This window comes from Gemmatimonadota bacterium, assembly GCA_040388535.1.
Lineage (GTDB): Bacteria > Gemmatimonadota > Gemmatimonadetes > Gemmatimonadales > GWC2-71-9 > Palsa-1233.
In genome coordinates, this window is record JAZKBR010000004.1 from 346,030 (window position 1) to 461,372 (window position 115,343).

104 protein-coding genes and 2 tRNA genes (2 of these 106 only partly in view) are annotated in these 115,343 nt (G+C 65.6%); 20 read left to right on the plus strand and 86 right to left on the minus strand.

Translation table 11 applies throughout. The features are described from left to right. From V4558_11525 to radC, 5 genes are all read right to left on the minus strand, one after another. Positions 1-1,609 carry the 5' portion of an ABC transporter permease gene (locus V4558_11525; protein MES2306133.1) on the minus strand. It extends 854 nt beyond the left edge of the window, so only the first 1,609 of its 2,463 coding nucleotides appear in the window; the start codon lies at positions 1,607-1,609; its stop codon lies beyond the left edge, outside the window. A 28-nt stretch (positions 1,610-1,637) separates the two neighbouring features. Further along, a complete protein-coding gene (locus V4558_11530; GenBank protein ID MES2306134.1) occupies positions 1,638-2,348 on the minus strand; it encodes an ABC transporter ATP-binding protein in 711 nt (236 codons plus the stop codon). A 50-nt stretch (positions 2,349-2,398) separates the two neighbouring features. Then, positions 2,399-3,640, minus strand: coding sequence for an HlyD family efflux transporter periplasmic adaptor subunit (locus tag V4558_11535; protein MES2306135.1), 1,242 nt, complete (start codon positions 3,638-3,640; stop codon positions 2,399-2,401). 198 nt (positions 3,641-3,838) lie between these two features. Beyond that, a complete protein-coding gene (locus V4558_11540; GenBank protein ID MES2306136.1) occupies positions 3,839-6,019 on the minus strand; it encodes a bifunctional (p)ppGpp synthetase/guanosine-3',5'-bis(diphosphate) 3'-pyrophosphohydrolase in 2,181 nt (726 codons plus the stop codon). Then, entirely contained in the window at positions 6,016-6,690 is a 675-nt protein-coding gene (radC, locus tag V4558_11545; protein ID MES2306137.1) for a DNA repair protein RadC, read from the minus strand. Before radC ends, V4558_11540 begins: the two co-directional genes overlap by 4 nt. A 144-nt stretch (positions 6,691-6,834) precedes the next feature. Between radC and V4558_11550 the strand changes: the two genes are divergently transcribed. Together V4558_11550 and V4558_11555 are read left to right on the plus strand one after the other, a co-directional pair. Beyond that, on the plus strand, positions 6,835-7,164 hold the full coding sequence (locus V4558_11550) for a PadR family transcriptional regulator (protein ID MES2306138.1): 330 nt from the start codon (positions 6,835-6,837) through the stop codon (positions 7,162-7,164). 1 nt (position 7,165) lies between these two features. Further along, positions 7,166-9,910: an ABC transporter permease gene (locus V4558_11555; protein ID MES2306139.1), complete on the plus strand. Its 2,745-nt coding sequence runs from the start codon at positions 7,166-7,168 to the stop codon at positions 9,908-9,910. Here V4558_11555 and V4558_11560 read toward each other — a convergent pair. The 15 genes from V4558_11560 to V4558_11630 all read right to left on the minus strand — a co-directional run bounded on the left by V4558_11560 (position 9,907) and on the right by V4558_11630 (position 27,878). Next, positions 9,907-11,145, minus strand: a complete 1,239-nt coding sequence (locus V4558_11560) for a hypothetical protein (protein ID MES2306140.1) — start codon at positions 11,143-11,145, stop codon at positions 9,907-9,909. The genes V4558_11555 and V4558_11560 overlap by 4 nt on opposite strands. Beyond that, complete coding sequence (locus tag V4558_11565) at positions 11,145-12,236, minus strand: BF3164 family lipoprotein (GenBank protein MES2306141.1); 1,092 nt, start codon at positions 12,234-12,236, stop codon at positions 11,145-11,147. The genes V4558_11560 and V4558_11565 overlap by 1 nt, the downstream gene beginning before the upstream one ends. 141 nt (positions 12,237-12,377) lie before the next feature. Beyond that, complete coding sequence (locus tag V4558_11570; GenBank protein ID MES2306142.1) at positions 12,378-13,349, minus strand: PQQ-binding-like beta-propeller repeat protein; 972 nt, start codon at positions 13,347-13,349, stop codon at positions 12,378-12,380. A gap of 344 nt (positions 13,350-13,693) precedes the next feature. After that, positions 13,694-16,834, minus strand: coding sequence for a preprotein translocase subunit SecA (secA, locus tag V4558_11575; GenBank protein ID MES2306143.1), 3,141 nt, complete (start codon positions 16,832-16,834; stop codon positions 13,694-13,696). Then, a complete protein-coding gene (nadD, locus tag V4558_11580; protein ID MES2306144.1) occupies positions 16,831-17,403 on the minus strand; it encodes a nicotinate-nucleotide adenylyltransferase in 573 nt (190 codons plus the stop codon). Before nadD ends, secA begins: the two co-directional genes overlap by 4 nt. Before the next feature lie 3 nt (positions 17,404-17,406). Continuing rightward, positions 17,407-18,216: an outer membrane protein assembly factor BamD gene (gene bamD / locus V4558_11585; protein ID MES2306145.1), complete on the minus strand. Its 810-nt coding sequence runs from the start codon at positions 18,214-18,216 to the stop codon at positions 17,407-17,409. Further along, positions 18,216-19,124, minus strand: a complete 909-nt coding sequence (locus tag V4558_11590; protein ID MES2306146.1) for a hypothetical protein — start codon at positions 19,122-19,124, stop codon at positions 18,216-18,218. The genes bamD and V4558_11590 overlap by 1 nt, the downstream gene beginning before the upstream one ends. After that, positions 19,121-19,828, minus strand: coding sequence for a tetratricopeptide repeat protein (locus tag V4558_11595; GenBank protein MES2306147.1), 708 nt, complete (start codon positions 19,826-19,828; stop codon positions 19,121-19,123). Before V4558_11595 ends, V4558_11590 begins: the two co-directional genes overlap by 4 nt. After that, positions 19,825-20,757: a UDP-glucuronic acid decarboxylase family protein gene (locus V4558_11600; GenBank protein ID MES2306148.1), complete on the minus strand. Its 933-nt coding sequence runs from the start codon at positions 20,755-20,757 to the stop codon at positions 19,825-19,827. The genes V4558_11595 and V4558_11600 overlap by 4 nt, the downstream gene beginning before the upstream one ends. After that, positions 20,757-22,061 (minus strand): UDP-glucose/GDP-mannose dehydrogenase family protein, encoded by a 1,305-nt coding sequence (locus tag V4558_11605; GenBank protein ID MES2306149.1) that lies wholly within the window; start codon positions 22,059-22,061, stop codon positions 20,757-20,759. The genes V4558_11600 and V4558_11605 overlap by 1 nt, the downstream gene beginning before the upstream one ends. Beyond that, on the minus strand, positions 22,061-23,347 hold the full coding sequence (locus V4558_11610; GenBank protein ID MES2306150.1) for a nucleotide sugar dehydrogenase: 1,287 nt from the start codon (positions 23,345-23,347) through the stop codon (positions 22,061-22,063). Before V4558_11610 ends, V4558_11605 begins: the two co-directional genes overlap by 1 nt. Positions 23,348-23,352: 5 nt before the next feature. Continuing rightward, entirely contained in the window at positions 23,353-24,411 is a 1,059-nt protein-coding gene (locus V4558_11615; GenBank protein MES2306151.1) for a Gfo/Idh/MocA family oxidoreductase, read from the minus strand. Positions 24,412-24,431: 20 nt separating this feature from the next. Beyond that, positions 24,432-25,547 carry a DegT/DnrJ/EryC1/StrS family aminotransferase gene (locus V4558_11620; protein ID MES2306152.1) on the minus strand — a complete coding sequence of 372 codons (1,116 nt, stop codon included), beginning with the start codon at positions 25,545-25,547 and terminating at the stop codon, positions 24,432-24,434. A gap of 45 nt (positions 25,548-25,592) precedes the next feature. Continuing rightward, the gene (locus tag V4558_11625; protein ID MES2306153.1) at positions 25,593-26,183 is read right to left on the minus strand and encodes an acyltransferase; all 591 of its coding nucleotides are present in this window, start codon (positions 26,181-26,183) and stop codon (positions 25,593-25,595) included. 45 nt (positions 26,184-26,228) lie between these two features. Continuing rightward, positions 26,229-27,878 (minus strand): amidase, encoded by a 1,650-nt coding sequence (locus V4558_11630; protein ID MES2306154.1) that lies wholly within the window; start codon positions 27,876-27,878, stop codon positions 26,229-26,231. 215 nt (positions 27,879-28,093) lie between these two features. Here V4558_11630 and V4558_11635 point away from each other — a divergent pair, with 215 nt between their 5' ends. From V4558_11635 to V4558_11645, 3 genes are all read left to right on the plus strand, one after another. Continuing rightward, entirely contained in the window at positions 28,094-31,396 is a 3,303-nt protein-coding gene (locus tag V4558_11635; GenBank protein MES2306155.1) for a TonB-dependent receptor, read from the plus strand. Between the two features lie 120 nt (positions 31,397-31,516). Beyond that, on the plus strand, positions 31,517-33,151 hold the full coding sequence (locus V4558_11640; protein MES2306156.1) for a HAMP domain-containing sensor histidine kinase: 1,635 nt from the start codon (positions 31,517-31,519) through the stop codon (positions 33,149-33,151). After that, a complete protein-coding gene (locus V4558_11645) occupies positions 33,148-33,843 on the plus strand; it encodes a response regulator transcription factor (protein ID MES2306157.1) in 696 nt (231 codons plus the stop codon). The genes V4558_11640 and V4558_11645 overlap by 4 nt, the downstream gene beginning before the upstream one ends. Here V4558_11645 and V4558_11650 read toward each other — a convergent pair. From V4558_11650 to V4558_11665, 4 genes are all read right to left on the minus strand, one after another. Beyond that, the gene (locus V4558_11650; GenBank protein ID MES2306158.1) at positions 33,830-35,932 is read right to left on the minus strand and encodes a HEAT repeat domain-containing protein; all 2,103 of its coding nucleotides are present in this window, start codon (positions 35,930-35,932) and stop codon (positions 33,830-33,832) included. The genes V4558_11645 and V4558_11650 overlap by 14 nt on opposite strands. Continuing rightward, complete coding sequence (locus tag V4558_11655) at positions 35,920-37,656, minus strand: M28 family peptidase (GenBank protein MES2306159.1); 1,737 nt, start codon at positions 37,654-37,656, stop codon at positions 35,920-35,922. Before V4558_11655 ends, V4558_11650 begins: the two co-directional genes overlap by 13 nt. Positions 37,657-37,748: 92 nt before the next feature. Then, entirely contained in the window at positions 37,749-38,264 is a 516-nt protein-coding gene (locus tag V4558_11660) for a GNAT family N-acetyltransferase (protein MES2306160.1), read from the minus strand. 32 nt (positions 38,265-38,296) lie between these two features. Continuing rightward, entirely contained in the window at positions 38,297-39,115 is an 819-nt protein-coding gene (locus V4558_11665; protein MES2306161.1) for an AraC family transcriptional regulator, read from the minus strand. A 169-nt stretch (positions 39,116-39,284) separates the two neighbouring features. Here V4558_11665 and V4558_11670 point away from each other — a divergent pair, with 169 nt between their 5' ends. Together V4558_11670 and V4558_11675 are read left to right on the plus strand one after the other, a co-directional pair. Continuing rightward, on the plus strand, positions 39,285-39,956 hold the full coding sequence (locus tag V4558_11670) for a Crp/Fnr family transcriptional regulator (protein ID MES2306162.1): 672 nt from the start codon (positions 39,285-39,287) through the stop codon (positions 39,954-39,956). 71 nt (positions 39,957-40,027) lie between these two features. Beyond that, positions 40,028-40,627 (plus strand): hypothetical protein, encoded by a 600-nt coding sequence (locus tag V4558_11675; GenBank protein MES2306163.1) that lies wholly within the window; start codon positions 40,028-40,030, stop codon positions 40,625-40,627. Here the strand turns inward: V4558_11675 and murB are convergent. Genes murB through gmd form a run of 4 tightly spaced genes read right to left on the minus strand, consistent with a single transcriptional unit; the run spans position 40,624 to position 46,718 of the window. Beyond that, positions 40,624-41,580 (minus strand): UDP-N-acetylmuramate dehydrogenase, encoded by a 957-nt coding sequence (gene murB, locus V4558_11680; GenBank protein ID MES2306164.1) that lies wholly within the window; start codon positions 41,578-41,580, stop codon positions 40,624-40,626. The two genes, V4558_11675 and murB, sit on opposite strands and share 4 nt — an antisense overlap. Continuing rightward, the gene (gene carB, locus V4558_11685) at positions 41,577-44,834 is read right to left on the minus strand and encodes a carbamoyl-phosphate synthase large subunit (protein ID MES2306165.1); all 3,258 of its coding nucleotides are present in this window, start codon (positions 44,832-44,834) and stop codon (positions 41,577-41,579) included. Before carB ends, murB begins: the two co-directional genes overlap by 4 nt. Beyond that, positions 44,818-45,756 (minus strand): NAD-dependent epimerase/dehydratase family protein, encoded by a 939-nt coding sequence (locus V4558_11690; protein MES2306166.1) that lies wholly within the window; start codon positions 45,754-45,756, stop codon positions 44,818-44,820. The genes carB and V4558_11690 overlap by 17 nt, the downstream gene beginning before the upstream one ends. Beyond that, positions 45,756-46,718, minus strand: a complete 963-nt coding sequence (gmd, locus tag V4558_11695) for a GDP-mannose 4,6-dehydratase (protein MES2306167.1) — start codon at positions 46,716-46,718, stop codon at positions 45,756-45,758. The genes V4558_11690 and gmd overlap by 1 nt, the downstream gene beginning before the upstream one ends. A gap of 95 nt (positions 46,719-46,813) precedes the next feature. On the opposite strand from gmd, the gene rpmB reads away from it, so the two are divergent. After that, positions 46,814-47,011 carry a 50S ribosomal protein L28 gene (rpmB, locus tag V4558_11700; GenBank protein MES2306168.1) on the plus strand — a complete coding sequence of 66 codons (198 nt, stop codon included), beginning with the start codon at positions 46,814-46,816 and terminating at the stop codon, positions 47,009-47,011. Between the two features lie 140 nt (positions 47,012-47,151). On the opposite strand, the gene rplQ is transcribed toward rpmB, so the two are convergent. The 11 genes from rplQ to smpB form a co-directional block, all read right to left on the minus strand. Beyond that, positions 47,152-47,508, minus strand: coding sequence for a 50S ribosomal protein L17 (gene rplQ / locus V4558_11705; protein ID MES2306169.1), 357 nt, complete (start codon positions 47,506-47,508; stop codon positions 47,152-47,154). Beyond that, on the minus strand, positions 47,508-48,563 hold the full coding sequence (locus V4558_11710; protein MES2306170.1) for a DNA-directed RNA polymerase subunit alpha: 1,056 nt from the start codon (positions 48,561-48,563) through the stop codon (positions 47,508-47,510). The genes rplQ and V4558_11710 overlap by 1 nt, the downstream gene beginning before the upstream one ends. Positions 48,564-48,580: 17 nt before the next feature. Beyond that, a complete protein-coding gene (gene rpsD, locus V4558_11715) occupies positions 48,581-49,216 on the minus strand; it encodes a 30S ribosomal protein S4 (GenBank protein ID MES2306171.1) in 636 nt (211 codons plus the stop codon). Between the two features lie 3 nt (positions 49,217-49,219). Beyond that, positions 49,220-49,618 (minus strand): 30S ribosomal protein S11, encoded by a 399-nt coding sequence (gene rpsK / locus V4558_11720; protein ID MES2306172.1) that lies wholly within the window; start codon positions 49,616-49,618, stop codon positions 49,220-49,222. Between the two features lie 3 nt (positions 49,619-49,621). Beyond that, on the minus strand, positions 49,622-50,002 hold the full coding sequence (rpsM, locus tag V4558_11725) for a 30S ribosomal protein S13 (protein MES2306173.1): 381 nt from the start codon (positions 50,000-50,002) through the stop codon (positions 49,622-49,624). Between the two features lies 1 nt (position 50,003). After that, positions 50,004-50,120, minus strand: a complete 117-nt coding sequence (gene rpmJ / locus V4558_11730) for a 50S ribosomal protein L36 (GenBank protein MES2306174.1) — start codon at positions 50,118-50,120, stop codon at positions 50,004-50,006. Positions 50,121-50,218: 98 nt separating this feature from the next. Continuing rightward, the gene (gene pyrF, locus V4558_11735) at positions 50,219-50,899 is read right to left on the minus strand and encodes an orotidine-5'-phosphate decarboxylase (protein MES2306175.1); all 681 of its coding nucleotides are present in this window, start codon (positions 50,897-50,899) and stop codon (positions 50,219-50,221) included. Further along, positions 50,892-51,758: a dihydroorotate dehydrogenase gene (locus V4558_11740; GenBank protein MES2306176.1), complete on the minus strand. Its 867-nt coding sequence runs from the start codon at positions 51,756-51,758 to the stop codon at positions 50,892-50,894. The genes pyrF and V4558_11740 overlap by 8 nt, the downstream gene beginning before the upstream one ends. Then, a complete protein-coding gene (locus tag V4558_11745; GenBank protein MES2306177.1) occupies positions 51,755-53,113 on the minus strand; it encodes a hypothetical protein in 1,359 nt (452 codons plus the stop codon). The genes V4558_11740 and V4558_11745 overlap by 4 nt, the downstream gene beginning before the upstream one ends. Next, positions 53,110-54,330 carry an N-acetylmuramoyl-L-alanine amidase gene (locus V4558_11750; protein ID MES2306178.1) on the minus strand — a complete coding sequence of 407 codons (1,221 nt, stop codon included), beginning with the start codon at positions 54,328-54,330 and terminating at the stop codon, positions 53,110-53,112. Before V4558_11750 ends, V4558_11745 begins: the two co-directional genes overlap by 4 nt. Continuing rightward, complete coding sequence (smpB, locus tag V4558_11755) at positions 54,327-54,824, minus strand: SsrA-binding protein SmpB (protein MES2306179.1); 498 nt, start codon at positions 54,822-54,824, stop codon at positions 54,327-54,329. The genes V4558_11750 and smpB overlap by 4 nt, the downstream gene beginning before the upstream one ends. A 65-nt stretch (positions 54,825-54,889) precedes the next feature. On the opposite strand from smpB, the gene V4558_11760 reads away from it, so the two are divergent. Continuing rightward, positions 54,890-54,973, plus strand: a tRNA-Leu gene (locus V4558_11760). A 26-nt stretch (positions 54,974-54,999) separates the two neighbouring features. On the opposite strand, the gene moeB is transcribed toward V4558_11760, so the two are convergent. The 23 genes from moeB to V4558_11875 form a co-directional block, all read right to left on the minus strand. Next, positions 55,000-56,142 carry a molybdopterin-synthase adenylyltransferase MoeB gene (moeB, locus tag V4558_11765; protein MES2306180.1) on the minus strand — a complete coding sequence of 381 codons (1,143 nt, stop codon included), beginning with the start codon at positions 56,140-56,142 and terminating at the stop codon, positions 55,000-55,002. A gap of 41 nt (positions 56,143-56,183) precedes the next feature. Then, the gene (locus tag V4558_11770; protein ID MES2306181.1) at positions 56,184-56,648 is read right to left on the minus strand and encodes an Rrf2 family transcriptional regulator; all 465 of its coding nucleotides are present in this window, start codon (positions 56,646-56,648) and stop codon (positions 56,184-56,186) included. Between the two features lie 31 nt (positions 56,649-56,679). Further along, complete coding sequence (locus tag V4558_11775) at positions 56,680-57,858, minus strand: MFS transporter (protein MES2306182.1); 1,179 nt, start codon at positions 57,856-57,858, stop codon at positions 56,680-56,682. After that, positions 57,855-59,276, minus strand: a complete 1,422-nt coding sequence (locus V4558_11780; GenBank protein ID MES2306183.1) for an aspartate ammonia-lyase — start codon at positions 59,274-59,276, stop codon at positions 57,855-57,857. The genes V4558_11775 and V4558_11780 overlap by 4 nt, the downstream gene beginning before the upstream one ends. A gap of 69 nt (positions 59,277-59,345) precedes the next feature. After that, the gene (locus V4558_11785; protein ID MES2306184.1) at positions 59,346-59,996 is read right to left on the minus strand and encodes an MBL fold metallo-hydrolase; all 651 of its coding nucleotides are present in this window, start codon (positions 59,994-59,996) and stop codon (positions 59,346-59,348) included. Next, a complete protein-coding gene (gene trxB, locus V4558_11790) occupies positions 59,983-60,942 on the minus strand; it encodes a thioredoxin-disulfide reductase (protein ID MES2306185.1) in 960 nt (319 codons plus the stop codon). The genes V4558_11785 and trxB overlap by 14 nt, the downstream gene beginning before the upstream one ends. An 80-nt stretch (positions 60,943-61,022) precedes the next feature. Next, positions 61,023-63,656, minus strand: a complete 2,634-nt coding sequence (locus tag V4558_11795; protein ID MES2306186.1) for an ABC transporter permease — start codon at positions 63,654-63,656, stop codon at positions 61,023-61,025. A gap of 10 nt (positions 63,657-63,666) precedes the next feature. Further along, positions 63,667-64,020, minus strand: a complete 354-nt coding sequence (locus V4558_11800) for a PadR family transcriptional regulator (protein MES2306187.1) — start codon at positions 64,018-64,020, stop codon at positions 63,667-63,669. Between the two features lie 74 nt (positions 64,021-64,094). After that, positions 64,095-64,838, minus strand: a complete 744-nt coding sequence (locus V4558_11805; GenBank protein MES2306188.1) for a hypothetical protein — start codon at positions 64,836-64,838, stop codon at positions 64,095-64,097. Next, positions 64,835-65,569: an SDR family oxidoreductase gene (locus V4558_11810; GenBank protein ID MES2306189.1), complete on the minus strand. Its 735-nt coding sequence runs from the start codon at positions 65,567-65,569 to the stop codon at positions 64,835-64,837. The genes V4558_11805 and V4558_11810 overlap by 4 nt, the downstream gene beginning before the upstream one ends. Continuing rightward, on the minus strand, positions 65,569-66,405 hold the full coding sequence (locus V4558_11815) for a PHP domain-containing protein (GenBank protein MES2306190.1): 837 nt from the start codon (positions 66,403-66,405) through the stop codon (positions 65,569-65,571). The genes V4558_11810 and V4558_11815 overlap by 1 nt, the downstream gene beginning before the upstream one ends. A 1-nt stretch (position 66,406) precedes the next feature. Next, positions 66,407-66,679: a hypothetical protein gene (locus V4558_11820; GenBank protein ID MES2306191.1), complete on the minus strand. Its 273-nt coding sequence runs from the start codon at positions 66,677-66,679 to the stop codon at positions 66,407-66,409. 9 nt (positions 66,680-66,688) lie between these two features. Beyond that, positions 66,689-66,994, minus strand: a complete 306-nt coding sequence (locus tag V4558_11825; GenBank protein ID MES2306192.1) for a hypothetical protein — start codon at positions 66,992-66,994, stop codon at positions 66,689-66,691. Position 66,995: 1 nt separating this feature from the next. Further along, the gene (locus V4558_11830; GenBank protein ID MES2306193.1) at positions 66,996-68,402 is read right to left on the minus strand and encodes a dihydrolipoamide acetyltransferase family protein; all 1,407 of its coding nucleotides are present in this window, start codon (positions 68,400-68,402) and stop codon (positions 66,996-66,998) included. Positions 68,403-68,425: 23 nt separating this feature from the next. Next, on the minus strand, positions 68,426-69,403 hold the full coding sequence (locus V4558_11835; GenBank protein MES2306194.1) for an alpha-ketoacid dehydrogenase subunit beta: 978 nt from the start codon (positions 69,401-69,403) through the stop codon (positions 68,426-68,428). Beyond that, on the minus strand, positions 69,396-70,565 hold the full coding sequence (locus V4558_11840) for a thiamine pyrophosphate-dependent dehydrogenase E1 component subunit alpha (GenBank protein ID MES2306195.1): 1,170 nt from the start codon (positions 70,563-70,565) through the stop codon (positions 69,396-69,398). The genes V4558_11835 and V4558_11840 overlap by 8 nt, the downstream gene beginning before the upstream one ends. Positions 70,566-70,602: 37 nt before the next feature. Beyond that, complete coding sequence (locus V4558_11845) at positions 70,603-71,634, minus strand: inorganic phosphate transporter (protein MES2306196.1); 1,032 nt, start codon at positions 71,632-71,634, stop codon at positions 70,603-70,605. A gap of 6 nt (positions 71,635-71,640) precedes the next feature. Continuing rightward, positions 71,641-72,267, minus strand: coding sequence for a DUF47 family protein (locus V4558_11850; GenBank protein MES2306197.1), 627 nt, complete (start codon positions 72,265-72,267; stop codon positions 71,641-71,643). 30 nt (positions 72,268-72,297) lie between these two features. Beyond that, complete coding sequence (locus tag V4558_11855) at positions 72,298-72,588, minus strand: hypothetical protein (GenBank protein MES2306198.1); 291 nt, start codon at positions 72,586-72,588, stop codon at positions 72,298-72,300. A 104-nt stretch (positions 72,589-72,692) separates the two neighbouring features. Further along, positions 72,693-74,018 carry an inositol-3-phosphate synthase gene (locus V4558_11860; GenBank protein ID MES2306199.1) on the minus strand — a complete coding sequence of 442 codons (1,326 nt, stop codon included), beginning with the start codon at positions 74,016-74,018 and terminating at the stop codon, positions 72,693-72,695. Between the two features lie 11 nt (positions 74,019-74,029). Next, positions 74,030-74,725, minus strand: a complete 696-nt coding sequence (locus V4558_11865; GenBank protein ID MES2306200.1) for a CDP-alcohol phosphatidyltransferase family protein — start codon at positions 74,723-74,725, stop codon at positions 74,030-74,032. A 54-nt stretch (positions 74,726-74,779) separates the two neighbouring features. Next, a complete protein-coding gene (locus V4558_11870; GenBank protein ID MES2306201.1) occupies positions 74,780-76,234 on the minus strand; it encodes a pyridoxal-dependent decarboxylase in 1,455 nt (484 codons plus the stop codon). Next, positions 76,231-77,373: a DUF1343 domain-containing protein gene (locus V4558_11875; GenBank protein MES2306202.1), complete on the minus strand. Its 1,143-nt coding sequence runs from the start codon at positions 77,371-77,373 to the stop codon at positions 76,231-76,233. The genes V4558_11870 and V4558_11875 overlap by 4 nt, the downstream gene beginning before the upstream one ends. Before the next feature lie 90 nt (positions 77,374-77,463). On the opposite strand from V4558_11875, the gene V4558_11880 reads away from it, so the two are divergent. The 6 genes from V4558_11880 to V4558_11905 all read left to right on the plus strand — a co-directional run bounded on the left by V4558_11880 (position 77,464) and on the right by V4558_11905 (position 85,077). Next, positions 77,464-79,362 carry a glycoside hydrolase family 3 N-terminal domain-containing protein gene (locus V4558_11880; protein MES2306203.1) on the plus strand — a complete coding sequence of 633 codons (1,899 nt, stop codon included), beginning with the start codon at positions 77,464-77,466 and terminating at the stop codon, positions 79,360-79,362. After that, positions 79,359-80,585 carry a serine hydrolase domain-containing protein gene (locus V4558_11885; protein ID MES2306204.1) on the plus strand — a complete coding sequence of 409 codons (1,227 nt, stop codon included), beginning with the start codon at positions 79,359-79,361 and terminating at the stop codon, positions 80,583-80,585. The genes V4558_11880 and V4558_11885 overlap by 4 nt, the downstream gene beginning before the upstream one ends. Before the next feature lie 57 nt (positions 80,586-80,642). Then, positions 80,643-81,011, plus strand: a complete 369-nt coding sequence (locus tag V4558_11890) for an iron-sulfur cluster assembly accessory protein (protein ID MES2306205.1) — start codon at positions 80,643-80,645, stop codon at positions 81,009-81,011. A gap of 29 nt (positions 81,012-81,040) precedes the next feature. After that, positions 81,041-82,573: a sodium:solute symporter gene (locus V4558_11895; protein ID MES2306206.1), complete on the plus strand. Its 1,533-nt coding sequence runs from the start codon at positions 81,041-81,043 to the stop codon at positions 82,571-82,573. Beyond that, the gene (locus V4558_11900) at positions 82,570-83,445 is read left to right on the plus strand and encodes a BadF/BadG/BcrA/BcrD ATPase family protein (GenBank protein ID MES2306207.1); all 876 of its coding nucleotides are present in this window, start codon (positions 82,570-82,572) and stop codon (positions 83,443-83,445) included. The genes V4558_11895 and V4558_11900 overlap by 4 nt, the downstream gene beginning before the upstream one ends. Positions 83,446-83,538: 93 nt before the next feature. Beyond that, positions 83,539-85,077 (plus strand): S41 family peptidase, encoded by a 1,539-nt coding sequence (locus V4558_11905; protein ID MES2306208.1) that lies wholly within the window; start codon positions 83,539-83,541, stop codon positions 85,075-85,077. Between the two features lie 76 nt (positions 85,078-85,153). Here V4558_11905 and V4558_11910 read toward each other — a convergent pair whose 3' ends face one another. From V4558_11910 to V4558_11965, 12 genes are all read right to left on the minus strand, one after another. Beyond that, complete coding sequence (locus tag V4558_11910) at positions 85,154-86,653, minus strand: amino acid permease (GenBank protein ID MES2306209.1); 1,500 nt, start codon at positions 86,651-86,653, stop codon at positions 85,154-85,156. A 7-nt stretch (positions 86,654-86,660) separates the two neighbouring features. Next, complete coding sequence (locus tag V4558_11915; GenBank protein ID MES2306210.1) at positions 86,661-87,377, minus strand: hypothetical protein; 717 nt, start codon at positions 87,375-87,377, stop codon at positions 86,661-86,663. A 73-nt stretch (positions 87,378-87,450) separates the two neighbouring features. Next, complete coding sequence (locus V4558_11920; protein MES2306211.1) at positions 87,451-87,864, minus strand: biopolymer transporter ExbD; 414 nt, start codon at positions 87,862-87,864, stop codon at positions 87,451-87,453. 3 nt (positions 87,865-87,867) lie between these two features. Continuing rightward, on the minus strand, positions 87,868-88,320 hold the full coding sequence (locus V4558_11925; GenBank protein MES2306212.1) for a biopolymer transporter ExbD: 453 nt from the start codon (positions 88,318-88,320) through the stop codon (positions 87,868-87,870). Beyond that, on the minus strand, positions 88,301-89,050 hold the full coding sequence (locus V4558_11930) for a MotA/TolQ/ExbB proton channel family protein (protein ID MES2306213.1): 750 nt from the start codon (positions 89,048-89,050) through the stop codon (positions 88,301-88,303). The genes V4558_11925 and V4558_11930 overlap by 20 nt, the downstream gene beginning before the upstream one ends. 69 nt (positions 89,051-89,119) lie before the next feature. Next, complete coding sequence (locus V4558_11935) at positions 89,120-89,830, minus strand: energy transducer TonB (GenBank protein ID MES2306214.1); 711 nt, start codon at positions 89,828-89,830, stop codon at positions 89,120-89,122. 125 nt (positions 89,831-89,955) lie between these two features. Then, positions 89,956-91,452: a HAMP domain-containing sensor histidine kinase gene (locus tag V4558_11940; protein ID MES2306215.1), complete on the minus strand. Its 1,497-nt coding sequence runs from the start codon at positions 91,450-91,452 to the stop codon at positions 89,956-89,958. Beyond that, positions 91,453-92,121: a response regulator transcription factor gene (locus V4558_11945; GenBank protein ID MES2306216.1), complete on the minus strand. Its 669-nt coding sequence runs from the start codon at positions 92,119-92,121 to the stop codon at positions 91,453-91,455. It lies immediately after the preceding gene. Then, entirely contained in the window at positions 92,118-93,596 is a 1,479-nt protein-coding gene (locus tag V4558_11950) for an ATP-binding protein (protein MES2306217.1), read from the minus strand. Before V4558_11950 ends, V4558_11945 begins: the two co-directional genes overlap by 4 nt. After that, on the minus strand, positions 93,572-94,048 hold the full coding sequence (locus V4558_11955) for a nuclear transport factor 2 family protein (protein ID MES2306218.1): 477 nt from the start codon (positions 94,046-94,048) through the stop codon (positions 93,572-93,574). Before V4558_11955 ends, V4558_11950 begins: the two co-directional genes overlap by 25 nt. 58 nt (positions 94,049-94,106) lie before the next feature. Beyond that, the gene (locus tag V4558_11960; protein MES2306219.1) at positions 94,107-94,577 is read right to left on the minus strand and encodes a redoxin domain-containing protein; all 471 of its coding nucleotides are present in this window, start codon (positions 94,575-94,577) and stop codon (positions 94,107-94,109) included. 1 nt (position 94,578) lies between these two features. Beyond that, complete coding sequence (locus V4558_11965; protein MES2306220.1) at positions 94,579-95,187, minus strand: superoxide dismutase; 609 nt, start codon at positions 95,185-95,187, stop codon at positions 94,579-94,581. A gap of 133 nt (positions 95,188-95,320) precedes the next feature. Here V4558_11965 and V4558_11970 point away from each other — a divergent pair, with 133 nt between their 5' ends. Beyond that, a complete protein-coding gene (locus V4558_11970) occupies positions 95,321-95,818 on the plus strand; it encodes a hypothetical protein (protein MES2306221.1) in 498 nt (165 codons plus the stop codon). Between the two features lie 19 nt (positions 95,819-95,837). Here V4558_11970 and V4558_11975 read toward each other — a convergent pair whose 3' ends face one another. The 6 genes from V4558_11975 to V4558_12000 all read right to left on the minus strand — a co-directional run bounded on the left by V4558_11975 (position 95,838) and on the right by V4558_12000 (position 100,991). Then, complete coding sequence (locus V4558_11975; protein MES2306222.1) at positions 95,838-96,119, minus strand: DUF167 domain-containing protein; 282 nt, start codon at positions 96,117-96,119, stop codon at positions 95,838-95,840. Beyond that, positions 96,119-97,585 carry a peptidylprolyl isomerase gene (locus V4558_11980; GenBank protein MES2306223.1) on the minus strand — a complete coding sequence of 489 codons (1,467 nt, stop codon included), beginning with the start codon at positions 97,583-97,585 and terminating at the stop codon, positions 96,119-96,121. The genes V4558_11975 and V4558_11980 overlap by 1 nt, the downstream gene beginning before the upstream one ends. A gap of 49 nt (positions 97,586-97,634) precedes the next feature. Next, positions 97,635-97,707, minus strand: a tRNA-Ala gene (locus tag V4558_11985). A gap of 95 nt (positions 97,708-97,802) precedes the next feature. Beyond that, entirely contained in the window at positions 97,803-99,524 is a 1,722-nt protein-coding gene (locus V4558_11990; protein ID MES2306224.1) for a M20/M25/M40 family metallo-hydrolase, read from the minus strand. Positions 99,525-99,615: 91 nt separating this feature from the next. Beyond that, the gene (locus tag V4558_11995; GenBank protein ID MES2306225.1) at positions 99,616-100,191 is read right to left on the minus strand and encodes a porin family protein; all 576 of its coding nucleotides are present in this window, start codon (positions 100,189-100,191) and stop codon (positions 99,616-99,618) included. Positions 100,192-100,247: 56 nt separating this feature from the next. Further along, the gene (locus V4558_12000) at positions 100,248-100,991 is read right to left on the minus strand and encodes a uroporphyrinogen-III synthase (GenBank protein MES2306226.1); all 744 of its coding nucleotides are present in this window, start codon (positions 100,989-100,991) and stop codon (positions 100,248-100,250) included. A 45-nt stretch (positions 100,992-101,036) separates the two neighbouring features. On the opposite strand from V4558_12000, the gene V4558_12005 reads away from it, so the two are divergent. Further along, entirely contained in the window at positions 101,037-101,894 is an 858-nt protein-coding gene (locus V4558_12005) for a metallophosphoesterase (GenBank protein ID MES2306227.1), read from the plus strand. Between the two features lie 11 nt (positions 101,895-101,905). On the opposite strand, the gene V4558_12010 is transcribed toward V4558_12005, so the two are convergent. Continuing rightward, positions 101,906-103,243, minus strand: a complete 1,338-nt coding sequence (locus V4558_12010) for a dipeptidase (protein ID MES2306228.1) — start codon at positions 103,241-103,243, stop codon at positions 101,906-101,908. Positions 103,244-103,280: 37 nt separating this feature from the next. Beyond that, the gene (locus V4558_12015) at positions 103,281-104,465 is read right to left on the minus strand and encodes a YncE family protein (GenBank protein MES2306229.1); all 1,185 of its coding nucleotides are present in this window, start codon (positions 104,463-104,465) and stop codon (positions 103,281-103,283) included. 148 nt (positions 104,466-104,613) lie between these two features. Here V4558_12015 and V4558_12020 point away from each other — a divergent pair, with 148 nt between their 5' ends. After that, on the plus strand, positions 104,614-106,605 hold the full coding sequence (locus V4558_12020) for an Ig-like domain-containing protein (GenBank protein ID MES2306230.1): 1,992 nt from the start codon (positions 104,614-104,616) through the stop codon (positions 106,603-106,605). On the opposite strand, the gene V4558_12025 is transcribed toward V4558_12020, so the two are convergent. From V4558_12025 to V4558_12040, 4 genes are read right to left on the minus strand one after another with little or no spacing between them, the layout of a single operon-like run. Beyond that, entirely contained in the window at positions 106,602-109,379 is a 2,778-nt protein-coding gene (locus V4558_12025) for a pitrilysin family protein (GenBank protein ID MES2306231.1), read from the minus strand. The genes V4558_12020 and V4558_12025 overlap by 4 nt on opposite strands. 12 nt (positions 109,380-109,391) lie before the next feature. Further along, positions 109,392-110,792 carry a protoporphyrinogen oxidase gene (hemG, locus tag V4558_12030; GenBank protein ID MES2306232.1) on the minus strand — a complete coding sequence of 467 codons (1,401 nt, stop codon included), beginning with the start codon at positions 110,790-110,792 and terminating at the stop codon, positions 109,392-109,394. A 33-nt stretch (positions 110,793-110,825) separates the two neighbouring features. After that, positions 110,826-111,215: a hypothetical protein gene (locus tag V4558_12035; GenBank protein ID MES2306233.1), complete on the minus strand. Its 390-nt coding sequence runs from the start codon at positions 111,213-111,215 to the stop codon at positions 110,826-110,828. Beyond that, positions 111,212-113,419, minus strand: coding sequence for a M6 family metalloprotease domain-containing protein (locus tag V4558_12040; protein ID MES2306234.1), 2,208 nt, complete (start codon positions 113,417-113,419; stop codon positions 111,212-111,214). The genes V4558_12035 and V4558_12040 overlap by 4 nt, the downstream gene beginning before the upstream one ends. A 166-nt stretch (positions 113,420-113,585) precedes the next feature. Here V4558_12040 and V4558_12045 point away from each other — a divergent pair, with 166 nt between their 5' ends. Further along, entirely contained in the window at positions 113,586-114,767 is a 1,182-nt protein-coding gene (locus V4558_12045; GenBank protein ID MES2306235.1) for an aminotransferase class I/II-fold pyridoxal phosphate-dependent enzyme, read from the plus strand. 59 nt (positions 114,768-114,826) lie between these two features. Continuing rightward, a protein-coding gene (locus V4558_12050; protein ID MES2306236.1) for an N-acetyltransferase crosses the window boundary here: on the plus strand, positions 114,827-115,343 show its 5' portion. The gene runs 557 nt beyond the window's last position; 517 of the gene's 1,074 nt are visible here — the first part of the coding sequence; its start codon is at positions 114,827-114,829; the stop codon falls past the right edge of the window.

The following is a 115,343-nucleotide window of genomic DNA, read 5'->3' on the forward strand; positions in this document are numbered from 1 at the left end:
TGGGCGTCACCAGCCGTACGTCACCCCATGGAATCGCTGCCTTCGGCGGCGGGGTGAACCCCTCGACATTGAACGAGGAGGTACTCCAGTTGTTCGTGAACGGCAGCACCGAGGTGGCACCGGCCGACACGACGCCCGGCACAGCGGCGATTGCTTCCGTCGCGCGGTCGAAATAGGCGACCCGCACGGTATCGTTAGGATATTTTGCAGCCGGCAGGCCGACATTGAACGTCAGCAGATGATCGGGCCGGAACCCCGGATCAACCTGCAGCAGCTGCGTGAACGAACGCGTCAGGAGCCCCGCACCAACCAGCAGCGTGAGTGCCACAGCAACCGTGGCCACCACCAGACCGCGTCGCAGGGCGAGCCCCCCGCGATCACCCGCAGCGCCGCGTCCGCCTTCCTTGAGCGTTTCCTGCAGGGAGGTACGCGACACGCGGAGCGCCGGCGCCAGGCCGAAGAGCAATCCGGTACCGACGGCCAGCAGGAGCGTGAAGCCGAGCACCTTGCCATCGAGTCCGATCGCAGTGGCCGGCGGCAGGTTGCGCTCATTGAGCGACAGCAACGCCGGCACACCCCACATGGCCAGCAGCAAGCCCAGCGCACCGCCCAGCAACGAGAGCAGGACACTCTCGGTGAGCAGCTGCTTGACCAGATCGCCGGGAGAGGCGCCGAGAGCGACTCTGACGGCGATCTCTCGCGACCGCGAGGCGGCGCGTGCCAGCTGCAGGTTCGCGACGTTGGCGCAGGCAATCAGCAGCACCAGTCCGACGGCGCCGAGCAGGACGAACATCGCGCGGCGCATCCCGGACGAGGTCACCTGGTCCGAGAGCGAGGAGAGCGCGAGATCCCAGTCCTCGGGGAACGCGTCGGGGCGATCGGCCTTGATCCGGTTCGCGAGCGCGTGCATCTCGCGCTGACCCGCCGCCAGCGACACGCCGTCCTTGAGCCGCGCCGTGAGATTCAGGAACTCGTTGCCGAACGACCCCGAGAGCTGGCGCTGCGTGAGCGCCAGTGGGACCCAGATATCAGTATTGGTGTTGAGCATCGAGGTAAACGACGGCGGCATCACGCCGACGATTTCGTAACTCTCGCCGTTCAGCAGCATTCGCTGTCCCACGATCGCCCTGTCTGCGCCGTACCCACGGCGCCAATAGGCGTCGCTCAGCATCACGACATGTTCATTGCCGAGGTTCGACTCGTCGGCCCGGAGTGCGCGCCCCATCGCGGGCTGCACACTGTAGGTGCCGAAGTAGTCCCCCGCTACGCGCTGCGCCTGGAGCCGGCTCGCATCGCCGTGTCCGGTGAGGGTCGGGCCCCAGCCGGTACTGACAGAAACCTTGCTGAACACCTGCGTCTGTTTCTGGTATTCCACGAACCCGGGCGCCGAAACCGAGGCCTTCAGGTCCTTGAGCGATGGGTAGTGATGGTTGAGCACCACCAGCTGCTCCGGCCGGTCGAACGGCAACGGCCGCAGCACCACTGCGTTGATGACCGAGAAGATGGCAGTGTTCGCGCCGATGCCGAGCCCCAGGGTGAGGATCGCCACCAGGGCGTACCCCGGGCTGCGACGCAACGTGCGCACCGCGTAGCGGATATTGTTGCTCATCGCAGCCATCGGAGTGTCCTTCCGGCAATCAGGCCGGTGAAAGTTCCAGCGCCTGATCCTCGACCACGCGGCCGTCGAAGAGGTGAATCGAGCGATCCGCATGACGCTCATAGCGAGGATCGTGGGTCACCATGCAGATCGTGGCCCCTCCGCGATGCAGCTCCTGCAGCAGCTGCATCACCGACTCGCCGTTGGTGGAGTCGAGGTTACCGGTCGGTTCGTCAGCGAGAAGAATCAGCGGCTCGCCGGCGACGGCGCGTGCCACTGCAACACGCTGCTGCTGACCGCCCGAGAGCTGCGCCGGGTAGTGCTTCACGCGATGACTCATCCCTACCTTCTCGAGCGCCGCCATCACCCGCTGCTTGCGATCCGCCGGTGCCATGCCGCGGTAGGTCAGCGGCAGCTCGACATTCTCGTACACCGTGAGATCGCCGATCAGGTTGAAGGCCTGGAAGATGAAGCCGATCTCCCGGTTGCGGATCCGGGCACGATCCGACGGCGAGAGCTGCGCGACCGGCTTGTCATCGAGGTAGTACTCGCCGCCGGTCGGCGTGTCGAGCAGGCCGAGCAACGAGAGCAGCGTGGTCTTGCCGCAGCCGGACGGGCCGGAGATCGCGACGTACTCGCCGCGCTTGACGTCGAGATGGATCTCGGCCAGCGCGTGGGTTTCGACTTCGTCGGTGTAGAAGACCTTCTTGATGCCATCGAGTCGGATGAGCGACTGGCCTGGGGACGTCACGTGGGCTCCGGATGTTGGCGTTCGGCTACGGGAAACGGACGGGTCACTGGCTACTTGATGCGCACGCGATCGACACCGTCGAATCGCGACATATCCGAGAGGATCACGATATCACCCGGCTTGAGCCCGCGGACGATCTCGACCGCATTCGCCGAGGTCCGGCCCAGGGTGACCTGCACTCGCTCGGCCTCCTTGCCATCAGGCGTGAGGCGGAAGAGCCCGATGGTGCTGTTGGCCTGGCCATAGGTGGGCCGCCCGACATGCATCACCTTGCCGATCCGCTCGAGCTCGATGGTCCCATCGACGCTGAGGTCGGGGCGAGCGCCCTTGGGGAGCGAATCGGTGAGGGCGACATCCACGGTCACCGTCCCGCCGGTGGAGGACGGATCGATCCGTGAGACGCGTCCACGGACGAAACCGTTGCGCGTGTCGATCGAGGCGGTCTGCCCCACCGTCACATCACGGGCCTGGTTCTCCTGCACCCGCAGTACGGCCTTGAGCTTCTCCGGTTGCACCACCTTGGCAATCGTCGTCCCGCTGGTGGCGAACTGCCCTTCCTCGATCGGCATCTCCTGGAGCACGCCGGCGACGCCGGCCTTCACGACCATCGCGCCGACGAGGTTGTGCTGGTAATTCACCACTGCCTTGAGCCGCTCGACCTGTTCTTTCTGCACGGCCAGCTGCGACGGCATGTTCTCAGTGAGGATCTTGAGACGCTGCTGCTCGATGTCGAGTCGCTCGCGCAATTCGGTCGCGAGGTCGGTCACCTTGGCCAATTCGAACTTCGAGAGGAGCTCGGACGACATCGCCTGGGCGGCGTCGGCCTGCCGCTTCGCCTCGTTGTAGGTCGTCCGGGTGCTGGCCACGACGCCCACCTGGGAGAGGCGCTGGGTCTCGAGATTGCTCTTGAGTGACACCAACTGCGCCTCGGCATCGGTCAGCGAGCGTTCGGCCTGCAAGAGCTGGATCTCGACATCGGGATTGCTCAAGCGGAGCAGGACGGTCTCGGGCGTGACCCGGGCACCCGGCTGCACCAGCTTGGCCTCGACGCGTCCCGGGGCGATGGCGGAGATGAAGCGGATCTGCTCCGGCACCAGCGAGCCCGGGGCGCGAATGTCCCTGAGCATGGGGCCTGAGACGACGGAATCGAGCTGCAGCGTCGGACGATCGACCGAAGGAGCCGCCGGCTTCATTCTGCTCACCGCGACCGTGGCGAGCACGAGGCCGAGCACCCCGACACCAATCAGGATTGGGCGCTTGCGATTGGGCTTCTTTTCGCGGGCTACGTCCACGGCTCATCCTTGCCAGAAGTCGGTTGACCCATTGGAAAACTGGGGTCGGTCGAGCGAAGTAAGGGAAGAAGCGTGCCGGGGAACAACCTGAGGACGACACTCTAAGTCATTGAGATACAACACCTTCTACAACTGTGGTTCGGGGATCCTGCGAGCAAGTGTCCGATACTGGGATTGGGCGTCCCACGACCGGTCGACTCAGCCCCCCTCCTGCGCCTCGCGCCGCTCGACCGTGGAGACCCCCTTCACCTTCCTGATCGCCTTGAGGACCTTGGCGAGATGGGGGAGGTTGTCGACCTCGACCAGGATCGACCCGAAGGCGGTGCCGTCCTTGGAGTTGATCTCGGCGCCGCGGATGTTGGTGCCCGTCTGCGAAATCACCTGCATGATGTCGGCGTAGAGACCGCGCCGATCCTCCCCGTTGATCAGCAGCCGCACCGCGTAGGTCTCGCCAGTCTGCTCCTGCCAGTCGATCTCGACCCGTCGCCCCTGGTCGCCGAGGGTGAGGAGATTGGGACAATCGGCACGATGAATCGAGATGCCGCGCCCCTGGGTCACAAACCCCACCACCGGGTCGCCGGGCACCGGCTGGCAACACTGGGCATAGCGAACCATCAGGCCGTCGACGCCCTGAATCTTGATGCCGCGGCCGAGGCGGAGGCGATCGATCACCCGACCGAAGACGGTGGGTGGCTTCTCCTGCAACGCATCCGGCGCGAGATCGGGGAAGAGCGCCTTCATCACCTGCCCGACCGCGAGGTCGCCGCGGCCGAGTGAGACTTCGAGCGCCTCGCTATCGAGCAGGTTGAGCGCGACAGCGGCCGTCTGCATCGCTTCGGGTACAGGCGCGGTGAGTCGGCGACGCTTGAGTTCCCGCGTGAGGATTTCCCGGCCCAACTGCAGCGAGACGGTCTCTTCCTCCTGCCTGATCCACTGCTTGATCTTGGCGCGGGCGCGACCGGTGCGAACATGACTCAGCCAGTCGCGGCTCGGCTTGGCATGGGGCGAGGTGAGCACTTCCACGGTGTCGCCGTTCTTGAGCTCCCGATGCAACGGAGCAATGCGACCGTTGACCTTCGCGCCAGAGGTATGCAGGCCGACGTCGGTGTGCACGTGGAAGGCGAAGTCGATCGCGGTCGCGCCCTTGGGGAGCTGCTTGACGTCGCCTTGCGGCGTGAAGATGAAGATCTCGTCGTGATAGAGGTCGACCTTGAGGAACTCGAGAAAGTCCTCCGGCGACGCGCTCTCCTGCTGCAGTTCGAGGAGCTGCCGGAACCAGCCGAGCTGTCGGCCGACATCGTCCTCACCCTCTTCGACGGTCTTGTAGAGCCAGTGTGCGGCGATACCGTATTCGGCGGTGCGATGCATCTCCTGAGTGCGGATCTGGATTTCGAAGAGCTGGCCGCCGGGCCCGAAGATCGTGGTATGGAGTGACTGATAGCCGTTGCTCTTGGGGCTCGCGATGTAATCCTTGATCCGCTCCTGCACCGGCGTCCAGACGTGGTGAATAATGCCGAGCACGTGGTAGCACTCCGGCACCGTGCGGACGATCACCCGCATCGCCATCAGGTCGTAGATCTCGTCGAACGGCTTGTTCCGCTTCCGCATCTTCTGATAGATCGACCAGAGATGCTTCGGGCGGCCGCTGACATCGTACCACTCGATCCCGGCGCGCTTGAGTTCCTGCTCGAGCGGGCCGCGCATGCGCTGGATCATCTGTTCGCGCGCGGCCCGCTTGGCGGCGACCTGCTGTGCCAGCGCCTGATATTCCTCGGTCTCGAGGAACTTGAAGGCGAGGTCTTCGAGCTCGGCCTTGACGTTCGCCATGCCGAAGCGGTGCGCGAGCGGCGCATAGATCTCACGCGTCTCGGTCGCGATGCGCTGGCGTCGCTCCGGCGTCAGGTGCTCGAGCGTCCGCATGTTGTGGAGGCGATCGGCGAGCTTGATGATGATGACGCGGGCATCCTTGGCGACCGACAACAGCAGCTTGCGGTAGTTCTCCGATTGCTCTTCCACCGAGGACCGGAACGGAAGATGGGAAAGCTTGGTGAGCCCTTCCACCAACCCGGCCACTTCGTTGCCGAACTCGCGGGCGATGTCATCGGTGGTGAGGTCGGAGTCCTCGACCACATCGTGGAGCAGCGCCGCGCAGATGGACGTAGTGTCGACAAGAAAGCCCGCGAGAATCGAGGCAACCGCGATCGAGTGCTCGACGAAGTCTTCCCCGCTCATCCGTTTCTGCCCGCGGTGCGCGGCAGCGGAATAGCGGAGTGCCCGATCGATCAGGGCAATGTCGAGCCGCTCCGCGTGCTTCTCCAGAATCACGAAGAAGGCAGGCGAGAGATCGGTCAGCGAACTCGGCACGGCACCAGTCGTCACAGCAGCCCCGCAGTCGCGAAGGAGAGAAATCGGTCGCCGGCGACGATGACGTGATCGTAGACCGGTACATCGAGCAGTTGTCCTGCCGCCACCAGCTGGCGGGTCACGGCGCGGTCTTCGGCCGAGGGTGTCGGATCACCACTCGGGTGATTGTGCACCAGGATGATCCCGGCCGCTGCCTCGGCGATCGCGGCGCGAAAGACTTCGCGCGGGTGGACCAGCGAGCTGTCGAGCAAGCCACGCGTGACCAGCACATCGCGAAGGACCCGCGAGCGGGTGTCGAGCGCCAGCAGATGGAACTCTTCGACCTCGAGGTCGCGCAACCGGTGCCCCACCACCCGGGCCACATCGGCCGGCTCGGCGATCCGCTCGAGCGCCGGGCGCCCTTCCTGACTGAGGCGCACCGCGAGCTCGAATGCCGCGAGCAACCGGGCCGCCTTGGCGGGCCCGACCCCAGGTGTCCGCTGCAGCTCGGCAGCGGGGCGGGCGGCGAGGCGACGAAGCGTCCCGCCAGCGGGGGCAAGCAGCCTTGCTGCCACCGCCAGAGCGTCTTCCCGAGTATCACCTGTCCCTAGCAGGATGGCGAGAAGTTCCTGCGGCGTCAACGAGGAGGGGCCCAGCCGCCAGAGGCGCTCGCGGGGGCGGTCGGGGGGCGCAGCCGGAATGGACACTCGGGAACGATCGACCGAACCCGCTCTAGGCACGGGCCCGCATAGCGTTCATGGGTACAGAAAAGCGCGAACGGTTGATTGCAGACTTGCGGGAATAGACTACCACTAACATTGTTAGTGTAAACTCATCCCGGAGCGAGTTCCGTGGCGAAGGATTCGGTGGGCGAATTCGAACATCAACTCCTCCTCGCGGCGTTGCGCACGGCGCCCGACGCGTACACGGCGACGATCGTGATGGAGCTTGAGGCCTGCGCAGGCCGGACCGTCTCTCCCGCAGCGGTTCACATTGCGCTGGGGCGGCTCGAGGAACACGGGCTGATTGCGTCGGAGTTGCGCGACGGGGATGGCGCGACCGGTCGACGGCAGCGGCGGTATGTCTCTGTCACTCCGCACGGGCTCGCGGTGGTGCGCGCCGAGCGTGCGCGGCTCCTGCGGCTGTGGGCAGGGCTCGAACCGCTGCTGGAGAGGAACTGAGATGAGTGAGCTCCCCGCCCCGACGACCGACGCTCCATCCTTCTCCCGTCGGTTGCTGATTCTGTTGCTCAAGTTCTCCGGGTATGGTGCCGTCGTTCATGATCTCGAAGAGCTTTTCGTCCTTCGATCGCTTCGTGACGGCGCCCCTGCTGCGCGCCGGTGGTATCGGTGGCAATGCATTGCCACCCCGTTGCGCCTCGGCTGGTTCCGCTTCACAGGAAACCCGGGCCCTCGCCGATCGGTCCGGCCGAGCAGCCTCCCTCGAGCTGCGTCGCTGGTCGACGCCCTCGCGACGGACGGTCGGCGCGCCGCCCGGCGGCTGATCCGCCAGCCGGGGTACGCCATCGCCTCGGTATTGACCATTGGCATCGGTGTCGCCGCGATCGCTTCAGTGTACTCGATCGCGAACTGGATGCTGCTGCGGCCGGTGCCCGCGGTCCGCGCGCCCCATGAGCTGGCGACGATTCAGCTCGAGGCCGCGGCGCCCTTCGGGCTGCCCATCTCGAACCCGGACTATCTCGAGCTCAAGGGACGGCTGCGATCCGCCCCTGATCTCGCGGGTTATACCGCCCAGCAATTCAACCTGGCGTTCGATCCGGCAAGCGTCCCTGAGCGAACCGCTGGCGAGCTGGTGACGCCTGACTATTTCGCGACACTGGGCGTGGCCCTCGCGGCGGGCCGCGCGTTCGACGCAAGCAATGCGACCGCTGCCGGTGGTCTCGTCGCTGTGATCAGTGATCGACTCTGGCAGAAGTACTGGAATCGTTCACCAACTGCCATTGGGGCCCGCGTCACCATCAACGGCCAGCCCTTCACTGTCGTCGGAGTGACGCCCCGCAGCTTTCACGGCGCGGAACTGCCGGGCCGGGCCCAACTATGGGTGCCGGCTGGGGCTGCTCCGGCGCTTCTGCACAGCGCGGAGAAGCTGTCGGGTCCCATGGAGCAGCTCTGGCAGACCCTGATCGCCCGCATCCCAACGGCACAGGGACAACGCGCGGCAGAGGGCGAATTCAACCGACTGGTGGAGGAGATTCGCGGTCGCAAGGGACCGAGTTCGTTCCTCTCTCTGGCGTGGGGGTTCAAGGTTCACCCGGGTATCGGCCTGCAGCCGCTCGCGCGCGCATCCGTGCGCCACACACTGAACATTCTCCTCGTGTCATCCCTGCTCTTCCTGCTGCTCACCTGCGCCAATGTCAGCAACCTCGGCCTTACTCGCGCACTTTCCCTGAGCTCGGCCACTGCCGTGCAGCGCTTGCTCGGCGCGCCACTCGGGCGCGTCATTCGCGAACGTCTGGTCGAGACCACGATCGTCGGCGTGCTTGGAAGCATCGTCGGGGTCGTACTCGGGGTGGCGGTTACCGGCCTCGTTCGTGGCGCGGGGGTCGCCGGCATCGAGCTGGACTATACCGGCGTCATTGTCGACGGTGGCGTGGTCGCGACCACCGCCGTCGTTGCCATCTTTGCGGGTCTCCTCGCCGGACTGCTTCCGGCCCTCACGGTGCGTCGATCCGACGGCTCCCAGCTCATCCGGGTTGCGCACCGACGAGACCGCCGCTCCAGTCGGATTCGACACGGCCTCGTCATTGCCCAGGTCGCGCTCTCGACCACGCTGGTGGTCGGCTCAGGCCTGCTTGCTCGGACTCTGACCAAGCTGCGCCACATCGACCTCGGTTTTTCGGCGGCGAACGTGCTGGCGTTCACCCTCGATCCCGAATCGCAGGGACTTTCCGAGCTCGAGACTGCGCAATTGATTGACCGACTGCTCGATCGTCTCCGGCAGGATCAGCGAGTCACTTCAGCGAGTATCTCGCACGCGCTCGGTGTGCTGAGTGATCAGTTCTACCTCGTTACAGTCTTCCCGCGCCCAGGAAGCACGAATGAGCGGGACCACATTGTAGCTCGCTCCCTCTCGGTCTCGCCTTCCTTTCTCCCAACGCTCGGGGTCGGCATGGTGGGACCCGGCTTTCCACCCGGATGGCTGCTCCCCGATTCAACTGCCGAGCAGGTCGGCGTCCTCAACGAAACCGCTCTCCATCAGCTGCTCCCGGGCATCGCCCCCGAGGCGGCCATCGGGCACATCGTGCAGCCGCTCCCTGGCACGAAGCCGATCCGGGTTGTTGGCGTCGCGCGCGACGCGCGGCTCGCACACGTGACCAGTCCGACCGGGCCCTACATCTTCCGGCCATGGTCGCAAGGCTTCCACGACAAAGAGTTCACGGTGTACCTCCGCACCACGGTACCACCCGAGCAGATGGAAGGCGCAGTGCGCGACCTGGTTCGGCAGGTCGATCCCATGCTGCCAGTGTATGCACTTCATTCGCTGGAGAGCCAGCTGGATGATCTCTTTGCGGAACAGCGGCTGGTGGCAACGCTCGGCTCCCTGCTCGGCGCCGTGGGAGTGATTCTCGCCGCGCTTGGGCTCTACGCCCTTCTCGGTCAGTCCGTGCTTGAGCGTCGCCGCGAAATCGGGATCAGACTGGCTCTCGGCGCGCGCCAGCAGACGGTCGTCGCATCGATCATTGGCGGTGGACTGGGGATGACAGCAGTAGGGATGGTCGCAGGGCTCGCGGGCGCCGCCTATCTGAGCAAGCTGATTGCGTCACGGCTCTTCGGGGTGGCACCGCTTGATCTCGCCACCTATGCTGGCGGCTCGGTACTGTTGCTGGTGGCCGCGCTCGGCGCCTGCGGCATTCCCGCCCGCCGCGCGTCGAAGGTAGAGATCGTGGAGGCGTTGCGGGCGGATTAGGGTGGCGCGCGCTTCAGGCGGTAAATGCGGACCTCGTTTTCGCTGTTGAGCTTGTCGACTCGCGCGAGCAGATAGTCGCGTCCGATCTCCAGTACATCCAGGTCAGCCGGCACCTCCACTTGCCCGAGGAGGACTCCATCGGGATCAAAGACCTCCCAGAGCGCTGGTTCACCGTCGAACGCCCAGTTCTTCGCCCAGATCAGACCAGCGGCATCCACGATCAACCCGGCAAAGGCGGGCCGGTTTGCGGGATACGGCAACGTGCGAAACGCCTTCGCAAACACCGAGCGGACGATGGTGTCCGTTCTGGCCAATCGCACGGCCGTGAATCGACTGATATCCGCACCGGCGACGGGAATTGGCGAGCGGCGGATGCGAATGATCTTCCGGAGTGCGCCATCGAGCGAGCGGACCTCGACTTCATAGCGCTGCCCGTCCGCGTACAGCCAATCCGACCCACGAACCGCAAAGAGCCCGACTCTTCCAAACGGGCGGACATCCATTGCGGAAGGCCGACCAATGCCGTCGTTGACGATCGAATACTCCTGCCTCAGGGCCGGCATGATGCGGGTCCACTTGCCGCTCGACGAGACCGCCATGACCGTAAGCGATTCCGTGACCAGCTGTTGCCGCCCATCACGCCAATTGTCGAATTGGTAACCAATCAGGCGTCCGTCGGTGAGACTGCCGAACAGATCCCGGAACGCCCTCCCCTTGCCCATGGGGTGAGGGAGGTAGGGCGCCGGATTGAAGTGATCCCAGCGTCGCACGACGCCTTTCCGATCGAACTCGGTGTACCTCGCAAGAGCGCCGTCGTACAGCGCGACCGCGTCCTTGCCTACGGGGATGATGCGACCCATGTAATTGAACTGGCCAGCGGTCTCCCCGGGTCCACGCGCGCCGGTATGCCGCAGCAGCTTGCCGGTCGAGTCGAACCACGAGATCCTGAAGCGGGCCTGATCGACGACCGCGACATCGCCGTTACCGAGACGCGCCGCAGTCGGCTTCACGTCGAGGAACTTCTCCTCGCGCGCTCCTGGGCCGCCGAGCACCAGGGACGGAATGGGCTCCACGACAATGCGTCGAGTGTCACCCCAGCTCCCCCGGACATTCTCCACGATCCGCACGCCGGCAGAATCGCGTACCCGTGGGCCTTGCGCGCTCGCCGTGAACGTCACGCCGAGGCTGGCCAGCCACACCGCGCCAACGAGTGCGCATCGGTATTCGCGACGCATCATTGCCCCCCAGCCGTCACGGGTGGCAGTCGGTAGCGATAGAGCCCCTTCCCCTCGCTGCCCGTGTACAGGATGGAGTCACCGGCCACGGCGAGGGTGCTGGCATCGCGATCGAGCCGCAGCACTTCGATCAGCTTGCCGCTCCAGTCGAAGACGTGAACGTGGAGCGCGAGCACGGGAATTCCGCCGCCTGGGGAACCGTCGGTTCGGTGACCGGCGAAGAGCGCGTACAGGTACTTCGGGGTCGCAGCACAGTCGGCGTAATGGCGCCAGATGTCGCCGCTATGCCACCGGCCGTCGGCACTTCGCCTGAACTCGCCATCGGACGGGAACGGGACGGCCGCGTGCCCTACCAGCGTAGCCGTCGTGTCGAGGATATCGATCCGCCCCGCCCCGACGTACAGTGTCGCGAATCGACCCGCTTCAGGTGAAGCGCAGAGCAGGACGCCGGTGCCCACATTCCGCCGGGCCTCGATGTCGACCGAGTCCGCACCCGGCAGGGCCCCAGCGACTGTCGCGATGCGAGCGCCAGTGGTGTCGAACAGTGTGTAGCGGTTGGTGTCGAGGTCACCCACGCTCACGAGCCGATTTGCACCAAGCCAAATGCCGATCCAGCTCAAACCGTCGAAGCGCGCGGCGATGATTCGAGGCTTCGAATCGACGGTATCCGCGTACAGTCGGGTCATCCGACGCACCGAGCCGTCGAACACCCACGGCCCGTGAAGATCGCCAGGCCGGACACTCATCATCGAGATCGAGACGAAATCGCCCGGGCCTTCGCCGCTGGCACCGTACGAGCGAAGCAGTGATCCGCGCTTGGTAGCGACCACGTGGATGTAGGGGTCCCCCGACCGATCGCTGACCCAGAGCAGGTCACCGATCAGCCTCATCTGACCCGGGCGTCCGATCTTGTCGCTCTCGAGCAGCGGCGCTCCCGTGAGCACCACCGGATGCAGCGACGCGTCGGAGAACCGCACCAGCCCGGCGCTGTCGGTGACGGTCGCGGGGCCGGCCTCCGGCAACTTGCAACCCAGGGCAAGGACAATCGAGGTCAGGCCTATGAAGCGGAAAAGGCGGTGGGTGGGCGACATCCGGATCCCGGGGGAGGGTTACGACGGCTCGGCGAAGGCGACTCCCGAACATTACTCCCGGCCGCAATTCCCGCTACCCGTGGCGCGAAGCGCGTTGGGTCGGGCTGCAACGCTCAATGCTGCCCGATCATAGAACGCAACTCATTTGGGGATTGTGAATGCTGCCAGGACCGGGAAACCATCACGACTACCAAGGAGATAGAGGACTCGGCCATCGATCGCGAGGTCTCGAATTCCAATTCCCGTCTTTCCCTGAATGCGAAGGCTGTAACTGTAGCGGAGTGCCGGCATCGAATAGAAATCAATGCATCGCGATGCACAGCTCTTGCCACCGAACCATACGTAGGCTGAGGTGCCATCGAATCCGGTGCGAAGGGAAAAAGGGATCGGGATGTCTGATGTATCTCGTATCTGGGCTGGGGGCTTGTACGCGCGTTGCTCCAGACGTTCCACAAACTTTCCAACGACAGGCGAGCTTTCCGGGTTGAGCGTCGCGATCCCATCCTCCGTTTTCTTCGAGGCCACGCAACCGTATTTGTTGGCCGGCACGGAGGCGAGGTCAAGCGCGTGCGCCATCAAATTCGGCGAAGAAGGATCAAACGGGAATGGAAACCGATTCGTTACCCGGGAACCGAGCCGGACGGTGATTAGCGCACTACTCGGAGGTGCAGGCACGTATAGCAATACATCACCATTCGCGAAGGAGCAGAGCCCAGCGACGAACTGGCCCATCGGGACTGCCTGCTCTGCGGCGAGCGCCCCGTCAGTCGAAAAGAGATAGAGTCGGTGGGTGTCGTTGTCCGCAACGACGACTCCCTGCGGGTGCCAAGATGCAAGCGCCGGCGCGCGGAATTCACCGGGTCCGGACCCACGTTTCGAATACCGCCATATTGTCCTACCCGTCCGTGCATCCAGCCCAACTACAGCAGGACCCTGTGGGTCGGTCAGGAAGATGCGGCCGTTCGAGACGAGCATACGATTGGGGTCCAAAATCGTCGTGTCCGTCTCGCTGCCTCTTATCCAGAGCATGGACTTGTCGGAGAGTGTCAGATCCCTCACCGTCCGCTGAGCGATCGCGCCTTGTACCCACGCTGCGAGCGCGAGCAACAGCAACAAAAAGCAACTCCGCGTGTCAGGTAGGAGCGATGGGCGCAGCCGTCGTAGGGGAACCGGGGCGGAAGGGACAACACACCTGGGCGAACGAAGTAAGCGAGACTGGGGTGCGTCGGCTTGGCGTGGATACGCCACCAGCACCGTCAGGGGAACGGTCATCGGTATGGCTCCGGGTTGCGAATCGCGGATTTGAGCCTCAGTGTCCTGATCTTAGCGATGAACTCCTCGGGATTCAATCAATTTCGTGCGTGACGGCGCACAATCAGAGGCCCGCGATGCGCCAAGGGCGCCAGATCTGAATGACCTGGCGCCCTTCGCAATTGATCTCAGCCAACAGCCTCGCCCTACGCCGTCGCCCCGTGGCACTTCTTGTACTTCTTGCCACTGCCACACGGACAGGGATCGTTGCGCCCCACTTCAGGCCCACCCGACGGCACCGGCGCGCCGAGCATCCCCATCCCGGTCGAGACTCGCGGCGCGGCCACCGGCGTGCGGCTGACGTTGCCGGCGAAGAGATCATCGGACGACGGCTCGTGCGGCCCGCTCTCGACCACCGGTGGCGGCGGAGGCGGGGCCGGCGGACCATCGGCGCTGACCTGGATCTTGAGGTAGCGCTCGGCGAAGGTCGACTGGATGTCACGCAGGAGATCCTCGAACATCTCGAAGGCCTCCTTCTTGTACTCCACGAGCGGATCCCGCTGGCCATACGCGCGGTACTGGATCGCGTTGCGCAGCTGGTCGAGATCGTAGAGGTGATCCTTCCACTTCTCGTCGAGCACGCCCTGCATCACCTGCGACAGCACCTGCAGGTCCACGTCGGGGATGCCGATCTGCTGACCGAACTGCTGCAGGTAGGTCACCTTCCGTTCGAAAGCGGCCTCGCCTTCGGCGCGCGCCGCATCGGCCACTGCGTCGAGGGTGGGCGTGGCCTCGGCGTTGAGCACGGCCTCGGGCCCGACCAGGAACTGCATCATCAGCGCGTTCATCAGCCCGGGGCGGTCGTAATTCTCAGGGCGCTCGATGTCGACGAGATAATTGCGCGCCGTCCGATCGACCGCCACGCGAATCATCTTGATCGCTTCGGCCTTGAGCTCCTCACCCCGCTCGAGTGCAAAGAGCCGCGTAGAGTAGATGACCTCGCGCTGCTGGTTCATCACGTCATCGTATTCGAGCAAGCGCTTGCGGGTCTGGAAGTTCTGCAACTCCACCCGCTTCTGCGCCGACTCGATCGCCGCAGTGATCAGCTTGCCGGTGATGACCTCGCCCTCTTCGGCGCCGCCCTTGTCCATCATCCGGGCAATACGGTCGGAGCCGAAGAGCCGCATCAGGTCGTCTTCGAGCGACAGGAAGAAGAGCGACACGCCCGGATCGCCCTGACGGCCAGAGCGACCTCGCAGCTGGCGGTCGATGCGCCGCGACTCGTGGCGCTCGGTGCCGATGATATGCAGGCCGGCATCTTCCGAGGTCAGGTCGAGCGTCGGGTCGAGTTTGATGTCGGTGCCGCGGCCGGCCATGTTGGTCGCGATGGTGATCGCGCCGCGCTCACCGGCCTTGGCCACAATCTCGGCCTCGCGCTGGTGATACTTGGCGTTGAGCACCTCGTGCGGCAGCCCGCGGCGCTTCAGCTGACGAGACAAGGTCTCCGACACTTCCACGGTGGTGGTGCCGATCAGCACCGGCCAGCCGAGCTTGTGGATCCGCTCCACTTCATCGGCAACCGCGTTGTACTTCTCGCGCCGCGTCTTGTAGATCTGGTCGACGTGGTCTTTCCGACGGATCGGCCGGTTGGTCGGGATCACGGCGACTTCGAGGCCGTAGATCGAGTAGAACTCGGTCTCTTCGGTCTCGGCCGTGCCGGTCATGCCGCAGAGCTTCTCGTACATCCGGAAGTAGTTCTGGATGGTGATCGTCGCGAGCGTCTGCGTCTCGCCCTTCACCTGCACTCCTTCCTTCGCCTCGACCGCCTGGTGCAAACCATCGGACCAGCGACGCCCCACCATGATGCGGCCGGTGAACTCATCGACGATGAGCACCTGCCCTTCCTGCACGATGTAGTCGACCTCACGCTCGTAGAGGGCGTGCGCCTGCAGCAGCTTGTGGATGATGTGCAGCTGCTCGCTCTTGGCGGCGTAATCGGCCTCGATCTGGCGGCGCTTCTCGGCCTTCTGCTCGATGTCGAGTTCGGCGTCGTGCTCGACCGCGTGGATCTCCTGGGAGATGTCCGGCACCAGGAAGAGCTGCGGGTCGTGCGGCGAGAGCGCTTCGGCACCACGATCGGTCAGGTGGACCGAGTGGCCCTTTTCGTCGAGCACGAAGAAGAGCGAGTCTTCGATCGAGCGCATGCTCTGCTGCTTCGCCGGCAGCTTGCGGTCGGCGATGTAGTCGAGCTCGGTGCGCTGCACCAGCTGCTTGACCCCGGTCTCGTTGAGCAGCTTCTGCAGCTTCTTGTTCTTCGGGGCGCCGAGCTGGGCCTGATAGAGCTTCATCCCGGCTTCAGTGCGCATCTTCTCGTCCTGCAGCAGCTTCTCGCCCTCGGCGACGAGCCCGCTGGCGACTTCGTTCTGCTGGCGGACGATCTCCGCGATCTTCGGGTTGTAGCCACGGTAGTGAATGCTGTCTTCGTCACCCACCGGTCCGGAGATGATCAGCGGCGTCCGCGCCTCGTCGATGAGGATCGAGTCGACTTCGTCGATGATGGCGTAGATGTGCTCGCGCTGCACTCGCTGGTCGAGCGAGTACACCATGTTGTCGCGCAGGTAGTCGAAGCCGAATTCGTTGTTGGTGCCGTAGGTAATGTCGGCACCGTAGGCGGCGCGACGATCGGGTGACGACGGCTCGGTGTCATCGAGGCAGGCCACAGTGAGGCCGAGGTAGTTGAACAGGTGCCCCATCCACTGCGAGTCGCGGCGGGCGAGGTAGTTGTTCACCGTCACCAGCTGGGCGCCGCGGCCCGGAAGCGCATTGAGGTACAGCGGCAGCGTCGCAACGAGGGTCTTCCCTTCACCGGTCGCCATTTCGGCGATCCGTCCGCGATGGAGGTTGATGCCGCCGATGAGCTGGACATCGTAGGGCACCATGTTCCAGACAATCGGCTGGCCGGTCACCATGACGGTGGTGCCGACCAGGCGGCGGCATGCTTCACGGACGGTGGCGAAGGCTTCCGGCAGGATTTCATCAAGCGTCTTCGCGACCCCGTTGCGGAAGGCCTCTTCGGCGCCCTGCAACTGCACGTCGATCGCGTCGCGCTCGGTCGGATCGGCGCAGTCGTGCTTCGCGGCGCGAAGCCGTTCGACCTCGGCTCGCAAGGCCCCCGTCTGCTCTTCGAGCCGCGCGCGGAAGCGGGCGGTCTGCCCCTGAAGGGCCGCCTCATCCAGCGTCGCAATGCGCTCCTCTTCCTTTCGGATCTCCGCGAGCAGCGGCTCGAGCCGCTTCACTTCACGGGCCTGACGGGAACCGAATACCGACTCAACCAACCGCTTGATCATCCTGCTTCGCTCCGATAAAGCTGTAACCCTGAAATATAGTCGCCCACCCGCTCGGGGACCCATCCGGTGAGCGAGCGGCCCATGGCCACGCGCGACCGGATTTCGGTCGAGGAGAGCTCCATCACAGGGACCTGCACGAGGGCATCGAACCCCTCGGGTGGAGACTCGCCACCACGAGCGAACACGGCCACGGTGGCCAGGGCACGAATGGAATCAGGCTCATGCCAGGCAGCGAATCCGCGCGCGGCATCGGCGCCGAGCAGCAAGACAAGTTCCGCGCCAGAAAACTCTGCCAGAATCTCGCGCAGCGTGTCGACGGTGTAGGAGGGGCCCTCGCGGTCGAGTTCTCTGCCGTCGGCGACAAAGCCTGGCACCGAGGCCACGGCGAGCTCGACCATCCGGAGTCGCGCTTCTGCCGGCGCGCGATGACGTCCGATCTTGAAGGGCTGCTGGGCCGCGACCACGAAGCGCACCTGATCGAGGTGCAGCTGTTCGCGGGCGAGTTGCGCGACGATCAGGTGCGCGTGGTGGATCGGATCGAACGAGCCGCCGAGGATACCGATCCGCACGGGCTATTGCCCCGCAGGCTTCTCCGCCGCGGCGGCTGCTGGCAGAGGACAAGTCGCATCAAGGTGCGGCGACGTGGGGAATCGCTTCCGCATGATCGCACACGTTTCCCGCACATCTTCGGCGTACCCGATCGTCCGGTAGGTCTCGATCAGCTTGGTCATGACTTCCGGCGCAATGACGGCGCGCGGCCAGGTTGCGAGCAGGTCCTTGAGATAGAGGATCGCGGAATCGTAGGCCTTGAAGCGAAGGTAGAAAAGCGCGGCCTGGTAGCTCTTCACCGCGAAGCGTTCTTCAAGCCCGGTGATCTGCTCCTGTCCCGTCTTCGCCGCTGGTGACGCAGGATAGCGTGCGATCAGCTCCTGATAAGTGGCGATCGCGGTCTGGCCATAGGTGGCATCCAGTTCCGGCCGACGCCAGAGCGCCGAGTAGCTGTCACCGGCACGCAGCAGAGCAATCGGCGCCATCGAATCGCCAGGGAACTCATCGGAAACCCGGCGGAATTCCCGTACCGCCTGGAGGTTGCTGTGCTCGCCTACCCGCGTCTCGGCGAGATAGAATCGTGCGAGAATGGCGCGGTGATCGCCACTCGGCATTTCCAGCTGCATTCGCTCGAAGGCGGTACCGGCCTTCGACCACTTCTTCGCGGCGTACAGCCCCATCGCGCGCGACCACATCGAGTCGAGCTGCGCCGGCGTTGCGGAGAGCCGCGAAAGCAGCGGGGTCGCCGTTGTTGACGGCTTCGCCTTCCCCTTCCCACAGGCAGTGGCGAGGACGAGCACCAGCGGCAGGACGAGGGGCAGCAAGCGACGCATCAAGGGCGGTCCGGGACGGCAACAGGGTGAACGGTCGAGTCGGCAGACTCCGCAGTTCGGAGTCGCTGGAGCGCGAGGATCGTAATCGAATCGGGCGCCACGCGCGCGGACGCCACCGTTTGCCACGCCAAAGTGGCAGAAAACGGGTCGCCCTGGCGGAGCCTGGCATCGCCGAAGCCGATGAGGGCACGACGTCCCACTGCCCCGGCCGGATCCCGCCGAGCCGAACGATCGAGCCACCGCTCGGCGTCGCCGACCCGGTCGTCGTTCAGGGCGGAGAGGCCCAAGGTCAGCTCGCAGTCGGCAAGGAGGGTGGTTGCGCTTGCCCGGGCCGAATCGGCCGCCTCGCTGCGGCGGAGCACGCTTTCGAGCACCGGCACGGCCTCGATGCAGGTCCCCCGCTTGTGCTGCGCGAGACCGAGTGCCAGCAGGACCGAGTCGGCCGCAGACCGCCCGGAGACCGCAGCCAGGGCCACCGGCAATACCTGAACTGCCTCATCGGCGGGGAGATCCGAAACCAGGGCGAGCCGAAGCGCCATACGACCAAGTGGCCAGGACGGTGCCAGCTTCCGTAGGCCGAGGACCGCGCGAGCCAGCACGAGCGGTTCGCCGGCGCGCTCGGCACCCTGGGCGGCACGGGCGAGACCGGCCGCCGCCTCGCCAGCGCGCTCGGGGGCAGTGGTGCCCAGCTCGGTCCAGGCACGCACCGCCTCGAGCCGTTGCCCGGCGAGGAAGGCCGCATCGGCGTACTTGCCGAGCAGTTGCGGGGAGTTGCCAGCGGCCCGGTAGGACGTCACCGCGTCGAACCAGCGCCCCTCGTGCCAGGCAACATCACCAATGCGTTCCGGGTCGGGGGTGCGGGAGCCGCAGGCGGCGAGGAGCAGCAGCCCGAGCGACGAGATCTTCACTCCGGAATACGCTCCACCATGGCGAGGTAGGCGGCCACCCGTTCGACGTCGGGGCGAACGTCCTGTGCCGCCCGCCAGATATCGCGGGCGCCAGCGGTGTCCCCTGCGAGATAGCGCGCCAGTCCGAGCTGCACCCTGGCATCGATCCAGTCAGGACGATCGCCAAGGATCTTCTCGAGTATCTCGCGCGCCTCAAGCGGATTCCCCACTTCGATCAGGAGTCGCGAGAGCCGGAGCCGGATGTCGAGGAAGGCTGGACCGAGGTCGACAGCGCGTCGGTATTCGCGAACCGCATCGGCGAGCAGCCCGCCATCGGCGTAGAGCTCGCCGAGATGCGCGTGTTCGTTGGCAAGCCGGGAGGCGAGGTGCGCCGGGACCCCAGCCACCGGTGGCCCTTCGGACGCAGCCGCTGCGGCGAACGCTGCGGCTGCTTCTTCGTTCCGCCCCACCTGATTGAGCACGAGGCCACGATGCAGGTGCGCTTCGACATAGCGCCCATTGAGGGCGAGTGCCGAGTCGAAAGCCTCGAGCGCCTCATCGGGGCGGTCGAGCAACGACAGGGAGAGCCCCCGGAGGTGGTAGACATCGGCGTAGGCGCGACCGCTTCCCTCGACGTCGTCCAGGCAGAGCAGCGCGCCGTAGTAGTCGCGGTTCGCGAAACGCGCACGTGCGGTTTCGAGCAGACCGCCGGCGCTGAGCTTCACCCGACGACCTGGCGGAAGTAGGCGATGGTCTGTTCAAGTCCTTCGCGAAGCGGCACCTTGGGCTCCCACTGCAGGACGGCGCGCGCCACCGTCAGGTCGGGCTTGCGCACCTTCGGGTCATCCACCGGCAATTCCTTGTGTACAATCTGCGACTTCGAACCGGTCAGCGCGAGGACCTGCTCGGCCAGTTCGAGCATCGTGAACTCGCCCGGGTTGCCGATGTTGGTCGGGTCGACCCGATCGGAGTGGAAGAGCCGGTAGATCCCTTCGACCAGATCGGAGTAGTAGCAGAACGAGCGCGACTGGAGGCCGTCGCCATAGACCGTGAGCGACTCGCCCTTGAGCGCCTGCACGATGAAGTTCGACACCACCCGACCGTCCTGCGGCCGCATCCGCGGACCGTAGGTGTTGAAGATCCGGACGATCCGGGTCTCGAGACCATGGTAGGTGTGGTACGCCATCGTGATCGCCTCGGCGAAGCGCTTCGCTTCGTCGTACACCCCGCGAGGTCCGACCGGATTCACGTTCCCCCAGTAGGTCTCCGGCTGCGGATGCACCAGCGGATCGCCATACACCTCCGACGTCGAGGCGAGGAAGAAGCGCGCCTTCTTGGCCTTGGCGAGTCCCAGGGCGTTGTGGGTGCCGAGCGAACCGACCTTGAGCGTCTGGATCGGCATCTCGAGGTAATCGATGGGCGAGGCCGGCGAGGCGAAGTGAAGCACGCCATCCACCTGACCATCCACGAAGATGTACTGCGACACGTCGTGGCGAACGAAGCGGAAGCGATCGTTGCCCATCAGGTGCGCCAGATTCTCCGGACGCCCGGTGATGAAGTTGTCGACGCCCACCACTTCGTGGCCGTCGGCCAGAAAACGATCGGTCAGGTGCGACCCGAGGAAGCCGGCGGCTCCGGTAATCACCACGCGCATTACGCGTCCTTCCGGCCGATGCCGGTGTAGCGGAATCCGAGCCGCGACATTCGCGCAGGCTCGTACAAGTTCCGGCCATCAACAATGACCGGCGTGCGGAGGACCTGCTTGATCCGCTCAAAGTCCGGATTGCGATAGACGAGCCACTCCGTGACAACTGCCAGCGCATCCGCGCCCGTGAGCGCGTCGTACGGATCGGTCGCAAAGGTCACCCGATCCTGCCAGAGCGCCCGCGCCACCTCCATCGCCTCCGGGTCATGCGCCCGGACGCTTGCCCCGGCCTCGAGCAGCGCATCGATCAGCGCCACGGCAGGACTCTCCCGCATATCGTCGGTGCCGGCCTTGAACGCGAGCCCCCAGACCGCCACCGTGCGACCACTCAGGTCACCGAGCAGGCGTTGCAGCTTCTCGAACATCACCCGCTTCTGGCGCGCGTTCACCGCTTCGACCGCATCGAAGAGCGCTGGCGACATCCCTGCCCCGCGCGCCGTGTGCATCAGCGCCTTGACGTCCTTCGGGAAGCAGGAACCACCATAGCCCGGGCCCGGGAAGAGAAAGGCGTTTCCGATCCGGGTGTCGCTGCCGATTCCCTTGCGCACGGCAAAGACATCGGCGCCGACCAGTTCGCAGAGCTCGGCAATCTGATTCATGAACGAAATGCGGGTGGCCAGCATCGCATTCGCCGCGTACTTCGTCACCTCGGCCGACGGGATATCCATGAACAGGATCGGCGAACCGGAGCGGACGTAGGGCGAATAGAGCTCCCGGAGCAGTTCTTCAGCACGGGGATCATCGGTGCCCAGCACGACGCGGTCGGGCTTCATGAAATCGTCGATCGCGGCCCCTTCCTTCAGGAACTCGGGATTCGAGGCCACGGCGAAGTCGCCCGTTGTGGCGGCACGGACCGCGGTGCGCACCTTCTCGGCTGTCCCCACCGGGACAGTGGATTTGGTGACGACCACCTTGAAGCGGTCGAGATGCTGACCGATCGTGTTGGCGACCGCCAGCACGTGTTGCAGGTCGGCCGAACCATCTTCGCCAGGTGGGGTTCCGACGGCGATGAAGACCACATCGCCATGCTCCACCGCAGCACCGAGATCGGTGGTAAAGCGCAGACGACCCTCGGCAGTATTCCGCTCGACGAGGGGCTGCAGCCCCGGTTCGTAGATCGGGAGCACCCCCTCGCGGAGGCGCGCAATCTTGCCGGCGTCCACATCCGCGCACACCACCTCGTTGCCCGTCTCCGCGAAGCAGGCCCCGGCTACGAGTCCGACGTAGCCGGACCCGATCACCGTTACTCGCATCAACCCACCTTCGCCATGATGTTCCGCGTGTCGACGACGAGCCGGGCGTTCCGCTTGACCAGAGCCCAGTCGATGCTCGCGTGGTCGGTCACGACCAGGACCGCGTCGGCATTCTTGACAGCGGCTTCGGTGAGCGGAACCGACTTGTAGTCGTGACCGGCCTCGGAGAAGTGCGGCACATACGGATCGTGATACGACACGTCGGCACCATACTGATGCAGCAGCCCGAGAATATCGAGCGCGGGACTCTCGCGGAGATCCTCGATGTCCTTCTTGTATGCGACGCCCATCACGAGCACCTTCGCGCCCTTGATCGCCTTCGCGTGGTCGTTCAGTTCTTCCATCAGCTTGCGGACCCAGAACAGCGGCATCTCGCTGTTGAGTTCGCCCGCAAGATCGATGAATCGCGTCTTGTAGTTCAGGCCGCGCATCTTCCACGCGAGATAGTGCGGGTCGATGGGGATGCAATGTCCGCCGAGTCCCGGGCCGGGGAGGAACTTCATGAAGCCGAAGGGCTTGGTCGCCGCCGCCTCGATGACTTCCCACACATCGACGCCGAGCTTGTCGCAGACAATCGCCATCTCGTTGACGAGCCCGATGTTGACACTGCGGAAAGTGTTTTCGAGCAGCTTCACGAGCTCGGCCGCCTCCGTGGTACTCACCGGCACCAGCGTGTCGATGGCCGGCGCATACATCGCGCAGGCGACCTTGTGACAGTCTGGGGTGATGCCCCCAACCACTTTCGGCGTGTTCCGGGTGCCATACTTGGGATTGCCCGGATCGACACGCTCCGGCGAGAAGGCGAGGAAGAAGTCCTCGCCGACCGTCAACCCCGTGCTCTCCAGCGCCGGCAGCATGATCTCCCGCGTGGTCCCGGGATACGTCGTGCTCTCGAGGATGATGACCTGGCCCCGGCGCAGCGTCGCCTTGATGGCTTCGGTTGCCGCGACGATGAACGAGACATCAGGGTCCTTGTACTTCGACAGCGGCGTCGGCACGCAGATCGAGATTGCATCTGCCTCGCCCAGTCGCAGCGGGTCAGTGGTTGCCTCGAACAGATTCTTCGCACGAAGTTCGGCGACTTCGCTGCTGGCGATGTCCTTGATGTGCGACTGGCCGGCGTTCAGCCCATCGACCACGCGCTGCGTGATGTCGTAGCCTAGCACCTTGAAGCCGGCGCGGCCGAGTTCGACGGCGAGCGGGAGCCCGACGTACCCGAGCCCGACGATTCCGAACGTGATGTCGCGCTTTTCGGCGCGGGCAATGAGGTCCTGGGCAAGCGTCATGGCAGTCAGTACTCCAGCGGCAAGGCGACCCGCCGCCCATCACGGGCAGCGAGGTACGTGGCGATCAGCAATTCGAGCGAATGGAGGCCCTCGCGGCCATCCGTGTCCGGCTGCGCGTTGCCGCGCAGTACTGCAAAAACGTTTTCGTAATAGCTGCGGTGACCGTGTCCGTAGACCGAGGTCGTGGCGTAGCTCGCATCGGTGACGGCGGCATCATCGGGATGCTCATCGGCAAACTCCCAATGATCGATCCGGTTCACGGCGACTCCGCCGAGGCGGACGGTACCGTGCTCCCCGAGGATGGTGATCGATCCTTCGAGATTCTTGGGGTAGGTCAGCATCGTGACGGCCATCGTCCCGAGCGCGCCGTTGCGCCACTTGATCGAGAGCACCCCGGAGTCTTCCACCTCGATGGTGCGCGCGAGCGTCGCCGTGTACGCCTGGACGCTCTCGACCGGCCCGACGAGCCAGTCGAGCAGGTCGACGTAGTGGCTGGCCTGGTTCATGAAGGCGCCGCCATCGAACTCCCAGGTCCCGCGCCACGGTGCGCTGTCGTAGTACGATTGCGGCCGGCTCCAGAAGACGTTGACCGAGACCATGTAGATCCGGCCGAACCGACCCGCTTCGATCGCGCGCTTGAGCAGCTGTACGGTTGCATTGCGGCGATTCTGCTTCACCACGAAGAGATGACGATCGGCGCGGTCGCAGGCGGCCACCATCGCCTTGCCATCCGCCCACCGCGTCGCCATCGGTTTCTCGGTGACGACGTGTCGACCCGCGTCGGCACAGGCGATCGCCTGCGCGGCGTGCAGCCCGCTGGGCGTGGCCAGCACGATCAGGTCCGCGTCGGAGCCGGCCAGCAGGTCGTCCAGACTGCGGAACGCCTTGGCCCCGGTGCGTGCGGCCGCCCGCGACAGGGCATCCGGATCCGAATCGCAGACGGCAACGACCTCGCACTCACCCGCATGCGCCTCGAAGGCCTCGAAGTGGTTGCCGGCGATCCGCCCGCACCCGACCACGGCCACGCGAATGCGCCGCCCGGCAATCGGCGCCGCACCGACCATCCGGGGCCGCGTGTGCAGGCTCACGCGTAGAACTCGCGAACACCCTGCACCACTTCATCGAGCTGGGCACGGGTCAGTTCGGAGTAGATCGGCAGCGAGAGCACGGACTGCATGGCAGCCTCAGTCACGGGGAGATCACCGAGCTTGTAGCCAAGATCCGCGAAGCAGGGCTGCAGGTGGAGCGGAAGCGGGTAATAGATGGCACAGCCGATCCCGCGCGCCTTGAGATGCGCCATCAGCTCGTCCCGCCGCTCCGCCTGGATGGTGTACTGGTGCCAGATGTGCTCGTTGGCCGATTCGACCACCGGAGGCACGACCTGCCCGATCTCTCCGAGCGCCTGCTCGTAGTACTCGGCATTGGCGCGGCGCGCGACGTTCCACTCCTGGAGGTGCCGCAACTTCACCAGCAACACGGCGGCCTGCAGCGAGTCGAGTCGGGAGTTGAAACCGACCTCATCGTGATGATACTGCTTGGCCCCGCCGTGCAGCCGGAGCCGGGCGAGCCGGGCGCCGAGCGCGTCGTCGTTCGTCAGCATCATCCCGCCATCACCCCATGCCCCGAGGTTCTTGGTCGGGAAGAAGGAGAGCGTGGCCACCGTGCCGAGCTGCCCGACCTGAATCCACTCGCCGTTCACCTTGCGGCGGGCGCCCACGGACTGCGCACCATCCTCGATCACTGCGAGGCTGTGCTTCGCGGCGATCGGAGCAATCTTCTCCATGGCCGCCATCTGCCCGAAGAGATGCACCACGACGATCGCCCTGGTTCGCGGGGTGATTGCCGCCTCGATGGCGGCCGGCGAGATGTTGAAAGTACCCGGCTCGATATCGACGAAGACCGGCGTGCCACCTGCGTTGTGGATCGCTCCGGCAGTAGCAAAGAACGTGAAGGCGGGAGAGATGACCTCATCGCCGGGCTTCAGGTCGAGGGCCCGCAGTGGCAGGAGGAGCGCGTCGGTACCGCTGGCGCAGGCGACGCCGTGCTTGATCTGCATGAGGGAGGCGATCGCCTCCTCGAGCGCCGGAATCTCCGGCCCCATGATGAAGCCTTGCCGCTCGATCACCGTGCGAAGCGCAGGCTCGATTTCATCCTTGATGAGCTGATACTGAGTGACAAGGTCGAGCAACGGTACCGGCATGTCTGACCCGGGCGAAAGTGAGCTAACTATCAATGGCAGCGGAAGTTACCCCTGCCCTTCGGGCGAAGCAATCAGCGTCAGGACCCCGTCCCGCTCCAGGTAGCTGGTGCCGCAGGCAGTGCACGTCGCGTGCCCCCCGGTCAGCCGGAGGCGTTCGCCGCAGCGACAGACCCAGCCGACCCGGCGGGCCGGGACGCCCACCATCAGCCCGAAGGCGGGGACATCGCTCGTCACCACCGCCCCCGCCCCGATAAAGGCGTATTCGCCGAGCGTGGCGCCGCAGACGATGGTGGCGTTCGCGCCGATTGACGAGCCGCGGCGAACCAGGGTCCGCCGGTACTCGTGCTTGCGGGAGACATGGCTGCGGGGGTTCAGGACGTTGGTGAAGACGCAACTCGGGCCGCAGAAGACGTCGTCTTCGAGCTCGACCCCTTCGTAAATCGAGACGTTGTTCTGGATCTTGACGTTGTTGCCGATCCGGGTCCCCGGCATCACCACCACGTTCTGACCGAGGGAACTCCGCTCCCCGACCACGGCACCTGCCATCACATGGCAGAAGTGCCAGATCTTGGTGCCTTCGCCGATGGTGGCGCCGTCATCGACATAACTCGACTCGTGTACGAAGAATCCCGCCATCCCAGCCCCCCGGAGCCGCGTGAGGCGGAAAGATAAGCGGGGGTGTCAGCCCAGGGTCGGCAGGAATCGCGGCGATCGGCGGAGCTGCGTCGCCTGTTCAAAGGCGTATGCGAGGCCGAGCAGGCGCGGTTCGGCCCAGGCGCGGCCGATGAAGGAGAGCCCGACCGGAAGCTCGTGGACCAGACCCATTGGCACCGTGATACTGGGATATCCTGCGACGGCGGCGAACGAGGTGTTCCCGCCGGTGAAATGGTCGCCGTTGAGCAGGTCAGTCGTCCACGCGGGCTGGTTGGAGGGGAGCACGATCGCGTCCAGGCGGCCCCGGTTCATCGTGGCGTCGATCCCTTCGGTCCGGCTCTTCAGGAGACACCGGGCCCGGGCGTCAAGGTATTTCCGATCGGTGAGCGCGCCGACGCGCTGGGCCCGGATGAAGGTCTCCTGACCAAACCAGGGCATCTCGCGCTCCTTCTCTTGCTCGTTCCACGCAATCAAGTCGGCGAGAGTACGAACGGGCGACCCCGCCCCGCGGGTCGCCAGATAGGCGTTGAGTCCCGCCTTGAATTCGTAGTCGAGCACGATCCCTTCCGCGGCGTCGAAAGTGCCGGCGGTCACCAGGTTGGCAGGATCGACGATGATCGCGCCGGCATCGCGCAGCGCACGGATCGCTTCATCGAATCGCTGATCGACCTCCGGATGGAAGCCGGCCAGGTTGCGGGCGACCCCGATGCGTGCGCCCTTGAGCGCTGCGGTGTCGAGTTGGCCCTGATAGTCGTCGCGGCTGTGCCCCTTGCTCGCAAGGGTTGCGCGGTCGCGCGGATCCACGCCGGTGAGTGCGCCGAGGAGTGCCGCGGCATCGGCGACTGAACGCGCCATCGGCCCCGCCGTATCCTGGCTCGCCGATATCGGGATGATTCCCGAACGGCCCCAGAGGCCCACCGTAGGCTTCACGCCAACCAATCCGCAGAGCGCCGATGGGCAAATAATCGAGCCGTCTGTCTCGGTGCCGATCCCGATCGTCGCGAAATCCGCCGCGATCGCCGCGCCCGTTCCCGACGATGAGCCGCAGGGGTTCCGGTCCAGGACGTACGGGTTGCGAGTCTGACCTCCGCGTCCGCTCCAGCCACTGGTGGCACGGGTTGACCGGAAGTTGGCCCATTCACTGAGGTTGGTCTTGCCGAGGAGTACGGCGCCAGCCAGGCGGAGCCGCTCGACAATGAACGCATCGCGGGGGGCGCTGCTCGTGGCCAGCGCCAGCGAGCCGGCGCTCGTCCGCATCCGGTCACCGGTATCGATGTTGTCCTTGATGAGGATCGGAATCCCGTGCAGCGGACCAATGGAGCGGCCCGCGCGGTGTTCGGCGTCGGCACGGTCGGCGATGGCGAGCGCCTCGGGGTTGGCCTCGATGACGGCGTTGACCGCGGCACCTCGCCTGTCGAACGCCTCGATCCGGGCGAGGTAGCGCTCGGCAAGTCCACGCGCCGAGAGTTCGCCGCGCTGCATCATCGCGGAGAGTTCCGTCACACTTCGTTCGAAAAGCGGATCCGGTGCCGCGGCGATCTCGGACGGTAGTGGTATCGCCGTGAGGGGGTCACCGGGCGATTGCTGTCGGTCGAGCCCGAGCAGCGCCGCGCCACCGACAAGGGAGTGGGCGAGAAATGCCCGCCGCTCGATCGCAGGATCAGTTGACTGAGACACGCGCGCCTCCTGGCGTAGGCTACGGAACCCCACCGAGATGGTCACATCGGTTTCGTTCGAATTGTGTTAGAACCGCGTCAATACTGGGCGCGAACCGCTTCCTGACAATTCCATACTATCATCGCGATCGATCGCTGCGGATTCTCCAGTACACCTGAGATGGCACGCGCGTCGCGCGATGTCACTCACGGTGCTCTCCAACGGAGAACTCCATCATGCAACAGCCTGGTAGGACCCCCTTCGCACACGCGCTTCGGCGCGCGGTGTGTCTGGCGACGTGTGCCGTAAGCTTTACTGCGGCACTCTCGGCCCAATCCACCGGCAAGCTGGAGGGACGTATTCGCGACCAGAGCGGCCAACCGGTCGCGAATGCGCGTGTCCTGATCGTCGGCAGTTCGGCCTCGGCCACGGCCAATCCACAGGGATACTACTTCTTCAACAACGTGCCCGCCGGCGATGTCTCGGTGCGGGTGTCCTACGTCGGCTTCAAGCCCAAGGAGATCACTGGCGTCAAGATCCTGTCCGGTCAGACCATTACGCAAGACGTAGCGCTCGAGCAGACGCCGGTGGCCGTGCAGGAAATTCAGGTCATCGCCGCGAGTAACGCGCTGGTCCCGCGAGACCAGGTGACCTCGAAGCAGCTCGTCGACGGCTCCTTCACTGACAAGCTTCCGGTCGACCGCGTCAACGGCGTCCTCGCCCTCCAGCCGGGTGTTTCCGCGGCGCCGGGCGGCGGAACCCTGTCCGTTCGAGGTGGCCGGAGCGACGAGAACAGTACCTTCATCGACGGTGTGCCAGTCGCTCGCGGCAATCGCGGCACCGGTTCAGGTCGAGGACTCGGCGCGACCGCACCGGGCAACACGGCCCCCGACGCCACCATCAGTGTGAGCACCAACGCCTTCGAGGACGCCTCCGTCACGACCGGCGCCTCCTCTGCGGAATTCGGGAATGCGCAGGGCGGTGTCATCGCGATCACCACCCGAAGCGGCGGATCGCGCTTCTCCGGCAATCTGGGCTATGAGACCGACCAGTTTTCCGGACAGCGGTATTCCAACGGCTTCAACCGCTTGCAGGCCTCCCTCGGCGGGCCCGTCCTGAAGGACCTGACGTTCTTTGTCGGTGGGACGCTGGAAGGCCAGACGACCGCGACGCAGGGCTACAAGGGTTGGGAAGTACCGGGCTTCGTCCGTGCCGGGGTAGACACCAGCTACTCGGTCGCGCGGACCCGCAACGATCCGGCGTCGGATACCACGATGGTCTCCGTCTACAAGTACGCAATGTTCCGGGGTGAGTGCGACAATGCCCTGGTGGCCAACGCCGCCGACGCGGACATGCGCAACAACTACGGCTACAGCTGTCACGGCAACCAGAATCCGTTCGCGCCAACGACGAACCTGCAGCTCACGAGCAAGCTCAACTATTCGTTCGGTCAGGGTTCGCGCCTGGCGCTGTCGTTCCTGACCAACAACAGCCAGACCCGCGGCCAGCGCGGCGCCGACCTGACTCTCGGCACGCAGGTGCGCAACAATGTCGCGACGCTGAACTGGACCCAGACGCTTCGCAAGAATTCATCGCGGGCGATCGCGCTGGATGCCTACCTCTCCTACCAGTGGGACCGCTCGATCGCGTCGCCACTCACGGCGGCCTCGGAAGAGTCGAGTCGTGACCCGTTCAACGGCTGGCAGCTGAAGGGGTACGACTTCCTGTATGGCTTCAAGCAGTTCGCGGTCACTGACGAACTCGTGCGCAACTACCGCCTGAACCAGAGCAACACCCCGATCACGATCCTCGACCGTGCCAATGTGTCCCAGTACGGCGGCAACCCGGTATACGGCAATGTCGGCGGCGCCGTGGTGCTTCCCGATGGCGTCGGTGCCCTGGCTGGCGGCGGCGGTAACGTGGCCGCGACCCTCAACACGGCGAGCGAGAACCGTCTCCTTGGGAAGGCGAACCTCGACTGGCAGCTCGACCGGTACAACCGGCTCAAGTTCGGCGGCGAATACACGAAGTACACGACCAGTACCTACAGTGTCGCGGCCAACGGTCAGGCCTTCTCGGACATCTGGCTCGCCCACCCGACACGCTATAACGTGTTTGCCGAGGACCGCCTCGATCTCGGCGATGTCGTGCTCGTCGGCGGCCTGCGCTATGACTACTTCAAGGTCGGCGCCAGCAAGTGGAAGGACTTCCCGCGCATCTCGTCGGCGCCGGGATTCACGCCGGACAACCTCGACAACTACCTCGAGGAGTACAAGAAGCACGACTATTTCTCGCCGCACATCCAGGTGGCCTTCCCGGTCACGGATCGTACCAACTTCCGGCTGTCCTATGCCCAGCAGGTCCAGCAGCCGGACTTCTCCGTCGTGTTGTTCGGGTCGAACACCGACCTGTCCATCACCAACACGAACAACAACTACGGCACCGATCTCGACTTCGGCAAGTCGATCATCTTCGAGTTCGGCGTCCGTCACGCCTTCAGCGATGACATGGTGCTCGACGTCACCGTGTACAACAAGGACAACCTGGCCAATGCTGCGGGTCGACTGATTCCGCTGACGGATCCGATCGGAGACGCGCGCAACGACATCCGGCTGCAGGTCAACCAGGACTTCGGCAATACCCGTGGTCTGGATCTGCGTCTCGATCGCCGCTTCGGCAACATCTTCAACGGCGTGCTGAGCTACTCCTTCCAGGATGCCAAGAACACCGGCTCGAATCCGTTCTCGTTCATCAACTTCGGGTCACGGATCATCTCGGGCCTCGGCGGCTCGAACACCCCGCCGCCCCAGGCGGCCCAGCCGCTCGGCACCTCGCGCCCGCATAACATCGCGGGACAGGCGGCCTTCACGTTCCCGCCCGATTACAAGAGCGGGACCGTGGTCGGCAGCATCATGAAGAAGGTCGGCCTCTTCACGACCTTCCGGTACGCATCGGGAACGCCGTACACCCGCTGCTCGACCGAGGACGAAGGCTCGATCAACGTGCTCTCGGGCGCTCCTTGCGCCAAGGAGCTTGCGGGCGACTTCAACGCCGCCAGGCTTCCGGCCTACAAGGAGTTCAATCTCCGGGTCACCAAGGGCTTCTCGGTCGGGAAGCTCGATTTCACCGCCTATGGTGACGCGCGCAACCTGTTCAACATCCAGAACATTGCGCAGGTCTTCACGGCGACGGGTAGCGCCGTCAGCGCCACTTCGCGCGCGCGTGCCTGGTCGGCCGACTCGACCGCCTTCGCGGATTTTGCCTCGGCGAACGGTGCCTATGAGAGCCGGAGCGGAAACATTGCCCTGCCAGCGTCGAATGCAGCCTGCGGCAACTACGCAGATGCTTCCGGCAATTCTGCCGGGCCGACGTGCTATTACTACCGCAAGTCCGAGCAGCGCTTCGGCAATGGCGACGGCGTCTATACGCTGGCAGAGCAGCGGCGTGCGTCGGATAACTTCCGGGCCCCCGCGACCCATATCTCGAATTTCGCGTTCCCGGGGCGTCAGGTTCGGTTTGGCATGGAAGTCAACTTCTAGGCTTCCGCGGGACTGACACAGGGCGGGCAGGCCTCCGGGTCTGCCCGTTTTGCGTGTCAGAGGGTAGTCAAGTCGTGCAGCCGTCCCCTCACCCGGGAAAACCGGCGCTACTTTTCGGTCATGATGACCCTGGCAACACCCCGTCGGCCCCGGCAACGGTACTCGCGTGCCGAGCTCCTGCTTGCTGCGGCGTTCGCCACGGTCCTCTTGCTGGTAGGTCTCGGAAGCTGGACGCTCTGGTCAACGATGGTCCACCATCGGGCCAGCGCCGACGAAACGCTGATGGACCACTCCAGCTACATCGGACTTTCGTACGCCAACAGCACGCAGAGTGAGACCTGGTTTGCTGTGCGCACCATGCTCGCGACAGCCAAGGATTTCGCGGCCACGGGTGCCACCGCTGTCTCGGCCGATTCACTTGCGGCCCGGTCGGCCCGCGATGCACTCGGCCCCGGGATGGTTCCGGTGGCGCCCCGCCTCTTCTTCGCGGGAGACTCGGGACACTGGCGCTCCCTCTCCGCCGGCATTCCGGTAGACAGCGCCCTGACCAACCGGCTCGAACTCAGGCTCCGGGATTCGATCCCGCGGAGCGGCAATTTTGTCGGCGCAGTGATGATCCGGGGCGCCGACACCTCGCTGGTTTTCATCGAACCAATGGACGTCGATGGCGAATGGGTCGGGATGGAAGTCCCCCTCCCCGACTTCCGTGAAAAAATCCTGATGCCGCCACTCGAGCGCATCGTGATGAGTTTCCGCTATCTCGAGGATTCGCTTCATCCAGGGTCGGTGCGCGATACCGTTGCCCAGCCCCTGTCAGCTGAAGTCGCGACGCACGGTGGTACCGTGCTGATGCGCTACGGCCCAGCCACCGGGACACCGTGGCACGCGCAGCGGATGATCCTCGGCAGCGTCGGTGCGCACGTCACCCTCTGGATCGAACCCGCTGGTGTGCCGGTGCTGATGCCTGGCGGATACCCACCGAAGCCCGGACCACGGGTCCTCGCGGGAATCGCGATCGCCCTGCTGCTTGTAGGTGGCGCTGCGTATCTGGCGTGGCGCACCGTGGCGCTCTCGCGGCAGCGCGAGGAGTTCACCTCCAGCGTCTCACACGAATTGCGCACTCCGCTCACCAACATCCAGCTCTTCGCCGAGACCCTCCTCATGGAGCGCGCGCGGACGCCGGAAGAACGCCGTACGGCCCTCGAGACCATCACCCGGGAGACTAGGCGCCTTGTGCACATGGTCGAGAACGTGCTGGCGTTCTCGCGCGTCGGTCGGCCGTCGGAGACGCTGGTGCGTCGCTCCGAGCGCGTCACCCGACTGGTCGAGGATGCGGTGCATTCGTTCGGACCGCTCTTCCGCGCGCACAGCATCACCCCGGCGGTGACGGTCACCGGGCCGTCACACGCGTCGGTGGACGGCGACGCCGTGCGGCGGATCCTCGTCAACCTGCTCGACAATGCAGTGCGATATGGCCCCGACGGTCAGGCCATCATCGTCAACGCGACCCACGACGGCGCCGCCCTCGACCTCACCGTCGAAGATGAAGGGCCTGGGGTACCGGTGGTGGATCGGGAGCGGATCTGGCAGCCGTTCGAGCGTGGCAGCCCTGGCGCAGACGGCGGGACAGGAATCGGGCTGGCGGTCGTCCACCAGCTCGTGGCACTGCACGGCGGCAGTGTCCTGGTCGAGGACGGCCGCCGTGGTGCCCGGTTCCGGGTTCGACTGCCCCTTCAGAGCGGAGAAGCGGAATGACACGACGGGTGCTGGTGGTCGAAGACAACGCCGCGATCGCCGAAGGGATCCGGATGAACCTGGCCGTTGAGGGCTATGTCGTCGAGGTCGCCGCAACGGGCGAGCGCGGGCTGAGCCAGGCCAGGCGATGGGATCCCCACCTGGTGATCCTCGACCTGATGCTGCCGGCGATGGACGGATACACGGTGCTGCGCACGCTGCGTGAGGAAGGGCGCGAGGTCCCCGTGCTGATCCTCTCTGCCCGCGGCGCCGAGACCGATCGCGTCCGCGGATTCCGACTCGGGGCCGACGACTACGTCGTCAAACCGTTTTCGCTGCCGGAACTGCTGGCTCGCGTCGCCGCGATGCTGCGGCGCGCGACACCGGGCGAGCCAGTTGCGCTGCGGAACCGGTGGACCTTTGGAGAGGTGGTTGTCGACAGCAGCACCCGCGAGGTGACCCGTGATGGCGATGTCGTGTTACTGCGCCCCAAGGAGTTCGACCTGCTGGTCGCCCTGCTCAAGCGCGAAGGGCGGGCCGCGGCACGCGCCGAGCTGCTCGATGAAGTCTGGCGCTACGAGGCGGATGTGATGTCGCGAACGGTTGACGTCCACATTCTTGAACTCCGGCGGAAGCTCGAACGCGATCCCGCAGCACCCGAGCATATCCTCACCATTCGCAAGACCGGCTATCGACTCGTCAGCGGGGCGTGAAGCCGAGCACCTCGACCTTCGCGATCACATCGCCATCCATGATTCGCTCCGACACTGCACGGCCACTGACAATCACGCCAGCCACAGTGTACTCGTGATCGAGCAGCGGGTTGTCTACCACATTGACATAGAGCTGGGCATCGCCAGTGTCGCGGCCTCGCGCCGAAATGCCGATGGTGCCGCGCGCCTGCGTCCGCCCTGTCAGCTCATCGCGCATGAAGGTGCTGTCGCCGATGTACTCGGTGGCTCCTGGGCCGCCGCCCTGCACCACGAAGTTCGGTTCGACTCGCTGCAGGATGCCCCCGGCGTAGAATCCCTCACGGGCGAGCCGGATGAGCCTGGCGGCGGTCGCGGGCGCCTCATCGGGAAAGAGTGCGATGATGAAGCTGCCACCTCCGCTGGCCGCATTCAGGGTCACCCGCAACTGAACGCCCTTCGTCATGAACAGCTGAGCGAGGGGTTCCGGGTGAATTGGTAGCGGCGCCGGCCGTGCCGTCGCCGGCTTGCCCGACCACCGCGTCAGCAAGGTCGCGGTCATCGTGGCGATCGTGCTATCGAAATCGGCCAGATACGGCGTCATCCGTTCGACGGTACTGGCGCTGCCGAGTTCACCGATCCGGCGGAGCATGGCGACCCGCGGATCTCGCGCGTTCTCGCTGCGCTCCGCACTCACGCGATCAAAGGCATCCAGCAGCGTCGGCAGCGCACGCTCAGCCGTGGTCCCGGACAGCGCGGTTGCCGCAGCGAGCACCACCTGGAATCCGGGCGACGAAAGCGCCGCCAGATAGACCGTGTCGGCAGCGTGCTTCTTCAGCGCCGCGAGTCCGGCCACCGCGGCTTCTCGCACATTCTGGTCGCCATCGTGCGCGAGCGGGTACAGCGCGGCATCATCGCCGATCGTCGCCGCGGCATGCCCGGCCGTGACGCGCTCCTGCCAGCGCCGGGAGGCGAGGTAGCGTGCGAGCCGCGCCCGGGCGGCAGCGGCGTCGATGTGTGCGAGTGCTTCGAGCGCACGCGCCGGTGCTTGCCAGCCGTGCGCATCGGCCGGTGCACCGGGGCGATCCACGATCCCCGCGAGCGCCGCACGGACGGCAGCGCTGTCTGTGCAGGGCGCGCCGAGCGAGTCGATGGCGATCAGCCGGACCCACGGGTGGACATCGCGCGTAGCCAGGGCAATCAGGGGATTGCAGGCAGGGGTCGCCTGAAGTGCCCGCCATGCGCCGACGGCCGCCACACGCACAATCGGACTCGGGTCGGCGAGGGCATGCGTCACAGCCGCTGTACGCTCGCCCAGCGCCAGCGAAGCGGCTCCGGCGAGCGCGAGTCGACGCACCTGCTCGTCTCCTTCCTTCAGGGCGACTCGCGTCGTGCTGCTGTCGAGGCCGCCGATCAGCCCCAGTGCCAGCACAGCAAGGCGGCGTACCTCGGGCGGTGCCGCCGAGACGCTGGCGCGCCGCAACAGCTGCACGCCGTCCGGTGAGAGCCCCCCTGGCGCGCGCCGCGATTGCGCGAGGGCGAGCGAGTACATCCCATGCACGATCCCGATCGACAGGATCGCACCCGACCGGGTCCGCATGGCACTCTCTGCGGCGCGCACCTCCACCGTGTCGGCAAACGGCAACCGCCCGAGCGCCTCGGCCAGCGCATCGATTGCCGCCGGCGTCGCCTCGCGGGCGAGCGCCGCGACGATCGCGTCGAACGCTATTCGAGTGCTCAGCTGCAGCGTGTCGACAACAGGAGCCCCCCGCCGGACCCGCTTCAGCCCCTGCACCATCGCATTCGCGGCCTCGGCCCTGACGCTCGGCAAGGGATCATTCAGCGCGGGGAGCAGGAGCCGCGCCAGGTCGGGCCTTTGCAGCCGCCCGATGCCGCGCACGGCGACGCGCCTGAGGAGCGAGTCGCTGCTCCGGATTCCTTCCAGCAATGGAGCAAGCCCGGCCTCGCCTGTGCCCCGCGCATCCTCGGCCACCAGCAGCCGCTGGAGCGCGTCGAGATTCGTCGACGACGAGCGCTGCTGCGCGTGCAAATGCACCGGCAGCAGCAGCGCCGTGGTCAGGGTCAGGCGAGCGGCAAGTCCTATTGCTGGCACACGGCCTCCGGGTCGATTCGTGGATGATCCAGCGCGGGACGATGCGCGAGGTTGGCCACCGCACCGACGACATCCCGAATGTAGCTGCCGACCTTGGCCATTCTCGGGTAGTTCAGGTACTGGGGCTCATCGCTGACCATATGGTAGTCGATATACCATACCGCCGAGACGAAGAAGAGCACAGGGATGCTGTAGCGAGCGTACATATAGTGATCGCTCCGGCACCACCCCTGACTCGGATCGCGCGGCGCATCGAACGTCGTGTCAAACCGGAACCGGTAGTCGGGTCGCTGGTTCACCTCGTCGGCAACGGCCCCGAGTTCGCGGGAGAGGCGACGCGTGCCGAGCACCACCAGTGAATTCGGCCCGCCAGGCGGGACGTCTTCTGGTCCCCCCCGTCCCATCTGATCCATGTTGATCTGGGCGACGATGGAATCGCGCGGCACGGTGGGGTGGTCGGCATAGAATTCGGCCCCGTACAGTCCCTTCTCTTCCGCCGCGTGCCACACGAACAGCAGCGATCGCTTCGGCTTCACCTTGGCCAGGGCGTAGGCTTCGGCGACCTCGAGTGCGAGCACAGTGCCGCTGCCATCGTCATCTGCGCCATTCATGATCGAGTCGAGTCGTGTCGGGCGGAGCTTCCGGATGGAATCGAGCATCTGATGGATCTGCTGCCACTGTGCCGCAGTCACGTTCCGTGGCTGCGGATCGTCGGCGCCGCGCGGCCGTGCCACGGCATTGAAGACCCTGATGGAATCGTGGTCCACCGGGCCTTGCGGAAAGAAGCCGACGTGGTCGCTGTGGGCGCCAATCGCCACGTACTCGTTCCGGAGTTGCGGATCACTCCCCGGGAGGATGGCCACCACGTTCCGGGTCGGTGCTTCGGTCGGGCGATCGAGGTATCCGAAACGACCGCTGAGCGGCCGGCCGATGCGACCCGTTTCGATGACAGCGACATCGCCGCCGAAGAGTTCCGAGGAGATCGCTGATGTGGCCAGCAGCACGGGGAGCGCGCGCAATGTCGGGTCGTTGTAGAACAACAGCTCGGCGCGGAGTCCACCCGCCGCCGGTAATGCGCCGGCGCCGACATCCACGATCACGGCCCTGGCGCCAAAGTATCGCTGCAGATTTTCACCGCTCCGCCAGAACTGCCACGTCACCGACGCAGTTCGCGAGAGTCCGAAGACCACGACCTTGCCGCGCACCGCCGCGGGGTCGATCAAGCCGCTGTCGCCGATGCGCCCACCCCAGACGGTCGGAACATCCGTTCCTTCGAAGGAGCCGCCGTAGGGGAGCCCACCAATGAACGCTGACAATCCCAGCCTTGGTACCAGCAGAAAATCGCTCAATGCCTGGAACGACCGCTCGCCGACCCGCAGCACCGACGACGAATCAGGACGATGCATCGTGAACGGCACCGTTTGAAAGAAAGTGCTGTTCTCTCCCGCCGGCTTGAGCCCGAGCCGCTTCAGCTCGGATGCGATGTAATTCGTGCCTTTCACGCCACCGATCAGGCCCGTCTCGCGCCCTTGCATCGAGTCATCGCCGATGATGTACGCGCGCGTCATCAGATCGGCGACGGTGATGCCAGCGGTCGTGGGTTCGGGACGGTGCGTGCGCGACAAACCGCCAAGGGGAATCGGGGACCCGGCCGACGGCATCTGCGGAGCCTGGGCCGCTGCAGTGGCCAGCGGCAACAGCCAGAGGAGAGAGAACGAACGCATGTGGGCGTGCTCTGGGTTGGAAGGCGAACGAATCGAGCGGCGAGTTGCGTGCGGTACGAAGCACGAGCCGCGCGAGTTTCCTTCACCGAGATTCAGGCGGGGGGACGCGTCAGGTCGAGGGTGTAGAAGGTATCGCAGGCGTTGTGACCGGTGGCGCCGAGCGCTCCGTCGAGGCGAACGAATCCCGCCTGCTCGTAGAGCCGGCGCGCGGCTTCCATCCGCTCGAGCGTCTCGAGGTAACACCATTGGAAACCGATGGCGCGGGCACGCTGCAGGCAACGCCGCAGCATCGCCTTGCCCAGGCCCAGCCCTCTGGCTTCGGGGAGGAAATACATCTTGCGGAGTTCGCAGGTGTCCGCGGACCCGCCATCGAGCGGCGCCACGCCACCGCCACCAACGATGCGGCCGAGGTGCGTCACCACAAAGTACGCTGCACGCGGCCGGTCGTAGGACGCGGTCATGGCATCGACTTCGGCGTCGTGAATCGCGTATCCTGGCCCGTCGGCGCCGAATTCTGGCATCACGGTACGAATCAGACGCGCGACGTCGCGGTCGTCACCTTCCGCGATCGGACGAAGCACGTATCCTTCCGGCAAGGTGTCAGGCATCGCGGCAACGTACGGCAGCGAGCAGACCGGCGTCAAGCAGACTCGAGCCCCCCGAGGGTCGAACGGAAGCGAGCCGGGGTGGTACCGACCACCTTGCGAAAGACTCGTCCGAAGTGGCTCTGGTCGGCATAACCACCCGCTGCGGCCACCTGCGAGAGTGACGCCCGACGATCGCGCATGGCCAGGCAGGCCTGTTCGATTCGTGCCCGCTGGAGCAACTCGCCCGGGCAGCAGCCGAATGCGCGACGAAACGCCCGAGCGACATGCGACGGATGCACGCCCGCCTCCGCCGCAAGGGCGGCGATCGAAGGAGGATTCACCAGGTCCGCAAGCAGGTGGTCGCGCGCCCGCACGAGCCACGGTGCAATACCCTGCCCCGCGACACTCTCCTCGCTCGCGGCGGTGCCGACGAGCTGGAGAACGAGTCCCTCGAGCACGAGGCGGGCGGCGCCGTCACACTGCCATGTCTTTGCCGTGATCGCCAGCCCGAGTCGTCGCAGGGCCAAGCCATGGAGGAGACGGAAATCCTTACCGTTTCGGAACATTCCCTCCGGGACGGCGGCATCGCACACCGGGTCGATGAACAGGCATCGCGCACCGTCCTGCCCGAAGAAGTTGCCGTGAAGCACGCCGCGCTGGCGGACGTAGAGGGATTGAGGGGTGAGGTCGGTGTCGACGCGGCCGACCCGCTCGCGAAAGGTGCCCTGCAGGAGGAACACCAGCGATGCGTGGGCGTGTTCATGCGGGGCAAGCCAGTATCCTGGCCCGTACGATGCCTCGGTCAGGAGGAAGGAGCCGACCTGCACGCTTCGCAATTGCCTGCCCTGGGTGCAGGGCGAGAGGGTCACCATCGAGCGATCTCCTGGGAAACACGACAGTGGCAGATTCCTGAACCCTTCTCGATACGCCAGCACCGGAGACAGGTTTCAGGTGTACCAGCAAGTCGGGATAACACCGCAAGAAGATCCAACGGCGCTCGATGCCCGAGGCGTCCTGGCCACCCGATCAGCCGAGGTTGCAGTGGTTGACGTTTCGCTCCTTCGCTCCCACCCGCTTCTCGCCGCCGCAACACCGGCGGGCCTCGACGTCCTTGCGCCCGCAACCATCTCGCGCGAATGGAAGTCGCGCCAGGTGCTCTTTCGACGCGGCGATCGGGGCGTTGGACTGATCCTGATCCTGCGCGGTCGCGTGCGCGTCCTCCGCGAGCGTGGAGGACGGCGACAGATGATCCACTCCGAAGGAGGTGGCGGCGCGCTCGGCGAGATCCCGATGCTCGACGATGGTCCGATGGTGGCCACCGGGATTGCCGCCGAACCGACCCTCGGCCTCGTCGTCCCTCGCGATGCGATGCGCAGTGCCCTGAGTCTTGATCCCGCGATGGCGTGGGGACTGCTCGAGCGGGTCGCAGCCCGGGTGCGGCACCTCGCCGACCGCCTCGAGGAGGCGACGTTCAACGGTGTGAGCGTGCGCCTCGCCGCGGCGCTGCTGGCGCGGCATCGGGTGGCGGCAGGCGGGCTCATCTCATTCGGGATGTCGCAGCAGCACCTGGCGGAAGAGCTTGGCACCGTGCGCGAGGTCATTGTACGTGAGCTGGGTTCGATGGTCCGGCGGGATGTCCTCGTCGCACGTGGGGAAGGGCGATATCAGGTCGCGGACCTCGACCTGCTCCAGGCGATGGCTGCCGGGAAGTAGTGGAACAACCGTTCCACCTGCCCCGCGCCTCCTCACATTAGGATGTCAGCACCTTTGAATGGAGCAGTCCAATGAAGATCGCATTCGCACTCCCGGCCCTCCTCGCAGTGCTGACGGCCCCTCTCACGGCCCAGGACGCCTCGGGCCACCAGCACACGGATGGAATGAAGCATGAAGGATCCGTCGAGTCGCCCACCACCACCGCCCCCCCAGCGACTCTCAAACAGGGCGGCCAGGCAGCCTATGCCACCCTCAGCGAGACGGTCCGGCTGCTCACCGCCGACCCCAACACGGACTGGTCGAAGGTGAACATCGAAGCGCTCCGACAGCACCTGATCGATATGGATAACGTCACCATGCGGTCGGTCGTGAAGACCACGGAAGTCCCAGGCGGGCTCTCGATGGATGTGACGGGCGCTGGTGAAACGGCGAAGGCCATTCAGCGGATGAGTGTCAGTCACGGCAAACAGCTTGATCTGATGCCCGCGTATCATGCGGTCGTCACCCCAATCACCAATGGTGCACGGATCATGGTGACCGCCCGGAACAACGACGCCGCGACGACGCAGCGCATTCGGGCATTGAGTTTTGCCGGACTCCTCACCGAAGGCGACCACCACGCGGCGCACCACCAGATGCTGGCGCGAGGTGAGGCGGTACACCAGCACTAGAGCGGGGTGACTGTCCCGCCGGGGCCAATCACCTTCACCTCGGGCTCGAGTACCACGCCCCAGCGTTCATCGACCCTGCTGCGCACGGTGCGCATCAGGGTCATCACGTCGGCGGCCGTGGCGCCGCCCGTGTTGATGAAATAGTTGGCGTGCATCGGCGATACTTCGGCGCTGCCAACGCGGAATCCCTTCAGCCCCGTCGACTCGATGAACTGCCCGCTCGTCCGCGGGAATCCGGCAGCCGGTTCGGTGACCAGCTCGGGATTCTTGAAGACGCTGCCGCAGCACGGCTGATTGAACGGGGTACCGTCGCGACGCCAGGCATAGAGGGATTCGGTTTCGGCCTCGAGTGCCGACGCATCCGCCCCGTGCAGTTCGACCACGGTTTCGAGCACGACGACACCACTCAGTGCACTTCGCCGGTAACTGAACCCGCACTCGGCCGCGGGCACCACTCGGTCGCGACCATCACCGTCGACGACCAGGACCGAGACAACCGTATCGCGCCACTCGGCGTGATGGCAGCCGGCGTTCATCACCACGCCGCCGCCGACGCTGCCCGGGACGCCGACCATCTTGTGGATGCCACCAAAGCCGAGCGCGGCCGTCCGCTTCGCCGCAAGCGGCGCCGGCAGGCCGGCACCGAGGGTAAACCGGGCACCGTCCTGACGAAGGGCGTCAACGCCCTTGCCCAACCGGATCACCAGCGCGTCGAGGCCCTCATCGGGAAAGAGCAGGTTGCTGCCAAGCCCCAGCGCAAACCACGGCACACCCAGCGCCGTGCAATGCTGCAGCGCGAGGGCAACGTCTTCGGGATTTCCCGGGAAGAGCACGGTGGCATCGCCACCGATCCGGTAGGTCGACCAGCGGGAAAGGGCCTCCTCCTCGCGCACTTCGCCGGCGACGAGGTCGCGCAGCGATCGAGCGAAGCCGGGGTCGCGCGCGCTGGTCACCCGGGTAGGCCGGCGCGGGCCAGGGCATGCCACTCCTGCAGCGACCGCACTTCACCCGTCTTGCGCTGCATCGCGGCAATGGCATCGCACGCCGCCGCTGCCGCCGACATCGTGGTCGTGTACGGCACCCCTTGCTGGAGCGCCGCGCGTCGCATCGAGTAATCGTCCTGTTGCGTGAGCTTGCCGAGGGGGGTGTTCACCAGCAGGTGCACCTGCCCCGACACCATCAGGTCGATGCCATTGGGGCGACCTTCATACACCTTGAGCACTCGGTCAGTCGGCACTCCACGTGCTTTGAGGTAGTCCGCTGTCCCCGAGGTGGCGACCAGCGTGAACCCCAGCTCCTGGAACCGCTTCGCGATGGGGACCACCGTGGCCTTGTCGCGATCGTTGACCGTGATCAGGACCGTCCCCGCCAGCGGCAGCGCGCCGTCGACACTGGCTTGCGCCTTGGCGAAGGCCATTCCGAAGGAGTCGGCGATTCCCATGACCTCGCCGGTAGAGCGCATTTCCGGTCCGAGCCGGACATCGACGCCAGCGAACTTGGAGAACGGGAAGACCGCTTCCTTCACCGAGATGAACGGTGGCTGGGGATCGTCGGTGAGGCCCAGATCGGCCAGCTTCTTTCCTGACATCACGGCGGCGGCCAGCGAGGCCAGCGGAACACCGGTAGCCTTGGAGACGAACGGAATCGTTCGCGATGCGCGCGGATTGACCTCGAGCACGTACACGACACCATCCTTGATCGCGTACTGGACGTTGATCAGCCCGACCACTCCCAGTGCGAGCGCGAAGGCGCGGGTGTGCTGGCGCATCTGCTCGATCTGCGGTTCAGTAATGAGGTACGGCGGCAGCACGCAGGCCGAGTCGCCCGAGTGAATGCCGGCGTCCTCGATGTGCTGCATCACTCCGCCGATCACGGCGCGCTCGCCATCGCAGATCGCATCGACGTCGGCCTCGAAGGCATCCTCGAGGAATGAATCGATCAGGACCGGATGCCCCGGCGCCACGCGCGCGGCCTCGTCGAAGAATTCGCGCAGCTCGGCGTGATCGTAGACAATCCGCATGGCACGTCCGCCGAGGACATAACTCGGCCGTACCAGCACGGGGTAGCCGATCCGTTCCGCGACTTCCACGGCAGCATCGGGCGTCTCGGCGGTGCCATTGGGTGGCTGCTGAATCCCGAGTTCACGCACCAGCGCTTCGAAGCGCCGACGATCTTCGGCAATATCGATCGCATCGGGAGAAGTGCCGAGAATCCGGACGCCGGCGGCCTCGAGTCCCTTCGCGAGCTTCAGCGGTGTCTGACCGCCGAGCTGCACCACGACTCCGATCGGCTGCTCGATGTGGACGATCTCGAGAACATCCTCAAGCGTCAGCGGTTCGAAGTAGAGGACGTCGGCCGTATCGAAATCGGTGGAGACGGTCTCCGGATTCGAATTCACCATGATGGTGCGGAACCCGAGTTCACGGAACGACATCGTTGCCCGGACGCAGCAGTAGTCGAATTCCACGCCCTGCCCGATCCGGTTGGGGCCGGAACCGAGAATGATGACCGTCGGGCGACCATCCGGGCCGGCTTCGTTTTCTTCGTCCCAGCACGAATAGAGGTAGGGAGTCCTTGAGGGGAATTCGCCGGCACAGGTATCCACGGTCTTGTACGCCGGCCGGAGCCCGAGTCGATGCCGCTCCGAGCGGATGTACGCCTCGGGGAGCTGCTTCAGATCGGCGAGCTGCCAGTCGGAAAAGCCGGCGCGCTTGAGATCGCGCAGTGCTGCGCGATCGGCGATGTCGTCATTGCCGAACCGGTAGGCAATCCAGCGGTCCTCCATCACGACGATCTCGGCCAGCTGCTGCAGGAACCATCGGTCGATCCGGGACGCCTCGTAGATCTCGTCCACCGTGACCCCGGCCACCAGGGCGCGCTTGACCTGGAAGAGTCGTTCCGGGGTTGGTGTGCGGATCGCCGAAAGCAGGGTCTCGCGATCGACCGCACTGAGGCGGTCATCAATCGGACCCGCGCCGATCACCCACCCCGCGCGACCGCTCTCCAGCCCGCGAAATCCCTTCTGCAGCGCCTCCTTGAAGGTCCGCCCGATCGCCATCGCCTCGCCCACCGACTTCATCTGCGTGGTGAGCCGCGGCTCCGCCGCCGGGAACTTCTCGAACGCGAAGCGGGGAATCTTGACCACCACATAGTCGAGGACCGGCTCGAACGATGCCGGTGTCGTCTTGGTGATGTCATTCGGGAGCTCGTCCAGCGTGAAGCCGACGGCGAGCTTGGCACCGATGCGCGCGATGGGGAAACCGGTCGCCTTCGAGGCCAGAGCCGAGGATCGCGACACGCGGGGGTTCATCTCGATGACCAGTTGCTCGCCGGTCTCGGGGGAGACCGCGAACTGGATGTTGCAACCGCCGGCCTCCACGCCGATTTCACGAATGATCTTCATTGCCGCGTCGCGCATCTTCTGGTATTCGCGGTCCGTCAGCGTCATCGCCGGGGCCACGGTGATCGAGTCACCGGTATGCACGCCCATCGGGTCGAGATTCTCGATCGAGCAGATGATGACGACATTGTCGGCACCATCGCGCATCAGCTCGAGCTCGAACTCCTTCCAGCCGATGATGCTTCGCTCGACCAGCACCGACGTGACGGGCGAAAGTTCGAGGCCACGCGAGAGCATCGCCACGAATTCGTCGCGATTGTAGGCGATGCCGCCGCCGGTGCCACCGAGGGTGAACGACGGCCGGAGGATTGCGGGATAGCCGGTGCGCTCGACGGCGGCGAGGCCTTCCTCGAGCGTGCCGACGGTTGACCCAGCCGGCGTCGCGAGGCCGATCCGGACCATCGCCTTCGCGAACTCGGCGCGATCTTCGGCGATCCGGATCGCGCGCTCGTTCGCACCGATCAACTCGACCCCGTATTTCGCGAGCGTGCCGTCCTTCACGAGCGACATCGCCACATTCAGCGCCGTCTGCCCACCCATCGTGGGGAGCAGCGCGTCGGGGCGCTCGCGCTCGATCACCTTGGTGACCCACTCAGGAGTCACCGGCTCGATGTAGGTCGCATCGGCGATTTCCGGATCGGTCATGATCGTCGCCGGATTCGAATTGACCAGGATGACCCGGTACCCTTCTTCCTTCAGGGCGCGGACCGCCTGCGTTCCGGAATAGTCGAACTCCGCTCCCTGCCCGATGACGATGGGACCGGAGCCAATGATGAGGATCGACTTGAGATCAGTGCGCTTGGGCATCAACCAGGTCCTGGAGCGTACGTTCAAAAGAATATTGCGGAGCCCATCCGGTCGCTGCGCGAAGCTTGCTGGCATCGCCTATCAGCACCGGGATGTCCGACTGGCGGAGCAGCGAAGGCATCGTCACGGCATGGGCCGGCGAGCCCAGCAGCGCAGCCAGCCGCTTGAAGCAATCGGCCAGCGACTGGCCGACCCCGCTCGCGATGTTGTATGCCTCACCCGATACCCCGCGGTCCAGCAGCAGAAGATAGGCAGCGACGACGTCCCGCACATCGAGGAAATCGCGCACCGGCGTGAGGTCACCGACCGGGATCTGCCAGAGATCGCGCTTGAGCGCCTCTCGCAGGCGGCTCGCGAGTGCCGGAATCACAAACAGCGGCGCCTGCCCTGGCCCGGTATGGGTGAACGGCCGTGCGATGATGACCTTCAAACCGGTGCGACGACGCACCTCGTCTGCGGCACACTCGGCACCGAGCTTGGTCACGGCATAGGGAGATGCCGGCAGCAGCGGCGCGTTCTCGGGGATCTGCTCCGCGTGTCCACGCCCGTAGACCTCTCCGGTCGATGCGAGGAGGACGGTCGGCGTTCCGGTCTGTGCGAGGGCATCGAAGAGGGCGGCAGTCCCGCCAGCATTGATGCTCCACGCGGTCGCGGGATCCTGCCGCGCCGCGGCGCCAGATGACAGCGCCGCGAGGTGCACCACGCTGTCGGGGGCGAAATCGGCGAGGATCTTGTAGGTGTCGGGAGCCCGCAGGTCGGCAACAAGGGCCGTGACACCAGCAACCTCATCCGGCGAGAGCCACGCTTCGGGCATCGCTCCGCCCGGGCCGACCGCCGCCACGACCGAATGGCCGGCGGCACGCGCGGCGCGCACCAGGTGTCGTCCGACGAACCCATCGGCGCCGGTCACGAGCAAGCGCATCAACGTGCCTGCAACCGCTGCAGGTCGGCGTCGACCATCATCGTGACCAGTTGCTGGAAAGAGACCGAAGGACTCCAGCCGAGGTCGGCCTTTGCCTTGGCCGGATCGGCGAGCAGGAGATCCACCTCGGCGGGGCGATAGAACTGGGGGTCGATCACTACATGCTTGTTCCAGTCGAGGCCGACGTGATCGAAGGCGATTCGAACCAGGTCACCGACGCTGTGGGTCTCGCCGGTCCCGATGACGTAATCCTGCGGGGTGTCGGGTTGCAGCATCCGCCACATCGCGTCCACATAGTCGCCCGCATACCCCCAATCGCGACGCGCTTCGAGATTGCCCATGCGCAGTTCGGTCGCGAGCCCAAGCTTGATGCGGGCTGCGGCGTCGGTGACCTTCCGCGTGACGAACTCCATGCCGCGGCGCGGCGACTCGTGATTGAAGAGAATGCCGCTCACGGCGTAGAGCCCGTACGACTCGCGGTAGTTCACCGTGATCCAGTGGCCATAGAGCTTGGCGACGCCGTAGGGCGACCGCGGATAGAACGGCGTCGATTCCGATTGCGGCGTTTCCACCACCTTGCCGAACATCTCCGACGACGACGCCTGGTAGAATCGGGCGGTCGGGCACGCCAGGCGAATGGCCTCGAGAATACGGGTCACGCCCAGCGCGGTGAATTCCCCTGTCAGGACCGGCTGGGTGAAGGAGGTCGGCACGAAGCTCTGGGCAGCGAGGTTGTACACCTCATCCGGCTGGACGTCCTGCATCGCGACTGTCAGCGAATGCTGATCGAGCAGGTCGGCGGCCACGATCCGCACCCGGGGGATCAGGTGATCGATCCGTTCGTAGGAGTGGTGGGAGGTGCGGCGGACCACGCCGACCACCTCATACCCCTTGGCGAGTAGGAATTCAGCGAGGTAGGATCCGTCCTGCCCGGTAATCCCGGTAATCAGCGCCCTGGGCACACAGCCCTCCTGGGAGTTGTCCCAGACCGTCCGACCCGATAGATTGGAAGGTCTGTGGTGGAAATCGACTTTGGACCGTAGCTAGCGAGGACGACATGGCGCGTACCTGCACCGTGTGCGACAAGGGACCGACGACCGGTAATCACGTCAGCCATGCCAATAATCGGCGCAAGCGGCGCTGGTATCCGAACCTGCAGACCGTTCGCGTGATGGTGGGCGATGCACCCCGCCGCGTGCAGGTCTGCACCAAGTGCATGAAGAGTGGCAAGGTGGTCAAGGCCTCCGCGGCCTGATCCCTTCGAACACCGCACCGCCAACGGGTGGCGCCCTTCACGGGCGCCACCCGTTTCATTTGCGTCACCCCGGGACAGAAAAAAAGGGGACCCGAAGGTCCCCTGCTGGTACATCAGAGCGGAAGCACCGACGGAGTGATTCACTCCGGGATGAGCTCGATCCGCGCCATCTCGGCGCCGTCGCCAGGCCGGTGGCCGAGCTTGAGGATCCGGGTGTAGCCGCCGGGACGGGACGCGAAGCGCGGACCCAGCACCTTGAAGAGCTTGGTGAGGATGGCGCGATTCGGAATCTTCTGCTCCACCTGACGAATGGCGTGCAGGTCACCCTTGCGGGCCAGCGTGATGAGCTTCTCGGCGTACGGCCGGATCTCCTTCGCCTTGGCCACGGTGGTGTTGATCCCTTCGTGCTCGAACAGCGATGCCGCCATGTTGCGCATCATCGCCCGCTTGTGGGAGGACGTCCGGGAAAGCTGACGTCCCTTTGCGCGGTGCCGCATTACGCTTCCTCTCCGTTACCGGCCACCGCCATCGGCGACGTGCCCTGATTCGTGATCCGGAGGTCGCCATCGGCCTCCTCGAATTCCATGCCGAAATTGAGCGCTTCGCGCTGCAACAGCTCGGCAATTTCCTGCAGTGCCTTGTCACCGATGTTCTTGACGCCGTCGAGTTCCTTGGTCGAGAACTCCACCAGATCCCGCAGGGTCCGGATGTTGGAATTCTTGAGCGAGTTGAGCGACCGCACCGTGAGCCCGAGATCGTCGATCGAGCGCGCCAGGCGAGCCTTCAGCCCGGTGGCAACCATCGGCGTGTCGTTGGTGGCAGCCGGCGCAGCGTGATGTGGCACCTTGCCGAACTCGACGAAGTAGCGGAAGTGTTCCTGCGCGAGGGCGGCCGCATAGGCGATCGCATCCTCGGGCGAGATAGTTCCGTTGGTCTCGACCGAGACCGCAAGGCGGTCGTAGTCGGTGCGCTGGCCGACGCGCGTTTCCTGCACCGTGAAGTTGGCACGACGGACCGGATTGTAGATCGCGTCGATCCGCACCAGGTCGATCGGGAAGGAGCGTTCGGTCGGATGCATTTCCGACTCGACGTAGCCGCGACCCTTGTTGACGTAGAGCTCGCAGGTGACTTCGCGATCATCCTGGACCGTGAAGAGCAGCTGGTCGGGATTGATGATGGTCGCCCGGCCGCTCTCCTGAATGTCACGCGCATACACCGGACCCGGGCCCTGCTTGGTGAGCCGGAGCACGGTCGAGTCGACGTCGGCCTCGAGCACGAGCGTGAGGGCCTTGAGACGCTGCACGATCTGGTGCACGTCTTCGAGGACGCCCTGCACCGTCTGATGCTCGTGCACGACGCCATCGAGGCGGAAGCCCCAGACGGCGCTGCCGCGCAGCGAGGACAACAGCAACCGCCGCAGCGAATTGCCGAGCGTGTGGCCGAAGCCCCGCTCGAGCGGCTGCAGACGGAACTCGGCGATGTTCGGGTTGTCGTCCCGCTTGGTCATTTCGACCACGTGCGGACGGACGAGCCCGGTCAGATCAATGCTCATCAGCGCGATTTCCTTCGTTACTTCGAGTAAAGCTCGACGATGAGCTGTTCCTGCGCGTTCACCGGAATCGCATCGCGCGTCGGCAGCTCAAGGAGACGGCCCGCGGCCTTTTCGGCATCCACGGAGAGCCAGCCCACGGTGGTACCGCGGGAGGCCTGCTCCTGCGCGGCCATCACGGCAACCATCTCGCGATCGGTCGGGGTGACACGTACTTCGTGGCCCGGAAGGACCTTGAAGGACGGGATGTCGACCCGCTTGCCGTTGACTTCGATATGCCCGTGACGCACCAGCTGGCGGGCGGCGCGACGCGAGGCCGCGAAGCCCATCCGGTACACGACGTTATCGAGACGAGTCTCGAGCGCGACGAGCAGGTTGGTGCCCTTCATGCCGGGCAGGTGCGACGCCTTGGTGTAGGTGGTGCGGAACTGGGTCTCGGTGAGACCGTACATCCGCTTCACCTTCTGCTTCTCACGCAGCTGCTTGGCGTATTCCGACGTCTTGCGGCCACGCCCGGCATTCTGGCCATGCTGGCCGGCCGGATAGGCCCGACGCTCCACCGCGCACTTCTCGGTGAGGCAACGGGTTCCCTTGAGGAAGAGCTTCGTGCCCTCGCGACGGCAGAGCCGGCACGCTGGTCCAGTGTATCGCGACATAGGCTAGACCCGCCGCTTCTTCGGAGGACGGCACCCGTTGTGTGGAATCGGGGTCACGTCGCGAATCGACGCCACCTTGAGCCCGACCGACGCGAGGGCCTGGATGGCCGATTCGCGTCCGCTGCCGGGACCCTGCACGCGCACGTGGACCTTGCGGAGTCCGAGATTCAGCGCCTCGCGGGCACAGTTCTCGGACGCCACGGTGGCCGCGAACGGCGTGGACTTCTTCGATCCCTTGAACCCCGCCTTGCCGGCGGTGCCCCACGCGATGGTGTTGCCGCGCAAGTCGGTGATCGTGATCAGCACATTGTTGAAGGTCGCGGAGATGTGAACCATCCCCTCCGACTCGACAATCTTCTTCGAGCGCTTGGCGCTCGGCTTCGCCGTAGTAGGTGCAGTCATGGCTTACTTCTTCGTCGCCTTCTTCTTGCCGGCGATGGCCCGACGGGGGCCCTTCTTCGTCCGGGCGTTGGTGTGCGTGCGCTGGCCGCGCACCGGCAACCCGCGCCGATGACGAATCCCGCGATAGCTGCCGATGTCCTGAAGTCGCTTGATGTTCATCGCGATTTCAGTGCGAAGCGCGCCTTCGGTCTTCACCGAACGCTCGATGATCTGCCGCAGGCGGCCGACCTCGGCGTCGGAAAGATCCTTGATGCGCGTGTCAGGCGAGATGCCGGTCTCGGCGAGCAACTTCTTGCTCGTCACCCGGCCAATCCCGTAGATGTACGTCAGGCCAATTTCAACGCGCTTTTCGCGCGGAAGATCGACGCCAGCAATACGCGCCATATCAGCCCTGCCGCTGCTTATGCTTTGGGGTGCGCTTGCAGATGATGCGCGTCACACCGCGACGCTTCACCACCACACAGCTCTCGCAAATCGGCTTCACACTCGAGCGAACCTTCACGACACGCGTCTCCCTGAAGACGGGGTTTCGGCCTAGCAAGGAATGATACTGGAGCCTCGGACCGTGCGCAACCCTGTGCCCCCCAACAACGTGGGTGGTCAGGACCCGATCAGACGCCGAAACTCAGCCCAGGCTTCTCCTGGCTTTTCCGCCGCCGTGATCGGACGGCCGACCACCAGGTCGGTCGCGCCACCTGCAAGTGCCGCCTCCGGCGTCGCGACCCGGCGCTGATCCCCTGCCTCCTCTCCGGCCCGCCGGATTCCCGGCACCACCAGCCGCCCGGCGCCCACTACGGGGCGGACCAGGGCCAGGTCGCTGGCCGAGCAGACCACCCCGTCTACCCCCGCCGCCATGGCGATGCCGGCAAGTCGCGCGGCCTCGGCCCCGGGATCCACCAGCGACCGGCCCGTCACATTTGCGAAACCGGCCGCATCGTGGGAAGTCAGGACCGTCACGGCCACTACGTGCAATCGCCCGGCGGCAGCCGCTACGGCCGCCTGCAGCATCTCGGTCCCGCCGAGGGCGTGAACCGTGATCATCCGGACGCCGAGTTCGGCAGCCGCCGTCACCGCGCCGTGCACCGTGTTGGGAATATCGTGCCACTTGAGGTCGAGAAACACGGGATGACCCGCGTCGAGGACGCTGCGGACAAATCCGTGGCCCGCCCGCGTCATCAGCACCGACCCGACTTTTACCGGCGCTCCGGTCGGCAGCAGGTCGAGCAGGTCGACCGCGCTCGGTGCATCGGGATGATCCAGGGCGACGTAAAGCTCAGCCATCGTGTTGCTCCAGTTCGGTCAGCAATCGTTCGGGTAGGTGGGGATCAGCCAGCGCGGCGGTGCCAATGGCGACCAGCGACGCGCCGGCCCGGAGATAGTCACGCACGTCGGTCGCGCCGCGGATTCCACCGACGCCGATGAGCGGAAATCCCGGCAAGCGCTCCGCTGTGCGACGCACAGCAAGTAGTCCGGTCGCCAGAAGCGCCGGACCGCTCACGCCGCCAAAACCGTTGCCAAGACGCGGTGAGGCGCCTTCAAACAGGAAGCCGGGGAGCGTGTTCACCAGACTGGCCCCGTCGGCCCCGGCGTCGCGCGCAGCCATTGCCATCAGCGGGATATCGGGAAGCGCCGGCGAGAGCTTCGCGAAGAGGGGTCGGGCCGTCACTCGGCGGCAACGCGACACCACCTCGGCGATGCTGCGGGAATCGGCGCCGAATTCGACCCCGCCCGCAGATGTGTTCGGACACGAGAGGTTGATCTCGTACGCCGCGTGACCTTCGAGGTCATCAAGTTGTTCGATGACCGTCGCATACTCTTCGATCGTGAACCCCACAACGTTCACGATGATCCGGGGCCCGCTGAGGTTGGCCTGCAGCCAGGGCAATTCCTGCTGGCGAACCTGAACGGCACCCGGGTTTGCGAGGCCCACCGAGTTGATCATCCCACCGCGAAACTCCGCGACCCGCGGTGCCTTGTTCCCGATGCGCGGAGTGAGCGACACCGCTTTGGTGACCAGGCCCCCGAGTCGTTCGAGCGCCATGGCGCCGCGCAACTCGCGCCCGAAGCCGGCGGTTCCTGACGCGAGCATCAGCGGATTCGCGAACTCCAACCCCGCGACGCTACAGCGCAATGATTTCACGGGAGAGGAGCGCCTCCCGGTGCCGACCCTCGGCGCCCCGAAGCGGCACGGGCCCGGTAGAGCAGAAACGATCGCAGCGAATCCTCGAGCTGAACGAACCCGCTGTCCTGACGTCCGAGCAGATACGCGAGGTAGGCGTTGCCCGGCGGGAGTGCAGCGAGCCGGGCGCGGAGCGCACCACCGGAATCCGGCTCGATCGGGAGGCGAGCGAGGATTGCCTTCGCGACATAGGGGGACTGCGGCCAGTCGCGCTCGACACGAGCAAACAGCCAACTGGCGAGGGCCGGGGCCCGCAAGGAGTCGCGAGCATTCTCGCCCAGCACGAACAGGACGAGATCGCCCTGTGGTCCGCCGGCCCGGGTCGCCGCCTCCTCATCGAGCAGCGCGATCGAGAGTCGCCGAAGTTCCTCCGCGCGGCGACGCGCGAGCCCTTCGTCGGTGGCCTGCCCGAGTGAATCAAGACGGACCTTCAAGTCCCCTGGGGAATGGGCGCGGGCCACGGTTCGATCGACGGCGAGGAGAACTCCCGCCCCGGCGGCCTCGGTCCCCGGAAACGTCAGGAGCTTGCCGAGGTAGCGATCGCTCACCGCAGATTCCTCTTGCTCGGTGCCACGAATCGCTCCCAGCAGCCACCGCGATTGCCGCTCCGGTGTGGCGATCCGCGAAGCGGAGAGGAGCAGCAGGAGCGAGTCCGTCGCGATGCTGCTTCGACCAGCCTGCGCCCGGACGAGAGGAACGAAGTCGAGCGAGGAGTCGGCCGTCAGCAGGAGGGTTCGGAGTTCCGCCCGCGATTCCGCACTGCGATCGAGGGCCGCGAGGGCGGTCGCCCGGTTGAGGCGCGAGCGGGCGTCATCAAGCGTGGCCAGATAGCTGAGCGCCTCGCTCCAGCGACCGTCGCGCACGAGCGCTTCACCCGCCCGTCGGCTCGCATCGCGGCTCACCGCGGTATCGCGGCTGGTCGACAATTCCTCGAAAAGCGCCACCGCGCCGCCATCCTGCAGCACCTCGCGACAGCGCGCCAGTTCGAGCAGCAGCGATTCACGCCACGGCGCGTTGCGACGCAGCAGAGTGCTACGCTCCAGCGCCGGCGTGGCATTCCCGCAGTCGCGCCGACGGGCAAGCGCACGACCCTGGAGCCAGAGTGCTTCCGCCGCCGTCTCGCTTCGCGGCCGACGCACGAATGCGGACTCCGCCTTGACTGCCGCCACACCCCACGCGTTTTCGGCATCACCGGGGCGGCCCTCCCGCTCAGCGCGGAGGGCGGCCGCGGAGTTGACCTTGGCCTGATAGAGCGAGTTGGACCAGGTGCAGCCGGTGAGGGCGAGCAATGCCGCTGCCGCAACGACCTGCCTCACGGCTCACCTGCGCGGCGAGCGTCCGTCGTCTTGCGGTCGTACTGCTGCAGATATTTCACGATCGCCTCGGCGATGGCGGAGGCGATGCCGTCCTGACCATTGCGAGTGGTCATCTGACGCGCATCATCCGGGTTGGTGCTGTAGCCCATCTCGACCAGGATCGCCGGACGTCGCGCCGTGCTCAGCACGGCGAAGCCAGCCTGCTTCACGCCGCGATCGAGCGTGCCCGCATCAGCGACTTCGCGCAGCGATGACTGCACCAGTTCAGCCGCGCGCGCCGACTCGCGCAGGAATTCGTTGCGGGCCAGATCCTTGAGGATGAAATCGAGACCGCCCGAAGCCGCTTCATCGGCCGCATCGGGATCGAATCGCGCTGCATCGTTTTCCATCTTCGCGACACGCTCGGCGTCGGCAGTGCGTGCTTCGGCGAGGAAATAGGTCTCGAACCCTCGCACCCTGGTGTACCCCGGCCGCGCATTGAGGGAATTCACGTGCAGTGACACGAAGAGATCACAATCCTCGGTGCGGCAGTAGCGCGGTGCGCGATGGCCGAGGGAGATCAGCGTGTCGGTCGTCCGGGTCATCGTGACCTTGACCCCGCGACGCTCGAGTTCGTCACGCAGCAGCATCGCGATGGTGAGGGTGATGTGCTTTTCCTTGAGTCCGCCGGGGAAGTAGAGACCCGGGTTTCCCGGATCCGAGCCACCATGCCCGGCATCGACCGTCACGTGGTGCCCGGGCTTCAGCCCGTTCGGGAGCCGGCTGCGTTCCTCACGTCCGACGGTGGTCCGCGAGGGACGCGTCAACAGTTGCGACGGCGCCGGCCCCTCGGCGAGCACGGCCGTGCCGGGCGTCCAGTTCCAGCTGCGACGCAAGGGATCGGCAAGCATTTCGGCGACGAACGCGAGTGGCACGAAGAGAGAATCACCGCGGCGGTGCGAATCGGCGGGGAGTCCGCGGACGGTAGAGCCGTCGTCAACCAGCGAAGTTCCCGGGAGAAAACGGAAGGTGCCGGCCGCACTCACCAGGACGAACCACTCGGCCTCGCGTTGCCACTTCGCGCCGATCGCCTGGGCGAGGGGCCCAAGCGGCACCATGGCGCCCTGCCCCGACTCGGTACGCAGCGGAATCACCACCACACCGCGCGCGGTGCTGACCTGCAGTCGCGTCGGTGCCCCGGCGAGCAGGGCGCACATGGTCAGCGCAAGCAACTTCATTCGCGGCCCTTCCGCGAAATGGCGCGGGCGACTTCGCGATCGACAATCCGCTTCTTCAGGTCCTCGCGTTTGTCGTGGACCTTCTTGCCTCGGGCAAGTGCAATCATCAGCTTCGCGCGGCCGCGGAGGAAATAGATTTCGAGCGCGACCAGCGACAGTCCGTCACGCTGGACGGCCCCGATCAGCTTCTCGATCTCGCGCTTGTGAAGCAGCAACTTCCGGGAACGAACCGGGTCGTGGTTGTAGCGATTCCCCTGCTCGTACGGGGTGATGTTCAGCCCCTCCACCCACACCTCTCCGCGACTGATCCGGGCGAAGGCTTCCTTGATGGAAGCGCCCCGACGACGCAGGGATTTGACCTCTGTGCCGGTCAGGACGAGGCCGGCCTCGACCGTGTCGAGAATATGGAAGTCGTGGGCGGCCTTGGGGTTCCGCGCGATGCTGAGGCGCGCTTCGTGGCTCGGGTCGCCGGCGGAGGAGGGTTTCGGTACCATTGAACGAAGAATAACCGGGGCGATGCTTGACGCTCGGGACACCACGCGAGTAGGTTTGCCTCCCCGCCGAAGTGGTGAAATTGGTATACGCGCTGCGTTCAGGTCGCAGTGGGCGCAAGCCCGTGGGGGTTCGAGTCCCCCCTTCGGCACTTTCCACCCCGCAGGCCGCCGCCTCTCAGTATCGCGGCATCGTCCCGTCCACATCGGTTGCCCACGCATCGACACCCCCGGCCAGCGAACGCACCCGGGCGAACCCCGCACGTAGCAGCAGGTCCCTCGCCTTCATCGAACGCATTCCGTGATGGCAGATCGTCACCACTTCCCGATGCCTGGGAATCTCGGCCAGTCGCGCAGGAAGTTCCCCCAGTGGCACCAGCTCCGAACCGGGGATGTGGGCGATGGCAAACTCCCACGGCTCGCGGACATCGAGCAACACTGCCCCCCCAGGCGCGGCCAATGCGGTCGCGAGAACCGCTGGCGCGATCTCGGCCTCGTCCGGTGAGCCGCCGAGCGTGCCGACCCCGCAGAAGGCGTCGTAGTCCTGCAATTCCGTGAGTATCGGCGCATCGCCGCAGATGACGCACGCCGGATCACGGACGACGGCGATCTCACGGAATCGGAGCCGAAGGGCATCCACGAGGAGCAGCCGGCCCGCGGCGGACTCCCCGATGCCGAGCAACCATTTCATTGCCTCGAGCGCCTGAAGAGACCCGATGATTCCCGGCAATACCCCGAGCACACCGGCGTCGGCACAGCTCGGGACTAGCTCGGGAGCGGGCGGTTCGGCGAAGAGGCAGCGATAGCAGGGACCTCCCGGAGTTCCGAAGAGCGACAACTGCCCCTCGAACCTGAAGATCGAGCCATACACGAGCGGCTTCCCCTCGAGGACACAGGCATCGTTGGCGAGGTATCGGGTCGGGAAGTTGTCGCTTCCGTCGACCACAATGTCGAACCGGCGCACGATCTCGCGGGCATTCGCGCTGGTGAATTGCTCGGCGATGGCTTCCACCGACACGAAAGGATTGAGTCCCTTCAGCCGAGCCTTGGCCGAAATCGCCTTGTTGACGCCGACGCCCGCAGTGTCGTGCAGGATCTGTCGCTGCAAGTTGGAGAGATCGACCTGGTCGTGATCGACAATGCCGATCGTGCCGACGCCAGCCGCGGCGAGATAAAGTGCCGCCGGCGAGCCGAGCCCGCCCGCACCGATGAGCAGGACCCTCGCGGCTCGAAGTCGCGCCTGTCCGGCCACACCGACTTCCGGCAAGGTCAGATGCCGCGCATAACGGAGGAGTTCTTCAGAGCTGAGTTCGGCTGACACGGAATGGCCCTTCACCATGGCGTCACGAGGACGCAGCGCGGTTATGCCGGAATGCCTGCGAGCGGAATGAGTTCGGGCGCGGAGACAGCCGCATCGCGGAGCAGGTCCGCGAGCGTGACGGATTCAAGCAGATCATCAATGCGAACCTGGAGCGCACGCCAGACCGGCCGGATCTGACAGCTCGAGGAGGGGGCGCACCGTTCCGGATCGAGCGGCTGCGATTCGCAATTGAGTTCGAAGATGCGATGATCCGAGGCCAGCATCACGTCGCGGACGGTGACGTGCTCGGCCTCACGAACCAGCAGGTAACCACCCTTCGCACCACGCACCGAATCGACCAGTCCGGCCCGACGGAGTCGCAGGAGGATCTGCTCGACATAGTCGGCGGGGAGCCGCTCCTGCTCGGACAGTTCGCGCGCGGCCACGGCGCCAGCGCCCTCGCGACGACGACGCGCAAGGTGCAACGCGATGATCAGGGAGTACTCGGTCAGATTGGTTACCCGCATGCCTGCAATCTGCTCCCATGAGCGGGCATTGTCACGCCCGGGTCGTACGCATCCCTCGGATCGCCGCGAGCCCGGCCAGGGGGCCGAGGGAGAGGATGGCGAGCGCCCAACGCCAGCCGACCCATCCTGCGACCACCGGGACAAGTTGAATGCTGGCAATCGTGAGCAGGAACCCGATCGAGGTTTGCAAGGTGAGCGCGGTCCCGACGGCGTGCTCGGGAGCACGTTCGGTCACCAGCGCTGAGAATTGCGCCGAATCGGCAATGACCGCCACCCCCCACACGAGGCAGACGATCATCACCAGCCACCTCGGCCCGCCGAAGACGGCGGCACTGAGCAGGCAGCAGGCCCCGCTCACGGTGAGCGCCCGGCGAATTACTGGCGCCCGCCCGATCTGGTCCGCCGCGCGCCCGCCCCATACCGCGCCGGCCCCACCAATGGCAACGACGATGAACGCCAGCGTGCCAACATTGGCCGGTGAGGCGGACCGTGCTGCCCAGGACGCACTGAGGTAGGACGGGACCCACGCCCAGAAGGCGTAGAGTTCCCACATGTGACCGAGGTAGCCGCCGGTGACCTGACGCAGCGCCTGGTCGCGGACCACAGTCGTTGCCAGTCCCCACGAGAAGGGACGCGCCGGAAAGGGAAACGGGCCTTCACGGTAGCCCACCAGGACCAACACTCCAGCGAGTGCGGCAGCCACGCTCGGTATCAGGACGGCAGGAGCGAGTGGCAGGTGCCCTGCCCCTTCCAGGAGATAGGGGAAGGCCTTGCCGACCGTGAGCGCCCCAACGACCACGCCGATCGCGAGGCCGCGCTCCTGACGGAACCAGGTGGCAGCCATCTTCATGGCCGGGGGATAGACTCCCGCGAGCCCGATCCCGGTCGCGATCCGGCCGGCGATTGCCAGCGGAAAGGAATCGGCGAAGAGCAACGTCGCGTTCGCGGCCGCGGCAAAAAGCGCAGCCACCGAGAGGTAGCTGCGCGCCGGAAGGAGATCAGGAAGATTGAGAACGGCTGCGACGAGTGTCCCGGCGACAAAACCAAGCTGCACGCCCGAGAGGAGCCACCCCGTCTCGCCGGGTGAGAGCGAGAGCTTTGCAGCGAGCACTGGTGCCACAGCGCTCCCCGCGAACCAGACCGACATTCCCAGCACCTGCACTACGGCGAGCAGGGCCAGCTGGCGCCACCGCTCGCCGGAGTCAGTCATCCGCTGACCGGCACGCCCTTGCCACCGCCCGGCACCCCGAGCTCGGTCATCGCCCGGAGGTCGAGCACCTCGTCGAGCTCCTTCCCTACCAGCACCTGCTTGTCGGTGACCAGCTGTTTCACTGTCTTGCCGGTCGCCAGCGCTTCCTTCGACAATTTCGCCGCTTCGGCATAGCCGATCTTCGGCATCAGCGCGGTCACCAGCGCCGGTGACCGCTCCAGCCAGTAGGCGCACTGCACTTCATCGGCCTGGATGCCGCGAATGCATTTCTCGTCGAACACCCGCACCGCGTTCGCCACGATGCGCATGCCGAACACCATGTTGTGCGTGATCACCGGCATCATCACGTTCAGCTCCAGCTCTCCCGCCTTGGCGGCCATCGCGATGGTCGTGTCGAAGCCGATCGCCTGGTAGCAGACCTGGTTCACCATCTCGGCGATCGACGGATTCACCTTGCCGGGCATGATGCTCGAACCCGGCTGCACCGCCGGCAGCAGGATCTCGGCGAGCCCGGTGCGAGGGCCCGATGCGAGCAGCCGGATGTCATCGGCGATCTTGCAGAGGTCGAGGACGAAGGCTCGGAACGCGCCACTGAAGGTGGCGATGTCGCCCATCGACTGCATGAGCTGGATGCGGTCCTCGGCGACCTCGAGTTCGAGCCCTGTGAGTGCGTGCAGGTGCTTGACCATCAACGCGGGATACGCGGGCTCCACGTTGATACCGGTCCCGACGGCACTCCCGCCGATGTTCATCGCCCGCAACCATCCCGCCGCCTGCACCAGCTTCTCGCGATGACGCGACACCGTGCGACCGTACGCGGTGAATTCCTGCCCCAGCCGGATCGGCGTTGCATCCTGCAGGTGGGTGCGTCCCGACTTGATGATGTGATCGAATTCCTTCCCCTTCGCCAGGAAGGCCCCGGCGAGACCATCCAGAGCCGACAGCAACATCGGCAAGGTCAGGAGCGTCGACAGGCGCATCGCGGTCGGAATCACGTCGTTGGTCGACTGCGCCATGTTGACGTGATCGTTCGGATGGATCGGTGCATAACTGCCGCGCGCGTGACCGAGCAATTCGTTGGCGCGATTCGCGAGCACTTCATTCACGTTCATGTTGTGCGACGTGCCGGCGCCGGCCTGGTAGGGATCCACCACGAACTGGTCACGATGCTGGCCCCCGAGCACTTCGTCAGCGGCCGCGATGATCGCATCGGCGTATTCCGGTTCGAGGCGGCCCGTCTCCTTGTGCGTCACGGCGGCGGAGCGCTTGATCATCACGACGGCATCGACGAACGCCGAGAGTGGCTTGAGGTCCGAAATCGGGAAGTTTTCAACGGCGCGCAGGGTCTGGATGCCGTAGAGTGCGCTGCTGGGGACCGACTTTTCGCCTAGCGGGTCCTTTTCGGTGCGGAAGCTCATCTGGCGCGAGGTCCTGGTTCGGGGTTCCGGCGGGAGGCCGCGCCAAAGCTAAGAGCGCGAGCCGGGAGTTTACAGTCTCGGCGCCAGCCCGCTGAGGAAGGGGTTCCGGGCGCGCTCTCGCCCGACGGTCGTTTCAGGGCCATGGCCCGGGAGGACGCGGGTCTCGTCGGGCAGCGGCAGCAGTTCGCTGGCGATGCTCGCGAGCAGTTCGGTCAGGCTCCCTTCGGGGAGATCGGTGCGACCAATCGAGTCTTCGAAAAGCACATCACCAGAAATGCAGAGGCCAGGGCCAATGAAGGCGACATGCCCCGGCGAGTGACCGGGCACATGCCGGACTTTGAAGCGATGGCCGGCCAACGAAAGCGTGTCGCCGTGCGCGAGCCGATGATCCGGGGGAGCGAGTCTCTGGAGGTCGCCCAGCCCGAACATCAGCCCCTGCTCGGGGAGCGAGTCGTACCAGCGCCGATCGGCCGGATGCAGCCAGACCTGGGCCCCGGTGGCTGATCTGACGTGATCGACGCCCTGGATGTGATCGATGTGCGCGTGGGTGAGCCAGATCTGGCGGACAACCAGGTTGCGGTGGCGGACCGCGGCGAGGATGCGCCCCGCTTCCTCACCGGGGTCAACGACGACGGCCTCGCGCGTCGCAGCATCCCAGACCAGCCAGCAGTTCTGGGCGAATGAGCCGTTGGGTATGCCGAGAACTTCAGGCCCCGACACTGGCCGCCTTGGTCTTTCGCTCCGTCAGGAACTTCTCGACGGCAATGGCAGCGGTGGTGGCATCGCCGACGGCGGTAGTCACCTGCCTGGTCAGCTGCACCCGCAAGTCGCCAGCGGCGAAGAGTCCGGGAATGGACGTCTCCATCCGGTCGTTGGTGATGATGTATCCGCTCGCATCGTGGGCGAAATGCTGCGTCACCAGGCCAGTGTTCGGTTTGAAACCGATGAAGACGAACGCGCCGGTGACGGCAAGCTGCGAAGGCGCGCCGGTCACCGTGTCGACGAGGTCGAGATGCTTGAGCCCGCTCGGCTCCCCCACCATCTCGCGGACCGCCGTATTCCAGATCACTTCGATCTTCGGATTATTCATCGCCCGCTCCTGGACCACCCGCGAGGCGCGAAACGAATCCCGACGATGGATCAGGTAGACCTTGCTGGCGTAACGAGTCAGGTAATCCGCTTCCTCGACGGCCGCGTCACCGCCGCCAATCACGGCGATCGTCTCACCCTTGAAGAAGGCACCGTCACAGACCGCGCAGTACGAAACACCGCGGCCGGCGTACTCGACCTCGCCCGGAACCCCGAGCTTGGTGGGGGTACCGCCGGCGGTGAGGATCACGGCTGGCGCCCGGTAGATCGCGCCGCCGGCGCCAGTCACCGTGAAGATTCCGTCATCGTCGCGCACGATCGTGGTGACTTCCTCCGTGCGGATGTCGGCACCGAAGTGAATCGCGTGCTCCGTCATCTTCTCGGCGAGGTCGGGACCAAGAATCGAGATGAAGCCGGGATAATCCTCGATCTTCTCGGTATTGAGGAGTTCGCCGCCCGTGAGGCCGCGCTCGAGCAGCAGCGCCTTCAGCATGCCGCGCCCGGCGTACATCGCCGCACACAGGCCGGCCGGGCCTCCCCCCACAATGATCACATCAAATTCGGAGCTGGTCGTCACGGGCGTTCCTCGGGCAGGTCAGTCACGCGATATCGTTCGCGCGAATATAGAACGTCCGCCGCGCCGATGGGTTCCCCGCGCTATGGCGCCTGCAGCGTGCGTGCCGGATCGAGCCGGGCGGCACGGGTCGCCGGCACGACGACCGCCAGCGCCGCCACTACGCCGAGGACCATCAAGGCCCCGGCGTATGACCAGGGGTCGGCCGGGACCACCTCCACGAGCTGTGCGGCCATCAGCCGGGTCAGCAACCAGGCACCGACCAGGCCAAGGACAGCACCCGGAACGAGAATCCTTGCCGCCCACCCCACGACCTCGGCCACCAGTTGCCTCGGCATCGCTCCAAGCGCAGCGCGGACCGCCAGCTCGCGTTGACGACGGACCACTGCGTGCGAAAGGACCCCATAGACCCCGAGTGAGGCAAGCAACAGCGCGATGCCGGCGAAGCCTGTCAACAGGGTGAGGGTCAGCACCCGCGGCGCAAGCTGGGCGCGGAGGCGATCCTCCATGGTTCCGACATCCGCCGGAATCTCTGGATCGATGCTCGCAAGCCGTGCCCGCACTCCCGGTAGCAACTGATTCCCTGGCGTCGAACCGCGTACCAGCATGGTCATCGTGTGCGTCCAGCGAGACACCTGGCGGGACGCACTGTAGAGTTCGGCCTCGACGTCGCCATTGAGTCCCCAGTGTCGCACATCGGCCACGACACCCACCACCTCGAGCCAGGGAGCGGGGGAGCCGTCGGGGTTGAACTCCATGCTGTTCGCCCTGACGCGCTTGCCAATCGGGCTCTCGCCGGGCCAGTCGCGTTGGGCCATTGCGTGATTGACCACCGCAACGCGGGCAGAGTGCGCGTCATCGCGGGCCGTGAATCCCCTTCCCTGCAGCAGCGGGATCCCGAGTGCGTCGAAGTACCCTTCGGTCACCGCGCGATACCCTGCCCCCGCATTCGCGACATCGTGGCCTTCGATTTCCACAAACGAATGACCGGCGAACCCGAGGGGTACCCAGTTGCCGATACCCACTGCGGTCACGCCGGGGATCGAGCGAACCGCGGCGCTGGCTGCGTCCCAATACGCGGTTCGACGTTCGGGAAGCGTGTCATACCTCCCCCCGCTCAAGGCAATCTCCGCAGTCACCACGCGTCTGTCGAAACCAAGATCGCGGGCAATCAGGACGCGGAAGGAACGGATCAGCAGCGCCGCCCCGACGAGCAGCAGAATCGCCATCGCGACTTCCGCACCGACGAGCACAGCGCCGGCGGTGTTCCGACCAGCAGTCGCCGTCCGACCACCGCTGGAGAGTAGTTCGCGCAGCGAGACGCGTGAGCCAACCAGCGCCGGAACAATGCCGGCGAGCACTCCGACCACCAGCGAAATCCCCAGCGCAAAGACCAGGACGCCAGCATCCATTCTCACGTCGGCGGCTCGCGGGATCTCGGCACCCCAGAAATGGAGGATCGTCTTGAGCCCGGCAGCGGCCACTGCGACACCCAGCACTCCTCCAGCGGCCGCCAGCAGCAGATGCTCGATGAGTAGTTGTTGCACCAGCCGAGCCTTGCCGGCACCGATCGAGGCACGAATCGCCATCTCCACGCCGCGCGACGCTCCGCGACCCAGCGTCGCAGTGGCCACGTTGGCACAGACGATCAGCATCACCAGCAGCACGGCGCCCATCAGAAGTCGAAGCGAGTTCGCCGCAGTGCCAACCAGAGTCGCTTGCAACCCGGCGACCCCGACGCCGTGCGAATAGAGCGCCCGCGGATCGGCGGCGCTGATCGCACGCGCAATTCGGGAAAGATCCGCAGCGGCTGACGCCTCGGTTGCGCCGGGGCGCAGGCGCGCGATCGCGAGAAAGTTGATATTGGCGCGCGATCCCTCCCGCCCCAGTGCGCGGGGCAGCCAGAGGTCCGTGCCTTCGGGGTAGATATCCTCCGACTGTACCACACCGATGACGGTCCGAGGGACACCATCGATGCGGAGCGCCATGCCGACATGCTGATTGGCGCCCAGTTGCCGACGCCAGAAGGATTCACTGACCACCACGACGGCATCGCGGCGCTGGACTTCCTCGGCATCGAAGCTGCGGCCAAGGAGAAAGCGGGCGCCAAGCACGCGGAAGAAATCGGCCGTCACCGTCTGGCCGTTGGCGCGCACCGCACTCCCCCCGAGTGCGATACTCATCCGCTGCCCACGGATGTGCAACGCCGTCGTCGCGAGCGTGCGTGACTCACGCTGCCAGTCGAGCCAGTCAGCCGCGGAGACGGTCTCGACCGGCTGTTGCAGCGAGTCGCGACCGGTCAGCATGACCAGCCGCTCCGCCTGCGGGAACGGCAAAGGGCGAAGCAGGATGCGTTCGACCAGCGTGAACATCATCGTCGCCACACCGATGCCGAGTGCGAGCGTCGCGATCGCCAGGACGGTGAAGGTGCGCGCGCGCCGGAGTTGCTGCACGGCGCCACGCGCATCGGCCAGGATCGCCCCGAACCGATCTCGCGAGTACACCGCGGCGTCGCGCTGCCGGGCACTCCGGTGCAACTGCCGGCGCGACGACTCGTAGTCACCGAAGCGGGCACGCGCTTCGCCCGTGGCCTCGGCGACGGACCTGCCCTGACGGACGAGGTCGTCGATGCAGAGCTGGACGTGCGCCTCGAGTTCCTGGTCCATCTCGAGATCGGCCCGTGAACGGAGTCGGAAGAGTCGGAGGTACTTGCTCATCGTCGGTCGCTCACGCTTCACGAGCAGTGAGGGAGAGGATGGCGGTAACCGACCGGGTGTAACGCAGCCAGGTCGCGGTCTCCACTCGCAGGTGATCGCGGCCATGGCGCGATATCGTGTAATAGCGGGCGCGACGATTGTTCTCGGTGACACCCCATTCCGCCGTCACCCAGCCGCGACCTTCCATGCGTTGCAGCGACTGGTAGAGGGCGCTGTCGTCCACCGCGATCTCGCTTCGCGACTGCTGCTCCAGCCACGTCGAAATGCCGTAGCCGTGCATTGGTCCGAAGGAGAGGGTCTTGAGAATCAGGAAGTCGAGGGTCCCCTTGAGGAGGGGAACAACCGTTTCTGGTGGCTTGGGCACAGCATGCTCCCCGTGAGTGCTAAGGGGAGAGGATACGGCGATCCAGAGGAGGCGTCAAGCTCGCTGGCCGCGCACTACCCCGCTGCCGGTCCGACCCGCAGCACGGCGACTGCTCCGTGACACGCGGAAATGGACCCGATCACCAGGTCACCTCCGGTCGGCGTATCGGCCACCGTCGTCAGGGAATCGACGCCTTCGAACGCCAGACGTGCGGGAAACATTCCGACGCCGTAGACGGCATGACGGCAGGTGAAAAGTGCCGGCGTGGCGGCAGTAGGGTGCGACCTGCCGAGGAGCTGCGTCCACTCGCCAACGCTTTCCCCCATCTCCCAGGTGCGTGGCGCCTTGATGGCCGGACATACCAGTGGCTCGATGCAATGCACCGGGCAGATCCAGTCGGCGTGCGAGACGTAGCGGACGCCGTCGGTGTGCAATCGATCGTACGGCGTTCCCATCGGCTGCTCCGGGCGCACACGTTCGACCGTCCGCGATGGCCAGCGAGCGCGGGCCTGGCGTTCGAGCCAGTCGGCGAGCAGGTGCGGCATCAGTGGCGTGGGCACGACGGTGTCGCTGCGTCCGCCGCCGTCACGCTCCCCGGACACCAGCCATTCGTCGAGGAATGCGTTCCAGTCGCGTACCACAAGCATTCGCTGCGGATCGGGCGGCAGTAACGCCGCGCGGGACGCCGGGTCATGATCGACCACCAGCAGGCGGTGATAATCGACCGCTCCCTTGTCCCGTGCACGTTCGAGCTGATTGAGATAAAACGTCCCGTAGCAGCCGCCGCCCATGATGGCGACATCACCCAGGGTGATCATCGCCGCAGCAACCGACCGCCGTCGACGACCAGGGTCTCGCCAGTGACGAAGTCGCCATGCTCGAGCAGGTAGAGCAGCGCCTGCACGGCATCGTCAGGAGCGCCAAGGCGCTGGAGGGGCGTCGTCTCGCTCAGGAAGGCGCGGCGCGCGTCGTCGTAGTCCTCGGGCACCAGGACCGTACCGGGGGCAATGGCATTCACGGTGATTTCGGGAGCGAGCGCCACTGCGAGCACCTTGGTCAGCATCACCACACCAGCCTTGCTGATCGAGTGGGCCGGGTAGTTGCCCCACGGCTCGAGCCCGCCCAGGTCGGCGATGTTCACGATCTTGCCGCCCCCCTTCGCGAGAAACGGAGCGGCCTGTTGCGCGAGAAAGAACGGTGCCCGGAGGTTGAGCGCGAGGATGTCGTCCCACTGCTGTGGCGTCGTCTCGGCAACGGGAATCCGCTCCATCACCGCGGCGGAGTTGACCAGGACATCGAGGTGGCCGAAGTGTGCCGCGACCCGTGCCGGCAGCGCGATCGCCTGGGCGACGTCACGCAGATCGGCGCCGAACGCTGCGGCATCGTGACCGGCGGCTTGAAGCGAGGCGACGACCGCCTCGGCCTCCGTGGCCGACGCGCCATGGTGAATGGCGAGTCGCATCCCGCGACCGGCGAGGGCCTCGGCAAAGGCGCGACCCATGCGCCGTGCCCCACCGGTCACCAGCGCCACTCGGCCGCCGAGCTGCATCAGTGCGGCACCGTCGCGGCGGGTCGACGCGCTTCAAGATCATCGAGCCACGAGTCGGGAACCTCCTGGGATCCGAGCCGCGCATGCGTTCCGACGGTATCGATCTCTCCGTGCCAGTCGGAGCCACCGGTCCGGCCGAGCCCGAGTCGGACCGCAATGTCGGTGATGTTGGCGACGGTTTCGCCGTCGTGACTCGGGTGCCGCGTCTCGACCGCATCCAGCCCATCAAGCTGCAACGCGGTGATGTTGGCGAGTGTGCCGAACGACTTCAGGTGCGCCGCCGAGACAATCCCGCCACGCGCATGCACCAGCTCGGCCACTTCCCGCAGGGTGGGAAGCAGCTTGTCGACGTAGGCGGGCCGGCCTCGACCGATGTACTTGTCGAAGGCCTGCTGCACTGTCCGGACGTGACCGGCGCTCTTCAGTGCCCGAGCCACATGCGGTCGACCGATCGCGCCGCCGCCTGCTTCGCGGGCGACATCCTCGAAGCTGATGCGGAGTCCGAGGCCGACCAGCCGCGACACCATCTCGTGCCCACGCCGATCGCGGTCGGAGCGGGCGTGGGCTAGAAACGCCTCGATACCGGGATTGTTGTGCGGGATGAAATAGCCGAGCAAGTGCATCTCGCCCCATTCCACTCCAACGGAAAATTCGCAGCCGCCGATGACGCGCACGCCGAGCGACACTCCCGTCGCCTGCGCTTCAGGAAGCCCGGCCGTCGTATCGTGATCCGTGAGCGCGATGGCGGTGAGCCCTGTCTCGGCGGCGGTGCGCACCACGTCGGCGGGAAGGAGCAACCCGTCGGACGCCGTGGAGTGACAGTGGAGGTCGATCACGTCACGCTGGGAGGCCGTAGCCCGCGTCGGGCGAGGTCCAGGCGGGCTGCGCAGTGCCAAGCAACGTCACGAGAGCGCGATCCGAAATCTCTTCGAGCGCCATTTCGGCGGACTTGGCTCCCTGCGGAGAAAAGCGGGCGAAGCGCTTCTCCGGAACGCCGCCCATCGTGCAGCGGAACTCCAGCGAGAGTTCGTCACTGCCATACTGGGTGTGCCGCCCCGATGGGGTGACCTCCCAGGTCGCGCCGTGGGCATCAAGCACCTTGCGAGCCATTCACCCTCCTCAGGTGTGCGGGAGACGCATTTCCTCCCAGATCTCCGGCGCGGCCGTACTGCCTGGCGCGAGGGCAACGAGCGCTGCCTCGAGCGCGGCGTCCTCGGCATCGGCCGGGCCAACAGCACGATGGTGTCGATCGCTCGCGCCTTCAACAAATTCGATCCAGGTTCCGGGCTCGCCGCGCAGCCGGAACAGCCAGAGGTGCTGCTGCCGCAGGGCGAGTCTGGTGGCGAGTGCTGCCACCAGCGTCTGGTATTCCTCGCTGCGCGCCGACGGCACCGTCACCCGACGGATCGTCAGCACGCGTGACACGTCAGCCCTGCTCTTCCGGGAAGGTGTGCAGCGTGTGCCGGACATCGGCCAGGAAGCGATCGGCGTCGGCACCGTCCACGACCCGGTGATCGTACGCCATGCAGAACATCCCCTTGGTGCGCACGCCGAGTGCGTCACTGCCATCGGGCAGCGTGATCACCGACGGACGCTTCTCGATCGAGCCGACAGCGAGAATCGCGACCTGGGGCTGATTGATGATCGGCGTCCCGACGAAGGTACCGAAACCACCCGGATTCGTGATCGTGAAGGTGCCCTTCTGGACATCTTCTGGCGCCAGTTTCTTGGTGCGTGCGCGTTCGGCGAGATCCTGGATACTGCGCGCAATGCCGAGCAGCGAGAGTTCATCGGCATGCTTGATGACGGGGACGATGAGCCCCCAGTCGAGCGCGACCGCGATCCCGAGATTGATGTCGCGGCGGTAGATCGTGTTGTCGCCCGACACCGCCGCATTCACGACCGGATGCTTCCGCAGATTATCGGCGATCGCCTTCACGATGAAGGCGAGATAGGTCAGGTTCACGCCGCGCTCGGCGAAGGCAGCCTTCTGGCGCTTGCGGATGCCGGCGACGTGAGTGTAGTCGATTTCCATGAGCGAGTTCACGTGCGCGGAGACGCGACGTGAGAGGACCATGTGGTCGGCGGTCAGCTTGCGAATCCGGGTCCATGGCTCGACGCGGTCGCCTTCCCAGGCGGGCGTCAGCGCGCCGGCGGGGATCACGGTGGGCGACGCCTGCGTCGGGGGGGCGCTCGGCTGTACGGGCGCAGCGGTGGGCGCAGCAAGCTGCGCCCCTACCGGCGCCCCTGCCGGCGCCCCTGCGGTTGGCGCCGCTTCGATGAAGCTCAGCACGTCGGATTTCGTGACACGACCCGCTGAACCGGTGCCGGGAATTGCGCCGAGATCAAGACCATGCTCTTCCACCATCTTGCGAACGAGCGGGGTCGACTTCCGCTTGAGGCGCTCTTCCGCCGATTCATCACCCATATGCGGCGCCGGCGCGACGACAGGCGCCCCAGCTGGCGGCGGGGCTGGAGCGGCCACGGGAGCGGCGGGTGGTGGCGTCGGTGCCGGCGCAGGCGCGGGTGCCGCAGGTGGAGGCCCCGCGCTTGCGCTCGGGGCGGAAGCCGGAGCTGCCACGGCAGCTCCGGCTTCCGTCTCGATCCGCGCCACGATGGTGCCGACCGCGACGGTTTCGCCGTCTTTCACCAGGATCTCGGCGAGTGTGCCCGCAGTGGGGGCCGGAATCTCCGCATCCACCTTGTCGGTGGAAATTTCGAAGATGGGTTCGTCCCGCTTGACCGTGTCGCCAATCTGCTTCATCCAGCGCGACATCGTCCCTTCGGTAATCGACTCGCCCATCTGCGGCATGATGACGTCGATGCGTGCCATCCCGACTCCTCGGTAAAGCTGGTCTAGTAAGCGGCGAGCCAACGACTCGCGCGCACGATATCGGATGTCTGCGGAAGGACAAAGTCCTCCAGCGGTGGAGCATAGGGCAGCGGCACGTCGTGTGCCGCCACTCGCCGGACCGGCGCGTCGAGCCACTCAAAGCAGAGCTCGTTGATCCGCGCCGTGATCTCGCCGGCAATCCCGCCGGTGACGGTGTCCTCGTGAACCACCAGCACACGGTTGGTCTTCTTCACCGTGGCCACGATCGCCGCGTCATCCATCGGCAGGAGCGACCGCAAGTCGATCACTTCGACCGAGAGGCCGTCTTCCCGCTCGAGCACCTCGGCCGCTTCGAGGGCTTTCCACACTGTCGCGGCGTAGGTGATGATCGACAGGTCCTTCCCTTCGCGGGCCACCCGCGCCGTTCCGAGCGGCACAACCACATCACCAGCAGGCATGGTACCCTTGATGCGCCGATAGAGGTACTTGTGCTCGAAAAAGAGCACCGGATCATCGTCGCGAATCGCAGCCTTGATCATCCCCTTGGCATCTTCCGCCGTTGCCGGATAGGCAATCTTCAGCCCCGGCGTGTGCAGAAAGGCCGCCTCGGGATTCTGGGAGTGAAATGGCCCCCCGCGAACGTACCCTCCCGATGGCCCCCGCACCACGATCGGGCACGGCAGGAAGGCCCGATAGCGGGCGGTGGCGACGTAATTCGTCAGCATGTCGTAGCCGCAGGAGATGAAGTCGATGAACTGCATCTCCACGATCGGGCGCATGCCATAGTGCGCGGCGCCCGCAGCAGCCCCTATGATGCCCGCCTCGGCAATCGGGGTGTCGATCACCCGCTGCTCGCCGTACTTCGCCTGCAACCCTTCGGTGACCTTGAAGGCCCCGCCAAAGCCGCCGATATCCTCGCCCAGGCAGAAGACGGCGGGATCGCGCTCCATCTCCTCGCTGATCCCCTCGCGGATGGCCTCGAGAAAGGTGATCTCAGACATGGTGCGTCCCCCAGCTTGCGGGGCGCTCGTGCTCATTCACCGCGCTGGAGATTCCTTCGCGATACCAGAGCGCCGGCATCGTGGCCGGGTTGGCATACACGCCGACCAAGGCGTCGGGGCCGTCGCACGGAGGCGATTGCTCCGCCAGATCGGTCGCCGCGTCAACGTCCGCCCGCACCACGTCGTCGACCCGGGCGAGCTCTTCCGCGGTGAACCCGAACTCCTGCGTCAGTCGGGTGACGTAGCGATCGATCGGATCGTTGTGCTCGGCCCAGTGCTCGATTTCACCCGGCGCGATGTAGCTCTGGTTGTCGTGTTCGGCATGCCCCTTCCGTCGATAGGTCAGCAGCTCGATGAGCGTGACGCCACCGCCACTGCGAGCACGATCAACCGCTTCCTTGGTGACCCGGTACGCTTCGAGGACATCGTTGCCGTCCGCGCGGACACCCGGAATGCCATAGCCGATCGCCTTGTCAACAAACTGCGCCGCTGCCGTTTGCCGGAAGGTCGGCGTGCTGTAGGCGTAGCCGTTGTTCTCGACGACGACCACGAGGGGGCAGCGCTGTACCGCTGCGAAGTTGATTCCCTCGTGGAAGGCGCCGGTGCTGGTCGCCCCATCGCCAACGTAGACCAGTCCGACGCGGTCTTCACCGCGCATCCGGAAGGTGAGCGTCACGCCCGCCATCACCGGGACCATATCGCCGAGGTGGGAGATCTGCCCCACGAAGTTGCGATCGACGACGTCGCCGAAATGGATGTTGAGTTCGCGCCCGCGAGTCGGGGAGTCGCCCTTCGCCATGTATTGCCGGAGGATTTCCAATGGCTCGGCGCCCTTCACCAGCATCGATCCGAGATTGCGGATCAGGGGCGAGAGCACGTCGCGCCGCTCGAGCGCAAAGGCACTGCCCACCGCGCACCCTTCCTGGCCAAGGGACCGGAAGAGTCCGCCGACCACCTTGGTCTGGCGATAGAGGGCAACGAGTCGCTCTTCGAGGGTGCGGGTCAGCCGCATCCACCGGTAGAGATCGAGCAGCTGATCGCGGGAGAGTCCGCTGGGGATCGCCGTGGGCGAAGTTGTACCGGGAACTGCCATGCCGTGGGCGTCGCCTCGGGTGCGGGTCAGGAAGCGCGGAAACTTCGACCCGACAGCGACCTCGGTCAAGCGGAGAAGGTGGTTCCGATCGCTACTCCGGGTGAACCTACCCTGGGAAAAGCCAGAAGATCACCGCAGCCACCATCGCGCTCGCCGGAATGGTCAGGAACCAGGCCCAGACGATCCGGCCGGCGACGCCCCACCGCACCGCCCCCATCCGCTTGGAGGCGCCAACACCGACAATGGCGCCGGTGATCGTGTGCGTCGTGCTCACGGGGACTCCGAGGTGCGAGGCGAAGAGCACGGTAATCGCTCCGCCCGTCTCGGCGCAGAATCCACCGAACGGCTTCAGCTTGGTGATGCCGGTCCCCATGGTCTTGATGATGCGCCAGCCGCCCATGGCGGTGCCAGCCGCGATCGCCGAATAGGACGCCATCTCGACCCAGAACGGGACGTGGTCGGCATTGAGCAGGTGGAAATGCGCCATGAGGCCCGTCTGCCCCACGAAGAGCGCCTGCGCCGACACCAGCAGTCCGACGATGATGCCCATCGTCTTCTGGGCGTCATTGGAGCCGTGGGCGAGCGAATAGGCGCCGGCACTCACCAGCTGCGCCTTGCGGAAGAATCCCTCGAGCGTCCGGGCGTCCCGCTTCCAGAGCGTCCACGACAGCGTGATCGAGAGCAACATCCCGAGCACCATGCCGAGCAGCGGCGACACCACGATCCCGATGAGCGGCTTGACCCAGCCGGACCAGATGATCGCCCCCGTCCCCGCCTTGGCGACGGCGGCGCCAGCGAAGCCACCCAGGAGGGCGTGAGACGACGAGCTGGGGAGCCCCAGCCACCAGGTGATCAGGTTCCAGGTGATCGCGCCGAGGAGGGCAGCCAGGAGCAGCGTCGGGGTCACGATGCTCGGGTCGATGAGGCCCTTTGAGACCGTCTTCGCGACCGCCGTCCCAACCACGAACGCCGCGATGAAATTGCAGGCCGCTGCGAAGAGCACCGCGATGCCCGGCGTCAGGACGCGCGTGGCGACCACCGTGGCAATTGAATTCGCGCTGTCGTGGAAACCGTTGATGAAGTCGAAGATCAGCGCGACGACGACCACCAGGAGCACAAAACCGATCGAGCTGTCCATCGCGCGTCAGCCGTGCTTGATGGTGACCGACTCGATCACGTTCGCGGCATCTTCCGCGCTATCGAGTGTCTTCTCGAGCGTGTCGTACAGTTCCTTCCACTTGATCACTTCGATCGGGTCGGTGCGCTCGCTGAAGAGTTTCGCCAGCCACTGGTGGTAGATGCCGTCGCCCTCTTCTTCCAGGCGCTTGATCTCGCGGCACGACTGCAGCGTGATCGCGGCCGGTCCCTTCTCGAGCGTCCGCACGGCGGCCACCACTTCCACCGACATCCGGTGGACCACCTCGGCGAGGAGCAGCGCGCCCTGGGGCACGTCGGCGATGTGGAAGATCTTGGCGCGGCGCGCCGTGCCATCGATCCGGTCGATGATGTCGTCGAGCCGCGAGGCCAGCTCGTGAATGTCCTCGCGGTCGAACGGGGTGATGAACGACCGATCGAGGCGCGTCACGATGCTGTGGGTGATCCCATCGGCCTCGTGCTCGAGCCCCTTGATGATCTCGACCAGCTCCCAGCGCTCTTCGTCCCGACGCGTGAAGAGCTCCATCAGGTGGCGAGAGGCCTCGACCGACTTGGTGGCAAGCTGGGTGAAGAGGTCGAAGAATTTTTCGTCGCGTGGAAGCAGATGAAGTGCCATGTCGAGGCGCCGGGTGGGGTCGGTGGGTCGTCAGTAGGCCCCGCGCAACGTGTGCGCGGGGTCAGCCAGTCGATGCACTTCGCCAAGAAAGCGCTTGGCAAGGCGGTCCAGTTCACTCTCACCGGGCTGATCGGTGGCCACGGTGATCAGGGTGTAGTGGCCGCCTTCCGCCCGGACCGAGACGGTGACGCTCCCGAGGGCGCCTTTGAAGCCCAGGCGGCGAGGCGACTCCTCGGCGGGCGTGAGATGCGCGCCGAAGAAGCCCGTGGCGGCAGCGACCACCGCGTCGGGCGAGATGTGCGTTCGATGGAAGTATTGCATGCGAGTGCAAAAGCTACCGGTCGAAGCGCCACTCGGCAAGCAAAACGGGTGCAGCGACCTCGTTGCACCCGCCTGCGTTCCTGACTTCACCGGTCCGCGAGGGACTAGTCCTGGGAGTAGTCCTGCCCGAGATGCGTGATCATTTCTTCACCCATCATCCAGCGCAGCGTGTTCTTCAGCTTGGTCTGCTGGATGAAGAGATCGTGCTCCGGGTAGAGCCCGGGCGCGGTCTGGGGGCTCTTGAAGTAGAACGAGAGCCACTCCTGGATCCCCGACATCCCGGCCCGCTGGGAAAGGTCGAAGAAGAGCGCCAGATCGAGCACCAGCGGGGCCGCGAGGATCGAGTCGCGGCAGAGGAAGTCAACCTTGATCTGCATCGGGTAGCCGCACCACCCGAAGATGTCGATGTTGTCCCAGCCTTCCTTGTTGTCACCGCGGGGCGGGTAATAGTTGATCCGCACCTTGTGATACATCTTGGCGTAGAGGTCGGGATAGAGCTGCGGCTGCAGGATGAACTCCAGCACGCCGAGCTTCGACTCTTCCTTGGTCTTGAAGGACTCCGGATCGTCGAGGACTTCACCGTCACGATTGCCGAGAATGTTCGTCGAGTACCAGCCGGCAACCCCGAGCATGCGCGCCTTGAACATCGGCGCGAGCACGGTCTTGAGCATCGTCTGGCCGGTCTTGAAGTCCTTGCCGCCGATCGCCACACCCTTGTCCCGCGACAGCTTCTCCAGGGCGGGAATATCGCAGGAGAGGTTCGGCGCACCGTTCGCGAACGGAACCCCTTCCATGATCGAGGCATAGGCGTAGAGCATCGAAGGCGCGATCGTCACATCGTTGGCATCCATCGCCGCTTCGAAGCTCTCCAGCGTCTCGTGCTGGGGCCCCGGGACGATGAAGATCTCGGTCGAGGCACACCAGACCATCACGCAGCGCGCGACGCCGGACTTCGCCTTGAAGTCGCGGATATCCTGGCGCAACTGCTCGGCGAGTTCGCGCTTGGTCTTCCCCTTCTTCACGTTCGTGCCGACGAGGCGCTTGACGTAGTGCTGGTCGAACACCGCCGGCATCGGCTTGATCGTCTCGAGGAAATCCTTGATCGGGAAGACGTGCTCATGCTTGTCGAACACGCCGCAATGCAGGCACGACTCGTAGGCATTGTCCGGCACCGGATCCCAGGCGCCGAAGACGATATCGGAGAGCGGCGTGATCGGCACGAAGTCCTTGATCAGCGGCGTCCGGCCCTCGGTACGCTTGCCCAGACGAATGGTTGCCAGCTGGGTGAGCGAACCATACGGCTGGGACAGGCCCCGGCGCGTGAGCTCGACACCGGCGATGAAGGTCGACGCGACCGCGCCGAGACCGACACAGAGAACACCAAGCTTGCCATCTGCCGGCGCAACGGGCCGGGACTTCGAGTCTGCCACGGAGTACCCCTCTACTTGACGTCGACTGCGGCGGCTTCCCGACGGACGTGGGCGAACCGCTGGCCAACGGTGATGAACGACAACACGGTGAGCACGACCACGATGGCCGTCAGCACCACTCCCCCTGCTCCTGCACCAAGAATTGCCGTCGTGAGTCCGAGCCCGATGATCCGCTCAGCGCGCTGGACCATGCCGACCTTGCCGCTCAGGCCGAGGCCTTCGGCGCGGGCCCGCATGTACGACACCAGCGACGTCGAGAGAATCCCCAGCATGCACGCAATGACAGCCAGCTCACGCCACTGGACATCGGGCGCTTCCGCCAGGTAGGCCGCGATCCCGATGAAGGTTGCACCGTCGCCGACACGGTCGAGCGTCGAATCGTAGAACGCACCGAACTTGGTGGTCTGGGCACTGGCTCGCGCCACCTGACCGTCGAGGGTATCGACCATGCCGCTCAGCAGGAGCAACACGCCCCCAAGCCGGATCGAGCCGACGCCGTAGGCAACCGCGGAGGCGAGGATGACGATGGCACCGATGGTCGTCAGCGTATTGGGAGTGACGCCGAGCTGCAGCAGCCCCCGCACCACGGGGTCCATGCCGCTCAGGTACACCCGCTTGACCGACTCCGGAACCAGCTCTGCCACGTGCCCCCTGCCAAGTCGTCCGAACGGGTCCGCCGCCTGTTGCAGGCGGCGGAGAAGGCCCAAAACGTAACGGTCGGAGGGGTTCCGAGCAACGCGCTCCAGTGGAGTCGGAGCGTCCTACTGGGGCCGCGGTGCAAGGACCAGCCGCTGGATTTCGGCCCAGAGGCGGGCCAGATCATCGCTCGATGTATCAGGATGGCCGATGGCGACCCGCAGGTAGAGCCGCCCGCGGAGGATGGTCCTCGAAACGAAGGCGAGTCCGCTCCGGTTGATCGCGTCCTGAATCCCGAGATTGACCTCATTCGCGGCCGCCAGCTCAAGCGAGGGAGGCGCGTAGCGGAAGCAGAGGGTCGCGAACGGCGGTGCGAGCGGGATCTCCCAATCTGCCGCCTCGCCGACCCACCCGGCGAACTCGCGGGCGAGGGCGCAACTGTGGCGAATCGTCGCTTCGAGGGCGGCTCGGCCGTGGTGCCGCATCACCACCCAGAGTTTGAGCGCACGGAAACTTCTTCCCAGCTGCAGGGAGTAGTCCATGAAGTCGGTGGGGGCATCCTCGCCGTGACTGGCGAGATACGCCGGGGTGACCGACAAAGACTGCCGCACTTCGTTGTGGTCTCGAAAGTAGAGACAGGAGAGCTCCAGTGGCGTCATCAGCCACTTGTGCGGATCCAGCACGACGGAATCGGCCAGCTCCATGCCGACGAAGTGCGCGCGCAATTCCGGCAGCAGGGCCGCGTTGCCACCGTACGCGGCGTCGACGTGCAGCCAGAGCCCTTCCTCACGGCAGATGGTCGCGATCGCTGCGATGGGGTCGACACTCGTTGTGCTGGTCGTGCCAATGGTCGCGATGACGGCCGCGGGAGCGAGCCCTGCTGCACGATCTGCCGCGATCGCGACGCGCAGTGCTTCGGGCCGCATCGAGAAGGCGCCATCCGTGGCGAGCTTTACCAGGTTCGACTCGCCGATGCCCAGCGTGATGATCGCCTTGTCGACCGATGAATGCACCTGGTCCGAGGTGTACATCCGCAGCGTCGTTCCGCTGATGCCGCGGCGACGCGCTTCCCCCGAGGTAGCACGATCTCGGGCCGCCGCGAGGGCGATGATGGTGGAGATCGATCCGCCTTCCGTGATGACGCCGGACCAGGAGTCGTCGAGTCCGATGGCATCGCCGAGCCAACGCAGCACCCGCTGCTCGAGTTCGGTGGCCGCTGGTGACGTGCTCCACTTCATCGTGCTGACGTTGGTGGCACTCACGAGCAGGTCGGCGAGCATCCCGGCCGAGGAGTTCGTACAGGGGAAATAGCCGAAGAAGGAAGGATCGCCCCAGTGGGTCATCCCCGGCATGATGTCGCGATCGAGTTCGCCCAGCAGCTCGGCGATGCTGCCGGGCTCCGTCGGCCAACTGCGTGGCAGACGGGCCAGCGTATCCCCCGGCGCCACATCCGGCTGCACCGCGACGCTCCCCGCCGACGCGAGGTAGTTGGCGACCCACTCGACGACGAGGCGGCCGTCGTCGCGGAATTGTTCCGGATTGCGGAACCGGGATGCCTCGCGAAGCGCGGGATTCATCATCGGTACAACAGGAACGGCTGCACCCGTTCGCGATAGGCCGCTTCTCCCGGCAACCAGGTCGCCACGATCGACGCCGGCGAGTCACCACGGACCAGCGCCGTGCGCAACGCAGCTCCGCCCGCGAGCCGGTCGAAGGACCCGCCAATCCGGATCTTGTCAGGATGAACATCCCCGATCACGGCGAGTAAATGCACCGCAGTACGGGTCGGGTCGTAGACCTTGGCATCTGTCATCACCCAGCGAATGCCAGCCACCGTCGTGTCGGCGAACTTCTTGTCGCCGGGGTTGTGCGGCGTGAAACGCACGCCACGAAAGGCGACCCCAGGCAGATGCGCCGCGCGAATGCGGGCGAGTACGGCGGTGGTATCGAGCCACGGCGCCCCGATCTGACTGAACGCAGCATCGGTTCCCCGCCCGACCGACAGCGCCGTCCCTTCGAAGAGGCAGCTGCCGGGATAGTGGAAGAGCGATTCGAGGTCCGTCAGGTTCGGGCTCGGCGCCCGGAAAGGCAGTCCCGTCTCGCCGAAGGTCACGTCGCGGTGCCAGCCGCTCACCGGGATTACCCGGAGGTCAACCGCAATGCCGAGATCTGCGCGCGCCAGTCGCGACTCTTCGCCAATCGTGAGCCCGTGCCGCATCGGAACGGCCAGACGACCGACCATCGACGTGTACGCCATGTCGAGGATGTTGCCCTGCATTGCCCCGCCGATCGGATTGGGGCGATCGAGGATCACGACCGGGATACCTGCCTTGGCCGCCGACTGCATCACATGCACGGCAGTCGCAGGATAGGTGTAGTAGCGTGCGCCGACATCAGGAAGGTCGATCAGCAGGAGATCGATCCCCCGCAACATCTCCGGCGTGGGCGCGGCGGTGGCCCCATAGAGTGAGTAGATTGGAATGTTGCTGGCACTGTCGACGGTGGAGGCCACCTGCTCGCCCGGAGCGGCACTGGCACTGAGTCCGTGCTCCGGCCCGAAGAGGGCAACGAGTCTGACCCCCGCCTGCCTCAATCGCGGGATGACCCCGACGCCCCGCGAGTCCACGGCGGCCATGTTGGTGACCAGGCCAATCCGTTTGCCCGTCACCATCGCCATCGAATCGGCGAGCAGGACTTCGAGCCCGGGCCGTACTGACACCCGCGGCGACACTGTCTGCGCCAAGGGCGCCGATGGTGTACACGCCGGAAGCACCAGCGCGATCAACCACCCTCTGCACACGAACCGACTGTGACTCTGCATTCGATCTCCCGTCGCTCGCTGGTAATCCTGGCCCTCGTCTCGTGCGCCCCGGCCTCGGGGCCACGACCCACCCCGATTCCGGTCGTCCCCGACCGTCAGCCCGTCGTGGTGCGACCCGCCGGTCGCGATACCATCGCCTCGTTGCTCGGCTCGCTGACCGTGCGCCAGAAGGTCGCCCAGCTGGTGATGCCGTGGCTCCTCGGCGACTACGTCCCGAGCGACGACCCCACGATGCGCCGAGCGCAGATGTGGGTGGACTCGCTGGAGGTCGGTGGCATCATCATCTCCACCGGCACCCCGTATGATATCGCCGCGAAGCTGAATGCACTGCAGCGGCGCGCGCCACTCCCCCTCCTCATCGCCGCCGACTTCGAAGGCGGCACCGTGATGCGGATGGCGGCGGGCACCGCCTTCCCCACCCAGATGGGCGTCGGCGCGACCGGAAATGTGGATGACGCCTATCAGATGGGGCGGATCACCGCGATCGAAGGACGCGCGGTCGGGGTACATCTTGCCTTCGCACCCGTCGCCGACATCAACAGCAATCCCAACAACCCGATCATCAACACCCGCTCCTTTGGCGCCGACCCGAAGGAAGTCGGGGCGCTGGTGGCTGCCACCATCCGCGGGATGCGCGATGGCGGGATCCTCTCGACCGCCAAGCACTTCCCCGGGCACGGCGACACCGACACCGATTCGCATCTGTCGCTACCGACCATCACCGCTCCCTGGGCACGCTTCGACACGCTCGAGCTGGTACCGTTCCGCGCCGCCGTCGCTGCCAACGTTGATGCCGTGATGTCAGCACACATCGCCGTGCCGGGGCTCGACAACGGCGCGTCGCGGCCAGGCACCCTCTCGCCAGCAGTCCTCACCGGCATTCTCCGCGACTCGCTGCACTTCAAGGGGCTCGTGACCACCGATGCCCTCGACATGGGCGCCATCGCCAAGGAGATCTCGCCCAGCGAGGCGGTCATCCGTGCCTTCGAAGCCGGGAGCGACCTGCTGCTGATGCCGGCCAACCCAGCCGATGCCATTGCCGCGATGACGGCTGCCGTCCAGAGCGGACGCATTTCGGTGGCGCGACTCGACTTCTCGGTGCGCAAGGTGCTCGAGTTCAAGCAGCAGATGGGACTCTTCCAGCAGCGCGAAGTCGACCTCGCCCGCGTCCCCGACCTTGTCGCCCGCGGACAGTTTCGCGATATCGCGCGCGATGTCACCGAGCGCTCGCTCGTCCTGCTCAAGGATTCACTCGGCACAGTCGATTCGCTGCGCGCCCGCCCCGACAAGGTGGCACTGATCACCGTGGCGGACGGCAGCACGACCCTTGGCACTGCGCTCGCAGCCGAGATGCGGAAGGGCGGGCACACTGTGACGACGGTGACGATCCCGACCGAACCATCACCGAAGGATCTCGAGCGTGCGACGGCTGCCATCGCTGCTGCAAATACCACCGTGCTCGCGACGGCGGTGCGCTGGGGTTCGTACAAGGGCACGGTCGGATTGAACCCGACCACTGCTGCGCTGCTCGCCGATCTGGCGTCGCGCAAGCGGACGCTGCTGATTTCGTTCGGGTCGCCGTACATCATCAGTCAGGTGCCGATGGCGGGGAGCTACCTGATCGCGTGGACCAATTCAGTGGTCGCGGAAACTGCGGTCGGCATGGCGCTCACGAAGAGGATCGGCATCACCGGCACCACGCCGACGCCCATTCCGCCGCTCTTTCCGATTCACAGCGGTCTGCAACGGCCGGGAACCAACCTTCCGCCCGACGAACCCGTTCCGAGTCGATTTCGTTTGATCCCTGGCGTCCCGTTCTCACCATACGACGATCTCCGACGCGAACCGGTCCGCCCGCGCCAGAATAACGGCGACCTCCCGGAATGATGCGACTCTCGACGGCCACCGCGGTCGGATGTGTGGCGGCGCTCGTGCTCGGCGCCTGCGCCTCCCAGCCACCGCACACCGCTCCACTCCCGACCTCGGCATCGCTGACCTCGCGACTCGCGGGTGCTCAACGGGTGCTCGATTCAGCGATCGCCGCAGGCGCGACCCCAGGTGCAGTGCTCGCGGTTTCGATCAAGGGCGAGCGCTTCGTCTACGGCAGCGGCAAGCTGGGCGTCGGTGATGACAGCAGACCGTCCGGCTCGACGCTCTACGACATGGCGTCACTCACGAAAGTGATTGTGCTCACAACGATCGCGATGGAAGCGGTCGAGGAAGGGAGGCTCGATCTCGATACGCCGGTCGTGAACTATCTCCCCGACTTCGCGCGCGGTACCGGCGACAAGGGCCACGTCACGGTGCGCGACCTGCTCCTTCACGACAGTGGCCTCCCGGCACACCGTCCGCTGTGGAAGGAAACTTTCGTCCGGAAGGGTGCCATCCTGCGCACCATCACGAGCGATCTGGTGACGCCGCCAGGAACCGAGATGGTCTACTCCGATCTCGGTGCCATCACGCTCACCACGATCCTCGAAAAGCTGTACCACCGTCGCATCGACCAACTCTTCGCCGAGCGAGTCAGCAAACCCCTCGGCCTCGGGCGGATGCGATACCTCCCGCCCAAGGGGTGGCGGCGCGAGATCGCACCGACCGAGAACGATCCCTGGCGCGGCCGGATCCTCCGTGGCGAAGTCCACGACGAGAACGCTGGCCGGCTTGGAGGTGTCTCGGGTCACGCCGGCCTCTTCGCCTCGGCCGAGGATCTGCTCCGCTTCGGTGAATGGGCACTGGCCGGTTCCCTCGGCCGCTCGCTCCCCAATGACCCGACGCCTCCCCGTGAATTCGCGACCTGGACCATCAAGCAGGACCACCCCAAAGGCTCGTCCCGCGGGCTGGGCTGGGACACCCCGTCTGGGGTGAGCAGCGCAGGGTCGATCATGTCGGCGAGGTCCTTCGGACACACCGGGTTTACCGGCACCTCGATCTGGGTCGACCCCACTCGCGAGGTGGTCATTGTCCTCCTGACCAACCGGGTGAACCCGACGAGGAACACCCCGAAATTCGGCCTGATCCGGGCCGTAGTGGCCGATGCCGTGATGCGCGGGCTGTTTCCCGGTGAACCGCCCCGGGAACCCGCTTCCCCGGCGCGTCGTTCTTCGAATTGACCGGGGTGCCCTCCCAGCCCTAAGTTTTTGGTAACTAACCAGTTGCTGGAGTACCAGATGAGCGAGACCACGACCCAGGCCCTCCCTGAGGGCTTCGTCCTCAACATCACCGATCAGGCTGCCGGCGAGGTGGCAAAATTCGTCGCCGCCGAAGGCGTGCCGGTGGAAACGGCAGGGCTTCGCGTGTCGGTCCTCCCCGGCGGCTGCTCCGGCTTCAAGTACTCGCTGAACATCGAAGACAAGCCGGCCGATGACGACATGACCGCCGAGATCAACGGCGTCCGGGTCTTCGTTGATGCATTCTCGGCGCAGTACCTCACCGGCGTCACGATCGACTACACCTCCTCGATGCAGGGGAGCGGGTTCACGTTCAACAATCCGAACGCGACGGGTGGGTGCGGCTGCGGGAGCAGCTTTACGGCCTGAACGGCCAGCGACTACCACCACCAGTTTGAATGAGGGCTTCCGCAACGGGAGCCCTTTTCACTTCACTCGACAACTTCGGCGCGCTCTTGAATCCCATCGACCTGACCGTCATCGTCGTCTATTTCGTGGCCACGCTGGGGATCGGCTTCTGGGTCTCCCGCGGGCAGCAATCCTCGAGCGACTATTTCCTGGGCGCCCGCGACTTGCCGGCGTGGGGCGTGCTGCTCTCGATCGTCGCGACCGAAACGTCGGCGCTCACTGTTATCTCGATTCCCGGCGTCGGCGCCCGCGGAGATCTCACCTTTCTGCAGTTGCCGTTCGGCTACCTGGTCGGCCGGATCGGCGTAGCGCTCTGGCTGCTCCCCGGATATTTCCGCGGCGACCAGGAAACCGCCTACGCCCGACTCGAGAGTCGCTTCGGGACATCCACGCGCCGCCTCCTCTCGATGATCTTCCTGGTCACGCGCTTCCTGGGCGATGGCGTTCGCGTCTTCGCGGGCGCGATCCCGCTTGCCCTGCTCACTGGCTGGAGCATTCCGGCTGCGATTCTCGCGATGGGCACCATCACCCTGATCTACACCTACTTCGGTGGCATCAAGGCGGTGATCTATGCCGACGTGATCCAGCTGATGGTGTACATCTCCGGAGGCATCGCGGCACTCGTCATCGCCGTGAAACTCGCGGGTGGATTCGAGCACGCTCAGGCCATCGCTTCCGCGGCCGGCAAACTGCGGGTATTCGATTTCCATTTTTCGCTGACCACGCCGTACACCTTCCTCGGCGGCCTGATCGGCGGTGCGCTCCTGGCCGCAGCTTCGCATGGGACCGATCACTTGATTGTGCAGCGCCTGCTCGCGACGCGCTCGCTGCGCGACGCCCGAATCGCGTTGGTCGGCTCGGGCGTCGTCGTCATCCTGCAGTTCTCGCTCTTCCTGCTGGTCGGCGTGGCACTCTGGGCCGCGCAGCTGGCGCCGGCCGATGTTCCAGCCGACAAGCTGTTCGGGGCATTCATCCTCGAGCATCTGCCGGTCGGCCTGGCCGGACTGGTCATCGCCGGCATTCTTGCTGCAGCAATGAGCTCGCACTCCTCGGCAATCAACGCGCTGGCCTCCTCGATGACACACGACCTTTACGCCGGCTATACCGGCGAGAAGGATCCGGTCAAACTGCTGCGCGTCGGTCGGATCGTGTCGTTCATCTGGGGAGTCGCGCTGATGGGCGCGGCGCTCGGCTTTCACTTGCTGGAGACCGCGAGCGACACACCGGTCGTCGTGCTGGCCCTGTCGATTGCTTCAGTGACGTACGGTGCCACGCTGGGCGTGTATTTCCTCGCCGGCGCCGGTCCGCGCATTGCCGGACGCGATGTCATTCGGGCCGCGTGCTTCACGATGGCCGTGATGCTCGTCACCATCTTTGCCAAGCAACTGGCACTGCATGGTGTTCCGTGGCTCGCACCGCTCGGCAAGCTCGCGTGGCCGTGGTATGTACCGATGGGTCTTCTCATCACGCTCGCCGGGGCAAACCTCTCTTCCCTCACCCGTCGCGAGGCCGTCTCCGCGTGATTGTGCTCGGCGCCGACGTAGGTGGCACCTCAACGCGCGTCGTGCTGTACGACGGCGATGCCGAGCGCGGTCGGGCCGAAGGCCCCGGTGGCCCGATGCGCCTCGGTGAAGGCGATCGGCTTGCGACACGGCTGGCCGAGCTCGCGCGCCCGCTCCTGCTCCGTGGCGGCAGTGTGCGAGCCGATGCCTTTGTAGTCGGTGCCTCCGGTGCCGGTCGCAGCGAGGAGCAGGCTGAGTTGCAGGGCGCGCTGGAGAAGCAGCGTCTCGCGTGGCGCGTGCGCGTGACCAGCGACGCCGAACTCGCGCGCGCCGCCGCGTTCGAGGGTGGCGCAGGGGTGCTGCTCATCGCGGGCACCGGGAGCATCGCATTGGCGCGTGGCAGCGATGGCAATGAACGGCGCGTCGGCGGTCGGGGATGGCGCATGGGCGATCAGGGCTCGGCCCACTGGATCGGCGCGCACGCGCTCGAGGCCGTCGGCACGATGCACGACGGGTTGGGGCCGACGACCCACCTCGCGGAGGCCCTCTGCGTCGCCGCCAAGGTCAACGGTATCGCCGGACTGATTCGCTGGTCGGTTCGTGCCACACTGGCCGAGGTGGCATCGCTTGCCCCCGCCGTGCTGCGAGCCGCCGACAGTGGCGACCCGGTCGCGGCGGAACTCCGCGAGAGTGCGGTGAACTGGCTGGTGCGTATTGCTGTTGCCGCCGGTGCCGGACCGTTGCCGGTTGCACTGGCCGGTGGGCTGCTGGCTCCCGAGCGCGGTCTTCGCGAGCGGGTAGCCGAGGCGCTCGAGATCCGGCACTCCGCCGCCGTATCCCGCAAACCCGTGGACCCTTGCCGCGGAGCGGTCGTGCTGGCGGTTCGGGGCTGACCGTCCCCTGACGTTCCTGACACGCCCCACGCGCATCATACGTATGGTAGTCATTCTGGTCTCTTCATCCTGGCATCTTTCAAGGACTGGCCTGTGAATCGCCGTCGCATCGCCGCGCTCCCACTGCTCTTTTCACTCCTTGTGGTACCGCTCTCCGCACAATCCCGGAGTGCCACCCGTGATCTCTTCGGCCAGGTGCTCGGCCTCGTGGCCGAGACCGCAGTCGATTCTCTGCCATTGGACTCGTTGTACGAACGTGCTGCGCGTGGTCTCGTCGCCCAGCTGAACGATCCCTATGCCGCCCTGCTCTCCCCGAAGGAGATCGCGGATTTCCAGCGCAACACGCTCGGCAATCGGTACGCCGGCATCGGCGCTCAGATCCGCAGTCAGGGAGACCACGTCACGCTGTTCCGGGTGTATGACGATTCGCCGGCTGCGAAGGGCGGCCTGCGCCAGGGCGATCGAATTCTTACGGTCGACACGGTGAACGTTTCCGGGCTCCCGGTCGCCAAGGTGACCAGCTATCTCCTCGGCCCCCCGGGAACTGACGTCAAGGTGGTCTATCAACGGGTCCCCGAGGCCACGTCGCGCACCACGGTGGTCCATCGCGGCGAGATCCGCATCCCCGCGGTGCCGTTCACGTTGCTGCTCGGCGACCACGTCGGATACGTCCCGATCCAGCGCTTCAACCAGACCGCCGCACTCGATGTTCAGGCGGCGGTGAACCAGCTCGCTCGCGATGGTGCCAAGCGCTATGTACTCGACCTCCGGGGTAACGGCGGTGGCGATCTCGACGCCGCCACCGCGATGGCCGGGCTCTTCCTCAAGCCGGGTCAGGAAGTCGCCCGGGTCAAGCATCGCGGTCAGGCTCCGATTCTCTACAACGCCGAACAGGTAGTAACCATCGGCGATGCACCGATCGCCGTCCTGGTGGATGGCGGCACAGCCTCGGCGTCCGAAATTGTCGCCGGGAGCCTGCAGGATCACGATCGTGCCCTCGTGGTGGGCACCCGGTCGTTCGGGAAGGGTCTCGTCCAGACCCAGCGCGTGCTCCCTGGCGGCTGGGCGCTCCGGCTCACGACGGGGAAGTGGTACACGCCGAGTGGTCGCTCGATTCAGGCGGACCACGGCGGCCTGGGCGACGAGCGCTTCATCGAATCCGATAGCGTCGGCGCGCGACCGATCTTTCGTTCGGATGCCGGCCGAGAAGTGATCGGCGGCGGTGGAGTGACGCCGGAACGGCTCGTTCGCCCTGATTCGATCGCCAAGTCCGAGACCGAACTCGCCCGCGCCCTCGGCAATCGGCAGATCGAGTTCCAGGATGCGGTTTACGAAGTCGCCCGGAGTGTGCAGCCGACGATCCATTCGGGCTTCGAGATCCAGCCGGCGTGGCGCGACTCGCTCTTCGCGCGGCTCGAGAAGGCCAAGCTGCCGGTGACGCGCGAACAGTTTGATGCGGCACGGGACGTCGTGGATCGACTTCTCGACGGCCAGGTCGCCGGGCTTGCGCTCGGCGATGGTGAGGCGTTCCGTCGTCAGGCCAGCCGCGACAAGGTGCTCACGGCCGCAATCGAGCTGATCGACCGCGCCAGCACCCAGCGTCAGTTTCTTGCGAGCGGAATCAAGGGCTGAGCCGGCCGGACCACCACAAGAGAGCGGGGCGACGGCAATGCCGTCGCCCCGCTCTCTTTTCCCACCGCACTCTGCGTCAGTCGAGGTTGTCGGTCACTACATCGCGGCCGGTGCGCAGCACCGAGTTCTTGTAGCCATAGGCGAAGTAGAGCACCACTCCCAGCACCAGCCAGATTCCGAAACGTTCCCAGGCAGTGCGCGGCAGCCCCTTCATCACGAAGAGGCAGGCAGCGGCCCCGAGGGGAGCAACCACCCAGATGAATGGCACCCGGAAGCCGCGCGGGCGTTCCGGCTCACGTACGCGCAGCACCAGCACGCCAACACAGACCAGCGCGAAGGCCGCGAGGGTTCCGATGTTGGTGAGGTCGTAGATCATGTTCTCTTCGGCACCAAGCGCACCGAGACCGACGAAGACACCGGTGATGATCGTCGTGACGTGCGGCACGCGTGTCTTCGGATGAACCTTCGCCGCCCAGCGCGGCATCAGGCCGTCCTTCGCCATGCCGAAGAAGATGCGCGGCTGGCCGTACTGGAATACCAGCAGCACCGCCGACAGCGAAACCACCGCACCCGCCGCAACAATCCAGCTCGTCTTGTGCAGGCCAGCGAGTTCGAGCGCGCGTGCCAGCGGATCCGATGCGGCCAGTTGCTGGTAGGGCACGATGCCGGTCGCCACGGCTCCGACAATCACATAGATGAGGGTACAGATGGCGAGTCCGCCCAGAATGCCGATCGGCAGATTGCGCTGCGGATTCTTCGTTTCCTCTGCTGCCGTCGAGACAGCATCGAAACCGATGTAGGCGAAGAAAACGATCGCGGCGCCCTGGTGAATGCCCCGGAAGCCATTGGGTGCGAACGGGACGTAGTTGGCCGGGTTGATGTGCTGCGCCCCGACGATCACGAAGAGCGCCAGCACGGCCAGCTTGATCGCAACCATGATGTTGTTGGCACGAGCACTCTCCCGGACCCCGCGGAGCAGCAGCCAGGTAATCAACGCGACAATCGCAAAGGCCGGCAGATTGAGAATGATCGGCACCCCGCCGATGTGTGGCGCCGTCTCGAGCAGGCCGTGCACCGCGGCATCATTGCTGGTGGTCGCCTGCAAGTAACCGTGCGTGAGCCAGGGTGGGAGCGTGATCCCGAATCCGCTGAGGAGCGAAACGAAGTAGCCGCTCCAGGCCACGGCGACGGCGATGTTGCCGACCGCGTATTCGAGGATCAGGTCCCACCCGATGATCCAGGCGAGCATCTCGCCGAGCGTCGCGTAGGTGTAGGCATAGGCCGATCCGGCCTGGGGAATCATCGAAGCGAGCTCGGCATAGCAGAGCGCGGCCAGTCCGCACACCGCACCGAGGAGCAGGAACGACAGGATGAGCGCAGGCCCGGCACCCGCGCGAATCACGGTGCCGTCACGCGCGATCTCTCCGGCGGCCGCCGTCCCCAGCGACGAGAAGATGCCGGCACCGATCACGGCGCCGATCGCCAGCATAATCAGGTCGCCGGCACCCAGGGTGCGGATCAGGCCGCGTTCGGTCTCGGCGGCGATCGGCTTGCGAGCAAAGAATTGGGCGAGCATGGGCCCCCTAGAAGGTGACGGTGACGACAACCGAGGCAGCGACTGCTTTGCCCAACGAGTCGCGCGCGGGAGTGAAGCCGTAGTTCCGCATCGCTTCATCGAACTTCTTGGCATAGCCTTTGTCCGCAATTGGCGGAGTGACCTTGATATCAAGCACTTTTCCCTGCGCGTCGACACTGAACATCACATCCACCGTCACCCCTCGGAGCGACTTCGGCGAGTTTAGCGTCGGAATAATCATCTGCTTCGAGACCGGCTCCGTACCACCACGACCGTTGCCGTTGCCACCGCCGCTACCACTCCCGCTCCCCGGTCCGGTCCCGCTGCCGCTGCCAGGGCCGACGCCCGTGCCATTGCCGCCGCCCGAGCCACCGCCGGTGCCACCTGCGACCTGACTGCTGCTGGCGGGCGTGGTATCGCGGAAGGCCATCGGCGCTTCGGCTACCGGCGTCGGCGGTGGCGGCACCACTTCCGGCGGGACCACGAGTGGTGGCGGCGGAATCTCGGCCGCAGTCGGTGGTGGAGGCGGGGCTGCGGTGAACGCCGTACCGCCGTTTCCTCCTCCACCGCCGCCACCGAGCGCCAGTCGAAACGCCTCACCGATCGGGGAGGATGTTGGCGGCATCACCTGCGCCGTCACGCGCAGGAGCGCGTAGATCAACAGCAGGTGCAGCAGCGCGGAAATGACAATCGCTGCCCGGCTACGCTCGGGCGGGAGTGGCATGCTCGCACGAACGCGGGCGCCCCCGGTGGGAGCGCCCGCGTCGCGGACAGCCGGTGGAGACTTCAAGTCCCGCTCAGTTCGCCTCGATCGGGGTGAAGCCGACAATCTGTACTCCGGCTCCGCGCGCGATGTCAATCGCCTCGATCAGGTCGCCATACACCCGCGTCGGATCCGGCTTGACGAAAAGCAGCTTCGCCGGCCGGGCGTCGTAGATGGTGTGAAACGCCTGTTCCAGCTGCGGCTTGGAATAGACGGTGCCGTTGATGGCGTAGCTCCCATCGGCCTTGAGCTGGAGCACGATCTGATTGCTCTGCGCCGAATTGTTCTGCACCCCGGTCTCGACCGGTGGAATCTGGATGTCGATGGCGGCGCGCTTGAGGGCCTGCACGATCATGAAGATGATCAGCAGCACCAGCAGCACGTCGATCATGGGCGTCACGTTGATGTCGGAGTTGACGCCCCCGGAACTACCTGCGGCCATGGCCATCGGCTACTTCTCCTTGTCCTTGGGCACCGACGAAAGTCCGCCCTTGCGATCGGTGATCGCGACCAGGACGCGGGCGCCAGCGCGGCGCCCCATCTCAACGGCTTCCTGCACCTTGCTGTACGGCAGCCCGATATCGGCCTTGAAGAACAGGATCTTGTCCTTCGTCCGTGAAGCGTACATCGACTTCAGTTGTGCCTCGGCCTGATCCTTGGGAATCGGCTTCATATCGATGAAGTAGTTTCCCTGGTTGTCCAGGCCCAAGGTGATCTCGTCATCCTCCTCGGCGCGCGAATCCACGTTCTGACCGCTGGGCATCGTCGCCTGGAAACCGGATGCCAGCACCGGCGTGACGATCATGAAGATGATCAGGAGCACCAGCATCACGTCGATCATCGGCGTGACGTTGATGTCCGCATTCACCTTCCCCTTGCCAGAACTACCCGTGGATATGGCCACTGCCGCTCACCGCCTTCTGCGCCTGGAACTCCTTGGTGAAGATCGAGCGGCCGAACTCGCTCCCCACGCTCTTGATCAGGTAGTCGATGAGCTCCTTCGAGGTGTAGGTCATCTCGACGGCGAGGTTCTCGACCTTGGTGGTGAAGTAGTTGTACGCCCACACGGCCGGGATGGCGACGATGAGGCCGAAGGCGGTGGTGATCAGTGCTTCTGCGATGCCGGAGCCGATGCCGGCCAGGCCGCCCGACGCGCCGCCAGACGACATCGCCTGGAAGGCGTTGACGATACCCATCGTGGTGCCGAGCAGACCGACGAACGGCGCCGTCGAACCGACCGTGCCGAGGATGCCGAGGCCGCGCTTGAACTCGGCCAGGGTGATCATCATCTGGCGCTCGACGGCGCGCTCGGCCGAGTTGATGTCGGCGGCGGTGATCGTAGCGCGGTCACGAAGGAGCGGCTTCACTTCGGCCAGAGCGCCACCGAGGACGCGAGCCACGTGTGATTCCTTGTTCTTCTCGGCCAGCGTGATGGCCTGATCGAGATTCTCTTCCTGAATCGCGCGGGAGAACTGCGGGGCGAACTTGCGGGTGCCCGCTTCGCTCTTCTTGATCTTGATGAGCTTCTGGATGCAGATGGTCAGGGAGTAGACCGACATGATCGCGAGGACCACGACGATACCCCGGGCGAACAGACCGGCATCTTCCCACAGCTTCAGCATACTGGTGTTCATTGGATGACCTTTCCTGAGTGAAGAGTTCCGGCCGCGACGGCGCGGCCCGCGATTACGGCGTAGGCGCCGTCAACCTGTCAACTTGAACGACACTGCCTGATCGACCAGCTGGCGGACCGGCGCCCCACGGATCTTGGCCGGCTTGAACCGCGACTTCTTGATTGCCTCGATGGCCGGAGCCTCGAAGGCCTTGTTGGTGCTGCTGAGCACCTGAATCGTCCCGGCCTCGGGGCGGCCATCGGTGCCAACAACGAACCGGAGCGAGACCTTGCCCTCGACGCCGGCGCCCTTGAGCACGGGCGGGTAGGTCGGCTGCGGGCCATCGAGATACTGGACCGGATCATCGACCTGATCTACCGTGAACGACTCGCCGCTGACGATGTCGACCGGACCGGTGCCGCCGACGACGCCCTTCGCGATACCGCCCTCGACACCCTTACCCGAGAAGTCCTTTGCGTTGAACTTCTGGTTGAGATCGACCGGCGGAATCTCGGTCGGGATCTCCTTCGGCGGCACGATGGTCTGGAATCCCTGTGGCGGAGGATTCTGCGAGACGACCACGTCCGGCGGCGGCTGATCGGGTGGCGGTGGTGGTGGCGGGTCGGGCGGCTTGATGAAGACCGCGGTACTGTCCGCGAGGAGTTTCTTGACCGTTTCAGCCGCGCCTTGCGTGGCCTTCACGGCGCCGAAGATCAGCAGGACATGGAAGATCACGGACAGGATGAGCTGTCCGGTCGACTGTTCCTTCTTCGGCTTGGATTCGATCAGGTTCTCGAACACGCGGACGGACCTCCGCTGATGGGACGTGGTACTGCGCTGTCAGGGTGAAATGTCACCCGACGAGTTCGCGGTGGCCTCACCGCTGGATGACAATTCGATGACAACTGGATTAGCGGACGGCGTACCTACAGGGAGGAGACGTCGGTCGCAGGGAGGTGCGCACCCCGAGGGAATGTCACCGTGAAAATACTACCACGCCCGGGGCGACTCTGCACCTCGATGGTCCCGCCGTGCGCCTCGGCAATCCACTTCGAAATGGCCAGGCCGAGCCCGGTCCCCGGACGCTCGCCGGTTCGAGAGCGGGCGGGATCGGCCCGCCAGAAACGCTCGAAGACGTGCTCGAGATCACCCGGAGCAATGCCGATGCCGGTATCGGCCACGGTCAGCACCGCGGCCTCTGGAGTACTGGTGAGCCGGATGCTGACCTGCCCTTCGGCCGGAGTGTATTTCACGGCGTTGGTGACCAGATTCATCAGCAGCTGTCTGATCCGCGGCGGATCGGCCGGGACCATCACCGGCTCCTGCGGCACCTCGTTGACCACTTCCACATTCTGATCGGTGCCGAGCAGTTCCGCCGTCTCGAGGGCGTCCCGGACCAGGGCACCAAGATCCGCTTCGACCAGAACCAGCCCGGACCGGCCCTCATCGGCCCGGGCCAGGGTGAGCAGGTTGGTCACGAGTTCCGACATCTGGTTGATCTGGCGCAGGGTTTCATCGAGCGACCCGACCAGCTCCTGCGGTGTCTTGGGATCGGTGAGTGAACGCTCGACCCCGGCGCGCAAAACCATCAACGGAGTCTTGAGCTCGTGGGACGCATCGGCGGTGAAGCGACGGAGGGCGTTGAAGCTCTGCTCCACTCGTGACAGCATCGCGTTGAGTTTCTGGGCGAGCCGGGTGAGCTCATCCTCGCCCGTCGGCACCGCCAGGCGCCGGTGCAGGGAGCGCCCATCCTGAACCGCTTCGAGCTCCTCGACCATGGTGTCCACGGGCCGGAGCGAGCGCCCCGCCAGCCAGTAGCCGAGCATGGTTGAAGCAACCAGGATCAGTGGCGCCACCAGGATCATCGAGACCAGAAGCTGCGCGGGGCCATTGAGTTCTGTGGTCGGTTGCGCCGCAATCAGGATGGAGCCCAGTTCGCCGCTGATGGAATCGGCTGGCTGGAGCAGGAAGCGGAACTGCGACTCACCGGGAATCAGCTCGAGCTGCCCCCGACGCACGATCACGGGCTGTCGCAGCACGATCCGCCGGACTTCGACGAGTGCGCCAGGCGTCAGATCGCGGGCTGGTGGCGAGACATAGACCAGTCGACCGACATCGTCGGCGACGAAGAGATAGTCGCGCATCCCTTCGAACAGCGTGCGCGCATCACTCACCAATTCGAAGGTGCTGTCACGCTGGCCAAGATTCGGCAGCGGCACCACGACCGGCCCCTGGCGCGCCTGATCGTGCAACCAGCGGATCGCGAAGCGTGACTCCTCGGTCAGCCGGACTTCAAGCTGTTGTTCCGCTTCGCGAATCGACGCCTGCCGCCGCTCCCAATACAGCGCCGCCCCGAACACGACAATCGACGCGGTCAGGGCGATGGTGTACGAGATCGTGAGGCGGCGACGGATCGACTGCATCTATCCCTTCACCACATATCCTACGCCGCGCACCGTGTGCACGAGTTTCTGGGTGAACCCGGCATCGAGCTTCTTGCGAAGCCGGTTGATGACCACGTCGACGATGTTGGTTCCGGGATCGAAGTGATAGTCCCAGGCATACTCGGTGATAAGGGTTCGCGACATCACCCGCCCGGGATGGCGCATCAGGTATTCGAGAACGGCGAACTCCTTCGGTGTGATCTCGATCGCCACGCCGTTGCGGGTAACCGCGCGAGTCTCGAGGTCGAGTTCGAGGTCGGCGATGCGCAGGATCCTGGCCGATAGCACTCGTGGCCGCCGGGAGAGCGCCTCGATCCGGGCGAGCAATTCCTCGAACGCAAATGGCTTGGTGACGTAGTCGTCGGCCCCGGCGCGAAGGGCATCGACCTTGAATTCCACGGAGTCCTGCGCGGTAAGTACGAGGATCGGCATCGTGAGCCCGCGGTCGCGCAGCGTGCGAAGCACTTCGAGTCCCGTCATCCCGGGGAGGCGCAAGTCGAGGATGATCAAGTCGTAGGGCGCCGAGGAGGCGAGCTTGAGCGCCTCGGCGCCATCTCCGACCCAGTCGGCGATGTACTGCTGCTCCTCCAGACCGCGTTTGACGTACTGTCCCACCGTCTTGTCGTCTTCTACCACCAGCAGCTTCATCCGGCACTCCCTTCCCTGACGATGGGCAGCGCCATCCGGAAGACGGTCCCGCGCCCCTGCTCGCTGCGCACGTCCAGTCGTCCCTGATGGTCTGCAACGATGCCGTAGCAGATGGCGAGGCCGAGGCCGGTCCCGCGTGATGGCCCTTTGGTGGTGTAGAAAGGCTCGAAGATCTTCGGGAGAATGTCGGGGGGAATGCCCGGTCCGTCATCCTGGAACTCGGTGATGACCATTCCGCTCTCGACCCAGGTCCGGACGACGACGTTACCGTAGCCGTTGGTCGCGTCGGCTGCATTGAGCAGGATGGCCATCGCGGCCTGCACCAGACGCTCGCTGTTTCCGGTGACCGAAGGCAGGTTGCTGGCAAACTCGCGCACGACCTTGAGGCGCCGGAATCGCTGATGGTGCTTGAGCAGGTAGAGCGTCCGCTCCAGCAGCGCGTTGAGGTCGGTCGGTTCGTGCGCCCCGCCACTGCGACCGGCGCGGGAGAAATCCAGCAGGCCGTCGACAATGTTGGTGCAGCGGCCGACTTCACTCTCGATGATATCGAGATATTCGCGCACGACAGGATCGGCCTGCCCGCCCAGCCGTGAGGAAATCGCCGCAACGCACGCGCCAATCGTGGCCAGCGGATTGTTGATCTCGTGCATCACGCCCGCGGCAAGCTGGCCGACCGCTGCAAGCTTTTCCGTCTGGTGCATCGCGCGCTGGATGATCCGGGTCTCGGTGACGTCTTCTCCGATGGAGATGACGTGCGTCACCCGGGTCCCGCTGATTCGCATCGGGATGCGCGACGTCCGGTAGATGCGCGGGTCACCGTCGCCGGCCTGGACTTCCTGTTCACTTTCGTGGGTCTCGCCATTCCGGAAGACGCCCTCGAACTCCGCCCGTAGCGAGGCGGGTGGTTGGCGGAACAGCACCTCGTGCACCGGCTTCCCGAGCACATCATCGCGCCGCAGCCCCTGCATCCCGGTTTCGCGCTTGCGATTCCAGAGTACGATGCGGAACTGTTCGTCGACGACGTAGAGACCGACCGGCAGCGAGTCGATCGTGAGCCGGTGAATCTGCCGCTCGAGCATGACCTCGTCATCGGCACCGAGTTCGAATGCCGGAAGGACGGCGGCGAGGAGGGAGGCGATCGTCTCGAGGATCGGCCGCAGCTCGGCCGGCGGACGCGGCGTGCCCACGACTTCGAGCACCGCGTGGCGATCGCCACGCCACGGCACTGTCACGGCGAACGGCGCCGACTCGTCTGCCGTCCCATCCGTGACCGTGATTGCATCAGCGCGCCGCGCACCGGCGCGCAACCGGACTTCGTGGGCGGGCAAGGCGCTGCGCAACTGTTCACAGAGCCCGCGCAGCCGGTCGGCCGCCGGCATTGCACCGCCAAGCACCCGAGCGGCCCCCGCAATGATGGCGAGGGGAGGAATCGACATCCGGGAATCGTCGGTCACGGTGCTGATCGGGGGCGCCACGGACCGAAGACCGCGTGGGCGATGCGCCAGGCGCCATCACGCCGGGCCAGGGTGAGAAAATCATTCGCTTCGAAGTCGCCCGCACCCAGCGTTCCGTCGGCCGCGATCACGACGCGCACGGTGGCCAGGTTCCCGTCGGCACGGACCTCCGAACGAACCAGCCGTACGCCGGACCGTTCCGTCCGGTACTCCGGGATGCCGAGCAGGGCGCGAGCGGCTACCAGGGTGGCTGGATTGTTCCCGCCGTCGATCAGCACCGTAGCGGCCGGAAAGACCGCCCGACCGAACGCTGCCGAATCGTGTCGCGCGAGGGCGCGATAGAAGGCAACGGGAAGCCCCTGCAGCACCGGGTCTTCGTTCCGTGCCCCGGTCGGGGTGCGGTAGTCGAAGCGGCACCCGGTGAGGGCGAACAGGGTGAGGAGGATGGCGGTGGAGCGGTTCGGGGTGGACATCGACTGGAAGGTGGCCGCGCGACCCCGGCAGTGCCAAGGGCCGCGCACCATCCGGGAATCAGCGAAGTGCCGCAAGCTGCGCCAGCAACTCGCTGTTCTCGCGCCGATGACCCAGTTCGGCCTCTTCCCATGTCCAGCGGACAACACCCGTCCGATCGATGAGGATGTAGGCCCGGGATGAATGATTCTTCGCCTCGATCAGCGTCCCGTAGTCGCGGGACGCGGTGCGCATGAAATCACTCAGCAGGTCGATCCGCATCTTCCCCTGCTGCTTGAACGCCTTGAGTGTGGGCACCGAGTCACAGCAGATCGGCAGGACAATGGTGCCGGCGTTCGCGAACTGCTCGAGGTCTTCGGAGAAGGCATGCAGCTCGGTGCTGCAGGTCGAGGTGAACGCCAGCGGAAAGAAGGCCAGGAGCACATTCTTCTTATCCCGGAAGGAGGCCAGGGTGACCTCTTCTCCACTGGTTGACGGCAGCGTGAATGCCGGTGCCTGGGAGCCAACCGGCGGCAGCGCGTCGGCCGGCATCTCAGCGGCTTCCGGCGAAGCGACGCCCGACTTCGGTCCAGTTCACGACGCTCCACCAGGCCGCGACGTAATCGGGGCGGCGATTCTGGTACTTCAGGTAGTAGGCGTGCTCCCAGACATCGCAGCCAAGGATCGGCGTGCGCCCTTCCATGACCGGCGAGTCCTGATTGGGAGAACTCTCGATCGACAGGGAGCCCTTGGTGGCAACCAGCCAGGCCCATCCCGAACCAAACCGGGTGGTGCAGGCCTTCGCGAACGCTTCCTTGAAGCCTTCAAAGGTTCCGAAGGCGATCGTGATCGCCTTGGCCAGGTCGCCCTCTGGCGCCGAGGCACCACCGGGTGCCATGATCTCCCAGAACATGGTGTGATTGAAGTGACCACCGCCATTGTTCCGGACCGCCATCCGCTTCTCTTCCGGAACCTGGCTGAGGTCGCCAATCAGCTTCTCGATCGGCAGAGCGAGCAGCTCGGGCAGCCCTTCGAGTGCGGCGTTGAGGTTGGTGACATATGCGGCGTGGTGCTTGTCGTGATGAATGCGCATCGTCTGCTCGTCCACGTGGGGCTCGAGCGCGGTATAGTCATACGGAAGTGGTGGCAGCGAGAATGACATCGAGTGACTCCGGCAGGGGTAAACTGTACGCCAAAGATGGTTCGCCCCGGTAAGCGGGGCAACGAGGTCCCGACCTTGAACCCAATCCGGGGACGCCGATACTCAGGCAGGCACACACCGAGGAACGCAATCCGTGGCACTCTCACTCCGTTACGCCCTGACATCACCCGGCCGGGCCGTAGTGGCGCTGGAGGCCGATGATCTCCGGGTGGCGATGCAGGCGACCGACGAAACGGATGCACTGGGCGACCTGACCCGGGCAGCCGTCACGCTGCTCGAAGGGGGGGACCACGCCTCGCTGGTCCTCGAAGACGCACCCGGGGTCCACGAATGGACCTTCGAGCGGCAAGGCGACCTGGTGCAGTTGCGGATTCACAGCTGGGCCGACCGACGCTCGGGAAGCGCCGACATGGTGATGTCCCAGGAGCGCTCAGTCGCGCTCGGCTGCCCACTCGCCGTGCTCGCGCGAGAACTGGTGCTGGTACTCGACGTGCTATGGGTCGGGCACGGACCGGATGGCTGGGCGCGACTCTCCCCGAAGCATCCCTTCCCCGCGGCCGAGCGACGCCGCCTGCGACAGCTCCTCGCCGTCGAGGCACGGCGCACCGCCGAACGGCGGCCGAACGACTAGAGAGACTAGAGACTAGAGACTAGAGACAGAGGACCCTCGTCGCCATTTCGGGGGTGACGCCGACCAGATCGATCACCTTCGTACGTGATGCCATCCCCCGCACCAGCGTGACCTGACGCAGCGGTATCCCGAACAGCTCCGCCAGAAAACGAAGCAGCGCCTCGTTGGCCTTCCCATCAACGGGAGGGGCCGCGAGGCGCACCTTGATGGCGTCACCGTGCACGCCAGCGATCTCACTCCGCGCGGCCCCGGGCTGTGCGTGCACCGTGAGGCGCACGCCAGTCGGGGTCGCCGCAATCATCACGGCTTGGGCGGTACCGTCGCGCCAGGAACAGCAGCTGGAGCCGGCAACGGCACAATCTTGTCGAGCGGCGCGGCGGTGCTCGGCGGGCCCGCCTTGGCGCCACTGCTGTCTTTGGCGTGCTGCTCGCGCCAGGTCGCATTCGCTGCCGCGATGATGCCGTCGAGTGCCGGCTTGTTGACGGTTGCCGGCAGCCGGGACCGGAGTATGCCCGCGAGATTGCCCGGCAGCGGCCGGTAGAACACGCGCTGCGAAAGAATCGCGGCGATGAACATGCTGCCGACTTCCGACTCAGGCGTGTTCCCGGCGACCTCGCGCAACCGGATCTTCGCGCTATCGAGTGCGAGCTTGTACTGCGGTGTGAGCGCCGCGCGCGCCTCGGCGTTGGGTGCTGGCCGCCCGGGCGAAGCGAGTGAGAGCAGGATCTCGCGCTGGGCGAGTTCCCGCAGGAAACGAGTCGCGGCAGAATCCGAAGTCGTGCTCAGCAGGACTCGCTCGTTGGGGCCGAGCATTGCAATCCAGCTGCGAACCTTGGCAGCGCTGAGCTCGCCACCCTTCCACGTCGCCAGCGGCGCCCCGGAGGCGAGTACCATCGGCTCCGGTGCCATGGCGCGGACTCGCACGACGGCATCGCCCGAGTAGCTGAGTCCCAGTGCCTTGCTGGTGGAATCGATGAACCGCTGTTCGGCGCGAAGAGCGACCTGCGGTGCCAGCCACTTCTTCAGCGCCGCCCGCGACTCGGCGCGTGTAGCCCGACGGAAAAGGTGCCCGCCCCCGGAGCTGCCCAGGATGCCGGAGACCTCACCCGCGCGAAGCGCCCAGATGGCGTCGGCAACCGGCTTCGGCAGGTCCGCACGCGTCAGCGCAGGCATGAAGCCGTCGTTGGCCATGGAGGCCGAGTCCTTGGAGAACTCCTTGACGAGCGCAGAGAAGTTGGCGCCATCGGCATGAGCGCGCGCCGAGGCCGACTTGATCCGCGCGATGATTGGCGCCGAGGCGGCACTGTCGAGTTCCTTCGGCAGCGGGATGAAGAGCTGCTGGTAGACGCGGACCCGATCGACATCGGCCAGAGAATCTGCCTGCCCATCGGTGATGGGGGGACGTGCCTTGGCACGCGCCTCCCAGAAGTCGAGCAGCATCCCGCGAACAGCATCGGGGGCGATCGCTTCATCGATCGTTGCCGAGTCGTCGAGGACGAGTCCCTTGCGAACCGACTGATCGAGCAACGTCTGGTCGAGCCAGGTGCTCACCAGCAGTGCCGCGGCGAGTTCGTTGGGGGGCGTCGGCGCCTGCGCCAGCCACGACGCGAGCGTCGCCCCGGTAAGCTTCGCGCCGCCCGCTTCGACGACCACCGCAACCTTGGCCTTCTCGGGTGAGAGCTTCCCACCGCTGCACGCGACCAGGAAGAGGGGGAACACCGCGAAGCCGGCGGCCGATACGCGAAGGAAGCGTCGATTGGATGGCATGGAAGTCGGGGTAGGAGTGGGGTGCTTCCGTCGCGGCGACCGCGACCAATGGAGCGGAGGGGGATCGAACCCCTGACCCCCGCGTTGCAAACGCGGTGCTCTCCCAGCTGAGCTACCGCCCCAGTCGAGGCAAATCTAATACGCGACCCCACCCGAACGCAGGAAGGGGGTGGCCTGGGCCACCCCCCTCGTGCAGAACGGCTAGCGCCCGCCGGGGTTACTGCCCCCCGGGCCGGCCACCGCGTGCTGGGGTCGCCGTCGGTTCCGGCTTCCGCGGCAGCCGCTCGTCACGCTGGGCCGCCTGCCAGGCGAAGGCGGCCAGTACGGCCGAGTTGAAGCGCATATCGTCCGGCTGAATGCGCTCGTAGACGTCCTGGTTCGTGTGGTGCGTCCGGGAGCCGTAGTCGAGGCCATCCTGAATGAACTGGAATCCCGGCAGTCCGACGGCATCGAAGGAGAGATGGTCGGTGCCACCAGTGTTGCCGATGTTGAGCGTCTTCATTCCGATCGGATTGAACGGAGTCATCCAGGCGGTGAAAACCGGAGCGACGCTGGCATTGCCCTGCTGGTACACGCCACGAATCTTGCCGCTACCGTTGTCGACGTTGAAGTACGCTGCGAACTTCGCCTGCTCGGCCGTGGGGTGGAACCCGACACTGTCGGAGTAGCCGTAATGCTGGCGCACGTAGGCGCGCGATCCCATCAGGCCCTGCTCTTCACCGGTCCAGAGCCCGATCCGGATGGTACGCCGCGGCTGCAGGTTGAGCTTCTTGAGGATCCGCATCGCTTCCATCATCGTCGCCGAGCCGGCGGCGTTGTCCGTTGCCCCGGTTCCCGAGTGCCACGAATCGAAGTGACCGCCGATCATCACCACTTCGTCCTTGAGGGCGGGATCGGTGCCGGGGATTTCGCCGATGACGTTGAACGACGTCGAGTCCGCCGGGTAGAAGTGATTCTGCATCTCGAGTTCGAGGGTCAGCGGCACCCCCTTCTGGACCATCCGGTACATCCGGCCGTACGACTCGGTCGCCACATGAACGAAGGGGACCTGCGGGGCGCCCTTGGCGCGTGAGGCTCCGTTGTCTGTGGCGATATCGCCACCTACGTAGCCGCGGCCGGTGCCGCCGATCATGATGGCGCCAACGCCCTGCTTCTCGAGCCAGCGCAGCGCAGTGGTGTCGCTGTTGAGATTGAAGCGCCCGCCACCGAATCCGGGGCGAGCGCCTGCGGCGTTCGCATTGGCAGGTGGGGCAGCTGCCGCGCGCGCCGTGGCTTCAGCCTGACAGGCCGCGGAGAGTGCCGGCGGCGTACCGGCACCGGGGAAGTTCCCCCGTCCCGCGCCAGGCGCTGCTGCGGCCGGCGGATTCGCCATCAGCGCCAGCGCCGAATCACTCAGGCGCGTGGCCCACGCGGTGAATTCACGCACGGGATTGGTGTCCGCCCGAGTGCCCATGATGAACGCGTTCTTGAGCTTGCCCGCGTACTTCTGCTGCAGCTCGCTGACGCAGCCGGCTTCCACGATCGTTGCGGTGCCGGTCACTTTGCCCTTGGTGCTTGCCGACCACGCTCGCGGCACCGCCTGAATGATGAACGGGTTCGGTGCGACGGCCTGGAACGAGAACCGCTCACTCGCCCAGCCGAGTCCTGCCGGGGTCGTCCACGGCTCGAGATGGACGTTGGCGAGGCCGTATCCCTTGAGGGTGGTCGCGGCCCAGTTGCCGGCCTTCGTGAGATTGGGTGACCAGGTGAGGCGTGGCCCGTAGACGTCAGTGAGCCAGCTCATGATGTCCATGACCTGCGAGTGTTCCATCGCTTCGGTCTTGATCTTTTCGATCGTCGCGACGTCGACCTTTTCCTGGGCGGCGAGCGGGGCGACCACGGCGGTCAGCGCGAGGAAGGTGCCGAACGCGAGAGTGCGGCGAACCAGCGGGAGTGCCATGAAACGACTCCAGGAGATATGGGAGGGGGACAACCCCAAAGGTACGCGCAACGGCCGCACCGGGTTGGCCCCCTGCCCCGCTCCCGCAGGTTCAGAGCGAAACGCCTGCCATGACCAGGAAGGTGCGCGTCCTCGATTCCACCCCTGAGGTGAGCTTGTTGACGTCCTTGAGTCCCCACATGTAGCGCGCCTCGAGGGTGATCCCCTTGTCGCCGCCAAATCGGATGCCGCCACCGAGGGCCGCTCCGAAATCGGTGCTCTTGACGGCGTCCTTGTCGCAATCGACCTCACCCGCCTTGCAGGTAAGCCGGAAGCCGATGGAAGGGCCCGCGTAGACGAACGGCTGGATCGCCGGAATAGGGATTGTGACCTTTAGCAGGACGGGCACCTCGATATAGTCGAGCTTCGGGGCATCCGAATCGGGCGAGCCGTCGGTCTTGACGCCCTTCTGCACGTAGAGCACTTCCGGCTGGATGCCGATCGGCCCGGCACGCATATCAAGTGCGACGCCGGCCGCGAAGCCGGTGCGGTTATCCCAGTCGGGGTGTTTGTTCGAGAGCGTCGCAAACGAGAGACCGCCCTTGATCCCGAAGGTGGTCTGCGCCGCGGCGGTGTGAAGCGGCGCCATCGCGCCAATTACGAGTAGTGCGCGAAAGAGATTTCGCATCGAGCATCTCCGTGTGAAGTAAGCCATCGTTTCAGAGACGACTCAGCCGGAGTGGCTTACACCCGAACACGGGGTTGCAGTCCGAACCGGGCGGCGAGCACGGAGAGCAACGCCTGTGCGACGCGTGGCGTCGTGGCATCATCGGCCACAGCAATGAGCGGCACCCGGGTCTGGCGGCAACTGTCCGCCGTCGCACGCCCCACAGCGACCCAGCCGGGCAGGAAGGCATCTTCCCCATGGGACGCGAGTGCCTCCACGACGAGTGGATTCGCGACGACCAACAGCTCGGCGCGTTCAAGGGTCGCGAGAATTTCCACATCACTCACGAGGCCGCACCGATACACCGACACGGCCGACACGAGCAATCCGGCATCGGCCAGCCGCGAGGAGACGTCGGGGAGATCCGGGTCGCCGATGAGGCACAACACCCGGCCGCGCACACCGGTGCCGACGATCTGCGCCACCATCGCTGCCGCGACGGCCGGGTCGAACGGGTCGCCAGGAAATGGAGTGACGACCGGTGCGATAGAAGCGAGCGCGTGCGAGTCGACACCCCCGAGGGTCCAGATCGCGGGCGCAACCTGACCTCGTTGGGGCCAGCGCGCGAGCAGTACGGAGGCCGCCCGGGCGGAGGTGCAGATGATCGCCTGAAAGGTGCTGCCCTCTGCCAGTGCCCGGTCGAGACCGGCGAGGTCACTCGCCACATCGACTTCAAGCAGGGGCTGCCTCCGGATGATCACCGGCAGGCCGTCGAACCACGAGGCCAAACCGGGGAACGCCGTCGGAAGTGCCGTGATCACGATCCGCCTCTGGCCCGCTGCAAGTTCTTCCGCCATTTTCACCGCATGAACCTCTTTCAGTATGCCCTCAGTTGCCTGCTTGCCTTCGGCGGGCCAGTGCTCGCGAATCCGGCGGCGCCGCCACGATTCTTCATGGTGGCGAGTGACCCCCAGTTCGGCATGTTCGCGCGGGATTCGAACTTCGTGCAGGAAACGGCGAATTTCGAAATGGTGATCGCCACGGCCAACCGGCTCAGGCCGGAATTCGTGGTGATAACCGGCGATCTCATCAACAAGCCGGGTGACCCGGCGCAGGTGGCCGAGTTCTGGCGCATCGCGCGCAAGCTCGACAAGCGAATTCCGCTCTACAATGTCGCCGGCAACCACGATGTCGGAAACACGCCGACGCCGGCAACCATCCGTCGGTACATCAGCCGCTTCGGCCCTGATCACTACACCTTTCGTTCGGGCGACGTGACCGGCATCGTCCTCAATTCGGTCGTGATTGATTCTTCCGCGAACACCCCCGCCCAGTTCGCGGAGCAGGAGCGCTGGCTGGAAGGCGAACTCGCCAAGGCACGAGACGCGAAGGTTCGCCACCTGCTGATCTTCCAGCACCATCCCTGGTTCCTCACTGCGCCCAACGAGCCGGACCAGTATTTCAACATCCCGCTGGCGCACCGTGGGCGTTACCTCGCACTCTTTCACCGCTACGGTGTCGAGGCGCTCTTCTCGGGACATTACCACCAGAACGCCGTTGCGCGTGACGGAGAGATCGAAATGGTGACGACCGGTCCGGTCGGGATGCCCTTTGGCGGCATCCAGAGCGGCATCCGACTCGTCACCATCACCGATTCCAGCCTCACCCACCAGTACTTCGGGCTCGGCGAATTGCCCCACGAGATGCCACCGCGGCCGCGCTGACCGCGCCGCGGTCAGCCTGGGCGCTTCTCCCGCTGCATCCGCTTCGCCACCTGCTCCACCTCGCCCAACACCCGGAGCAGGTTGCCGCTCCAGATTTTGCCGATCTGTTCCTCGGAATAACCGCGCCGCACCAATTCGAGCGTCACGTTGAAGGTCTCCGACGCCGAACGCCAGCCGTTCACGCCGCCGCCGCCGTCGAAGTCGGAGGCGATCCCGATGTGGTCGATGCCGATCAGCTTCACGGCGTAGTCGATGTGATCCACAAACTCCTTGACGCTGGCAGGCGTCTCCTGCGGATAGCGTCGGTTGTTGATGTCCTCCTGCCGTGACAGGTAGGCGTTCCGCTTTTCCTCGGGCAACGCGGTGATCGCAGCACTGATCTGCTGGAAGCCGGTGGCCGTGATCCCGAATTCCTTGCGAAGATCTGCGATGGCGTCCGCGCGCAGGGCATCACGTGCGGGATCGCACTTCACATAGCCGGTGAACGCCACCAGCTGCGCGACGCCGCCGTTCTTCGCCAGGGCCTTGAGTTGCTCGTCGTCGAGATTGCGGGAGACGTTGCAGATGGCGCGGACGCCGGAGTGCGACGCGATGATCGGCGCCCTCGTGATCTGCAGCGTCTGCATCATCGATTCCTTCGACGGATGGGAGATGTCGATCATCATCCCGACCCGGTTCATCTCGGGAATGACCTGCTTCCCGAGTGGCGAGAGGCCGTGCCACATCCAGACGTTATCGCGTTCGCCGGTGTTGGAATCACTCAGCTGGCTGTGGCCATTGTGGGCGAGCGACATGTACCGGCCACCAAGGTCGTAGAAGCGCTGGACGTTGGTGATATCGGTTCCCATCGAAAAGCCGTTCTCGATGCCGATGAAGATCACCTTTCGTCCGCTGGCATAGATGCGCCGCGCATCCTCGGCAGTGAGCGCCAGTCCCGCCTTGGTGGGGGCGATCTCCTCGGTCAGGCGGTGAATCGCCTTGAACTTTTCCATCGCCTGGGCATTGGCCCGCGCAAAGCCGGCGCTGTCGAGTTGCGGCGATTGGCCCACATACACGATCAGGAAGGCAGCATCGAGTCCTCCCTCCTCCATCTTGACCAGGTCCACCTGCGTGCGCGGCAGCTTCTGCGAGTAGTTCAGCGTGTCCTTCTTGAAGTTGCCCGGGGCGATGTCCACGTGGGTGTCGAGCGTCATCACCCGCTGATGAATCGCCCGGGCCTTTGCCATCTGCGCCTCCTCGGCGGCCGGCGCCGCCGCGGCCGACGTCGCCGGTCGAGGATTGCCGCCGCACGCCGCCAGCCCGATCGCTACCGCACTCCACTGCCAGCCCCGCACTCCGCGCTTCGTCATCGGCTCCGTTCCCTCAAGAGAAGTGTGCTGTTCGGTGCTACTGTGCTGGCGCCATTTTCCAGAACGCAATGCCGCCGGCCTGCTGTCCCACATCGACCGTGGCGACCCGCACCAGGGCACGCAAGTCGTAGACATCGACCTTCCCCGGTGCCGCGCCCACGCCTTCGCTGCTGACAAAGGCGTAACGGGAATCCGGGGAAATGGCGACACCATTGGTCACCGTCGTTGAACTCTTCGCCTGCAGCACCGAGTTGCCCGTGGCGAGGTCGAACACCTGAAAGGCCCCGCCCTGCTTGAGCGTGGCGACCAGCAGCTTGCCATCCGGCGAGACGGCGAGATTGTACGGCCCGCGTCCGGTAGTGATCCGCCGGCTGATCGTCCACGAGCTGCGATCGACTTCCACTATTACGTCGGCCTTGTTGCACGCGACGAAGATGTGCGAACCGTCGGCGGAGGGCTGAGCCCAGGTCGGCGAGCAGCTCGCGGGCGGCATCGTCGCCGGCGCCGTGGTCGTGTGCTGCATTGCCGCCATGTCGTGACCCGCCATCGCGGCGGAGAGTGGCCCTTCCTTCCCCTTGGCCAGACTGAAGCGACGACTCACCGCGAAGGTGCGGGTATCGATCTCGACCAATTGATCGTCCATCATGCAGCCGGAGTATTGCGCCAGTCCATCCGGCGTGACCCGGCTGCCGTGCGGCATGGTGCAGGTCGTGGTGCGGGCGACCTCGGTATTGGTCGGGGTGTAGATCACCGAGATCGAGGAGGGCACCATCTCGCCGTGCAGGTTGAAGTTGGCGACGAACGCGTAGAGTCCGTCGGGCGAGAGATCAAGGGAGGCGGGAAACAACCCCAGTGGGATTCCGGGACCCACGAGGGTGTCGGGGCCCAGCGCGAAGCGCCAGTATTTTCCATCGGGCGCCCCGTGCCCCGTCGTCATATGGAGGAATTTGCCGTCACGGGAAATCTGCAGGCCGTGGGGTCCTTCCATCTCGGTCACGATCTCGCCGACCGCCGTCGTCTTCTCGACCACGAAACCGCCGGGCCCGAAGCGGAGGCGGTGGATGAGATCGGCCGATTCAGCCCCCACGTAGACCCAGTAGTTCGCCGTGGGCGGCGACGCGGCGGGCTGCTGCGCACTCGCGCTGACGAAGGAATGCGTCAGCAGGGTGACAATGCGAAGGGTGGTGTTCCACGGCTTGCGAGGAAGGTTCGTGCGGACCATACTCTCCACATCCCTGAATGCTGATGATGTTCATCCTGGTCTGCGCGCCGCCCGGCACGCGTCGACCGCCCCGCGACAGAGGAACGATGTCATGAACGTAACGTCCGCTCGTCCGTTCGTCAGGCGCAGTACACGCAGCATCGCCCTGATGACCTGTCTCGTCGGGTCTGTCGCAGCCCAGCAGCCGGCACCTCCGCCGGCGATCCAGGTCGATCATCTGGTGGCGGAGCCGGCCTCGCTGACCATCAAGGCGGGCCAGGTCACGCCGCTGAAGGTGACCGCCTTTGATGCCAAGGGTGCGGTGATCCCGAATCCGTCGCTGCGCATCAGCGGACCTCGCAACGCCCTCCGCATCGGCAATGGCGAAGTGACCGGGACATTGGCCGGCTCCTACGAAATCATTGCGATGGTTGTGGCCACGGGGACCACGCCCGTGGCGATTCGCATTCCAGTCAAGGTGACCTGGCCAGCGATCGAAAAGGTCGCACTCACCGCAGACGCCGGGCGCCTTTACACCGGCGTGGCGTTGAGTCATCATGCGGCCGCCCTCCACGCCGACGGTAGCGCGCGCCCCGCCAGCACCGTGAACTGGAGCTGGAAGAGCAGTGCGCCCGCGATCGCGTCCGTCGACCGTTTCGGCACCGTCACCGGCCTCAAGCCCGGGGTCGTGACCATTACCGCCGAGGCAGAGGGAGCCCGCGGAAGCCAGCGATACGCGGTCGCGGCGAATCCGGTGACGACACTCGCGATCCAGATCCAGGACACCTCGTTCCGGACCGGTGATGTCGTCCACCTGAAGGCGAGTGCGCGCGGCGCCAACGGTGCCGCGATTGCCGACGCACCGGTCACCTGGAGCTACACCTACGTGCCCGACGACTCGATCGCCGCGCCGGGTGCCACCGGTGTCATTGATCGCGGACTCTTCACCGCGGAGGTGCCGGGTCGCTACACCCTGCTCGCGACGACCGGCTCGGTCACGGCACGGCGGGCGTTTGAAGTGAAGCCGCGCGATGTCCGCCGGAAGATCACGGCGACCGGCCGTGGCAACATCACCAACGTCCACACCTCCGACCTGTGGCCCTGGACCGGCAAGGATGGTCGCGACTACGCCATCGTCGGCACCTGGGGTGGCGATGGCTACGCGATGATCATGGATATCAGCGATCTCAACAACATCCGGAAGGTCGACTCAGTCCACGTCGATGCCCGTACCATCAATGACGTGACGGTGTCACCCGATGGCCGCTACGGTGTGATCGCCCGGGAGGGCGCGTCGAACCGGGTCAACGGCGTTGTCATCCTCGATCTCGCCACCCCGGCGCATCCGAAGATCGTCTCGACCTTCGATCAGGAGCTGACGGGCGGCGTGCACAACATGTTCGCCACCAATGACTACCTCTTCGCGATCTCCGGCGGCGACAAGTATGTCATCATCGACGTCCGCGACATCACCAAGCCGAAGTATGTCAGCGAGTACAATCACCCCGACTCGCGCATCCACGACCTCTGGGTCTACAACGGCATCGCCTACTCGGCCGAATGGGGCACCGGGATCGTGGCGGTGGATGTCGGCAACGGCAAATACGGTGGGACGATCGAGCATCCCAAGCTCATCAACACCTATCCCACCACCAGCGGCGGGACCCACGAGGTCTACCCGTACTTCCAGCAGAAGACAGGGAAGCTCTACCTCTTCCTGGGCGATGAGATCATGTCACGGCAGGGGAAAGTCTGGGAAGGAACGAACTACGACCTGATGAAGAAGGGAGGCGTACCGCAGACCTCAGGCGGGTACACGCATATCATCGACTTCACCGACCCGATGCATCCGGTGAACATCGCCCAGTATCACCAGGAGGAATTCGGCACCCACGACATCATCGTCGAGGACGACGTGCTCTATCAGGCGTATTACGACGGCGGCATTCGCGTCGTGGACGTCTCCGGAGAACTGGTGGGCAACCTCGCGACCCAGGGCCGCGAGATTGCCGTGTTCAAGTCCTTCGATCCGGATGGCTACACGGCCAATGCGCCGTTCGTCATGAACGCCATGCCCTGGAAGGGGCACATCCTCTTCACCGACTTCAATTCCGGCCTCTGGTCGGTGAAGCTCGAACCGAAGAAGGGACTGGTCCCCTAGGGCTTCGGCGCCTCCGTGGGCGGCTTCTTGTTGAAGTCGCCCGCCTTGACGATGGCGAGTGAATTGGGATCAAGGTATTTCGCCACCGCCGCCTGCAATTGGGCGGCGGTGAGCGCATTGACCTTCGCCTCGAGCTCCGCCGTCTTCGCGAAGTGCCGGCCCAGGAAGAGGTTGCTGGCGAGGGTGCCGGCGAGGGCACCATCGCTGGCGCGCCGAAGCTTGGCATTCTGTGTCCATCCTTCCTTCGCCTTGGCAATCTCTTCGGCAGTGAACCCATCCTTCGCGGCGCGCTCCATCTCTTCCTTGAATGCCTTCTCCAGCTTCTCGCGATTCTCCGGCGCGTAGATGGCGTAACTCATCCAGTTGCCAACCGTGTCGGTGGCCGAGGCGTTGAAGAACGACCCCACACCGTAGGAGAGCCCGTCCTTCTGGCGGATCCGGGTCGCCAGTCGCGAATTGAGGAACCCGCCGCCAAGCATGTAGTCGGCCAGCACCATGGCGGCGTAGTCGGGCGAGTCGTCGCGCATCGGGATCGTCTTCCCCGCCACGAACATCGCGTTCGCCTTGTCGGGAGTATCGAGCTTCAGATCGAGCGGCGCGGAGGTACGCGTCGGAGTTGCGATCCGCGCGTAGCGGGCCGGACTCTTCCAGCCGTCGAGACCAGCGGCCAGCAGCGCCTTCACTGAATCGGGATCGAAATCGCCCACCACGGCGATTTCCCCCGTCGACGCGCCATAGAAGCCGCGATAGAAGGCCTTCGCCTCGTCGAGTGTCGCAGCCTTCAGGTCGGCGAGTTGTTCGTCAAGGGTGCCGTTGTAGTTCGGGTGTCCCTTCGGGAAGGGCGAGAGATGCCGCTGCAAGGTCATGATCGCCTGCATCTGCGGCTCCGAACGCTGTGACTCAAGGCCGGTGATGTTTTCAGTCTTGAGCAGCTCCCATTCCTTGGCATCAAACCGCGGCGTGCGCAACATCTCGATGGCCAGCTTCAAGGCGTCAGCGAAGTTTTCCCGCTTCGCCGTGATCGACGCCGAGGCGGACGTGGCGCCACCGCTGACGAACACCTGGGACTTGCTCCGGTTGAGCTCGTCGGTGATTTCCTGGCGGCTCCGCTTCTCGGTGCCGCGCATCAGCATCTGACCGGCGAGGTCCGGGGCGGCCCCCTTGTTCATCAGGCTCTGTTCGCTGCCGAACCGAAGCGTGATCGTCGCTGACACGGTGGTGCCGCGCGTCTTCTTCGGCAGAAACGCCAGCTGGAGGCCGCCGGGGAGCCGGGACGTCTTCGTGCGCGCATCAATGTTGGCGGGCGAGGCATCGAACGCCTCTCCGGCCGCCAGCGTGCTGTCGCCCTTGTAGTTCTTCACCAGCGCCAGCACATCCGGCGTGGCCGGCATCTCCGAGCGATCCGGCTTGGCGTCGGGAATGAACACCCCAACAGTCCGGTTCGACGGCTTGAGGTAGGCCCGCGCGACCCGACTCACATCTTCGGCCGTGACCTTCCGGATCGCATCGCGATTCACGTACAACATCCGCCAGTCGCCCATCGACGCCCATTCGGAGAGCGAGAGCCCGACCGATGCGGAGTTGGTGAGTTGCAGTTCGATGCCGCGCAGGAGCGTGGCCTTGCCGCGTTCGACCTCCTCACTGGTTGCAGGCGCCTTTTGCACCAGGGAGTCGACGGCCGCGAGGATGGCATCGCGCGCCGCCGCCACGTCATCCTCCTTCTTGACTTCGGCCTGCGCAATCAGGACACCGGGTTCCCGCAGCTGGAAGTTGAAGGCGAAAACGTTGGCGGCCTTCTTCGTCTCAACAACCGCGCGATAGAGTCGACCCGTGGACTCCGCACCGAGGACGTCGGCGAGGACATCGACGGCGGCGAAATCGGGGTGCGACCCAGCGGGCACGTGCCAGGCCACCACCACCGACTGCACATCGCCCACGCGTCGGAGCGTGACCGTCCGCTCACCATCCTGTGTCGGGTCGAGCGTATAGGTCGGCCAGATCTTGTATTCGCCGTCACGCTTAGGTCGCGGCAGCCGGCCAAAGGTCTGCTGCACCAGCCGCAGTGCGGTGGCCGGCTCGAATTTGCCGGCAACCACCAACACGGCATTGTCGGGCTGGTAGTACTTGCGGTAGAACGCCTGGAGTCGCTCGATCGGAACGTGCTCGAGGTCGGCCTTCGAGCCAATGGTGCTCTTGCCATAGTTGTGCCAGAGGAAGGCGGTCGAAAGCACCCGTTCCTGCAGCACGCTCCCCGGATCGTTCTCGCCCGATTCGAATTCGTTGCGGACGACCGTCATTTCACTCTCGAGATCCTTTTTCGCCACGTACGAATTGACGAGCCGGTCGGCCTCGAGGTCGAGGGCCCACGTGAGGTTGGCATCGGATGCGGGGAAGGTCTCGAAATAGTTGGTCCGATCAAACCAGGTGCTGCCGTTCGGTGACGCGCCGCGCTCCGAAAGTTCCTGCGGAATGTTCTTGTGCTTCGGGGTGCCCTTGAAGACCATATGCTCGAGGAGGTGAGCCATCCCGGTCTCGCCGTATCCTTCGTGCCGCGACCCGACCAGCACCGTCAGGTTGACGGTGGCGGTGGGCTTCGAAGCATCCGGAAAGAGCAGCACCTTGAGCCCGTTGCTCAACGTGTATTCGGTGATGCCCTCCACGGTGGCGCCTTTCACTGGCGCCGTTGCGGCCCTCGAGGCAGCTGGAGCCGGACGCTGTGCCGCAAGCGCGAAGGGGAAGCCGAAACTCAGGATCGCCGACACGACACGCCGCATTCGAAGCCTCCTTCAGGGAGAAATTGGTTCCGCTTTCTGCCACTGCATTCGATCCGCGAGCCGTTCCGCCGCTGCTCGCCCACCGCGCATTGCCTCACCCAAGGCCAGTCCGTCATGCCATCCACCCGCGAAGACCAGCCCGGGCGTCTCCGCCTCGAGCGCAGCGACCGCCGCGAGCCTGGCACCGTGGCCGGCGACCGCCTGCGGCTGGCTTGCTGGCCAGTAGGCCACCGACTCGAACACCGGCGGCGCCGCAGCGCCGACGAGCTCCCGGAGTTCAGCGTGCACGAGGTCGACGAGTTCCGCTGCAGGACGCTCGACCAGCTCTGCGCGACGCGCGCCACCCACGAAGCTGGTCAACAGGACGTGATCGTCCGGCGCCCGGCCGGCGAAGAGTGACGACACAAAAAGGGTTCCCAGAATATTCCGCCGTTCGGCAAACGGCGCCAGCATGCCATAGCCATCGAGCGGATGCGACACGTCGGCGCGTCGAAAACCCAGCGAGACGGTGGCAAGCGAAGCGTGCGGTGCGGCGGCGATCGCCGAGAGGATTTCTCCGCCGGGGATTCCGACACGAAGCGCCCGGAAGGCCCCTGCAGGAACCGCCATCACGACGCCCTGGACTCGCTCACGTTGTCCATCGGCTGTCGCGACGTCGAATTCTGCGCCGTGGGCTTCGATCGAGGAGACCGTTACACCGGTCCGGATGACGCTGCCGAGTCGTGCGGCGAGATGCGCTGGCAGTTCCTCGAGCCCTTCAGGGCACGACCAGACACCGCTGGCCCCGCCACGCGACCTTCCGGCCTTGCGTCGCGCCTCCATCCCGGCCCGCATCGAGCCACGCAGCAGCGAACCGCCCGCCTGTTCCCATTCCACCAGGCGCGGGAAGGCGTAGCGCATCAAGACCTGCGCCGGATCTCCCGCGCTGGCACCACCGATCAGCGGGTCGAAGACGCGCTCGGCCATTTCGTCGCCCAGGCGTCGGCGCACGAAGGCGTCGACCGATTCCTCCGCATTTGGAAGCGCTGCCTTGACGAATGGTTCCTTGAGTAGTCGCATACGGCCGGCGGTCGAAAGGACTGGCCACGAAATCAGTTCGCCCGCAGACTTCGGCACCGGGACCAGCGCACCCTGATGGACCAGGAAGCGACGGGCGTTGCGCGGATCAGCGCGAAGTGTGCGCGATCCGAGTCCGGCCTGGTCGAGCAGCGTGCGCACTGCTGGCTCGGGTTCCGCGAGAGTGTTGGGTCCCGACTCGGCGATCCAGCCGTCGCGATGGACGGTGGCAATGACGCCGCCCACGCGCGGCGACGCTTCGAGCAGGACGACGTCGATGCCCCGGTCGCGGAGCTGGAGCGCCGCGAGCAGACCCGCGACGCCGCCACCCACGACGACCACCCGGGGATTGTTCACGCTGGGATTCTCGCCGTTCGGGTCAGCCCGGCCTCACGGCGCGGGCACGATGGTGATGCGATACGCCGCCGGATCGAGGAGCGCGAATGACGTTCGATCGGCCGCCTGTTCGACGACCGCAACATACGCACTCGCCCGCGCGATGTCGGGAACGTCGATGGTCGCGACGATGCCCGCGGTGACATCACCGACGAGGAGCAGATGCGTCCCCGAGCCGTCCGCCTGACGAACGACCTCGAGATTCCCCGCCGGATGGACGGTGCTCACGGTGCCACCACTGATGACCACAACCAGCGCGCCGTCGTTCGCATTGGGTGTGGTGAGTTGCAGGGTGAGCGTCCCGGGTCTTGCGGGTGCGATGGCTTCACCGCCGCACGCCGCGGCGAAGAGCGAGAGGAGGAGGAGCCCGTATCGCCGCGTCATCGCGTTACCCCGCCATGGCTGCCGAGACGAAGGAGTGCCGCCGGCACTCGCTGGCCGGTACGCCTGAGCCAGGCGAGGTAGTCGCCGACGTCGAAGGTGCCGTTGCGATTACCTGTCGCATCGAGATAGCGGCTCGCCGCGGGATCGAGCGGGGTTCCGCCGAGTAGCGCTCGTGCAGCAGCCGACGCGTCCACGGAGGCAATGCTCACAAAGTCGGCCACCAGATCGAAGGGGTGATTCATCGGCAAGTCGAGCACCGGCGCGGCCGTGGTCGTATCGCCGCGCCAACCGAGGAATTCCACTCCGACTGGGACAGTAGCGGTCACCCGCACCACGGTGCCGACATCCGCGAAGATGCCCGCCGCCGGATCGCCAGGGAGCGACACGGAGAGGGTACCTGGGCCGGTCAAGAGCAGGCGCACCCGGTGCGCGAGGGCGAAATCCGCGAAGAGGGTGTCGGGAGGCCCCGCACGCGCGATAACCTGATGGACGCGGGCACCACCGTCACTCCAGCGGAGGAACCGCGCCCCACTCCGGCCGTCTGCCGTCGTCTGCACTTCATCAGCGGAGAGCGCGAGCGTATCCCCGGTTGCAAATATTTCCGAAATGCTCGGCGCGAGAAACTCGTTTACGCGAACTTTGGCGAGCGGAGTGCGGGAGGCGATGAGCGACGCCGCGCGACGGACGTAGCGGAAGCGGAGCCGGCCGTCGGCGAAGGTCGTGATGCCATCGATCCGGATGCCGAGGGGCGCACCACTGAAGTCGACAGCCGGGGCAGCTCCCATCAGCCCGAAATCGCGGTTCAAGCTGTTCCCGGGGAAAGGATCCCCTGCATCGCCGCGATTCTTCACCCCGCTGATGTTCGAACGCAGCTGGTTGCGGCCGTCAGCCTGCATCAGCGAGAGCCCCTGATGCGCCCCGGTGTTGACGGTATTGGAGAAACGCCCGGCATCGATTCGCGGATCATCCACGAGCCAGATCAGGAGTCCGGGGCCCTTGGGACGCACGAACGCCGGATTCATCATCGCGGTGTCGGTCCCTTCTCGCTGGCGATTCTCGATCAGTAGATAGCGATCGGGGGAAGCCGTTGAGGCATAGAAGACCGTGTCGCTCGATTGCACCGCGGCCGTGGTCGTGGTTCGCGTGCTCGAGACCGTGTCGACCACGACCCAACCGAGCTGCGAAAGTGACCAGGCATCGAAGGAGCCCGGCGAGTACGGACGGGCGTAGTTCCCGCTGCCCATCAGGCCCCACTCACCAATACCCTCAGTACCGGACGTGGCGTCAGTGTCGTACAGATCGGGGAGGCCGAAGGCGTGACCAGTTTCGTGTGCCACGGTGCCGATCGGCATGATCTGCCCCGGCGTACAGGCGGTGTTGCCTCCCTCCGCTGACTGGATCGAGTAGCCATTGACGCGAAGGAACTGCCCAGGAATTGTCGCACCACCGGCACTGCGTCGCGGCGTGCGGGTGACGTACGATTGTCCCCCGGTCCAGCCGGCGATTCGGTAGCGGTGGGCCCAGATGGCTGTCGTACCGCACGCGCCGTCGACCTTGGGCTGCAGGAAAGTGACCAGGTCGACAGTGCCATCATCGTCGCCGGAGTTGGGCAGCCCGTCCGGCCCGTCATTGTCGAAGCGATTCCACACGGTATCGCCGCCGGCACCGAGGGAGACCGAATCGAGGGCACTGATCAGCAAGTCCGCCATCCGGGACCGAGCCCGGGTCGGGCAAGGCGCCAGTACGCCGATGCCGTTGCAGGTGTCCTCATACCACGACGCCGAGCTATCGACCCTGATCCAGTCAAACACCGCTCCGTCGAGATTCACCAACCCGCGGGACTGCGCCTGGTAGAAACTGCGGAGACTCCACGGCCGCGTGGACGGCGCGGCGGCGAAGAGCAGGTCCTGATAGAGCGGTGCAACGAAAGCCGGGTTGACGTCGCGGAACGTGATCGGAATGACCGGAACGAAGTAGTTCCCGGAGACCGCGGGCCGCGCGCTCCCTGGTGTATTGAGACGTGAGAACGCCCCCTGGCTGAGCAGCATCCGACGGGCGGCGAGCACTCGCTGGCCCTGTGTCCGCCAGCCCCCATCCTGGGGCAGGTCGAAGCCACGGACCTCGAACTCGCCAAGGCGGGCACGCGGCCACTGGGCGCCAGCCGGGCTCCCCCACCCGGGAAGGGTCAGCAGCGCCAGCACCATCCCTTGCAGTAGCGGACGCCGGGGGCGCCCCGGAGCGGATTTACCTTGTGTCGGTGGGGGGGGGGTCATAGTTTCATCACTTGGCTAATTGCAAACTTGGGGGTATTCCTGCCCAAGATCCACCCGTGCTCTGTGAGGGCCCGTGGCTGAAACGCTCCAGACCCAGGTGGCACTCTTCGACAAGTGCCGGAACTTCACCCAGGCGCGCGAAATCCAGGCCGCCGGGTTGTACCCGTACTTCAAGCCGATTTCGGAGTCGGAAGACACCGTCGTCGTCATCGAAGGGAAGAAGCGTATCATGCTGGGCTCGAATAATTACCTCGGGCTCACGCACCATCCTCAGGTTCTGGAAGCCGCCGAGAAGGCGCTGCACCGCTACGGTGCAGGCTGCACCGGCTCCCGTTTCCTGAACGGCTCGCTGGACCTCCACGAGCAGCTGGAATCCTCCCTGGCCAGGTTCCTGGGGAAGGAAGCCGCCCTGGTCTTCTCGACCGGCTACGGCGCCAACCTCGGGTTGATCTCCGGCTTGCTCAAGCGCAAGGAAACCGTCTACCTCGACAAGCTCGATCACGCCTGCATCGTGGACGGCGCCCGCCTCTCGTATGGCGAGACGCAGCGCTTCGATCACGGCGATCTCGAGCAACTCAGCCGGCTGCTGGAGCAGAACACGAGCGGGTACGGCACCATGATCATGGTCGATGGCGTCTACTCGATGGAAGGCGATATCGCCGACATCCCGGAACTGTCGCGGATCGCCAAGCGCTTCGGGGCCGCCCTCGCGGTGGATGATGCCCACGCGCTCGGCGTGCTGGGACCCAACGGGCAGGGCACCGGGTCACATTGGGGACTGCAGGACGAGATCGACATTGTCGCCGGCACCTTCTCGAAGTCGCTGGCATCGGTCGGTGGCTTCGTTGCTGCCGACGAGTCGGTCATTCATTACCTCAAGCACCACTCGCGGCCGTTCATCTTCACGGCATCGCTTCCACCGGCCAACACCGCGGGCGTGCTCGCGGCCCTCGAGGTGATGCAGCAGGAACCGTGGCGTCGCGACGCGCTCTGGGCCAACGCCCGTCGGCTGCGCGATGGGTTCCGGCACCTCGGCTTCGAAATCGGCCCCACCGAAACACCGATCATTCCGGTGCTCATCGGACCGCTCGAGACGACCTTCGTCTTCTGGCGGAAGCTGTATGACGCGGGCGTCTTCACCAATCCGGTGGTTCCGCCCGCCGTGCCGCCCTCCCAGTGTCGCCTGCGCACCAGCGTCATGGCGACCCACACACCGGCGCAGATCGATCAGGCACTCGACGCGTTCGGCACCATTGGCAAGGAGTTGGGGGTCATCTGAACAACGCGCCGGCTATCCGGCGCGTCGAGTCGCCGAAGGATCTCGGTCAATTCATCGACTTGCCGTATCGCCTGCACCGGCGGGACCTCAACTGGGTCCCGCCGTTTCGCGCTGAGGTCAAGAAGCTGCTCGATCGCGCCAGCAATCCGTTCTTCCAGCACGCCGAAGCCGACTATTTCATCGCCGAACAGGACGGCGAGGTCGTGGGCCGCATCGCGGCGATCTCGAATCGGCTCCACAACGAGGTCCATCACGACAAGGTGGGCTTCTTCGGATTCTTCGAGTGCATCAATGACTTCCGCGTGGCGGCGGCGCTTCTCGACACCGCGTCTGCCTGGGTGCGAGCACGCGGGTTCGATACCATCCGGGGGCCGATGTCGTTCTCGGTCAACGATGAATGCGGCCTGCTGATCGACGGATTCGACACGCCGAACACGTTGATGATGCCGCACAACCCGCCCTACTATCTCACTCTGCTCGAGACGGCCGGCTTCACCAAGGCCAAGGACATGGTCTGCCTCGAAGGTGGCTCGCTGAAGGCACCGGTCACGCCGCCCGAACGGACGGCGCGCGCAG

Coding starts and splice junctions, on each gene's coding strand:
- rplQ (MES2306169.1), bottom strand. CDS start 47,508: ATGCGGCACCGCGCAAAGGGACGTCAGCTTTCCCGGACGTCCTCCCAC.
- V4558_11655 (MES2306159.1), bottom strand. CDS start 37,656: ATGCGTTCGTTCTCTCTCCTCTGGCTGTTGCCGCTGGCCACTGCAGCG.
- V4558_11660 (MES2306160.1), bottom strand. CDS start 38,264: ATGCCTGACACCTTGCCGGAAGGATACGTGCTTCGTCCGATCGCGGAA.
- V4558_12040 (MES2306234.1), bottom strand. CDS start 113,419: ATGGTGCTGGCGCTGCTGACCCTTCCCGGGTGGGGGAGCCCGGCTGGC.
- V4558_12025 (MES2306231.1), bottom strand. CDS start 109,379: ATGCGGCGTGTCGTGTCGGCGATCCTGAGTTTCGGCTTCCCCTTCGCG.
- V4558_11940 (MES2306215.1), bottom strand. CDS start 91,452: ATGCAGTCGATCCGTCGCCGCCTCACGATCTCGTACACCATCGCCCTG.
- V4558_11850 (MES2306197.1), bottom strand. CDS start 72,267: ATGGCACTTCATCTGCTTCCACGCGACGAAAAATTCTTCGACCTCTTC.
- V4558_11610 (MES2306150.1), bottom strand. CDS start 23,347: ATGACGCTTGCCCAGGACCTCATTGCCCGCGCCGAAAAGCGCGACATC.
- V4558_11855 (MES2306198.1), bottom strand. CDS start 72,588: ATGCAATACTTCCATCGAACGCACATCTCGCCCGACGCGGTGGTCGCT.
- V4558_11795 (MES2306186.1), bottom strand. CDS start 63,656: ATGAGCAAGTACCTCCGACTCTTCCGACTCCGTTCACGGGCCGATCTC.
- V4558_11835 (MES2306194.1), bottom strand. CDS start 69,403: ATGTCTGAGATCACCTTTCTCGAGGCCATCCGCGAGGGGATCAGCGAG.
- V4558_11830 (MES2306193.1), bottom strand. CDS start 68,402: ATGGCACGCATCGACGTCATCATGCCGCAGATGGGCGAGTCGATTACC.
- V4558_11980 (MES2306223.1), bottom strand. CDS start 97,585: ATGCCATCCAATCGACGCTTCCTTCGCGTATCGGCCGCCGGCTTCGCG.
- V4558_11560 (MES2306140.1), bottom strand. CDS start 11,145: ATGCGTCGCGAATACCGATGCGCACTCGTTGGCGCGGTGTGGCTGGCC.
- carB (MES2306165.1), bottom strand. CDS start 44,834: ATGCCCAAGCGCACTGATCTCAAGTCGATCCTCATCATTGGCTCCGGT.
- V4558_11895 (MES2306206.1), top strand. CDS start 81,041: ATGAGGGCTTCCGCAACGGGAGCCCTTTTCACTTCACTCGACAACTTC.
- V4558_11640 (MES2306156.1), top strand. CDS start 31,517: ATGATGACCCTGGCAACACCCCGTCGGCCCCGGCAACGGTACTCGCGT.
- V4558_11665 (MES2306161.1), bottom strand. CDS start 39,115: ATGGTGACCCTCTCGCCCTGCACCCAGGGCAGGCAATTGCGAAGCGTG.
- V4558_11955 (MES2306218.1), bottom strand. CDS start 94,048: ATGTCCACCCCGAACCGCTCCACCGCCATCCTCCTCACCCTGTTCGCC.
- V4558_11945 (MES2306216.1), bottom strand. CDS start 92,121: ATGAAGCTGCTGGTGGTAGAAGACGACAAGACGGTGGGACAGTACGTC.
- V4558_11915 (MES2306210.1), bottom strand. CDS start 87,377: ATGCCACTCCCGCCCGAGCGTAGCCGGGCAGCGATTGTCATTTCCGCG.
- V4558_12035 (MES2306233.1), bottom strand. CDS start 111,215: ATGACGCGGCGATACGGGCTCCTCCTCCTCTCGCTCTTCGCCGCGGCG.
- V4558_12015 (MES2306229.1), bottom strand. CDS start 104,465: ATGGTCCGCACGAACCTTCCTCGCAAGCCGTGGAACACCACCCTTCGC.
- V4558_11810 (MES2306189.1), bottom strand. CDS start 65,569: ATGCAGCTCGGCGGCCGAGTGGCGCTGGTGACCGGTGGGGCACGGCGC.
- V4558_11870 (MES2306201.1), bottom strand. CDS start 76,234: ATGATGAATCCCGCGCTTCGCGAGGCATCCCGGTTCCGCAATCCGGAA.
- rpmB (MES2306168.1), top strand. CDS start 46,814: ATGGCGCGTACCTGCACCGTGTGCGACAAGGGACCGACGACCGGTAAT.
- V4558_11750 (MES2306178.1), bottom strand. CDS start 54,330: ATGAAGTTGCTTGCGCTGACCATGTGCGCCCTGCTCGCCGGGGCACCG.
- V4558_11975 (MES2306222.1), bottom strand. CDS start 96,119: ATGATTGCGGCGACCCCGACTGGCGTGCGCCTCACGGTGCACGCACAG.
- smpB (MES2306179.1), bottom strand. CDS start 54,824: ATGGTACCGAAACCCTCCTCCGCCGGCGACCCGAGCCACGAAGCGCGC.
- rpsM (MES2306173.1), bottom strand. CDS start 50,002: ATGGCGCGTATTGCTGGCGTCGATCTTCCGCGCGAAAAGCGCGTTGAA.
- V4558_11965 (MES2306220.1), bottom strand. CDS start 95,187: ATGTCATTCTCGCTGCCACCACTTCCGTATGACTATACCGCGCTCGAG.
- V4558_11885 (MES2306204.1), top strand. CDS start 79,359: ATGATGCGACTCTCGACGGCCACCGCGGTCGGATGTGTGGCGGCGCTC.
- V4558_11890 (MES2306205.1), top strand. CDS start 80,643: ATGAGCGAGACCACGACCCAGGCCCTCCCTGAGGGCTTCGTCCTCAAC.
- V4558_12010 (MES2306228.1), bottom strand. CDS start 103,243: ATGACGAAGCGCGGAGTGCGGGGCTGGCAGTGGAGTGCGGTAGCGATC.
- V4558_11780 (MES2306183.1), bottom strand. CDS start 59,276: ATGAGCTTCCGCACCGAAAAGGACCCGCTAGGCGAAAAGTCGGTCCCC.
- V4558_11770 (MES2306181.1), bottom strand. CDS start 56,648: ATGCGGGTAACCAATCTGACCGAGTACTCCCTGATCATCGCGTTGCAC.
- V4558_11690 (MES2306166.1), bottom strand. CDS start 45,756: ATGCGCTTGCTCGTGACCGGCGCCGATGGGTTCGTCGGACGACACCTG.
- V4558_11820 (MES2306191.1), bottom strand. CDS start 66,679: ATGGCTCGCAAGGTGCTTGATGCCCACGGCGCGACCTGGGAGGTCACC.
- V4558_11845 (MES2306196.1), bottom strand. CDS start 71,634: ATGGACAGCTCGATCGGTTTTGTGCTCCTGGTGGTCGTCGTCGCGCTG.
- secA (MES2306143.1), bottom strand. CDS start 16,834: ATGATCAAGCGGTTGGTTGAGTCGGTATTCGGTTCCCGTCAGGCCCGT.
- V4558_11645 (MES2306157.1), top strand. CDS start 33,148: ATGACACGACGGGTGCTGGTGGTCGAAGACAACGCCGCGATCGCCGAA.
- V4558_11960 (MES2306219.1), bottom strand. CDS start 94,577: ATGCCGGCCGACGCGCTGCCGCCGGTTGGCTCCCAGGCACCGGCATTC.
- V4558_11675 (MES2306163.1), top strand. CDS start 40,028: ATGAAGATCGCATTCGCACTCCCGGCCCTCCTCGCAGTGCTGACGGCC.
- V4558_11805 (MES2306188.1), bottom strand. CDS start 64,838: ATGATCACCCTGGGTGATGTCGCCATCATGGGCGGCGGCTGCTACGGG.
- V4558_12005 (MES2306227.1), top strand. CDS start 101,037: ATGAACCTCTTTCAGTATGCCCTCAGTTGCCTGCTTGCCTTCGGCGGG.
- V4558_11615 (MES2306151.1), bottom strand. CDS start 24,411: ATGGTCGGTGCGGCGCCGATTGCCGGGCGGCGCATTCGCGTGGCCGTG.
- V4558_11775 (MES2306182.1), bottom strand. CDS start 57,858: ATGACTGACTCCGGCGAGCGGTGGCGCCAGCTGGCCCTGCTCGCCGTA.
- V4558_11605 (MES2306149.1), bottom strand. CDS start 22,061: ATGCGAGTAACGGTGATCGGGTCCGGCTACGTCGGACTCGTAGCCGGG.
- V4558_11625 (MES2306153.1), bottom strand. CDS start 26,183: ATGGCGGGATTCTTCGTACACGAGTCGAGTTATGTCGATGACGGCGCC.
- V4558_12020 (MES2306230.1), top strand. CDS start 104,614: ATGACCTGTCTCGTCGGGTCTGTCGCAGCCCAGCAGCCGGCACCTCCG.
- V4558_11565 (MES2306141.1), bottom strand. CDS start 12,236: ATGTCGCCCACCCACCGCCTTTTCCGCTTCATAGGCCTGACCTCGATT.
- V4558_11620 (MES2306152.1), bottom strand. CDS start 25,547: ATGCCGGTACCGTTGCTCGACCTTGTCACTCAGTATCAGCTCATCAAG.
- V4558_11990 (MES2306224.1), bottom strand. CDS start 99,524: ATGGCACTCCCGCTGGTTCGCCGCACTCTCGCGTTCGGCACCTTCCTC.
- V4558_11910 (MES2306209.1), bottom strand. CDS start 86,653: ATGCTCGCCCAATTCTTTGCTCGCAAGCCGATCGCCGCCGAGACCGAA.
- rpsD (MES2306171.1), bottom strand. CDS start 49,216: ATGTCGCGATACACTGGACCAGCGTGCCGGCTCTGCCGTCGCGAGGGC.
- V4558_11920 (MES2306211.1), bottom strand. CDS start 87,864: ATGGCCATGGCCGCAGGTAGTTCCGGGGGCGTCAACTCCGACATCAAC.
- rpsK (MES2306172.1), bottom strand. CDS start 49,618: ATGACTGCACCTACTACGGCGAAGCCGAGCGCCAAGCGCTCGAAGAAG.
- V4558_11995 (MES2306225.1), bottom strand. CDS start 100,191: ATGCGAAATCTCTTTCGCGCACTACTCGTAATTGGCGCGATGGCGCCG.
- V4558_11555 (MES2306139.1), top strand. CDS start 7,166: ATGAGTGAGCTCCCCGCCCCGACGACCGACGCTCCATCCTTCTCCCGT.
- V4558_11600 (MES2306148.1), bottom strand. CDS start 20,757: ATGCGCGTGGTGATTACCGGAGCCGCCGGCTTCCTCGGGTCGCACCTG.
- pyrF (MES2306175.1), bottom strand. CDS start 50,899: ATGGCTGAGCTTTACGTCGCCCTGGATCATCCCGATGCACCGAGCGCG.
- V4558_11710 (MES2306170.1), bottom strand. CDS start 48,563: ATGAGCATTGATCTGACCGGGCTCGTCCGTCCGCACGTGGTCGAAATG.
- V4558_11635 (MES2306155.1), top strand. CDS start 28,094: ATGCAACAGCCTGGTAGGACCCCCTTCGCACACGCGCTTCGGCGCGCG.
- V4558_11930 (MES2306213.1), bottom strand. CDS start 89,050: ATGAACACCAGTATGCTGAAGCTGTGGGAAGATGCCGGTCTGTTCGCC.
- bamD (MES2306145.1), bottom strand. CDS start 18,216: ATGCGTCGCTTGCTGCCCCTCGTCCTGCCGCTGGTGCTCGTCCTCGCC.